Genomic DNA, 114520 nt, shown 5'->3' on the forward strand with positions numbered 1-114520 from the left:
TCGGAGCTTCTTCCGAAGCGCCGATGTCACGGCCGGACGAACCCTGCTGACGCAGGATGCCGTCGATGGCGGCGCGGGCGATCAGGTCGCAATAGAGCGAGATGGCGCGCGATGCGTCGTCGTTACCCGGGATCGGATAGTCGATGTGATCCGGATCGCAGTTGGAGTCGATGATCGCAACGACCGGAATGCCAAGACGCTTGGCTTCTTCGATCGCGATCTTTTCCTTGTTGGTGTCGATGATGAACATCAGGTCCGGAACGCCGCCCATATCGCGGATACCGCCGAGAGCCTTTTCAAGCTTTTCGCGTTCGCGCTCGAGGGTCAGACGCTCTTTCTTGGAATAGCCGGTGCCTTCCGAGTTCAGGATCTCGTCAACCTTGCGCAGACGCTGGATCGAGTTGGAGATCGTCTTCCAGTTGGTCATCATGCCGCCGAGCCAGCGGGAGTTGACGTAATACTGGGCCGAACGCTTTGCGCTGTCGGCGATGATTTCAGACGCCTGACGCTTGGTGCCGACGAACAGAACGCGGCCGCCACGAGCAACGGTGTCGGACACGACCTGAAGGGCGCGCGACAGCATCGGAACGGTCTGAGCCAGGTCGATGATGTGGATGTTGTTACGGTCGCCGAAGATGTACGGCTTCATCTTCGGGTTCCAGCGATGCGTCTGGTGACCAAAGTGAACACCAGCTTCCAGAAGCTGACGCATAGAAAAATCGGGCAATGCCATGCCTAGTTACTCCTTTTCCGGTTTAACCCCCGCGAAGCGAACAGCGCCGATTTTCATCGACACCACCGGGCGGAACGGACCGGATTTCTCCCGGAACATCCCAAGCTTCGCGTGTGGAATGGTGAGGCGCATACAGTCGCCTCAGATAAAAAGCAAGCATTTCTGCGAAAAAACCACGCAAACGGTCCGTCTTTTAGCGAACCGGCTTGTTTTCGCAGGTTTCCGGCTTGAGGATATCAAGCTTCGCGAGCTTGCCGGTCAGAACGAAATCGCCGTAATCCATCGTCAGATCGCGGGTGATTCCGTTATCGTAAAGCTTGAACGACATGCGGTAGATCGGCAGGGCGTCGGTGCCGGTCTTGTCGTTGTAATAAGCGATCGTCACCGGCCAGAACGCGGCTTTGCCGAATTCGCCCGCCTTGCCGGCCTCGGCATCGCCGTCCTTCGGCATCTGCGCCTTGCCGACCAGCGTCGAAGTGATCAGGCTTTCATCGCCGTCATCCGAGCCGTCGAAAATACGGGATTCGAAGATGCGCTTTCCCTGCTTGGCGTTTTCAATGACCTGAAACATGTGCTCGGTCGGAAATTCGCTGGCGACGAGATCGATCTGACGGGGGTCCGGGCGGGTCAGATCAACCTTCACACCCTCTTTGTTGTCGATTGCAGCGCCCTGCACTTCCTTGTCCAGCTTGTCGTCGGTGTAGGACTTGGTCTCGAAGGTGAACTTCCTGGCCGCCAGGTCCTCGAAGGTCGTCGTCTGCTGGTCGGTCATGCGGACCGCGTCGCCGGTGTTGATCTGTGTCACGAAACGGAAATCCGTCTTGTAACCCTGACACGCAGAGCCAGTGAATTCATAGACCATTCGGCCCGTCATGCCCTCGATACCGGAACGATCCGTCGCGTCCTTGAGTTCGAGATCGTAGACGGCGCGATGGGCGATGAGGTCCGGAACCGTGACGGGCAAGGCATTGGCACCGTTCGACAGGCCGGTCATGAGCCCTGTGGCGGCAACGAAACCAAGCGTCCTGACAAACATTCAATATCTCCTGTTGGACTCGCTGCTCATATTGTACAAGCAACCGCCCGGCTTTTGGATCAACATCTTCTGAATGCCGGATTCTTGAAGGATTTACAACAAAACCGGAGACGAAAATGTCTGATGTCATCGAAGGCCGCCTCAAGGAACTGGGCTTTACTCTTCCCGTAGCGGCAGCACCTGCCGCAAACTACGTTCCGTTCACCATCAGCGGCAATCTTCTTTATGTATCGGGTCAACTGCCGATGGAATCAGGCAAGATTGCGGTGACGGGCCTCGTTGGCCGCGATGTTGACGTTGCAACCGCCCAGCGCGCCGCCGAATTGTGCGCCGTCAACATTCTCGCACAGGTCAAGGCTGCCTTGAACGGCGACCTCTCGAAAATCCGTCGTATCCTCAAGCTGAACGGCTTCGTTGCCTCGGTTCCGGAGTTCGTTGAACAGCATCTCGTCATTAACGGCGCCTCCAATCTGCTCGCCAACGTTCTGGGTGATGCCGGCAAGCATGCCCGCGCCGCCGTCGGCATGGCCTGCCTGCCCTTCAATGCCGCCGTCGAGATCGACGCGATCGTGGAAATCGACGTATGACCCTTAAACTTTCCTGGCTTACCGCCCAGCCCGTCGCCCATCGCGGTTATCATGACCTGAACAAGGCGGTATGGGAAAACACGCTATCCGCATTTTCGCGCGCCATCGACGCTGGTTTTGCCATCGAATGCGACGTGCAGCTGGCCGCCGATAGCGTGCCTGTGATTTTTCACGACGACGACATGGCCCGGCTGACGGGTATCAAGGGCGACGTGCGAGAACATACCGCCAGTGAATTGTCTCTGCTTTCGGTCGGTCAGACCAAGGACCGCATACCGACGCTGAAACAGCTTCTGACGCTATGCGCCGGCAAGGTGCCGCTGGTGATCGAACTGAAAGGACGCCAGGGCGAAGGCGTCGATGACGGGTTTGCCGAAGCGGTGCTGGAAGATCTCGAGGGCTACAAGGGCCAGGTGGCGCTGATGAGCTTCGACCATCACCTGCTAAGAGACCTGAAGGCTGCAGGCTCGCCCTGGCCGCTCGGCCTTACCGCCGAAGGCGCCAAGCCGGAAGACTTCTTCAAACACGACGAGGCGATGCAGATCGGTGTTGATTTCATCTCCTATCATTGGGGTCATTTGCCCAACAGTTTCATCGAGGCGCAAAGAAAACTTGGGCTTCCCGTGATTACCTGGACTGTCAGGGATGAAAATGCGCGCGAGACTACCTATAAATATGCGGACCAGATGACATTCGAAGGTTTCGACCCGAGAGAGAACCCCTCCGCCACGGCATGACAGAAGACTATTCCATACGCGTTGCGCAATCCCTGAGGGATATTGATCCGGACAGCTGGAAACGGCTTTCCGGAACATCACGCAATGTGTCAGGAAAACCGTACAATCCTTTCATTTCCCACGCATTTCTATCCTCGATGGAAGATTCTGGATCGGCCACTGCCAAGACCGGCTGGCTTGGGCACCATCTGCTTCTCGAAAACGCGTCGGGTGAACTCGTCGGAGCCGTTCCGGCCTATCTGAAGAACCACAGCAAGGGCGAATATGTCTTCGACCATGGCTGGGCGGATGCCTTTGAGCGAGCCGGCGGCCATTATTATCCGAAGCTGCAATGTTCGGTGCCGTTTACGCCGGCGAGCGGGCCGCGGCTGCTGGTATCCGAAACCGAAGACGAGACGCGCTTCAAACCGCTTCTGGCATCCGGCCTTGTCCAGGTGACGGAAAAGATCGGCGTTTCTTCCGCGCATGTCACGTTTCTGGAAGACGCCGACCTATCCGCGCTTCTGCCCCGGGACTTCCTGCACAGGACCGATCAGCAATTCCACTTCATCAATGACGGCTATCGCGATCACGACGATTTTCTCGATGCCCTTTCATCGCGCAAGCGCAAGGGGCTGAAAAAGGAACGTCGGGCAGCGCTGGAAAACGGCATCGAGATCGACTGGTTGACCGGAAGCGACCTGACAGAGGAGATCTGGGACCAGTTCTTCGCCTTCTACATGGATACCGGCAGCCGCAAATGGGGACGGCCCTATCTGACGCGGGAATTCTATTCGCTGATCGGCGAGCGCATGCCTGACGACGTTCTGCTGGTCATGGCCAGACGCGAGGGACGCTATATCGCCGGTGCAATCAATTTCATTGGCTCGGATGCGCTTTACGGCCGACACTGGGGATGTATCGAGGACCATCCCTTCCTGCATTTCGAGGTCTGTTACCATCAGGCGATCGATTTCGCGCTGTCGAAGGGTTTGAAGCGGGTGGAGGCGGGTGCGCAGGGTGAGCACAAGCTGGCGCGCGGTTACGTGCCGGTCACCACCCATTCAGCGCATTTCATCGTTCATCCGGGTCTGCGCCGCGCGATTGCCGATTATCTTCAGCGCGAGCGTGAAGAGGTCGAACATATTGGCGACTATCTGGAAGACCACACGCCCTTCCGCAAGGGTGAGCGACAGGAACACGAGCCGGATGCATAAAGCTGTCGCGATCTTTCAGATTCGCTGCCTACGCTTTATGCCTTTGTTTTGTCGCATGTCGTTATCGCAAAACCGCTACACGCTTTTAGGCGACATGCTTTAGTCCGTTACGAGGAGAGACCACCGATGACCGCCAGCGCCTATGATGACAACAATATCTTCGCGAAAATCCTGCGCGGCGAAATTCCGAGCCACAAGCTCTATGAAGACGAGCATACGCTGGCTTTCATGGATGTGATGCCGCAGGCACCCGGCCATCTTCTGGTCGTTCCGAAAACCGGCTCGCGCAATCTGCTCGATGCCGACCCGCAAGTGCTGGCAAAGACCATTGCCGTGGTGCAGAAACTGGCAGTCGCAGCAAAGGAAGCCTTCGACGCTGATGGCGTCTTTATCGCCCAGTTCAACGAACCGGCAGCCGGCCAGACCGTGTTCCACCTGCATTTCCACGTCATTCCGCGCAAGGAAGGCGAACCGCTGAAGCCACATTCCGGCGCTATGGCCGATGGCGAAGTGCTGAAGGCCCATGCGGAAAAGATAAAGGCAGCGCTTGCCTCGTGATGTTTGCCAAGACGCCCACGCGTTTGGCAGAATGGCGGCATCCGCACACCGTCACCCCGGAGCTTATCCGGGGTGCGGCGCGATCCAGTCCTTGATCGCGCGATATTCCTCTCGGCGCAGACGCGCCTTGGCTGGTTGCCTGATCTAGTCCGGCATGACGACCGTGGTGTTTATTATCATTCCACGGGACGGTAGGCATTCCTCTCCGGCCAGGGCCAGCCTTCAAGCACCGCCATATCCGGCCGGAATATCTCCACCTTCAGGGGATAGCACGGGACCGCGTCGCTCGAATGGCTGGCGCCACAATCGCCGCCGGGGCAAGCGGAGAGCGCGCCGATGAGATCAATTTCCGCGAAGAGTTCCAGATAGTCGCCCGGCCGCACCGGGCTTGCCTTCATGAAATACTGATGCGTATCGCGGGTGAAACCCGTGCACATAAAGACGTTCAGAACATCGTGCACATGCGGTTCCGCCTCGCCGAATGACAGGCCTTTGGCCGCGGCGAGCGCATTGGTGAGGTTCGAATGGCAGCAATGGTGATAGTCGCCGCCGCTCAACAGCTTGTTGGTGTAGGGATCGCACCGGGTGCCGATCACATCATGCACGCCACCGCCATCTTCATCCCAGCCATACCATGACAAAGTATCATGGGTGATGGTCGCCATCGGCCGCAGGGACGGCAGATTGCTCCACAGCCGGTTGCCTACGGAAACATGGGTCGCATGCAGGGCGCGGGTTTTGCCGCTGAAAAAGCGCTCCGTAAGATCATGGGCATTCCAGAGGTTCAAATCCCCCACCTGTGGGCCTTCGGTGCTGACGATGCGGAAAAAGTGTCCCTTCGGAACATTGAAAGTGCCGCCCTCGCGCGGTGGCACGATGACTTCGTCTATCTTCACCATGGCTTTTTTAGCCTGTTCAAGACGCGCAAGGTCCGGTGTCTGAAGTGTGCCGTTCGGATAAACGACGACGGGACGGACGGCGCGGCGCGCGGTGGCATCAATGGGTTCGGCGGCGGACACGGGGGTCATGAAATCCTCGGATGGATGAAATGTGAAGCGAAATTGCGGTATGAATGGCGTGATGACAAGACGGGTTTTTCTTGCGCTCAGACCAAGTCTGACTTAGCCTCGCAGCATCATGAAACTGCCACCGCTCGCCACCCTCCGCGCGTTTGAAGCTGCGGCCAGAAGGACAAGTTTTTCCCTGGCCGCGCAGGAACTCGGCATGACGGCGACGGCCGTAAGCCAGCATGTGCGCAATCTGGAAACATGGCTCGGCGCGCCGCTTTTCGAGCGCCATGCAAGAGGCGTGAGACTGACGCCGGCGGGTCAGGAATTCGGCATGACGGTTTCGTCCGGCTTGGGGCAGATCGCTTCCGGTGCGGAACGGATCAGCCGGGGCCGAAACCGCATCACCGTTAGTCTGGCCAGCCTGCCTTCAGTGGTTGCGCATTTTCTGACACCCCGCCTGCCCCGTTTCCGCGCGCTCTATCCAGACATACAGGTGTCAATCAGCTATTCCGGCAGGAATGAGACCACGCAGCCCGATCTCAGCATCACCCACGGCCCACGCCCTGCGCAAAAAGCCGTGGCGCTTTTCAGTGCCGAGACGCGCCCGACATGCGCACCCGCTTACGCCACGAAGTCCGGTCCCTTCAACGATGTCTCAAGCCTGCTGCGGGCCGAATTGCTGCATGACGCCACCGAGACGGCATGGCGGGACTGGCTGGCGACTGCTGGCCTATCCCTGTTCCAGGGCACGGGCCCAATCTTTGCGGACTTCAATCTGCTCGTGACCGCTCTCAAGGCGGGACACGGCATCGGCCTTTGCCCAACAGCGCTTCTTCGCGACGAAATCGCCGACGGTCAATTGACCGTGCTTTTCGATCGGGCGGCCGATGCGGACAAATATTACTGGTTGATTGAAGCAGAAGAGATGACCGCATCAGCCCGGCTCCTGTCGGACTGGCTTGTCGATGAGGCGCGCGAGAGCGGAAACCGGGGCGATTACTCCGCCGCGATGACTTGAGTCGAAGCGCGAGCCTTCTCTTCGTTTCTTTCCCTTACCGAAAGCCACTTGAGCAGCCAGGCTGAGGCTGCACAGACGATTGCAAACGCGACGAGACCGCCGAAAACATCAGACAGATGATGACCGCCCTGAACGAGAACGGCGGGCAACATCAAGAGATTGATCGGTAAGATTACCGCCATCACCAACCAGTGACGCGGAACAAACCAGACGGACATCGCCGCCATGAAGGTGTGGAACGATGGGAAACTGATTAAACCTAGAACGTTTCGCGGAGATATATACGCTACTCCCTCCTGACCCAGCCTTATGGTCTCACGACCGTACGCAGGATCAAGTGCGATGGGAATGGTTTCCGAAACCCATTGTGGGAGTTCGTTATATGCTGCGGCTCCGTAGGTTGGAAAAAAAATCCAGAAGATGATGCTCGCAAAGGCCCCAAGCACCCCTGTTACCAGAAACTGGTGCAGCATCCGGTCCTTGCCGGTAAAGCCCAGAATTATGATTATTGCCAAAAGCTGTGGCAACGACGTCGCGTAGACCAAAAACAGGATTTTTCCGATCCATGGGTATGTTGCAGCCCATATGACAATGCCTGTCCAGCTATAACCGAAGGCCGCGTCCACGCGGAAAAGCAAGTGATCGATTGCCGGGAAAGAGACGGGCAGAAACATGTAATTAAAGACGGACGCGACAAGCGTAAACAGAATGAACAGTCCACCAGAAATCAGAGCGGCGGCTATGCGCAGATCGCGGCCGCTTGTGCGATAGAACTGACCGAGGATAAAAATGCCGGCACCCGCGAGTCCGCATAAAAAATATCCGGCGTAATCGACATGAATATCTTTGGCAAAGATCAATACTGTATCTGTTAAGAACAAGATGGCGACAAAGCCAAGTACAAAACGTTCTGCCGCAAATAGTCGCATTGAATTGACGCCCCGGTTCAAGCCAGCAGTAAACTAGAGTAGAGCGCTTAATATTCGGATAAGACGAGTACTAAAAGCCAAGCACAAATAACCCGGCTGCCAAAAGTGCGATAGGCACGGCTACGCCGACAATGACGCGTTGGCCGGCCGCCAGGAACGCTGTGAAACCGAGTGCTGCCGCGCCGATGCGTAGCCATAGCGGTGAAGCTTCAAGCGTTCCGGTTGGAAAGACGATCAGCTTGGCGGTGACGGCCATCACGAGCGCGGTGGCGACTGCCCTCACCCAGTATAGCGCCTCGGAATCCTCCTTCAGCCGGTTGCCGGCGAGCACGCCGAGCCAGCGCCAGAGATCGGTCGCCAGCCAGCCGGCAATGGCGATGAAGAGGTAGGGCGCCCACCACTGTTCGGTCATCATGGTTCGCTCTCCGGTGAGACGGGAATGATCTTTCGACGAAAGACGAAACGGTCGATCAGATAAGCCACCGTCCCGCCACCGATCCCGGCATAGAGAATGTCGAATTCCGGCGCGATTACCGCAAAGACCGGCCCCGCGATCACACCGATGATGAAGGCGACCTTGACGACGGAATGGCGGGCGGTCGCCCAGATCGACGCTATGAAATAGACAGGCGTCAGAAAAAACAGCACGCCTGCGACAAGGGGTGGAAAAGCCGCGACGACGCCGTAACAAAGGCCGACAATGATAGCGTTGACGACGGTAAGGGTAATGCCGAAACCGGCAAACCACGCAGCCCGTGCTTCGCGCGGTATTTTGGAAAGGTTTTGCGTGGCGAAGACCCAGGCGGTGATCGCCACGAAGTGGGAGAGGAACAACAAAATCCATGTCGGCGTTTTTGCGCCACGCATCTCCGGAACGATGGAGGCAACCATGGGCATCATTCGCACCGATGACAGCGTCACCGCCAGAAAACACGCGGCAAGATTGGCGCCGCCGACCATCGAGCCGATCAGGATCATCTTGGCCGGCAAAGCCCAGATAACCAGCGTCATAAACACCGCTTCCCCACGTTGAACGCCCGATTCCAGCGCGAAGGCGCTGAAACCGACGAAGGATGTCATGAGAATAAGCGAGGGCAGCGAGAATATGCCCCGCATTCCCCTCAAAAACCAGCCGCGCAGGGGGATGGTATCGCTGTCTGCTGATCGCATTGCTGGTCCACTAATGCATGTCGTCCGAAAGTGCGCAGCGGTTTCGGAATGACGAGAAAAATAAAGCGCGTTTCACGAATCCGGTAAAATGCGAGGCACTTCAGGCATGAAAATGCCGGGCTTTCGCCCGGCACCGTTTGTCGGTCGGAAGACCGTTATCATTTCTTCTTCGGCACCTTCGGCACCGTATTCGCCTTGCGGCGCGGCTTGCTATCCTCGTCGGGCTTGCTCGCCTCGGCAACCAGAACATCCGCTTCCTCATTGGCAATCGCTGCCTTCGAGGCGGGCTTCGCCTTGGTCTTAGACGCCTTGCCCGGAGACTTGGCAGCATTGAGCTCTGCTTCCGGCTTCGGCTTTACCGGCGCTGTTTCCGGCAGAACCTCGAGCTTGAGGCCGTCGGAACCATCGTCCTTCTTGCCGACGGTGACGCTGACGACACCGCCCTTCTTGAGCTTGCCAAAGAGGATTTCGTTGGCGAGCGGCTTCTTGATGTGCTCCTGGATCACGCGCGACAGCGGGCGAGCGCCCATCTTTTCGTCGTAACCCTTTTCCGCCAGCCAGGAGATCGCGTCTTCGTGCAGATCGAAGGTGACATTCCGCTCGGAGAGCTGGGTCTCGAGCTGCATGACGAACTTCTGTACCACCTTGTGGATAACGGCAGTCGGCAGCGGCGAGAACGGAATGATCGCATCCAGACGGTTGCGGAATTCCGGTGTGAACAGGCGATTGATCGCCTCTTCATCCTCGCCCGTGCGTCGCGAAGAACCGAAACCGATGGCCGATTTCGCCATTTCGGAAGCACCCGCATTGGTCGTCATGATGAGAATGACGTTGCGGAAGTCGATCTTCTTGCCGTTATGGTCGGTCAGCGAGCCATGGTCCATCACCTGCAACAGGATGTTGTAGATGTCCGGATGGGCCTTCTCGATCTCGTCCAGCAACACCACGGAATGCGGATGCTGATCGACGCCATCGGTCAAGAGACCGCCCTGATCGAAGCCGACATAACCGGGAGGTGCACCGAGCAGACGCGAAACGGTATGGCGCTCCATATATTCCGACATGTCGAACCGCAGCATCTCGACACCGAGTGAGGCGGCGAGCTGCTTGGCCACTTCGGTCTTGCCCACGCCTGTCGGGCCGGAGAAGACATATGAGCCGATCGGCTTGTTCGGTTCGCGCAGACCGGCGCGTGCCAGCTTGATGGCGGTGGCCAGCGCCTCGATGGCGATGTCCTGACCATAAACGACCGAGCGCAGTTCCTTTTCGAGGTTGGCGAGAACCATCTCGTCATCCTTGGAAACGGTCTTCGGGGGAATGCGGGCCATCGTCGCGATGGTTGCTTCGATTTCCCGTTCCGTGATCAGCTTGCGGCGCTTGGACGCCGGCAGCAACATCTGCGCCGCACCGGTCTCGTCGATTACGTCGATCGCCTTGTCCGGCAGCTTACGGTCGGAAATGTAGCGGGCCGACAATTCGACCGCAGCCTTGATCGCTTCGTTGGAATATCTGAGGTGATGATAATCCTCGAAGTAAGGCTTCAGGCCTTTCATGATCGCGATAGCATCATCGATCGACGGCTCGTTGACGTCGATTTTCTGGAAGCGACGCACCAGCGCGCGGTCCTTCTCGAAGAACTGGCGATATTCCTTGTAGGTGGTTGAACCGATGCAGCGGATCGCGCCTGACGACAGCGCCGGCTTCAACAGGTTCGATGCATCCATTGCGCCGCCAGACGTCGCACCCGCACCGATGACGGTGTGGATTTCGTCGATAAACAGGACTGCGCCGGGATATTCCTCGAGCTCCTTGACGACCTGCTTCAGGCGTTCCTCAAAATCACCACGATAGCGGGTTCCGGCCAGAAGCGTGCCCATGTCGAGCGAGAAGATCGTGTCATTGGCCAGCGCTTCAGGCACCTTGCCTTCAACGATACGCTTGGCCAAACCTTCGGCGATCGCCGTCTTGCCCACGCCCGGATCGCCCACATACAGCGGGTTGTTCTTGGAGCGGCGGCAGAGGATCTGGATGGTGCGGTTGACTTCCTCATGACGGCCGATCAACGGGTCGATCTTGCCGTTTTTCGCCTTTTCATTGAGGTTGACGCAATAGGCCTTCAGCGCATCCTGCTGTTTCTTGGCGGATGAGCCTTCTTCCTCGGGATTGCTGCGTGCAGCCTTGGGGTCTGCTTCCGGCTCGTCTGCGCCACGCGGAGCGCGGGTCTGCGACGTGCCCGGACGCTTGCCGATGCCGTGGGAGATATAATTGACCGCATCGTAACGGGTCATTTCCTGCTCCTGCAGGAAATAGGCAGCGTGGCTTTCGCGCTCGGCGAAAATGGCCACAAGCACGTTCGCTCCGGTCACTTCCTCGCGGCCGGACGACTGAACATGAATGACAGCCCGCTGGATAACCCGCTGGAAGCCGGATGTGGGCTTGGAATCCTCGTCATAACCGGTCACGAGGTTGGTCAGTTCGTTGTCGACGTAATCGCTGACAGTCTTGCGAAGCGCATCGAGATCGACATTACAGGCGCCCATCACGGCAGCGGCATCCGCGTCGTCGATCAGCGCCAGAAGGAGATGTTCCAGCGTCGCATATTCGTGGTGACGCTCATTTGCAAAGGTCAGTGCCTGGTGCAGCGCCTTCTCGAGACTTGGGGAAAAAGTTGGCACGTTGCGATCCTCATTTCTTTTCCATGACGCATTGCAGCGGATGCTGGTGCTGTCGGGCGAAATCCATGACCTGGCTTACTTTCGTCTCTGCGACCTCATATGTAAACACCCCACATTCTCCTACGCCGTGCTGGTGCACGTGCAGCATGATGCGGGTCGCCGCTTCGCGATCCTTCTGGAAAAAACGCTCCAGAATATGAATGACGAACTCCATTGGAGTGTAATCGTCATTCAGTAAAAGAACACGGTACAAATTCGGTCTTTTCGTCTTTGGCTTGACGCGGGTTATAACGGACGTTCCGCGGTTCGTACCGCCGTCTTCCCCGTCGCCCTCGCCCTGCATGTAGATCGGCTCAGCGATCATCTTTCATCATTCTCCAAACCGTTCTCAAACCGGCAGTCATCACCAGGAGGGAGAACTTCGCCTCTACATATCTAGGTCGTTAAGATCGGATTTTAAGCCCCCTGTGAAACGGTGCAATCACTATTGCGTTTGCGAAGAGGCAAACCTTGGGAAAAACAGGGGGCTTGCGATAGCACTGCGGGAAAGCGCGGTGCTATCCGCCTTTCCTGACGTGGTTTGAGCCTTGACGCGAAGCGCCTGCAAGGGAATCGCGAGCAACAGCGGACCTAATCTCACGCCCGCGCCATCCGCCGTCATTCCTTGTTGTCGAGCATTTCGCGAACGGCGATCGCCAACTGTTTCAGCGAGAAGGGTTTTGGCAGGAAGCCGAACTTGGCATCCGCCGGAAGGTTTTTCGCAAACGCGTCCTCGGCATAACCAGAAACGAAGATGAATTTCAGGTCGGGATAGGATTTGCGCAATTCCCTCAGGAGTGAAGGACCGTCCATCTCGGGCATAACGACGTCCGACACGACGATATCGACCTTGCCTTCCAGCTCTTCCATCACCTCCAGCGCCTCGACACCCGAACCCGCCTCATGAACGGTGTAACCACGGGTTTCCAGCATGCGTTTGCCGCCGCGCCGCACTGCTTCCTCGTCCTCCACCAGAAGGACGACGGCGGAGTTGCCGGTCAGATCCAGCGGCTCTTCCTTCACCGGTTCGGGCAGAGCCACAGGGGCGAGTGCCGCTTCACCGGGCTGCTGGCCCGGAACGTGCACCACTTCCACCACGTGGCGCGGCAAATAGATGCGGAACGCAGTGCCTTTGCCCACTTCCGATTCGGGATAGATGTAACCGCCGGACTGCTTCACGATGCCATAGACCATCGACAGGCCGAGACCGGTGCCCTTGCCGACATCCTTGGTGGTGAAGAAAGGCTCGAAGATCTTGTCCATGATCTCCGGGGGAATGCCGGTTCCGTTATCGGCGACCTCCACCATAACCATGTCTTCCGCCGGGACTTCCGGCCGACCGAGCGCTGCGGCTTCATCCGCATCCACATTGCGCGTGCGGATGGTGATCTTGCCGCCATCGGGCATGGCATCGCGCGCGTTGACGCAAAGATTGATCAGCACCTGCTCAAATTGCGACAGGTCGGTCTTCACCGGCCAGAGATCGCGGCCGTAATCCACTTCCAACTTGACATTGGTGCCGGAAATCAACCGGTCTACCAGCATGCGCAGGTCGCCGATAACGTCGGTCAGGTTGAGGATCGCCGGGCGCATCGTCTGTTTGCGCGAGAAAGCGAGAAGCTGTCGCACCAGCACCGCCGCGCGGTTGGCGTTGCGCTTGATCTCCATCAGGTCGGCGAAGCTCGGGTCTGCGGGCCGGGCCTGCAACAGCAGATGGTCTGATGACAACAGGATCGCAGTCAGCACATTGTTGAAATCGTGGGCGATGCCGCCTGCCAGCGTGCCGACGGCGTTCATCTTCTGCGTCTGCGCCATCTGGGTTTCGAGCGCCTTCTGCTCCGTCACCTCGATCGCATAAACGATTGCAACCTCTTCGGGCGCCTCGTCGTCCTGATCGATGACGGCATTGACGTAGAAACGGAAATGGCGGCCCTCGTCGCTCGGATGGCGGGAATCGAACGGGGCGATATCGCCCTGCCGGTCTTTCGCCTCGGCCAGCGCCTGCTCAAGCCTGGGTTTCTCATTGTCGTGGATGATGGCTTCGAGGGCAACGCCGCGATCGATATCGTCACGCCCGACGACGCCGGAGAACAGCTTGAGGAATGGCGCGTTGATACGAAGAATGCGGCCTTCGCCGTCGAGCGAGGCAATGGCCATCGGCGTATTGTTGAAGAAACGCGTGAAGCGCATGGCGGACGAGGATTCCGTATCCTCCTGCCCTTTCGGACGCATCAGAACAATTGTCCGGCTTTCGCCGGGCGCGCCGTCCTTCGAGGTAACCTGATGCACGAGGCGGGCCGGCATGCTCTGGCCGTTGACCCGGCGCATGTCGAGATCGAGAATCTCGGTGCGCTTGGCTGAACCCTGCGGATGGACGGATTCGATCAGCGCCATACCCTCGCCGGCGACGATGTCCGACACAGTCATCGAACCGGGCGAAAATTGCGCGAGATCGATGCCGAGCCATTCGGACAGGGTGGCGTTCAGATAAACGATCTCACCCTTGCGACCTGCGGAAAAGAAACCGGCCGGCGCATGGTCGAGATAATCGATGGCGTTCTGCAATTCGCGGAAGAAGCGTTCCTGATCTTCCCGCTCAGGCGTGATGTCGGCGATCTGGAAGACGTGCAGCGCCTCGCCGCCCGCATCCTTCAGCACCCGACCTTTCAGCCGGTACCAGTGCGGCCCGCCGGAAGTGGCCTCCCCGAGCGGCTTGAGCAGACGGAACTCCTCGTAACCGTCACGCCCCTCCCGCAAAACATTGATGAGGCGATAGAGCGCCTCGGTCGATTCCCGGCTGCGCGAGAGCAGCGTCTCCAGGCTCTGGATATCGCTCGCCTTCGTGGTGCCGCTCATCCGGCAATAGGTGGCGTTGGCGTAGACCATATGCCCCTTGGCATCGGTAATCAGTGTGCCGTCCGGGTGTGCCGACAGGAAACGGCGGGCCAGCCCGTCCGATTGCGACTGCGGCATGACCTCGATGAAACCGATGATCGACGACACCAGAAAAAAGATACCCATCATCGCCAGCACGCCGAGAATGCCGAGCACGATTTCGTTTTCCAGCGAATCCTTGAAATAGACGAAAGCAGCAGCGGCAGCGATGAGCACCAGCGCCAGCAGCAGAATCCGCAAAACCGTGCCGGAACGGGCACGCCTGTCCACCAGCGGAAGGTCGTTGTCGCTTGTCTCGCGCACCCGTGTCATCTTGGCCTCGCAGTCCTGCAGGTCGTCATTCGGTCAGCCCTATTTCCTCAACGGAATCGGGCAGTAGAATTTCTTGTAGCAACTCGCTTGACCGTCAAAAAGCTCCGCTGCACCACAAAGGCTTAAAATCGCACAGAGAAACGGCCCTAAAGAGGCGCAAATGCCTCAGAAGCCTATTTTGCGGCTGCAGGTCAGCGCTTTAACCTGGCATTGAATGCGCGGCGCGGAGCAGACGATATTGCCATCCGCAACCGTGCAAACCGAGCATCCATCCGTGAAATCGATACAGGATGGATTGTCTCTTACGAACTCAATCATGTTCGCAGGATTTTCGGACGCCTTGTCATCCGCCGTCGCGGCCTGAGCGGGAAAAACAAATCCCGGCAATCCAAATAAAACACCAAAAATGAAAACTCTTACCGGAAACCCGTCAACCAGCAATTTCGCAAGCATTTACAATCGCTCCTTCGAAGAGAGAATTGCAACCTTCATTGCTCCCCGGCATTGAAGGGAAAGATATGGCGCTTTGGAGGCGCACGGCCGGCTGACGAGACGATCCTATGAAGCGATCCTGGGGACGAAATGAATAAACCTTGTATCACGCTTTAAAAAATCGTCTTTTCCTGCTTGACGTTCACATTATAAGAACCACGGCAATATTAATTGCACGAAAAAATCTGAAGGGATGATCTCCATGATGGAAGATTTTATCGGCACCTATGGAAACAATCTCATCGTCGCCGTCGTCGGTGTCGGTCTCGCCCTGCTTGTTCTGGCAATTGTTCTCTGGATACTGCGCAGGCGCGGCGGGGCGGCCCCGTTTATCCGTGGCGGTCGCAACCGGCAGCCGCGCTTGCAGGTTCTCGATGCGACGGCGGTGGACGCCCGGCGCCGTCTGGTGCTGGTGCGCCGCGACAATGTCGAGCATCTTGTCATGATTGGAGGTCCAACCGATATCGTCATCGAGAGTGGTATCGGCGCGATCCCAATCGTCAGGGAAGTGCGCGAACCGCAGGAAGCGGAACTCAAGGCGCTGCCGCGTCAGGACAGCGAACCTAAAAGGGCTGAACCGCCGATCCCTCGCGAAAGCCGCCCAGCTTTGCCACAGCAGCCAATCGCAGCGGCATCTCCAGCCTCCTTGCCGGAAGAACCCGTAAAGCAGCCGCAGCGGCCGGAACCGCCTGCCCCGGCTGCTCGTGCAGCACCCACCCCTGCACCGGCCGCATCGCTGCCACCACGTCCGTCTACGCCGCCGCAACCCGTATCCACGCCCACGACGGCACGCGAGCCCGTTGCACCGATAAGACCAGCCGCTCCGGAAAGGGATATTACCCGTCCTGCGCCACCACCGGCATCGGTCATTGCGGCACCGGCCGCCGCTGTTCTGCCTCTCGCCGCCGCATCACTCGACATGCCCGCCGAGCGACCGGAACAGCGTCGCCCTGATCCCTTCGCGCCGGCTCCTCTACCCTCGGCGCCGCCCGCACCGCCTGTCCAGGCAACGGTTCCTGAAGAACGGCCGACGGTCGTTGCGCCGCCGGTTTTTGCCGCGCGCGAACCGGTCATCGACCAAACGAATGCCGCAGATTTTCTGGATGCCGCGCGCGAGCGCGTTCTACCCGGCCTGAAACCAGGGCAAGATGCGCCTGCGCCCTTTGCGCCAAAGCCCGAAAATCCGCCCGTCGTCTCCGCTAATGCCGAGCCGAAATTTTCCGATGACCTTGCCAGCGATTTCGAAAGCTTTCTTGAGGCGGAGATCGCCAAGAGCAAGGATGCGGATAGCGAACAGGCAGTCGCCGCTGCTGCGGAAAAGCCAAAAACCGAACCCGTCTCGCCGCCTGTTACCGGTGCAACGCCGGATGGCGACATGCAGAAGGAAATGGCGCGTATTTTCGGCGAACTTTCCGTTACCCGCGACCGCTGACAGGTTCACATCTGTCGGCAGACAGACATTCAAAACAAAAAAAGGGCGCGGAAACAAATCCGTGCCCTTTGTCATTTTGGTTTTGTTCATTGGCCGGCTCGCCGAAGCGCCCGGAACAACGCTGGCTTTATTCGTCGCGGTAGACTTTTTCACGACGCTCGTGACGTTCCTGCGCCTCGATGGACAGGGTCGCTATCGGTCGTGCGTCGAGGCGCTTGAGGCCAATAGGCTCACCCGTTTCTTCACAGTAACCGTAAGTGCCGTCATCAATCCGCTGAAGGGCAGAGTCGATCTTGGAGATCAACTTGCGCTGGCGGTCACGGGCGCGAAGTTCGATCGCCCGGTCAGTTTCCGAAGATGCCCGATCGGCTAGGTCGGGATGGTTGGCGCTTTCTTCGGCGAGATGTCCGAGGGTCTCGCGCGCTTCTCTCAGGATGTCGTTTCTCCAGGCCACCAGCTTCGCGCGGAAGTAGGCACGCTGGTTTGCATTCATGAACTCGTCGTCTTCCGAGAGCACATATTTGCTAAGATCGATCTTCTCACTCAACGCGATTCTCCTCGAAGAACATCTCAATGCGGCGGTGTATACTCCAATGATATAGGCTGATTCAAGTCTACAGATCAGTTTTCAGGCATTTTTAAAACTGACACAAAAATCATCTAAATGACTAATTTTTATCCTTTATTCGTATTCAAGCGATCTCTTCTTAAATCACTTAAACGCGACTTACCAACAGGAAAGAGGACTTGCGGTCATGCAACCCTATCCTGTAGCATTCCTCCATTGCCTCCCAATCGAACGTCGGTCCCCGCCCTTGACAGCATCTTCTCCGAGCCGAGTGTATCTTTTGCGCCACGCCAAGGCCGCCTGGGCGGCACCGGGAGAACGCGATTTCGACCGGGGATTGAACGAGGCCGGTTTTGCCGAGGCGGAGATCATCGCCGACCTTGCCGCAGACCGGCGCTACCGCCCGGACGTGCTCTTGTCTTCCACGGCCACGCGCTGCCGGCAGACCACGCAGGCCTGGCAGCGGGCCTTCAACGAGGGCATCGACATCGTCTATATCGACGAAATGTACAATGCGCGCAGCGAAACCTATCTTTCTCTCATCGCCGCGCAAACGGACGCACAGTCCGTGATGCTGGTCGGGCACAACCCCACAATGGAGGCGACGCTGGAGGCGATGATTGGCGAGGACCTGCTGCATGCCGCCCTGCCCTCCGGTTTTCCGACATCCGGTCTTGCGGTTCTCGATCACGACGACAGTGCCGGGAATGGTAAAAATCGCTGGCGGCTGGTCGATTTTCTCTCGCCCGGCAAATAGCCGCAGCAGCGTGTGACCAATGCGTTGCCGACGCCGGACTCGTTGAAAATCCATTGGCGCGCTTCTTTTTTGGGCAACCGCCCCTTCCTATATTGCAGCTGTGACCGTGAAAAATAGCTGGGAAACTGCCATTGCCGCCTTCTCTTACGTCCCTGACAGACAGTGCGCTCATCGCATTCGACAATCTGGCCGACCGTGCGAGCACCCTTACAAATCCGACATTGCGGCTTGGCGTCACCGGTCTTTCGCGGGCGGGCAAGACGGTTTTCATCTCCTCGCTCGTCCACAATCTTCTGAATGGCGGTCGTCTGCCGCTGTTTGAGGCCATGCGTTCCGGGCGCGTCTCGAATGTGCGTCTGGAGCCGCAACCGGACGATGCCATTCCCCGGTTTCAGTATGAGGATCATATTCAGGCTCTGGTACGCGACAGGCTCTGGCCGGATTCGACACGGGCAATCTCTGAACTGCGGATCACGCTCGACTACCAGAGCGCAAGCGGTTGGGGCCGTTGGTTTTCCGCGGGCAAGCTCTCCATCGATATCGTCGATTATCCCGGCGAATGGCTGCTCGACCTGCCGCTGCTTTCGCAGGACTACAAGAGCTTCAGCGACAGTACCGTCGCGCTGGCGCAAAATGGCATCCGCGCCGAACTCGCGCAGGAATGGTTGGCAATAGCCTCCTCGCTCGACATCAATGCGCCCGCCGACGAGATGACGGCGCGACGCCTCGCGGAAAGCTTCGCCGCCTATCTGAAGGCCTGCAAATCCGATGAGCGGTCGCTCTCCACCTTGCCGCCGGGCCGTCTGCTGATGCCGGGGGATCTCGAAGGATCACCGGCGCTGACCTTTGCGCCCCTGCCGGGCCTGACAGACGACAAGGCACCAAAGGGGTCGCTGCGCGCCATGATGGAGCGGCGCTACGACGCCTACAAGGCAATCGTGGTGAAACCCTTCTTCCGCGAACATTTCGCCCGCCTCGACCGGCAGATCGTGCTGATCGACACTCTTCAGGCGGTCAATCGCGGCCCCGAGGCGGTGCAGGATCTGGAACGGGCGCTGGGCGATGTTCTCGCCTGTTTCCGCCCTGGCACCAACAGTCTTTTGTCATCACTGCTGGGCCGGCGTATCGACAAGGTGTTGATTGCCGCTACCAAGGCCGACCACCTGCATCATGAAAGCCACGACCGGCTGGAACGGCTAACCCGCCGTCTGGTGGACCGCGCCATTACCACCATCGGCATGAATGGCGCCGGCATCGAGGTCATGGCGCTGGCTTCCGTGCGCGCTACGCGGGAAGCAAGCGTGAGACAGGACGGTCACGAGCTTCCGGTCATCGTCGGCACGCCGATGGCGGGTGAAACCATCAACGGCGAGATATTTGACGGCAACCGTAAGACGGCGATCTTTCCCGGCGACCTGCCCGAAGACCCGGAGCCGTTTTTCCGCAGCATCGACAGGGATGGCGACAAGGCGACGTTGCCGGACGTCAATGTCGTGCGTTTCCGCCCGCCCAATATCGATGAACCGGGCAGCGGCGGCATCCGGCTTTCCGTTCCCCACATAAGGCTCGACCGCGCCATGCAGTTCCTGTTTGGAGACAAGCTCGCATGAAGGCTCCCACACCAAACGATCCGCAGGCACGCCGCCCGGCGGCTTTCACGCTCGAAACCGAAGAAACGGCACGGCCAACCGTCGCGCAAAAACGCGCACCGCGCAGCTTCGACACCGAGATTTCCCTCACGCCCGATGAGGATGATCCATTTTTAGCACCTGAAGAGACGGATGCCGCCGCATTGCCGGTGGCCGTGCCAAAGAAAGGCCGCTTCTCCTTCGGCAAGCTCGCGCTTGGTGCACTCGGCGTGCTGTTCTCGCTGGCCTTCGGGCTCTGGGCGGATCAGCTTATCCGCAATCTCTTTTCCCGCTCCGACTGGCTGGGTTACACGGCGAGCATTGCGCTCCTTGTTGCGCTTTTTGCCGTCCTCGTTCTGGTCGGACGAGAAGTGTTCGGCATCATGAGGCTCAACGCCGTTCAATCGCTGAAAGCCGATGCGGAGACAGCCAGCCTCGACAAGAGCTCGAAACCCGCCCGCGCCATCGTTACCCGCCTCAATGCAGTTCTCTCCCACCGCGCGGAAACTGCCAAGGGGCGCGCCGCACTCAAGGACACCGAAAACGACGTGATCGACGGGCCGCATCTGATCGAGCTTGCCGAACGCGAATTGCTGGTGCCGCTCGACCGGCAGGCTCGCGCGCTGATCCTCAACTCCTCCAAACGCGTCTCCGTCGTTACCGCCGTCAGCCCACGCGCCGTGGTCGATCTCGCCTATGTGCTGTTCGAGGTGACAAGGCTGGTGCGCGCCATGGCGGAACTTTACGGCGGCCGGCCGGGCACGCTCGGCATGCTGAGGCTTTTGCGTGACGTCGTCGCTCATCTCGCGGTCACAGGTTCGATCGCCGTCGGTGATGGGCTTGCCCAGCAGGTTCTCGGTCACGGGCTTGCCTCAAAACTCTCTGCACGCCTGGGTGAAGGTGTCATCAACGGTCTGATGACGGCGCGAATCGGCATTGCGGCGATGGATCTGTGCCGCCCGCTACCCTTCAAGGCGGTAAAGCGACCCGGCATAGGTGATTTCATGTCTGACCTCACGCCCGATCTTGGTGGCGGAAAAACCGGTCAAAAAGCCTGATCAGCCGGACTTGTACGGCTCAAAAGGTTACGGACAAAGCTGTAAATAAAGCCGAAATAAACCAAGCATTAACCATTCCGCCGGTAGATTGCCGATTATCGAACAGGCTTCTTCGCCGGGGAAAGTATCATGTATTCGCGCTTCTTTTCGCTTGTGGGCGGACTTGCCGCCATATTGTCCGTCAGCGGCAGCTTCGGCCTGTCTGACGTCCATGCCGCATCGCGCGATCGCGACGACGTGTTTTTCCGTTCCGTTGCGGGAAGCTGGAAAGGTCCGGGCGAAATCGTCGCCGGCAAGTACAAGGGTACCAAGTTCACCTGCGACCTGACGGGCGAACCGCTCGACGACAAGCAGACGGGCATCAAGCTCGCCGGCACCTGCCGCGTCGGCGTCTTCAGCCAGCCCATGTCCGCGGTCATCAGCCAAAAGGGCGGCTCTTACGAGGGCAAGTTCCTAGACGGCGCCGAAGGCAAGGGACTGGACATCATTTCCGGGCAGGTCAGCGGCGACAAGGTCGTTGTGGGCATCAATCGCGCCAAGCTCAACGGTGCCATGGTCGCCCGCGTCTCGAACGATAATTCGATGAACATCACCATTTCCGTCAAGGTCGCCGACCAGATGATCCCGGTTATCGGCGTCACACTCGCGCGCGACATCGACCAGATCGCCGTCGGTTCGATCAAGCCGTAAAACCCGCGACTTCTTCAGCCATCGCCAAGCGGGAGTGTCCACCACTCCCGTTTTTCGTTTGCGCTGATGATGCCGGTTTTATCCGCCTGCCGCAGCCATTCCCGCACGGGCTTGCCCCGGACATCGAGATCGGGTGCGATATCGGCTAGCGGCATCAGCACGAAGGCACGCTCCGTCATGCGCGGATGCGGCACTTCAATGCTTTCCGTAACGACAACATCATTACCATAGGTCAGCACGTCGATATCGATGGTGCGTGGCCCCCAGCGCTCCGTTCTGACCCGTTTCATGCCCTTTTCGATATCGAGGCACAATTGCAGCAGTGCGGGTGCTGAAAGCGAGGTTTCGACCAGCGCACAGCAATTGAAAAAATCCGCCTGGTCCGTCTTACCCCAGGGCGGCGTGCGATAAAGCCCGGAGACAGACAGCACCCGGCAATCGCCGTGTGCATCCAGTTCGCGCAAGGCTCTGGCCATTGCAGCGGCGGGGTCACCGATATTCCCGCCAAGGCCTAGTGCGGCAACTGTCATCCTGTCAGGCACGGTGTTCAACACTCACCTGCGCATAGTCGAGAATGCCGGGAACCGGCGCAGAGGGCTTGCGAACCGTGATACGCAGCCAGACAATCTGCGGATAACGCGCGCGCAGGGCCTTGGCGATATCGTTCGCGAGGGCCTCGATCAGGTAACGGCGCTGGCCGACGACGATCTTTTCGATAACGGCGAAGGCGACGCCATAATCGACGGTATTTTCGATATCGTCGGTCTCGAGCGCGTTACCCGCTTCAACCTCCATCTCGGCATCGACGAAAAAGCGCTGGCCCAGCACCTCCTCCTGCTCGAGAAGGCCATGACGGGCGAAAAAGGAACAGTTTTTCAGAATAATGGTGTAGCGGCTCATCGCATCGCCTCCATGGCGGGGTTATACCGGAATAGCCGGCCTCTTTTAAGGCATGCGGCACTCCGGCATCTATTGATCTATGCATCGGGCCTTGCCGACGCTTTGGCAAGAACCGCGTCGGCAATTGCCAGCGCATCGCGTGTTACGGCGACATTGTGCACGCGAAAAATCGCGGCACCCGCCAGCCTGAGGATCACTGTCGTCGCTGCTGTTCCGATATCGCGTTCGTGGGCCGCATCCCTGCCCGTCAGCGACCCGATGAACCGCTTGCGCGACGTCCCGGCCAGAACAGGCAGGTCAAACGCGGCAAGTTCGCCAAAGCGCGCCATCAGCTCGACATTTTCACGCTCGTCCTTGGCAAAACCGAAACCGGGATCGAGCACGATGGCGTCGCGGGCGATTCCCGCAGCTTCCGCCATCTCAAGCGAACGATTGAGGAATTCGAACTGATCCTCGATAACATCGGCGCGCTTCTGCCTGTCGCGCCCGGTATGCATGATGCAGACGCCCGCGCGCGCGGCGGCAACCACGCCCGCCATGTTCCCGTCCTTCTGCAGGCCGAAAACATCGTTGACGATATGGGCGCCCGCCTCGATCGCCAGCCTTGCTGTGGATGCGCGGTAGGTGTCGACGGAAATCAGAACATCAGTCTCGCGACGGAGCCGTTCGATAACCGGCAGCACGCGATCCTGTTCCTCACCCTCGGTCACCTCGGCCGCGCCAGGGCGGGTGGATTCGCCGCCGATATCAATGATATCCGCCCCCTCCTCAACACATGTCAGAGCATGGGAAAAAGCCGCATCAACGGCAAGATAACGGCCGCCATCCGAAAAGGAATCGGGCGTCGCATTGACGATGGCCATAATACGGCCACGTCCATCAAGTTTCAGGGAGCGACCATGGGCCGCTTGCCACACATTGCTGCCGGCTGTTATCACGTAACACGCGCCTTTCGGGAATAACGGAGTGTTATGCCAATTCTTATAAGTTCCGCTCCGCCTATGCAGCAAACGTTTTTCAAGTTCAACCGGAAGGCCGGGTTATGACCATATCTTCACGTGCTCTTTGCGCCGTTTTCGCTGGCGCATTAGCCCTTTCCATGCCCGGATCGGCCTTTTCCGAAACCATCGTCAGCAAGACCTATTCCTATTTTTCGATCAGCGGTAAAACCGCCGCTGACCTCGACAAGCAGCTTTCCAAGCATGGCCCGCTGACGCGCAACACCGGCGCACGCCATCCCGGAGCCACCGAGATCAAATTCGGCGGCGAACTCACCTATGTCGAGAAAAACGGCATGTGCAGCGTTGGAAGCACCAAGGTGTTGCTGAACACCCGTATTCTCCTGCCGCAATGGAAAAACCGCCGCCGCACCACGGCGGAACTGGCCTTCATCTGGGATACGTTGCTTGCAGATATCAAGCGCCACGAGGAACGGCACGCGGAAATCGCCCGCACCCATGCCCGCTCGCTCGAAAGGCAACTGACGGCGCTTCGTCCGCAAAAAGACTGTGAAACGCTACAGGCAATGGTCGGCAAGATCACCCAGACCGTCATGGACGAGCACGACAAGGATCAGTTGAGGTTCGATATCGTGGAATCCAAAAACTTCGACGAGCGCATGACCCGGCTTTTGAAGAACCGGATCGAACAGGGCCAGAACCGGCGCTGAGCCGCCTTTCCGCCCATACTCCCCTGGACGCGAAACGCAACGCTAACATGACGTTACGTCATGTTCGATATCACCCGTGACTTCTCGTCATGGTGCGGTCAACGAGACTCATTGTAGCTTGTTCACATGGTTTTTAACGGTGGTGATCCGCAGGGGTCCGGCGTTCGAAACCACCTCCGGTTCTCCCGGTGCGCACTTGAGGCTCGCAGGTGTTTCCTCCCTCGCTTGCATGCTGCGTACCCGCCTCGCCCCGCTCCCCGCTAACAGGTGAGCGGGGCTTTTTCTGTGCCGTATAATTCGGCTTGCCGTCAGCCCTGACGTTCGGGAACGTGAACGACTAGGCCGTCAAGCTCGTCCTTCATCTTGATCTGACAGGAAAGACGCGAGGTAGGGCGTACTTCGAAGGCGAAGTCCAGCATGTCCTCTTCCATCGGCTCGGGTCCGCCGACACGTTCCGCCCATGCGTCATCCACATAGACATGACAGGTCGCACAGGCACAGGCGCCGCCGCATTCCGCATCGATGCCGGGTATGGAGTTGCGCACGGCATTCTCCATGACGGTGGAACCGTTGCTTACGTCGAGTTCATGGGGCGTGCCGTCAAAGGCAACAATGGTCAGTTTTGTCATGCCGGAGATCCAAAATGGTGTCTAAGAACTGTTCTAAACAAACACATAGAAAGGCCGGTTCGCCTTGGCAACCCGCTTCTCGCAGGCGCCAAGCGCAACCGGCCCTGTAAAACAGACTGGATTCGCCTTAGCGGCAGAGCTTGAGGATGAAATTTTCCGCTTCGACAATCGCTGCCGCAAGTCTGGCTACGGCCGCGCTATCGTTGCCCTTGTCCTCCACTGCCGCCGCCGCCGTGGAAACGGTGGAGGCACCAACCGCCTGCGCGGCCCCCTTCAGACGATGGGCAGTTGCCTTGACGGTCTTGTCGTCAGCGCCGGCCATTTCATGCAGAGCAGCACGGGCGTTACGGCTGAAGAGTTGCAGCACCTCGATTTCAAGTTCCTTGTCGCCCATCGTCTGGCGCGCGAGATGTTCGAAATCGATTGGTCTTGTCGCGGCGGCCGGCGCACCACCAAAATTATCCGGAGCTTCGAAAGCAATACTGACGGCTGCCATATCTGAAATTCCTTTGTCTCGCCGTTTCCTGTTTCGTGTCACATCTGTGTCGTATTTACGCATTGAAGCCGGTGCTATCAGCTTAAATTACGGCGTGACGCGGGCGAAAATCTTCTGCTATGGTTAATTTATGCTAAACTTATGCGAAACAAGGCGTTCAGCGTGAAACTCAGGTTTAAAAACTGTTAAAAAGCCGACACTTCGCTGCTGCGGCAAACCCGCATTAATTGTTTCGAACACCTAAATGTGTCACTACGGTACTGCCGTTCCGACGAGGCTTATGCTCAAGCTTTGTTATTCCGGCACAGTGATGTAATTTCGCCCGAAAGCTGGACCACCAGCAATTCGGGATTGGTAATGGCGGAATTGTTCTCTTTAACGGGATAATGTTCCGCTGGCATGATGGCGGCAGTCCATTTGCGGGTCGCAGATGGTCAAACGGCATGAAGCCGGGCGTATGTGTAACGAGGCGTAACCGCATGGCGAATAACAAGATCAGCGACTCTGTCGACGAGACTGCATTTCAGGCGTTGGAAGACGCCCTGCAGCTTGGTGCTTTCGAAGACAAGCCGGAATCGCGGAAGACGACAGCGCCAAAGCAGCCGGAGGCCAGATTGAAGGAAGCAAGCAGACAGCCCCCTGCTCCCGAGGCCGCGCGCGCGCCTGCCGAACAGGCGCCCAGATCCCCCAATCTGGAAGCTGCCAACGACGGCTCCAAGCGCAGCCCGGCCATGATCCTGAAATCGCTCGAAGGCGGCTCCATCGGCGGCGCGCTCAGAAACGCGACGATCATGTCGGTGATCTGGGCGCTCGGCGGCCTCGGCATCGCGCATCTTATCTACGGCAGTGCACTCTGGAACATCGGCTCGGTTGCCGATCTCGCCGCAATACCTGGGCTGATGGCGATCGTCGTCGGCATCGTCGTTCCGATCATGCTGTTCTTCGCCTTCGCGATCATGATGGCGCGTGCCCGCGATCTGCGCAACGCTGCCCGGTCGATGGCAGAAGTCGCCCTTCGTCTTGCCGAACCCGAAACTGTCGCCTCCGACCGGATCATGTCCGTCGGCCAGGCGGTTCGCCGAGAAGTCTCGGCCATGAACGACGGCATCGAGCGCACCATTGCCCGCGCGACCGAACTCGAAACGCTCGTCCATTCTGAAGTCAACGCGCTTGAGCGCAGCTATGCAGACAATGAACTGCGCGTGCGCAGCCTCGTGCAGGAACTGAGCGCCGAGCGTGACGCTATCGTCAACCATGCGGAGCGCATCCGCTCCTCCATTGTAGGCGCGCAAGAACAGATCAAGGAAGAGCTTTCCATCGTCGGCGAAGAGCTTTCGATGCGGCTTTCCACGACCGGTGAGGCCTTCGCCTCGATGATCGACACACGCTCGGCCGCGCTGCTCGAAAAATCGCGCGCCTCGACCGAGGCGATGGGCAGCCTGATTGCCGCCAAGACCGAAAACCTGCTTCAGGCACTGAATTCCTCGGGCGCAACGCTATCGAGCGAATTCGACATGCGTCTGCACAACCTCACCTCGACGCTGGACGAGCGCGGCGAAGTGCTGCTGGAACGCTTCGCGATCCACGCCTCGACGCTGGACAGCGGCGCGGAAAGCCTCAACAGCGCACTCGAGGAACGCACCCGCCAGCTCAACGAGACCCTTTCCACCCGCACGCTCGAACTCAACCGCAATATCGATCGCGGCCAGCAGATCATCGGCGGTTCGCTGGATAACGTGCTCGACAAGCTGTCCACGACGCTTGAAGAAAAAGGCCTGTCTTTCCGCCAGAGCCTGCAAAGCACGGCTGATGACGCGATCATGGATCTCGATCTTCGCTCGGGCCTCTATGAAGAACGCCTGCAGGCGACGGTCGGCCAGGTCAACTCCGCCTTCGACGAACATGTGGCGGATTTCGCCAGTGCCTTCGACCAGCGCGCCGGCAGCCTCGACAGTAAGCTGATGGAGAGCCTCGCCCGGATCAACGAAACCGTTGCTGGCGGCTCCGAAGCCCTCGACACCATGCTGACCAGCGGACTTGAGCGCATCGGCAACACCATGACCGACCAGTCGCTTGCTCTTGCAACCGCACTGGGCACCGGCCAGGAAATGCTCGAAAGCGCGCTTGAGACCCGTACCCGCGCGTTCAGCGACGCAATCGGCCAGCGCACCGCTGAAATCACCGATGCCTTCGCCAATTCGCACGAGAAGATCGACGGCGTGCTGGCGGAGCGCAGCAATGCCCTGTTTGGCGCGCTTTCGGCAAGCCAGGACCGTTTCGACGAGGCGCTCGCCAGCCGTTCGCTGGCCATTACCGGCTCGGTCTCCGGCACGGCGGAACGTCTAGCCGCGATGCTTGAGGAGCGTGCAGCCGCAATCAACAGCGTCGTTGCCGATGTCGAGCGCCGTCTTTCGGAAACGCTCGAAACCCGCGCCGCCGCCATCACCGGCACCGTTTCCGGCATTGAGGACCGCATTTCCGATACGCTGGAAAGCCGCACGGCTGCCCTGCACGACGTCGTATCCGGTGCGGAAAACCGTATTGCCGAGACGCTGGATGGCCGCACGGCCGCTCTTTCCAGCGCCATTTCCGGCGTCGAGGAACGCATCGCCGACACGATGGACAGCCGCACGCTGTCGCTCGACATGACCTTCGCCAATGTCGAGGAGAGGCTGTCGGAAACGCTCGACAACCGTACCTCCGCTCTGTCCGGCATTGTGGCAAGTGCCGAAGAGAGGATTGCGGGCGCACTCGACAGCCGCACGTCCACCTTCGGCGACGTGGTTGCCGGTGCCGAGAGCCGTATCGCGGAAACGCTTGATGGTCGCACGGCAGCACTCAACGCCGTCGTTTCGGGGGCTGAAGAACGCATTGCGGATGCACTCGACAGCCGCACCATGGCACTCGACATGGCGTTTTCCGGCGCCGAGGAAAAAATTACCGAAGCACTCGATACCCGCACCGCCGTCCTTGGCGAATTGGTGGCCGGTGCAGAGACCCGTATCGCAGAAACGCTTGATGGCCGCACGGCGGCGCTTAACGCCGTCGTCTCCGGCGTTGAAGAACGCATTGCAGATGCACTCGACAGCCGCACCATGGCATTTGACATGGCGTTTTCCGGCGCCGAGGAAAAAATTACCGAAGCGCTCGATACCCGCACCGCCGTTCTTGGCGAATTGGTGGCCGGTGCCGAGACCCGCATTGCCAGCGCACTCGACAGCCGCACGGCTTCGCTCAAAAACGTCGTATCCGGCGCGGAAGAGCGGATCACGGACGTGCTCGACAGCCGCACCATGGCGCTCGACCTGAGCTTCTCCGGTGTCGAGGAAAAGATCGCCGACATCCTCGACGGACGCACTGCTGCGCTTCACTCGGCGGTTTCCGGGGTCGAAGATCGTATTGCCGATGCCCTGGACAGCCGCACTGCCACCCTTTCCGGCATTGTCTCCAGTGCGGAAGAACGCATCGCGGACGCTCTCGACAGCCGCACCATGGCGCTCGACATGACGATTTCTGGCGTTGAGGAGCGTATCTCCGAGGCGATGGATGCCAGAACCGCATCACTGTCGCTCGCGGCCGCAGGCGTCGGCCAGCGACTGGAATCGACGGCTTTCACGCTTGAAAACGCACTCGCCAGCGGCCACGAGCGGCTGGAGACCATGCTCGGTTCGCAGGCCGAACGCATTGCCGGCTCGCTTGAGCGCAATAGCGGCCTGATCGAGCAGAGCGTCTCCGGCGCGGCCAGCCGCATCGAAAGCGTCGTGGAAGACGGCAGCAGCCGTTTTGCGCAGACGGTGGAAGAAGGCGTCTCCCGCCTCGAAAACAACCTCTCGCAATCGCATGAAGACATCCGTACCGCGCTCGAGCAGCGCCAGGCGGATATCGCCGCGACGTTGAGCTCAGCCACGACCCAGATGGGCGACATGCTCTCCGAGCAGGCGATGATGATCGGCACCACCGTTGCATCCAGCGCCAGCATGCTCGAACTCTCGCTCGAAACCCAGCAGGAGACGTTACAGAAGGCCATAGACGGCAGTGCAGCCACGCTGGAACAGCGTCTTCGCAACAGCGCCGGTGATATTGCCGTCAAGATCGGTGAGGCCGCCCGCGAAATTGGCGGTGCGACCGATGCTCTCTCCTCGCGGATCGAAACCTCGATCGGAAGCGTCACGGGCAGGCTCGACGAGACCGGCACCCGCATCGAGACCTCGCTCGGAGCGCTGCAGGAGCGTGTGTCGAGCGATCTCGGCAACGTCAACACGTCGATCGAGGATGCCGGACGTCGCTTTGCCGACGCGCTGGAAGACAAGACAGCCGCCTTCGCCCGCACCAGCGACGATGCTGCTCAACGTATCACCGGCATTCTGGACGAGCAGACGATACGGGTTGCCGACACCTTCGAAAGCCGCACCAGCCGTCTGGCGGAAACCTTCGATGCCGGTTCGGCCCGCATCGATGAACGCCTCGGCACCATGGACCGCGCGCTGACGATCGGCCTCGAAAACGTCAACCGAACCATCGAAGGCAAGGCGAGCGAGCTCGCGGTCGGCCTGCGTGGCGCAGTCATTTCCGCCACCCAGAGTATCGACGAAGAAGCCGTTCGTTCCACTGCCCTGCTTGCGAAAACCGGCTCGGAATTCGCCGAACAGGTGCAGGCGCAGAACGACGCCTTCACCAAGGCGATCGAAGAACGCTCCGGCGAGATCGTCAATCGCATCTCGGATGCACAGACGCGCCTGTCCGGCCAGGCGGCAGCCGTCGCCCAGACCTTCTCCGAGGCGGGCAACATCATCGTCAACAAGGTTGCCGAGGCCGAAGCGGTCGTGCGCTCGCAGGTGGGCGTCATTTCCGAGACCCTGACCGGTGTCGAATCCGCTCTCGATGCGCGCGGCGAATCCATCCGCTCGGCGCTGGACAACCGCACTCGCGAACTCAACTCGATGCTGGCCAGCCGTTCTGCTGAACTGTCGCGTCTGATCGAAGAGAAGGCAAAGCCTGTCGTCGACGAATACGCCACCATCGGTCGCGAAGCCGCCGAAAAGATCGTCTCCGCCGCCCAGCAGAGCGCCGAACTTCTGTCGCAGAGCAACAGCGGCATGGTCGGCATGGTGGAACAGGCGATCAGCGATTATGCCAATGCCGGAAGCGAGGCAGCAAGCAAGCTTGTCGCGGCAACCCGCCAGAGCACGGACATGCTGTCGCAGACGCATACGGCCATGGCCGACGCCGTCGAAGAAGGTATCGACAAATACACCCGCACGGGAAGCGATGTGGCAAACAAGCTTGTCGCCGCCACGCGCCAGAGCACGGATATGCTGTCGCAGACCCATAACAGCATGGCCGAAATCGTCGAAAAGTCGGCAAACAACTTCAACTCTGCGGTTGAGCGCGCCGCGCAGGAATTCGGCACGGCCGACGAAGCGTTGAACGCATCGGCCACCCGTTTCTCCGAATCCGCCTCGCAGGCCGCCGACATGGTGTCCAGCTCCAGCCGTCTGCTGGAAGGAAAGATTGATCGTCTGTCGAATATTTCTGGCCAGACACTGGCGCAGGTTGCCGGCATCGTCGGACGTTTCGAGGAACATTCAAAGGTTCTGAGCCAGGCGTCCGAACTGCTCAATGCCGCGCAGTCTAGCCTTGTCGGTACGCTGGAAGAGCGTCAGGATGCACTTCGCAGCCTGTCTGTCGGACTAGTCAAGCGTTCCGAGGAAATCGAAACCGCCATGCGCGGCGTCGTCAGCGTGGTGGAAACCACGCTCAACGAGGCCGAGGAGCGTTCGCAGAACGTCGCCGGCAACCTGCGTGACAATCTGCAAGCATCCTTCTCCGATATCGGCCGTTCGCTCGACGAGACGGAACAGCGCGCCCGCTCGGCAGCACAGACCATGCGGGGCGCCCTGCTCGCCGCTGGTCAGGATGCCAGCCGTTCGATCGAGAGCACGCTTTCCGACGCGCAGAAATATTCCGACGAGCTGGTCAACCGCCTGCGTGGCGGTGTCGAATCCTCGCTTTCGGAAGTCGACAACCTGCTCGGCAGTGCCTCGGAAAAATCGAATGCCGCCGCCGCCAACCTCAAGGAAACGTTGCGTCAGGCAGTTGAGGAAGCTGTCAGCCGTTTTGCCGGCGCGACGGACGAAATCCGCCGCTCCAGCCACGATATCCGCCGCGAGCTGGATGCGACCCGTGCCGAACTGAAGCGTGGCGCGTTCGACCTGCCGGAAGAGGCCAAGGAAAGCGCCGCAGCGATGCGCCGCGCCGTTTCCGAGCAGATCAAGGCCCTGCAGGATATTTCCCAGCTTGTCGGTCGCTCGACCCAACAGATGGAAGTTTCCGAACCCGTCGCCCGCGCCATTGCAGCGACCCAGCCTGCCGCTGAACGCCGTGTCGAAGCGCGTCCGCAGCCGGCAGCAGCCACGCCGGCACAGCCACCACGCCCGGCTCAGCCGCAGCCGGCAGCCGCACCCGCCTTGCGTGGCACCCTGCCGCTTGAGAACCGCCAGGTCGAAAACCGTCAGGCGCCTGCCCCGTCCCAGGCGGCTGCGGCGCCTGCCGCACGCCGCGAAGAAGGCGGTGGCTGGATCAGCGATCTTCTGCGCGGTGCCTCGCAGGAATCAGCCGCCGCTTCCGCACCCCGCGCAAGCGGCGATCAGCAGCCGACCCGTGCTGCCGATACCCGCAATCCGCGTCACATGGTGGAATCGCTGAACTCGCTGTCCGTCGACATCGCCCGCGCGATCGACCACGATGCGTCGGTGGAACTGTGGCGCCGGTACCAGCGCGGCGAACGTGACGTCTTCACCCGTCGCCTCTATACGCTGAAGGGCCAGACGACGTTTGACGAGATCAAGCGCAAATACGAGCGGGAGGCCGAATTCCGCACCGCCGTGGACCGCTACATCACCGATTTCGAAAAGCTGCTCGCTGATGTCGCCCGCACGGACCGTGACCGGACAGTCACCCAGTCCTACCTCACCTCCGATACCGGCAAGGTCTACACGATGCTTGCCCATGCGGCGGGTCGGTTCAACTGATCTCTGGTTAAGACCAGAAACAATAAAACCCCGGTCATGGCCGGGGTTTTTCGTTTTGGTCGGCAGGTAGCTTTTCGACTGTAGTTCAGTCGCTCACGTTGAAATCAGATCTCGAACGTACCCGATGCTACACGGACCGCGTGGCCACCGATGCGGGCGCGGGCGATTTCGTTGTCCTTGATGTCCATGCGCAGATGGATGTGGGAAGGACGTTCCATCTCCACGCCCTGCTCTATCAAGAGCGGATAGTGACCGTCTGTCAGGCCGTCGAAATGATGGATTGCACCGGAAAGGGCGGCGGCGGCGGAACCGGTGGCGGGGTCTTCCGAAATCCCCATTTCCGGGGAAAACATGCGGGCATGGAACTTTGCCGCGTGATTGACGCCGCCGCGACAGTAGATATAGGCCGCCGTCAGGCGCCCCTCCACCAGCGGTGCGGTGCGCAGCCAGAGATTGGCGTCGAAATCCATTTCGCTGATAGCGGCAATATTGTGCAGCGGCACGAGCAGGAACGGCACACCGGCCGTCCAGATCGACGGTACGTGGTTCTCAAAGCCGAGATGGCCTTCGCTCACGCCCAGCGCATCGGCAAGTGCGGCATGATCGAGCGGCAGGGTGACGCGGGACGATTTGCGCGGCAGGTCGAATTCGGCGAAGCTGACCGAACCGGCGCGCATTTTCACCGCACAGCGGACCGGACCCACCTTTTCCTCCAGCACACAGACCATATCGATATCGTCGTCACCTTCATTGCGATTGCGCTCGGCAATCGCGATCGCTGCGCCAACAGTCGGGTGGCCCGCGAAAGGCAACTCGCCCGAAGGCGTGAAGATACGCAGCGAAGCCGCGTGGGCCGGGTTGCCCGAGCGGTTGACGAAAACGGTCTCGGAGAGGTTCATTTCTCTGGCTATTGCCTGCATCGTCACTTGGTCGAGGCCATCCGCGTCATACATGACTGCCAGCGGATTTCCCGCCATTTTGGTCTCGGTAAAGACATCGTAGATATTGTAATTCAGCACCACGCCCGTCTCCTGCCACTCGCCGTTCCGCTTGTTTCGCGCAAGTTGCCTCACGTCGCGCCGCATCGCAACCCTTGTCGAAGGCCGGAAACCAAGAAGCTGTGGACCGCACGCGGGCAAACCCGCCTGCTGCGAACGCCTGTCCGCCGGAAAGGCCTTGTCGCCTGCTGCCGTCTTCATGTACCAAGGATGCGTCTTGTGGCTTGCGATCGACCGTTTTATCGACGTTTGGAGATTATGAGCTGCTTCAACAGGTTACAGCATCGTCCGCATATCGATTCCGGTATGCGTCGTTGCCGAGGGAAGCGAATGTCGCATTCTAACTGTTCACTATCCTTCGTGGCCTCCGCAACCGAGGAGGCGCAGAGGGCGCTGGAGGAGCTGAAAGGCGCTTACGGCAACACACCCTTCGACGAGGCGGAAGTGATCGTGGCGCTCGGCGGCGATGGCTTCATGCTGCAAATTCTCAACGAAACGATGAATTCCGGCAAGCGGGTCTATGGCATGAACCGGGGATCGGTCGGCTTTCTGATGAACGACTACCGGGTAGACGGCCTGGTCGAGCGTATTGCGGTGGCGACCGGCAATGATTTTCATCCGCTGCGCATGACGACGACGGATTCCGACGGCGATGAATTTACGGCGCTTGCCATGAACGAGGTCAGCCTGTTCCGGCAATCGCATCAGGCCGCCAAGCTTCGTGTCGAGGTGGACGGCAAGACGCGGCTTGAAGAATTGATTTGCGACGGCATGATGGTTGCGACACCGGCGGGGTCAACAGCTTATAACTTCTCAGCCCATGGACCGATCCTGCCGTTGGAATCACCGCTGCTGGCGCTCACACCCGTCAGCGCCTTCCGGCCAAGGCGTTGGCGCGGCGCACTTTTACCCAACAAGGTGACGGTCGATATTCACGTTCTGGAGCGCGACAAGCGTCCGGTGAACGCGGTCGCCGACCATACGGAGGTGAAATCCGTACGGCATGTGCGGATTGCGCAATCGCAGGATAGGACGGCCAGAATTCTCTCGGACCCAGACCGTTCATGGTCAGACCGCGTACTCGCCGAACAATTCAACAATTGACACCAACCACTGATGATGGCCATGCCCCTGAAAAAACCTCTTCTCGCCGCCCTCATTTTCGCCGCCACAGCGCTTCCCGTGCGGGCGCAAACGGAGGCCATCGACAACTTGCCGGTATCGGCGATCTTCGTTGTCAGCAGCGGCATGTGGGAAGAGCATAATCTTGAGCCGGTGAAAGGTCCTGACGGCCAGTTGCGGCCGCCGCCAGCGACACCCTCGCGCGGTTATTACAAGGTGGTTGCAATCCGCCAGGGCGATGGCACCGCTAAAGTCTATCTGCAGCGCATCGCCACTACCGCAAACGGACCGAACCTTCTCGAAAACATCGAGCTGGAAGAGTTCAACCAGATGAAGTCCTACGTCACGGATATTCGCCCCGAAAGCTCAAACGGTGCATCGGCCTCGCCCGGCCTGTTCGTGACCGTCTATCTGAAAACCGATCCGCAGATCAGGGAAGCGGAAAGCTGGACGATCCTGATCGACGAACTCGGCGAGATGAAGATCGAAAAGGCCTCGAACTGAGGGCGAGAGAACGTCGGTTTGAACGGAATCGTTGGAGGTTCTCTACCTCGTGGATTATACGCAGTTTTACTGGAACCTCTCTACGCGTTAAGCTCATGCGGCCCGGCCAGAATCGCACCGAAATGATGTTTCCATAGTCTGGCGCCGAGTTCGCCGCTGCGATCGAGGCTGGAGCCCACCGTCAGCCACGGCAGAAGCGTGGGATGAAGCCCCGCATCGAACAGGGCAAAACCCGCAGCCAGCACGCAGGTATCGGCCTGAATGCCGCAGACCAGCACCCTGTCGAGCTTTAGAGACAGGAGGTGGTCGATAGCCGCCCTTGGCGGAGCGTAGCCGTGCTTTATGAAAATCCAGTCCGCCGCAACCAGCGAGCAGTCGTCCCTGCCCGGCTTCCAGCCGAGTTGCCGCTCGAAAGGTGTGACGCTTTCATTATGGCGCTCGACGCTGGCAACGCTTGGCATGGTGGCGGCCAGCACGGATATGTCCGCCACAAGCGCAGCCGGCGGATTGAAGCTCGGCTGAACGTCGACGATGTAAAGCGCCTGTTTCATGCATCTCCTCCAACGAAAAACCCCTCGCAATGGGTTTGCGAGGGGTGATTTTTTCAAGCGACGCTGTGGCGCGTCAGTCGATATCAGCCACTTCCACGTCTGCGCCGCCGCTGATGCGGTGCGCGAGGGCCGCTTCCATGAACTGGTTCAGATCGCCATCCAGCACGTTGCCGGGTGCGGTGCTTTCCACGCCGGTGCGCAGGTCCTTGATCAACTGGTAGGGTTGCAGAACGTAGGAACGGATCTGGTGGCCCCAGCCGATATCCGTCTTGGATGCGGCCTGAGCGTTTGCCGCATCTTCCCGCTTTTGCAGTTCCACCTCGTAGAGACGGGCGCGCAGCATGTCCCACGCCTTGGCGCGGTTCTTGTGCTGGGAACGCTCCTGCTGGCAGGCCACGGCAATACCGGTCGGTATGTGGGTAATACGCACGGCCGAATCGGTGGTGTTGACGTGCTGGCCGCCTGCACCGGACGAACGATAGGTATCGATGCGGCAATCGCTCTCGTTGATGTCGATCTGGATCGAATCATCGACCACCGGGTAAACCCAGACGGAGGAGAACGATGTGTGGCGACGCGCATTGCTGTCATAGGGCGATATGCGGACGAGGCGGTGTACGCCTGATTCCGTCTTCAGCCAGCCGAAGGCATTGTGGCCCTTGACGAGGATCGTCGCGGACTTGATGCCGGCCTCTTCACCGTCATGAACTTCCAGCACTTCAACCTTGAAGCCTTCGCGGTCAGCCCAGCGGGTATACATGCGCAGCAGCATGTTGGCCCAGTCCTGGCTTTCCGTACCGCCGGCGCCGGAATGAACTTCGAGATAGGTATCGTTGCTATCAGCTTCACCGGAAAGCATGGCTTCCACCTGACGGCGGTTCGCCTCGCTCCTCAGCGCCTTCAGCGCATCTTCGGCGTCCTTGACAATCTCGTCGTCGCCTTCCATCTCGCCTAGTTCTATCAGCTCGACATTGTCCTTGAGCTGCTGCTCAAGCGCCTTCACGCCATTGATGCTGTCATCCAGCTGCTGGCGCTCGCGCATCAATTTCTGCGCTTCGGTGGCATCGTTCCAGAGGGTCGGGTCCTCTGCCTTGTTATTCAACCAGTCCAGTCGTCTTATCGCCTGGTCCCAGTCAAAGATGCCTCCTCAGCAGGCTTATGGCCTGCTTGATTTCGTCGACTACGTTCACAATTTCATTGCGCATTTCGCTGGTTCTTCGCCTTCAATTAAACTGGTAGCTCAAATAAATGCGGGGGGCGCGGATGTAAAGACCCGCGCCCCCCGCCAAACATAAGACTGGTATCAATAAAGACCGCCGCCACCGCCGGTGATGGCCTGCTGGGCCTGTGGCGAGGTCTTCAGAATATCCTCCTGCGACATGCCTTCCGCGCCGATCACCGAGAAGGTATCGGCCGGGCCGGTGCCCGGCTTGAAGGCTTCCATGATCGTATCAGGTTCGCCTTCCGAAGCGGCCATGCCGGTCTTGCGGTTGACGGCGATGAACTTCATGCCTTCAGGCACGATGAACTTGCTCGGTTCAAGGTGCTTGGCCGCATCGGCGATGAACTCGCCGAAGATCGGTGCCGACAGCGAACCACCGGTGCCGCCGCGCCCAAGCGGTGCGGGCGAATCGAAGCCGATATAAAGACCGGCAACCATGTCCGGCGTGTAACCGACGAACCAGGCGTCCTTTTCATCGTTGGTGGTGCCCGTCTTGCCAGCAACCGGCAGATCGACCTTGATCTTGCCCGCCGCCGTGCCGCGCTGCACGACACCTTCAAGCATGGAGGTCGTCTGGTAAGCGGTCATCGGGTCGAGAACCTGCTCGCGGTTATCAACGATGACCGGCTCGTCCTGATTTTGCCAGCTGGTGGCGTTGCAGCCCTCGCAGGCACGCTCCTCATGCCGGAAGATCGTCTTGCCGTAACGGTCCTGGATGCGGTCGATCAGCGTCGGCTTGATCTGCTTGCCGCCATTGGCGATCACAGAATAGGCCGAGACCATGCGCATGATGGTTGTTTCACCCGAACCGAGCGACATTGCCAGAAGCGGCGGCATCTTGTCGTAGATGCCGAAGCGTTCGGCATATTCAGCGACCAGATTCATGCCCATGTCCTGCGCCAGACGCACTGTCATGAGGTTACGGGATTTTTCGATGCCGAGACGCAGGGTCGAAGGACCGGCGGAACCCCCGCCGTAATTCTGCGGCTTCCAGACCTGGCCGCCCGAAACAACCTCGATTGGCGCGTCGAGAATGACCGAGGCCGGGGTATAGCCGTTGTCGAGTGCAGCCGCATAGATGAACGGCTTGAAGGAGGAGCCGGGCTGGCGCATCGCCTGCGTGGCGCGGTTGAATTCCGATTGCGCATAGGAGAAGCCGCCGACCATGGCCAGAACGCGGCCAGTGTGCGGATCCATCACCATCATGCCGCCCTGCACCTTCGGGGGCTGGCGCAGACGATATTCGTTGCCGGAACCGGACAGCGGCTGTGCGTAAACGACGTCACCAACAGCCAGAACGCCAACCGGCGACTTAGCCGTCGGCTTTTTGCCTGTGGCATCGCGATAGGCCCAACGCATGTTTTCAGCGGAGATATGGCCGCGTGTGCGCTTGTCGCCATCCTCGGCATCGGGATCGACCTGCACGCCAATATCGATGCCATCGGCAGCAACGGCGAGGACAACTGCGATCTTCCATTCGGGAACGTCGCGAAGGCCCTTTACCTTGGCGAGCGCCGCAGTCCAGTCACCGGTTGTCTCGATCTTTTCGACGGGTCCACGGAAACCGCGACGCTCGTCATATTGCACCAGACCGTCCTGAAGCGCCTTGCGCGCCTCCATCTGGATCTGCGGATCGAAAGAGGTGCGAACCGAAAGGCCGCCTTCAAGAAGCGCCTGCTCGCCGTATTTCTCGACGATCTGGCGGCGGACTTCCTCGGCGAAATAGTCAGACGCGAAGATATGCGCGCCGCCACGGCGCAGATTGACGCCAAGCGGCTGCTTCTTTGCGTCCTCGGCATCGCCGACCGTGATGTAGCCGTTCTCGGCCATGCGGTCGATCACCCAGTTGCGGCGTTCCAGCGCAGCCTTCTCGCGGCGGATCGGATGGTAGTTGGCCGGGCCCTTCGGCAGCGATGCGAGATAGGCGGTTTCCGCAATCGTCAGTTCCGTGACCGATTTGTTGAAATAGGTGAGTGCCGCACCGGCGATACCGTAGGAATTCAGGCCGAAAAAAATCTCGTTGAGATAAAGCTCGAGGATCTTGTCCTTGGAATAGGTCTGCTCAATGCGGAAGGACAGAAGCGCTTCCTTGAGCTTGCGGTCGAAGGTCTGGTCGTTGGTGAGCAGGAAGTTCTTTGCCACCTGCTGGGTGATTGTGGACGCGCCGACCGGACGACGGCCGGAGCCGATATTCTGGAGGTTGACGAGAACGGCACGGCCGAGACCCCAGATGTCCACACCCGGATGGTTGTAGAAATTCTTGTCTTCCGCCGAAAGGAAAGCTGCCTTCACACGGTCCGGGATAGCCTGGATCGGCAGGAACAGGCGTTTTTCATGGGCGTATTCCGCCATTAGCGCGCCGTTGCCGGCGTGCACTCGGGTCGTCACCGGCGGCTCATAAGTGCTCAGAACTGCGTAATCCGGCAGGTCCTTCGTCACGCCGTGCAAATAAATCGCACCGGCGGCGGCGGCGCACAGGAAGAGCACGCTGGCCAAGCCGAAAAAATATCCAATCAGTCTGATCATACCAAGCTACCGATAATTCGAATCGTAACCATCAACGCCCGATGATACGGGCGCATCCTTGCATATCGCGTGCCGTTTTGCACACCATACCTTCGATGACAAGCCGGAACGACAGCATTCGCTGATATGTTACCGGGCCGACTGCCGCAATTGCGGTTCCAGCCGCAATGGCGGATCACCACAGAATCCGCTTCCGCAATAACGCGGCGAATGTGAGTAAAATAGGGCTTCGCCAACGTAATCGTCCGCAAGGCCCAAGAATTGAACAGCTTTTCGGCAGCAAGGGGCACGGCGACAACGGGGGCGCCGCTCGCCCGCCCGGCCCTTTAGCCGCCGTTCGCCATGGCCTTGGTGCGGTATCGTCCGACCGCAGTTGCAAGCGTATCGGCGACCTTCTTGCGCCATTCCGCATCAAGAAGGAGTTTTTCATCTTCCGGATTGGAGAGAAAGCCGAGTTCCAGCAACACCGATGGCACGTCATGGGCGCGCAGCACCATGAAACCGGCATAACGATGCGGATTGTTGATGAGGCCGACCTGTCCCTCGAAGGACGACACGATATTTTCTGCCAGCGTCACAGAGAAGGCCTGTGTTTCGCGCCGGGTGAAATCGAGAAGGATATCGGCCACCTCAGGCGGCTCGCTGGAGGCTGCCACACCGGCAATCTGGTCGGACTTGTTTTCGCGCTCGGCCAGCTCCTGCGCCCTGCGGTCTGAGGCGCGGTCTGACAATGTATAGACGGTCGCGCCCCGGATGCCCTTCTGCTTCAGTGTATCGGCGTGCAATGAAATAAACAGGTTGGCATTGTTCTGCCGGGCGATCGTCACCCGCTCGGACAAAGCGAGAAACGTGTCGGAATCACGCGTCAGGAACGCCTTGATGCCGGGCTCCCGGTTCATCCGCTCCACAAGTTCCTTGGCAAAGGTCAGCGTGATGACCTTTTCCTCCGTGCCGGTTACGCCGCCGGAAGCGCCGGCATCGATGCCCCCATGGCCGGCATCAACAGCGATGACGAAATCCGTCTGCCGCGATGTCTTGTCGTCAGGTGTGATCGCCGCTGTCGAGACCGGCGCCGGCGCGCGCCATTGCTGCTCTTTCACCAGTTCGGCGAATTTGGCTTTGGTGGTGATCTCCGCATCCAGGACGAAACGGAACGATGTGCCGTCCTCGCTCTTCTTGGTTTCGGCAACCGCCACCTGAACCGGTTTTTTTGCCGTCAGCACGATGCGGGCGCTGTCTTGCCCCATGCTACCGAAGCGAATGTCCGAGAAAAGGCCGGTTGGCGCCAGAGCCGATGCGGGGAACGCAAAATTCACCGCCGGAAAGTCCACGACGATGCGGGCGGGCGAATCGAGATAGTGAATGTCGAATTCCGGCTCCTCGGCAAAATCGAGAACGATGCGCGTACGCGCCTCGTCGCCGATGATGCGTGCCTGATTGGCGATGAGCGGCTCCACGGCGAAGGCCTGTGGAACGCAGGAGACGAATGCGGCGACCGAAAAGACAACCGGCAAGACAAGGGCACCCGCAAGCCGCGCGATTCGCGCGCCAAGCGGCACTGCCCCATCGAATATCGCTGCGCTGCGCGTGAAATTCATGGTCTTCAAGAAATTCCGTATTTCAGTCATTTTTCATAAATGGTGCGGCAAAGTGCCGGGAACGTCGTAATTTCGGCCACGCCGGACGCGTGTTTGTGCGTTTGCGCCCCACAATCGCAGGCGTTGGTGAACCAATTGTTAACCCGGAAATTCCACCAACAATATGGCATATTTAGCCAGCCTATTGCTATTATGACAGAGAAAACATACAACAAGGATGAGGGTTAAAAGTGTTGACGGGATAGATGCCCGCCGGCTGCCAATCGAAAAAGACGCTGGCGCTGCAAAACGGGCAATCATCTGCCGTCGTTACATTTATCCTGAAACTGGATCAATTCCGGCCGTGGTCGGAGACCTACCCGGTGGCAATGCCACCGCTGCTCTGAGGAGAGCAAATTCATCGGACCCCAAGGGGTCTATATATTATTGTCGTTCCGCCTGGCCAATGATGTCGCAGCAGTTTTCATATGAACCGGATACCAGGAGCAGGCCAAGCGCCTCGCCGTCGGTCCGGATGCTGCCAGTTTACAGAGGCCCGGCTGGAGACTTCATTTCCGGCACATCCTTGCACTCATATGAAAGGCTCGTCCGTGTGGCGGGCCTGTTCTCGTATAAAACAAGGCTGCGCCGAGGAGCACAGCTTACATGGCAGACAAAATGCTTATCGACGCCTCCCACGAAGAGGAGACACGCGTAGTCGTTGTCCGTGGGAACCGGATCGAGGAATTCGACTTCGAATCGGAGCACAAGAAACAGATCCGCGGCAATATCTACCTTGCCAAGGTCACGAGGGTTGAGCCCTCCCTTCAGGCGGCGTTCGTCGATTACGGTGGAAATCGCCACGGGTTTCTCGCTTTTGCGGAAATCCACCCTGACTATTACCAGATCCCGCTCGCCGACCGTCAGGCGCTCCTCAAGGCGGAAGCCGAGGATCATCGCCGCAGCGACGACTTTGAATCGGCTGACGCCCCCGAGCCCGGCGCACCGGCTGTCGATCTATCGCAGGCGGACCAGCCGGATGTCGGCATCGTTGCCGTCAGCGAGACGACTGACGCCGTGGTCGTGGACGAAACCGTTGCCGCTGCCGCTGCCGAAGAGGTATCCGAAGACGTGACTGCTGTGGCCGTCGAGGCCGTTGCGGAAGAAGCACCGAAGAAGCGTACCCGCCGCCCCCGCGCCAAGAAGAAGGTCGCGGAAGAAGAAGCCGTTTCCGACACTACTGCTGAGGCCTCTTCCGAAGAAGACGGCAGCACGGGCGGCGAAATGGCTGCCATGGTCGATACAGATACGATTTCCGAGGAAGTCGAGGGTCTTCGCCGTGGCAATGACGATGATGACGACGACGATGATGACGATCATCACGAAAAGGAAGTGATCGAATCCGTCGGCGCCGAAGACGCCATGGAAGAGGTTCCCGATCGCGTTGCCCGCAAGCCGCGCAAGCAGTATCGCATTCAGGAAGTCATCAAGCGCCGCCAGATCCTTCTCGTGCAGGTTGCCAAGGAAGAACGCGGCAATAAGGGTGCCGCACTCACCACCTATCTGTCGCTTGCCGGCCGTTATTCCGTGCTGATGCCGAATACCGCACGCGGCGGTGGCATTTCCCGCAAGATCACCCAGCCGACCGACCGCAAGCGCCTGAAGGAAATCGCGCGCGATCTGGAAGTTCCGCAGGGCATGGGCGTCATTCTGCGTACCGCAGGCGCCAACCGCACCCGCGTCGAGATCAAGCGCGACTTCGAATATCTGATGCGCCTGTGGGAAAACGTCCGCACGCTGACGCTGAACTCCACGGCCCCCTGCCTCGTTTACGAGGAAGGCTCCCTCATCAAGCGTTCGATCCGCGATCTCTACAACAAGGATATCAGCGAGATCATCGTTTCGGGCGAAGAAGGCTACCGTGAAGCAAAAGACTTCATGAAGATGCTGATGCCGAGCCATGCCAAGGTGGTTCAGCCTTACCGCGACATCCACCCGATCTTCTCGCGCTCGGGCATCGAAGCCCAGCTCGACCGCATGCTGCAGCCGCAGGTTACGCTGAAATCGGGCGGTTACCTCATCATCAACCAGACGGAAGCTCTGGTTGCCATCGACGTGAACTCCGGTCGTTCGACCCGCGAGCATTCCATTGAAGAAACGGCGCTGACGACCAATCTGGAAGCGGCGGAAGAAGTGGCTCGCCAGCTGCGTCTTCGCGACCTTGCCGGTCTTGTTGTCATCGACTTCATCGACATGGAAGAAAAGCGCAACAACCGCTCCGTCGAGAAGAAGCTCAAGGACTGCCTGAAAAACGACCGGGCGCGCATCCAGGTCGGCCGTATCTCGCATTTCGGTCTTCTGGAAATGTCGCGCCAGCGCATCCGCGCTTCGGTGCTGGAATCGACCACGCAGGTCTGCCAGCATTGCGGCGGCACGGGTCACGTTCGCTCGGAATCCTCCATCGCGCTGCACGTGCTGCGCGGCGTTGAGGAATATCTGCTGCGCAACACGACCCACAATATCACCGTGCGCTGCACGCCGGAAACGGCTCTCTATCTGCTCAACCACAAGCGCGGCACGATTGTCGATTATGAAGGCCGCTTCGGTGTGGCGATCATCATTGCGGCCGATGCCGGCGTCGGCGCGCAGCATTTCGCCATCGATCGTGGTGAAGCGGTTGAAAATCCGGTGAAGATCGAAAGCCTTATCCAGATGCTCCCGAGCTTCGTGGAAGAGGAAGACGATTTCGTTGTTGAGGTGGAAGAGGACGAAGAAGAGGAAGAAATCGTCAAGGCGCAGGCTAGCGAGCCGCGCCAGCAACAGCAGCAGGGCGACAATGGTGAAGACGGCAAGCGCAAGCGCAAGCGTCGTCGTCGCCGTCGTGGCAAGGGCGGACAGAACGACCAGAACGGTGCAGTTGATGCGCAGGCTGGCGATGACACCGGCGCTGATGATGCGGACGACGAAGATGGCGTCGAAACCGATGAAGCCGCAGACGACGCTGATGAAAACGGTGTGAACGAAGCTGCAAGCTCTGATGAAGAGGGTAAGCGCAAGCGTCGCCGTCGTGGCAAGCGTGGCGGCCGTCGCAACCGTGCTGAAGACGAGGCTCTCGATGCCGCAGGCACTGAGTCCGGCGAAGAAGGCGAAACGGAAGGCGAAAGCGAAGAGGTTTCCGCCGCAGCATCCGTAACCGAAGAGCCTACCGCTGCCGAAGTGGTGGAAGGTGTGGTTGCCGACGTCGTGGAAGCGGAAGCCCCGAAGAAACCGCGCCGCACCCGCAAGGCGAAGGCCAAGAACGAAGACGTACCGCCGGCTGAAGCGGCACCGCAGGCTGAAGTCGCAGCCAAAACCGTTGAAACGGTCGAGCCGGTGATCGTCGAGCCCGCAGTCGTTGTGGAAACCGTCGTCGATGTCGCCCTCGACGAAGTGGGTGAAGCCTCGGCCGATCTGGGTTCGGAAGCGGTAGCACCGGCGACGGAAGAAAAGGTTCGCGCGAACCGGGGCAGCAATGTTTCGAGTTCGGAGCCGGTCGTGACCTCGTCGGGCACGCCCGCCAACCCTGACGGCGACGAGCCGAAGCCGCGCAAGGGCGGCTGGTGGCAGCGCAAAGGCTTCTTTTGATAGAAGACACTGAAACAAAAAACGCCCGCAACCATGTTGCGGGCGTTTTGCCTTGTTGGCGGATGTTAGGTTTATCTCATGCCGTAATCGATCCGGCATCCAGCCACGGCGCGTCTGCGCCGTGAAAGAAATATCTCGCGATCAAGGATTTGACCGCGTTGGCAAAGGACCAAGTCCGGGGTGACGGAAGCCCGATATGCCAATCGTCAAACAGACCGTGTCAGACCACCATCGACGCGGATGTTCTGGCCAGTGATGTAACCCGCACCTTCCGAGGCGAGGAAGGCAACGGTTGCGGCTATCTCCTCGCTCGTTCCGTAACGCTGCATCGGCACACCCTGGCGGCGCTCTTCCGTGGCTGGCAGGCTATCGATCCAACCGGGCAGAACATTGTTCATGCGCACATTGTCGGCCGCATAGGTATCGGAAAAAATCTTGGTGTAGGAAGCAAGGCCGGCGCGGAACACTGCAGAAGTCGGGAACATGCTGCTCGGCTCGAAAGCCCAGGCAGTCGAGATGTTGATGATCGACCCGGCTTTCTGTTTCACCATGAATGGAGCCACAATCCGTGTCGGGCGGATGACGTTCATCAGGTAGACATCGAGACCCGTGTGCCATTGCTCATCGGTGATATCGAGGATGGAGGCGCGCGGGCCATGGCCTGCACTGTTCACGAGAACGTCGATACGGCCGAATTTTTCGAGCGTCAGCTCCACCAGTCGATTGAGATCGTCGTTGGACTGGTTGGAGCCGGTGACGCCGATGCCGCCCAGTTCCTTCGCCAGCGCCTCTCCCTTGCCGGAGGACGACAGGATCGCGAGCTTGTAACCATCAGCGCTTAGACGTTTCGCCACGGCCGCGCCCATGCCGCTGCCGCCTGCCGTCACAATCGCCACTTTTTCTGCCGACATCGTTCTTCTCTCCATGTCCAATCGGGCGGACCGCCGCGTGGCAGCCCTTCTCCATCCATAACCCGCTCCTTCTATAGCGGGTTTTGGCAGCGAGTTCGAACCAGAAAGCCTTGGACCGGCTTGAAGAAAAACTGATCTGAAGGCCCGTCAACGCCGCACTTGATCATCCGCCGCATGGGCCTGTCTGCTGTCGATCGGGGCCTCCTCCCTCTCCTTCAAACCATAGTCCCGCATCACGGTGGCGATACGCAGGCGATAATTGCAAAAGACGCCGGACCGTCCCAGCGACTGTGCTGCGCGATGCGACGCGGTGTTGCGCCATGCCTTCACCGCCTCCTCATCCCTGAAGAATGACAGCGAAAGCATCTTGTCGGGATTGCCGATGCTCTGAAAGCGTTCGACGGACAGGAAGCCGTCGATGGTTTCGAGCTCGGCGCGCAGGCTGGCGGCAATATCGAGATAATGCTGTTTTTCGCCCTCAGCCGGCCATACCTCGAATATGACGGCGATCATCGTTCGCCTCCGCCGTGCGGCGCAGATGCCAGCCTCAGGAACAGCCGGTCCTCACGGCGGATGAATTGCTCGCGCCGGGCGAATTCATAATTTTCCCGCCCTGCCGGGTCGGCGGCAAGTCGCGCCCGGTAGGCTTCGTACGCGGCAAGGTTTTCGATGTTATAGACGCCGTAGGCAATAGTGCTCGATCCCTCTTTCGGCGCGTAATAGCCGATCAGATCGGCGCCGCAGCGCGGTATCGCCTCACCCCAGTTGCGGGCATATTGATCGAAAGAATCGGCCTTGAAGGGGTCGATCTCGTAACGGATGAAACAGGTCAGCATCGGCAGTCTCCTCGTGTTCTGCCTTCCCTGTCTACGCCATTGCCTCACATCAATGCTTCGGCTATCATCGAACTATGAAAGACGGACCCTTGATCGCAAATGTCGCCGCCCTGATCGGCGACCCCGCACGCGCCAACATATTGACGGCGCTGATGGACGGACGCGCGCTGACGGCAAGCGAGCTTGCCGAAGCCGCCGGCGTGACACTGCAGACCGCTAGCGGGCATCTGTCAAAACTCTCCGACGCCCAATTGCTCAAAGCGGAAAAACAGGGGCGGCATCGCTATTTCCGGCTTTCCGACGCGGATGTGGCGCAGGTTCTTGAAGCGCTGATGGGACTTGCGCAGCGCACCGGGGCCGTGCGCGTGCGTACCGGACCAAAGGACACCGCGCTTCGCGAGGCGCGCATCTGTTACGATCATCTGGCCGGAGAAAGTGGCGTGGCACTGCTTTCGACTATCACCGCAAAAGGTCTCGTCACGTCAGGCGACGATCCCGCACTTACGGATAGCGGGCGGGATTTCTTCTCAAGCTTCGGCATTGATCTTTCGCCGCTGGAAAAGGCAAGGCGCCCGGTTTGCCTGCATTGCCTGGACTGGAGCGAACGTCGTCACCACCTCGGGGGCGGGCTCGGCGCATCGCTTCTGAAAGCCATGCAGCAGCGCGACTGGCTGCGGCAAGGAAACGGGCGTGTGCTGACCTTCACCACAAAGGGTGAAAAGGCCTTTGCCAGCACCTTCGGTTGCTCGCCCGCCTGATCCCCGCCAAAGGGGAGAAAAACCCAAGGGCTTATTTCAGCCAACCAGCAATGCGCCCAACGGCCTCGGCAATATCCGACACCGAACCCGCATAGGAAATGCGCAGCGCCCTGTGGCCCTCCTCTGGATCGAAATCCATGCCGGGCGTCGCCGCAACGTCGATTTCCGCCAGCATGCGTTTGGCGAAATCCATGCTGTCATTAGAGAAGCGGCTGGTATCGACATAGGCGTAAAATGCGCCATCCATGGGAGACGCCAGCGGCAGGCCTATTTCCGGAAGGCGCGTCATCAGGAAATCGCGGTTCGTGCGGTAGCTTTCCCGGTAGACGTCGAGTTCCTCCGCCGCCGAAAAGGCTGCGGTTGCCGCCAGCTGGGATAGTTCCGGCGGTGAAATATACAGGCTCTGAGCAAGACATTCGACCGGACGGACGAGTTTTTCCGGCAGGACCATCCAGCCGATGCGCCAGCCGGTCATGCAATAATATTTCGAGAAGGAATTGATGACGACGGCATTGTCGGTGAGTTCGAGCGCGCTCGTTTCCTCGCCGACGAAAGTCAGGCCGTGGTATATCTCGTCGGAAATGAAGGCGATATCCCGGCTTTCACAATAGTTTGCCAGCCGTTTCAGCGCTTCGCGACCGGTGACCGTGCCGGTTGGGTTGGCCGGGCTTGCCAGGAGCACGCCCTTCAACTTGCAGCCCGCCCTGGTTTCAGCCCGCTCGAGGCTGGCAGGCGTCAGAGTATAGCCGGTTTCCGCTGTTACCGGCACTTCCACGACATTGAGGCCAAGAGCTTTCAAGATATTGCGATAGGCGGGATAACCGGGCCTTGCGATCGCGACATGATCACCGGCATCGAAAAGGCTGAGGAAGGCGAGGTTGAAAGCGGCAGAAGACCCGGTGGTGACGGCAATGCGCGCCGGATCGACGATAACCTGGTGGCGCAGCCGGTAGTGGCCGGCAATCGCTTCGCGCAGTTCACGCAGGCCCAGCGCATCGGTATAGCCGATCCGCCCATGCTTCAGCGCCTCCTGCGCGGCCGCCAGAGAGGCTTTCGGTGCGGGATGGGAAGGCTGCCCGACAGCCATGGAAATGACGGGGCGTCCCGCCTGCCGTCGCCGGTTCGCCTCCGCCAGAATATCCATGGCGTGAAAGGGTTCGACTGCGCTCCGCTTCGACATCGTTATCAAGGGCATGCTCTTTCCTGAACCGTATTTCAGAGACTTGCCCCAGAATCACACGCTTCACAATCGTGCGACCATAATGCGGACAACTATTTTTGGCGTATGGCATTTGGCTTAAAGTAAGGTAATTGCATCATAACATTCATGAGGCATTGGCCGCACAGTATGAGGACCGATATGGCGCATCTTCTCCGTTCAACCCTTCTCGCCAGCGTAACGGCCCTTTCCATGGCTTTCGCTTCTCTGCCCGCCCATGCCCTCGATGACAAGCAGAAGAAGGAATTGGGTGAGTTCATCAAGCAATATCTGATCGAGAACCCCGAGATCATGCTTGAAGTTCAGGACGCGCTTGAACGCAAGCAATATGCGACCCGCAACGCCAAGGCGGCGGAAGCCGTGGCCGACAACCAGAAGACCATCTTCGAATCGAAATACGATCTGGCGCTCGGCAATCCGGACGGCGACGTCACGCTGGTCGAGTTCTTCGATTACAATTGCGGTTATTGCAAACGCGCCATGGGCGACATGGACAATATTCTGAAGACGGACAAGAAAGTACGCGTCGTGCTCAAGGAATTCCCGATCCTCGGGCCGGAATCGGTCGCAGCGCATCGGGTCTCCAACGCCGTCAAGCTGCTTGCACCTGCCAAATATCCCGAATTCCAGCGCGCCTTGCTGGGCGGCCGCGGACGGGCGAATGAAGACAGCGCCATGGAAGTCGCGACGTCGCTCGGTCTCAAGGAGGCCGATATCCGCAAATCGATGGCAGAAAACCCCAACGACGCGCAGGTGCAGGAAACCTACAAGCTCGCCAACAGCCTCGGCATAACAGGAACACCGTCCTATATCGTCGGCAACGAGGCCGTTTTCGGCGCTGTTGGTGCGGACCCGTTGAAGGAAAAAATCGCCAATATGCGCAGCTGCGGAAAAGCCACCTGCTCCTGATTCCGCAAAAAGCCGCTGCATTCCCTGTGGATGCCGGGCCTGCCGGCTGTTTACGGCTTTCGGGGGCTTTTCCTTGAAGGCTGCGCAGTCTATAGGTGTCGCTGATTTTCTTATGGAAACACGAATGGGCAACATCATCATCGTCATCAACGGCCCCAATCTCAACATGCTGGGAAAAAGGGAACCGGGTATCTATGGTGGCAAGACGCTGAAAGACATCGAGAATGATTGTCTCGCTGCTGGTGCAGATCTCGGGTTCGCTGTGGAATTCCGCCAGTCCAACCACGAAGGCGTGCTCGTGGACTGGTTGCATGAGGCGGGAGAGAGAGCGGCAGGTGTCGTCATCAATCCCGGCGCCTACAGCCACACCTCGATCGCGCTGCATGACGCCATTCGTGCGATTTCCACGCCCGTCGTGGAAGTGCATATTTCCAACATCCACGCGCGGGAAGAGTTCCGTCACAAATCGATGGTATCGCCCGCCGCGAAGGGCATGGTCTGCGGTTTCGGACCATATGGCTACATCATGGCGCTTCACGCGCTGAAGAACATCACGGCATAAAAAGAAACAAAGAATAGGGTTTGTCATGTCTGAAAAGAAACAGGGTATCGACAAGGAACTGATCCGCGAGCTCGCGAATATCCTCAACGATACCGACCTTTCGGAAATCGAAGTGGAGCAGGAAGACCTGCGCATCCGCGTTTCCCGCGCCGCTCCGCCCACCACGGTATATGCCGCAGCGCCCACCGGTTACGCAGCACCGGCACCAGCCCCTGCAGCGGCGGCAGTTGCCGCTCCGGCAGCACCTGCGGTCGCCGCAGCACCTGCCCGCAACCCGGCCAATACCGTTACCTCGCCAATGGTCGGCACGGTTTACCTGTCGCCTGCTCCGGGCGCACGTCCGTTCGTCGAAGTGGGCGCGACCGTCAAGGAAGGCCAGACCATCCTCATCGTCGAAGCCATGAAGACCATGAACCAGATCCCGGCTCCGAAGTCCGGCAAGGTCGTGGAAATCGTCGTCAACGACTCACAGCCCGTGGAGTATGGTGAAGCTCTCGTGGTCATCGAATAAAGGCGGTTCAGCATGGTTTCGAAGATCCTCATAGCCAACCGCGGCGAGATTGCGCTGCGCGTCCTGCGCGCTGCCAAGGAGCTTGGCATTCCGACAGTCGCCGTGCATTCCACCGCAGACGCGGACGCCATGCATGTGCGCCTTGCCGACGAAAGTGTGTGCATCGGCCCGCCGCCTTCGCGTGACAGCTACCTCAACATCCACCAGATCGTTGCGGCCTGCGAAATCACCGGTGCGGACGCCGTTCACCCCGGTTACGGCTTCCTGTCGGAAAACGCCAAGTTCGCCGATATCCTCGACGCGCACGGCATTACCTTCATCGGACCGACCGCAGAGCATATCCGCCTCATGGGCGACAAGATCACCGCCAAGCAGACGGCGCAGGAACTCGGTATTCCCGTGGTTCCCGGCTCCGACGGCGAAGTGAAGCCCGAGAATGCGCTCGAAATCGCCCGGACGATCGGCTTCCCGGTCCTGATCAAGGCGACGGCAGGCGGCGGCGGTCGCGGCATGAAGGTGGCGAAGACGGAAGCGGATCTCGACGAGGCGGTCTCGACGGCCCGCTCCGAAGCGGCAGCTGCCTTCGGCAACGACGCCGTTTATATGGAAAAATACCTCGGCAAGCCGCGCCATATCGAAGTGCAGGTTTTCGGCGACGGCGAAGGCAACGCCATTCATCTTGGCGAACGCGACTGCTCGCTGCAGCGCCGTCACCAGAAGGTGCTGGAAGAGGCGAACTCCCCGGCCCTCACCGTTGAACAGCGCATGAAGATCGGCGAAATTTGTGCAAGCGCCATGCGCAAGCTGAAATATCGCGGTGCCGGCACCATCGAGTTCCTTTACGAAAACGGCGAGTTCTATTTCATTGAAATGAACACGCGTCTTCAGGTGGAACATCCAGTCACGGAAGCGATCACCGGCATGGACCTCGTGCAGGAACAGATCAGGGTTGCTTCGGGACAGGGCCTGTCGGTCACGCAGGCGGATATCGAATTCCATGGCCATGCCATCGAATGCCGTATCAATGCCGAGGACCCGCGCACATTCGTTCCCTCCCCCGGCACGTTGACCTATTTCCATACGCCGGGCGGCCTTGGCGTGCGCGTCGATTCGGGTGCCTATCAGGGCTACAAGATCCCGCCTTATTACGACAGCATGATCGGCAAGCTTATCGTTCACGGTCGCGACCGTGACGAATGCATCCGCCGTCTACGCCGGGCACTGGACGAGTTCGTCGTCGACGGCATCAAGACCACGCTCCCGCTTTTCCAGGATCTTCTTCAGAACGAAGATATCCTCAGCGGCAATTACGACATTCACTGGCTGGAAAAATACCTGGCCGGTGATGCGTCTCACTAAGAGATATGGTTGGGCGGCGCAGCAAAAATAACGGCATAACCGTCGATATATTGCTGCGCGCCTATTCCGCCGGCCTGTTCCCGATGGCCGATTCGGCTGATGATCCCGAGCTTTTCTGGGTCGAGCCGGAAATACGCGGAATCATTCCGCTCAACGATTTCCACATTTCCAAAAGCCTCGCCAAGGCGATGCGCAAGAAGCCGTTCGAGATACGCTTCAATACCGCTTTCGAAGCGGTGATGGCAGGATGTGCGGCTGAAGCGCCGGACAGGCCGAGCACCTGGATCAACGCCACAATTCGCAAACTCTACACCGAACTGCACCAGATCGGCCATGCCCATAGTGTCGAGGCGTGGGATGGCAAGGAACTTGTCGGCGGACTTTACGGCGTATCGCTTGGGGCCGCATTCTTCGGCGAGAGCATGTTTTCCCGCCGCACCAACGCCTCGAAAATTTGCCTCGTGCATCTGGTGGAGCGGCTGAGAGCAAGCGGTTTCGTGTTGCTCGACACTCAATTCACCACCGAGCATCTGAAGACATTCGGCGCGATCGACGTGCCGAAGCAGCAATACGCGAAAATGCTCGATCAGGCCGTCAACCAGCCAGACCTGCAATTCTAAAAATCATAACGTAACGTTATTTGCTTGCCGTTGAGGGAGCGGGAACTTCGGAGTCCTGCTTGCAGCCCGTCAGCCATACGTCGTAGATCGGGTGCTCGACGGCATTGAGGCCGGGGCTGTCGGCGAACATCCAGCCAGTGAAAATCCGCTTTATCTTGCGGTCGAGAGTGATTTCATCCACCTCGATGAAAGCATCGATCTTCTGGGCTTCCGTCTGGTCGCGCGAGTAACAGACCTTAGGCGTCACCTGGAGCGCGCCGAACTGAACCGTTTCGTCGATATAGACATCGAAAGACGTAATGCGGCCGGTGATCTTGTCGATGCCGGAAAACACTGCCACGCGGTTTTCAAGACGGGCGGCGGAGACGGGCGATACGAGGATGACAGCAGAGACCGCTGCAAACAGCGAGACTGTCAGCGCACGCAAAGAACGATCCCGCGTGAATATCCTCATACGATATGTCTCCAAAAAATTGCCTGTGTCGGGACGACTACCGGATCAACGCGTAAGGGCGGAATGTGGCAAAAACCGGTGAGGTCGGGTGCCAAGCGCGGCGTTTTGCACAACACCGCGCATCGCAATGCTCATTTTGCTCTGCTCAGTTGCCGGGGGTCCAGGCGTCGTAGTCGCCGGTTACGCGTGGACGCTCGCCTGCGACCGCCAGCGATCCCTGTGGGCGATAGGCCTTGGATGTGCCGGTAAGGTTGGCCTGATGCGCCTTCTGCCATTCCCGCGGAACATATGTTTCCTGGCTCGGCGGCACGTCGGTGCGGTAGTGCATCCAGCCATGCCAGCCGGGCGGAATGGCCGAAGCTTCGGCATAACCGTTATAGATCACCCAACGGCGCGGCATACCCCAGGAGGTGGTGCCGCCTTCGTAATAGGTGTTGCCCAACTCGTCCTGTCCGACCTTCTTGCCGAAACGCCAGGTGTGAAACCGCGTTCCGATCGTCTGGCCATTCCACCAGGTGAAGATTTGCGTCAGGAGAGTCTTCATTATGCGTTCCTCGGGCTTGAATGCGCCGCAGCGATTTTCCGTGCACGGCACAAGACAAGCTTATGCCGCCCCTCACGGCGATTGTCCAGTATTTCCCGATATATCCGCGCTATTTCAGCTTCATCCTGAAACCGAAATGCCGCTTCTCGAAACCCAGCCGCTCGTAAAAGCGATGGGCATCGAGCCTCGCCACGTTGGAGGTGAGCTGCACGGCTTTCATGCCCCTGGCGCGCGCTTCATCAAGGCAATAGTTGATCATGACCGCACCTATGCCACGGCCGCGCATGTCGGGCCGCGTCTGCACCGCTTCAATCACCATGGATTTGGCGCCGCGCCCGATAAGCTTGGTCAGGATGGCCGTCTGGAAAGTGCCGACGATCTCGCCGTCCAGTTCCGCCACGTAAAGCGTCTCGGTGGGTGACGCCTCGATGTCGCGGAAGGCCGCGAGATAGTCCGGCAGCGCCGATTCGTCGGCCGTATCGCCGTGGCCTCCGATTTCGTCAGCGGCATAGATGGCCGCGAGTGCGGGAACATCCTCTTGCCGTGCCGCGCGGATTACCAGCGTATCTAATGTCGCATTCATCGTTTCAGGCTCTTTTCCATGACGATACCGGGAAAACCATCGATACCCGCCATGCGCTCGATTCGGTCAACCTCGGTAAATCCGACGCCTTCATAAAAGGCTATTGCGACAGTATTTTTGGGCTCCACTTCCAGACGCATGATTTCCGCATCCGGAAAGCAGGTTTCAAGCTCGGCGAAGAGATCGCGGCCGACGCCCTGACGCTGGAATTCAGGTGCAACATAAAGCTGGTGCAACAGGGCTGTCTTGCTCATCTTCGCAGACATGGAAGCATAAGCCATACCGCCGATCTGCCGGCCATTATCGGCCACCAGAAATTCGCCGCCCTTTTTCTCGATGCGGTCCTTCATGGCCTGTGGCGAATGCCATGCGGCAATCAGCTCCTTCACCTTGTCTGCGCCGTAGATCGCGTCGTAGGTCGCATGCCAGGTGGTAGCCAGAAGCGCCCGGACCGGCTCGATATCGCGCTGGCTTGCCGTGCGTATGAAAAACATGATGTTTGCTCCGTCTCGAAACAGAAATGCCGGGCGTGATCCCGGCATAAATCAATGTCAGTACCAGTGCTCGACGTCATCCTCGGGCTTATGCCGAGAATGACGGATGAGAACTTGCTACTTCAATGCCATTGTACCGGCACGGGAAGCAGCGTCCGCTTACTCGTCCTCGATGCCGAGCTTGGCCTTCACCAGCGCCTGCACGGCCTGCGGGTTGGCCTTGCCGCCCGTCGCCTTCATGACCTGGCCGACGAACCAACCGGCAAGCGCCGGCTTCGCCTTCACCTTCTCGACCTGATCTGGGTTGGCGGCGATGATCTCGTCCACGGCCTTTTCGATGGCGCCGGTATCCGTCACCTGCTTCATGCCGCGCGTCTCGACGATTTCGGCCGGGTTGCCACCCTCGTTCCAGACGATTTCGAACACATCCTTGGCGATCTTGCCCGAAATGGTCTCGGACTTGATGAGATCGATAATGCCGCCCAGCTGGTCGGGAGAAACCGGCGTCGTCTCGATGTCCTTGCCTGACTTGTTCAGCGCACCGAGAAGATCGTTGATGATCCAGTTGGCGGCGGCCTTAGGGTCGCGGCCGGCAGCAACAGACTCGTAGTAATCGGCGATCGCCTTTTCCGAAACGAGGATCGAGGCGTCGTAGACCGACAGGCCAAGATCGGCGACGAAACGGGCCTTCTTGTCATCAGGCAGTTCCGGCAGATCGACCTTCAGCGCATCGACGAAAGCATCGTCGAATTCGAGCGGCAGCAGGTCCGGATCAGGGAAATAGCGATAGTCATGCGCGTCTTCCTTGGAGCGCATGGAACGCGTCTCACCCTTGCCGGGATCGAACAGGCGAGTTTCCTGATCGATGACACCGCCGTCTTCGAGAATGGCGATCTGGCGGCGCGCCTCATATTCGATGGCCTGGCCGACGAAGCGGATGGAGTTGACGTTCTTGATCTCGCAGCGCGTGCCGAAACCTTCGCCGGGACGGCGCACGGAGACGTTGACGTCGGCGCGCATTGAGCCTTCGTCCATGTTGCCGTCGCAGGTGCCGAGATAACGCACGATGGACCGCAGCTTGGTGAGATAGGCCTTTGCCTCATCCGACGAGCGCATGTCGGGCTTGGAGACGATTTCCATCAGCGCCACGCCCGAACGGTTCAGGTCCACGAAGGACATGGTCGGGTGCTGGTCGTGCATGGACTTGCCGGCGTCCTGCTCCAGATGCAGGCGCTCGATGCCGATCTCGATGTCCTCGAAATTGCCCTGACGATCCGGACCGAGTGAAATCGTGATGATGCCCTCGCCGACGATCGGGTCCTTGAACTGCGAAATCTGGTAGCCCTGCGGCAAATCCGGATAGAAATAGTTCTTGCGGTCGAAGATCGAACGGTTGTTGATCTTGGCCTTCAGGCCGAGACCGGTGCGCACCGCCTGCTTGACGCATTCCTCGTTGATGACGGGAAGCATGCCGGGCATGGCGGCGTCCACCAGCGACACGTTGGAGTTCGGCGCATTGCCGAAAGTGGTCGAAGCGCCGGAAAACAGCTTGGAATTGGAGAGAACCTGCGCATGCACCTCCAGGCCGATCACGATTTCCCAATCGCCGGTGGCGCCGGGAATGAAGCGTTTCGGGTCGGGGGTGCGCACGTCTACAAGGGTCATATGAAGCTCACGATATACGGGTTCTTTGGCCTTGGTGGGTAGAACAAATGGAGCGCGGGCGCAAGACATCTTGCACCCTGTCGCGCCAGGCGCCGGATTTTCGCCGGAACCTGATACGCGTTTTTTACGGTTCTCAGTTTCAATTCACGTCATGACCATGATCGCTCTCTGCTTCATGACCTATATGGCCTTCAATCTTTTCGTCTTTCTTGTCTATTGGTGGGACAAGGAGGCGGCAAGAAACGGTGGCTGGCGCATTCGGGAAAGTACTCTGTTATTGCTTGCTTTCATTGGCGGCAGCTTGGGCGCAGTCTCGGCTCAACAACTGCTGCGCCACAAAACCCGCAAGGAACCCTTCCGCAGCATCCTGATATCCATCGTAATTCTACAGGTGGGCCTTGTCGCGTCCCTCGCCATCATGCCGGACTGGCCGATACGGCTTGTAACCGGCTTGCAGACGCTCTCTCAGAACCCCGGCCCATAAAGGCCGCTCTCGACCTCGACCAGCTGCTTTTGCAGGCCGACGGATTGCACGTCGCGATCAAGCTTCGGCGCATAGGAGACGGAGAGCCAGTGGACGCTGTAACCGTGATGACGGAAAAAGGCGACCGCCGGTTCGTTCTGCGCATGGGTTTCAAGCCGGATGGTTTCGAAATCACGTTGCAATATCTGCCGTTCGATATCCGCAAGCAGGAGGCTGCCTATACCCCTGCGCTGAAAATCCGGATCGATCCAGAAATCGGAAATCGCCTCGTTGAAATGTTCCCGTGCCGCCCATCCGGCAACCGCGCCGCCGAACTCGGCCACGCGGATGGCAAGCCAGGACGAGCGGGTGAAATTGGAAAAGGCACTGGCTGCGTTATCGTAAAGCGTCGTGGTAATGCCGAGCGCCGTTGTGGCCTGCCGCCATGCCCTGAGGCCGATGGCTGCCAGAACCTCCGCTTCCTGCTCCTGCGCATTGCGAATGACGATCAAGCCGCGCCCTCCATGGCCCAACGAAGTAAAGCACCGGCGGCGCGATTCGGCCAGTGCGGTTTCCACACGCCCTGCCCGCCCGGTCGGGTGATGCCCGTGGGACTTGACCGCACACGTCTCCCCCGCTAACCAAAAAGAGCAAACAAGGAGCTTTTATGTTCGCTCAATCGGAGTCCCGGTAACGGCCCTGCCCGCAAGTTTCTTGCGCGCCGGGCCATGATGAAACCGACCTGGATGCCTTAACGGCACCCGGACTTGTTTTCATGCGTCTAGAAGACGCCGACCGGATTTCCGACAATGGACATTTCCCGCGCCGAACAGCGCATTCTTCACCTGCTCGCCCAGGGCGGCAGCATCGAACTCGTTCGAGACGACCATCACAAAATCGAAAAACTCGCGCTCTATACGCGCGACGGCTGGATTTTCAGCGGCCTCGATCTCCTCACCTTCCGCAAACTGAAGCAGAAGAGAGCCATCGCCTCCTCGGGCGGCAAGCCTTACCGCATCACGACGCGTGGTTTGGAACTCGTACGGGGTGAGCTGGACAATCGATAAAAACAAACGGGCGGCACTTGATGCCGCCCGTGACAATTATAGAGCTTTTGTTCAGCCGCTTACCACCACTTGGCGGGGGTGAACTTGCCGGCAGCCTGCTCGATGGCATGCGCCGTCTTGAAGAGCGTCTCTTCTTCGAAAGGCTTGCCGATGAGCTGCAAGCCGAGCGGCAGGCCCTTGCCGTCTAGGCCGGCAGGCACCGAGAGGCCGGGAAGACCGGCCATGTTGACCGTGATGGTGAAGACGTCCTGGAGGTACATCTTCACGGGATCGGAAGCGAGTTCCTCATCACCGACAGCGAAGGCGGAAGACGGGGTAATCGGCGCCAGAATGGCGTCGACGCCCTCATGGAAGACGTTTTCGAAATCGCGCTTGATCAGCGTGCGGACCTTTTGCGCCTTCAGGTAATAGGCGTCGTAATAACCGGCTGAAAGCACGTAGGTGCCGACCATGATACGGCGCTGCACTTCCTTGCCGAAACCGGCTGCACGGCTCTTCTCGTACATATCGGCAATGTCCTTGCCGTCGACGCGCAGGCCGTAACGTACGCCGTCATAACGAGCGAGGTTGGACGAAGCTTCCGCGGGCGCGACGATGTAATAGGCAGGAAGCGCGTATTTGGTGTGCGGCAGCGAGATATCGACCACTTCGGCACCGGCATCGCGCAGCCATTCGACGCCCTTTGCCCAGAGCTTTTCGATTTCTTCCGGCATGCCATCGACGCGATATTCCCTGGGGATACCGATCTTCAGGCCCTTGAGCGACTGGCCGATGGCCTTTTCGTAATCCGGCACCGGCAGGTCGACGGAGGTCGTATCCTTTGCGTCAACGCTCGCCATCGTCTTCAACAGGATAGCGGCGTCGCGCACGTCACGTGCGATCGGGCCGGCCTGATCGAGCGAGGAAGCATAAGCAACGATGCCGTAACGCGAGCAACGGCCATAAGTAGGCTTGATGCCGACGGTGCCGGTAAAGGCCGCCGGCTGGCGGATGGAGCCGCCGGTGTCGGTTGCCGTGGCGCCGGCGCACAGATGCGCGGCAACGGCTGCGGCCGAACCGCCGGAGGAGCCACCGGGCACGAGCTTCTGCTCCGAGCCGTTGGCGCGCCAGGGGTTGATGGCCGGACCGTACCAGGAGCTTTCGTTGGACGAGCCCATGGCGAACTCGTCCATGTTGAGCTTGCCGAGCATGACGGCGCCCTGGTCCCAAAGGTTCTGGGTGACGGTCGATTCGTATTTCGGCTTGAAGCCATCGAGAACATGCGAACACGCCTGCGTGTGCACGTCACGGGTGGCGAAAAGGTCTTTCACGCCAAGCGGAACGCCTTCCAGCTCGCCCGCCGCGCCTGCGGCGATGCGGCCATCGGAGGCTTTCGCCATGTCGCGCGCCTTTTCAGGCGTCAAGGCAACATAGGCGTTCAGCGCGCCGTTGGCGGCGTCGATGGCGGCAATATAGGCGTCGGTCAGCTCGAGGGCGGAAAACTCTTTCGCCTTGAGCTTTTCGCGGGCTTCGGCAATGGTCAGGCTCGTCAGGTCGGTCATGGTCGGCAACGGCTTTCGAAATCTTGGAAAAATCGGGCGGCAAACGGCGGTCGGATTACTCGACCACTTTCGGAACCATGAAGAAGTCCCGGTCGGTCGCAGGCGCATTGGCGACGATGTCTTCCGCCTTGTTGCCGTCGGTGACGACGTCGGCACGCTTTTTCATATCCACGGGGGTAACGGAGGTCATCGGCTCGACGCCGTCAACATTCACTTCCGAAAGCTGCTCCACAAAACCGAGTATGCCGTTCAACTGGCCAAGCATATTTTGTGCTTCGTCTTCAGTAACAGCGATACGGGCAAGGCGCGCAACGCGCTTTACGGTGGCGAGATCGACGGACATGGTTCTACTCCGGTCAGAATTTTCCTAACCGCTATAATCACCATGTCCGCCATTCGCAACGGTAGAAAGCATGTCGCGTAAAACTGTGTAGCGGTTTTGCTGTAGCGACATGCGTCAGCAAAATGTCAGAAGGACAGTATTTCGCCCGGCTTCGGCGTGTGGACGCGCGCATCCGAGCCTTCCATGCCGGCCACGAACTTCTCCGGCGTCTGGTCAACGATCGGGAAGGAACCATAGTGGCAGGGAATGACGTTGGCGAATTTGAAAAAGCGCTGGCAGGCGAGTGCAGCCACCGCACCACCCATCGTGAAGCGGTCGCCGATTGGCACGAGACCGATATCCGGCTGGTGCAATTCGTTGATGAGCTTCATGTCGGAGAAAATATCCGTATCGCCCATATGATAGACGGCCGGACCGTCTTCGAAATGCAGCATCAGTCCATTGGCGTTGCCGAGTGAATGGGAAACGCCATCCTCAGTGATCTGGGCGGATGAATGCAGCGCATTGGTAAAGGTTACGGAAAAACCGTCGAAATGTACCGTGCCGCCAGTATTACCCATATCGACCTTCGCCACGCCCTTGGTGGAAAGCCAGGCGGCGAGATCGGCATTGGCAAGCACCGTCGCGCCCGTTTCGCGAGCAAGCTGGACGGTATCCCCCACATGATCGCCGTGGCCGTGGGTCAGGAGAATATGGGTGATGCCTTCAGCCGCGCTTTTCGCATCCTGTCCGGCAAAACCGGGATTGCCGGTGAAAAACGGATCGATAAGGATCTTCGCGCTGCCGTTTTCAAGGCGGAAGGCGGAATGGCCGAGCCAGGTGATTTTCATGGGAAGTTCTCCTTTGTATTGCCCGTATATTATGACATAGGACGGCTTGAACAACCGCACTACCGATATTTCAGAGAGGCGACAATGGCCGCGGATAATGACGATTACGTGTATGACGAGGCGACCGGCGAATGGCGGCCTGCGTCCGAGCTGGCCGCAGAAGCTTTGCGCGCGAACGAAGTGCGCGATGCGGCAGGCAACGTGCTTGCGGATGGTGACCAGGTAACGCTGATCAAGGATCTGAAGGTCAAAGGCACCAATACGGTCATCAAGCAGGGCACTGTCATCAAATCGATCCGCCTGACCGGAAATCCGGAAGAAATCGATTGCAGGCACGAGACGGTCAAGGGTCTGGTGCTGCGCACCGAATTCGTCCGAAAAAGATAAAGGACAGCGTACGACATGGCGATACTTACCATCGAGGAGCTCGCGGAAACGCTTCAGCCGGCGCAGGCGATTGCGGGCCTCGACCTTGGGACGAAAACCATCGGACTTGCCATGTCGGACCTGTCGCGGCGCTTCGCCACGCCGCGCCCCGTCATCAAACGGGTCAAATTCACTCGGGATGCCGAGGTGCTGCTGGCCTTTGCCGAAAAGGAAAAGGTATCAGCTTTCATCATCGGCCTGCCCATAAACATGGATGGATCGGCCGGACCACGCGCGCAGGCAACACGCGCCTTCGTTCGTACCATGGGGGAAAAAACCGCCCTGCCCTTCATTTTCTGGGATGAACGGCTTTCAACGGTCGCCGCCGAACGTGTGCTTCTGGAAATGGATGTCTCACGCGCCAAACGGGCCGAACGCATCGATTCGGCAGCCGCAAGCTTCATTCTTCAGGGCGCGCTGGACAGGCTTTCGGCACTCGCCCGCGCAACGGGCTGACGTCCCTGCCACCAATTGGCAATCTGTTTTCGCTTGCGGAAAGCAAGGATCGCAAAAACGATCAGGCTGTCGACCGCTATGGCGCGCGCGACCAGCGGCGGCAGGCTTTCCGGCGGCAGGCCGAGGATATTGCCGTAAATCTGGAATACCAGATCATGCGTCTGGCGCGTCAGCATGAAGAAGCCGAAGCTCAAGTCGTAATAGGATAGCCAGTACCAGCTGCCGAGCAATGCGACGGGACCGGCCCAGAGGATCAAAAACCACTTCATGCAGTCTGCTCCCGCGTGAAAATCGTATCGGGAATGCCAGCAAGCACCGCCCAGCGCACCAGAGCCATCAGGCAAAGGTTAAACGCTGGCGCGTCAATATCCAACGGCAGCATAGCAAAAAACGTCATCATGACGCCCAAAGCTGTCCAGCGGCTCACTTGCGGCTCCCTTATACGCAGTCATTGCGCATGGTTAACATTTTGTTAATGCACACTGGACCGGTAACCATGGCTAAGCAAATGAAAGCTGTCGGTATGGTTAACGGTGGCGGGTTCGGCTGTGGAAAACACCCCTCACGAAGCCAACGGCATGCGATGCCGCAAGGTTGCCGGACCACTGAAAACATGGTTGATTTTTCGTCAAATAACGGCCGATTTTGTTAAGGCGACCGTCTCGCCCGGCTCGTTACGCCGCGCTCAGCCGTAAACGCCGCGCACCAGTCTTTTGACGGCGGTTGCAATCTTGTCCCAGTCCTTGTCCGACTTCAACGGCACGCCGGCGAACTGGCCGCTGGTGGCGGCGGAAATCACGAGATGCTGGATGGCGGCGAACAACACGGCATTGACGGCTGCGGTATCTACGCCCTTGGGTGCTGCCAGCGATCCGCGCATGCGCTCCAGCCATTTGCCGAGCGATTTGGCACGGGCTTCGGCAAGCTGCCTGACCTGCGGCGAGCCATCCGACACTTCCCAGGCAATGATCTTGCAGACGAGAGGATCGCTGCGCAGCGCATCCATGAAATAAAGCGCCAGCTTTTCCATGAGATCGCCATAGGTCAACAGGAACATGCCGCCGGTATCTTCAGGAATACGGTCCTTCACCCAGGATCCGAGATCCTCGCCGATCGCCTCGATCAACCCTTCCAGACCGCCGAAATAACGGTAGATCAGCTGCTTGTCGCATCCGGCGCGGCGGGCAACGGCATTGATGCCAAAACCCTGAAAGCCCTCTTCGGCCAGAAGCGACCGGGCCGCCTCAAAAATCGCCTTCTCGGTCGCAGCGCGATCCTTGATGCGCTTTTCCGGCTTGTCGGCTGAAATCACCTCTGCGGTCGCCAGCATGCTTCCCTACCCGTCTTTTAAAAGGCCTGACCCAACGGGTTAACAAAGCATGAAGACGAGGACAATGCAGCGCAGCAGCTGGGGAGAAGGTTCCTGTGGATGAATGAAGATCGAGGACCCGTACCCCGCAAATAATCACTCCAGCGCCATTCCAAACCACACGGTGCCTGTTGTGTCGTGAGTTTCGAGACGTTTGAAGCCGCGGGTTTCCCAAAAGCGGATACCCGCCTGGTTGCGCTCGCTGGCGCCGAGGTGGATGCCATAGACGTTGTTTTGTCTCGCCATATCCAGCCAGCGCGACAAAAGCCGCGTGCCGCCGCCCTTGCCCTGTGTGCGTGGCAGAAGGTTCAGGTGGATATGGGCCGGAAACGGATCGGTCAGCCAGGTTGGCGTGTGGCGCGGGTGGTGGATGAAATGTGCACGGCGCTGATCGGCGTCCCATGTTTGCTGGTCGCCAACGGGGTCGGGATAAAGGGCGCGCAGATGCGGCCACCACTCACGCTCCAGCCGCTCATCATGCAAGGCGGTATCGAGCGCGCCGGCGATGTAACCGCAGACACCCTCTTCGTCTTCCGCCACAAAAACGGCATCGGGCCACAGATGCAGATAAGGCACGGAATAAATATGCCCCACCATGCGGCCATCGCGATAAAGCGGGGTGGCATCCTGCCCGGCATCGCCGGTGGCAAGACTGATGGCGTAGAGCGCCTCTTCATCTTCAGGACGGGCGGAGCGGAAGGTCAGCATCTGCTATCGACCTCCATCTTCATGCGCGCGCACGCGCCCAACGACTTAAAGACAGAAATACGCCCCACGCCAACGCCTTTTCTCAAATCCGATACCCCTCCCACAGGGACTGCAACAACAGCTTTCCACCCTTTATCGGTCAGGACGCGGGCGGATACAATAAATCGATTATATAATTCGGATCAAAGCGAGAATCGAGCATGCCGTAAGTATGTCGCCAACCACCCGCCAGACGGGTTTCGAGGAAGGCGTCTGCGATCTTGCCGGCGCCGAGCCGGCAAAGCTCTGCGGCAGCGGCAGCAAGTGCGAATTGCTCCACCAGCAGGCGGGCAGCACCCTCATCGCGTTCGGCAAGCGCGATTGCGGCGCGCAGCACATCCGTGGTCTTTTTTCCGGCGGGTCCGAGGTCGCGCTCCAGCGTCTGGAAAACGAGATCGAACAGATCCTTGCCGCGCTGAAGAACACGCAGCACATCCAGCGCCATGACGTTGCCGGAGCCTTCCCAGATGGCATTGACCGGCGCTTCGCGGTAGTGGCGGGCAATCGGCCGTTCTTCCACATATCCGTTGCCGCCAAGGCACTCCATCGCCTCGTAGATCAACGCCGGCGCGATCTTGCAGCACCAGTATTTCACAATCGGCGTCATCACCCGCGCATAGGCCGCCTCGGCGGCATTGTTGCGGGCGGCATCGAATGCCGATGCCAGCCGGAAGGAGAGTGCCGTTGCGGCTGCGACATCCAGCGCCATATCGGCGAGAACGCGCGTCATGATCGGCTGGCTCACCAGCGTCTTGCCGAAGACAGAACGGCCGCGTGCGAAATGCACGGCTTCGGCGAGCGAAGCGCGCATCATGCCTGATGATGCCAAAGCGCAGTCGAGCCGCGTCAGCGTCACCATGTCGAGAATGGTGCGCACACCGCTGCCGGGTTCACCCAGAAGATAACCGAAAGCATCGGTGAACTCGACTTCGGCGGAGGCATTGGAGCGGTTGCCTAGCTTGTCCTTCAGGCGCTGGAAATGCAGGCCGTTGGCGGAACCGTCTTCCAGATAACGCGGCACCAGGAAACAGCCCATGCCGTCGCCCATCTGCGCCAGCATGACGAAACCGTCGCTCATCGGCGCGGACAGGAACCATTTGTGGCCGGACAGGCGATAGATGCCCTCGCCCACCCGCTCCGCCGTGCTGCGGTTGGCGCGCACATCCGTGCCGCCCTGTTTTTCCGTCATGCCCATGCCGACGGTGACGGCGGTTTTCTGCAAGGCCGGCTTCTGCGAGGAATCATATTTCCGCGACAGTATCTTCGGCACCCATTCCTTCTGCACACGCGACGAGGTCATGATGGCGGCGACGGAGGCGCTGGTCATGGTCAACGGGCAGAGATGCCCGGCCTCGAGCTGCGAGGTCAGATAAAATTTGGTGGCGCGCGCCTTGTGTTCATTGCCGCGCGTTTCGGCTGCATTTTCCCAGACGCTGGAATGAAGACCCGATGACATGGAACGGCGCATCAGTGCGTGCCATGCGGGATGGAACTCAACCTGATCGAGACGTTCCCCGCGCGGGCCATGCGTGTGCAGCTGCGGCACGCCTTGATTGGCCATGCGCGCCAGTTCCTGCGCCTCGTGCGAGGTGACGTAACGGCCGAGCTGGTCGAACTCGTCCCTCAGATTGCGTGACAGGCCGGATGTGAGGTCGACGATCAGCGGATCGGAACGATAGGCATTAATACCGGACCATAGGCTAGGCTGGTTTAGTTCGGCGAGCGATTCTTCTGTCCGGTTCATGCCTGTCATTCGCATCCTTCTATCGGGATTCGTGCTTTATTGCGTGTATATGCCAAAACCCGGCTTATCGCATGCTTGCCCGCAAAGCCACCTGTCTTTATAGACCCGTTGACTATTGCGACCCGGAGGACAATTTCCATGGTCTATTTTCCCCACCGCCATCTCCTCGGCATAAAGGGGCTTTCCCATCAGGATATAACCCTGCTTCTCGACAAGGCCGACGAAGCGGTGAAAATCAGCCGTCAGCGCGAGAAAAAAACCTCGACGCTTCGGGGCCTCACGCAGATCAACCTGTTCTTCGAAGCTTCGACCCGGACACAATCCTCCTTCGAACTTGCCGGAAAACGGCTTGGCGCCGATGTGATGAACATGTCGGTCAGCAATTCCTCGGTGAAGAAGGGCGAAACGCTGATCGACACGGCGATGACGCTGAACGCCATGCGCCCCGATGTGCTGATCGTGCGTCACTCCTCGGCCGGTGCCGCAGCCCTTCTCGCGCAGAAGGTTGCCTGCTCCGTGGTCAATGCCGGCGACGGCCAGCATGAACACCCGACGCAGGCCCTTCTCGACGCGCTGACCATTCGCCGCGCCAAGGGTGATCTTTCGGGAATAACGGTGGCGATCTGCGGCGACGTACTGCATTCGCGCGTTGCCCGCTCCAACATCATCCTGCTCAACCAGATGGGCGCGCGCGTGCGCGTCGTGGCTCCCGCGACGCTTCTTCCCTCCGGCATTCGCGACATGAGCGTCGAGGTCTTCCATGACATGAAGGAAGGCCTGAAGAACGCCGATGTTGTGATGATGCTGCGCCTGCAGCGCGAGCGCATGTCCGGCTCCTTCGTGCCTTCGGTGCGCGAATATTTCCACTATTACGGTCTCGATGCCGAAAAGTTGAAGGCAGCGAAAGAAGATGCGCTGGTCATGCATCCCGGCCCGATGAACCGTGGCGTGGAAATCTCATCCGAAGTGGCTGATGGTCCGCAAAGCGTCATCGAAAGCCAGGTGGAAATGGGGGTTGCCGTGCGCATGGCTGTCATGGAAACCCTGCTTGTCTCGCAAAATCAGGGTGAGCGCGTATGAGTGCCGTGACCGTTCTCAAAAACCTTCGCATCGTTGATCCCTCCCGCAATCTGGACGAGGTGGGCAGCATCGTCATCGGTGCCGACGGCACGATCCTCGCCTCCGGCGGGCAGGCACACAACCAGGGTGCGCCCGAGGGTGCGACGGTTCGCGACTGCAAGGGGCTGCTGGCCGTTCCCGGTCTGGTGGATGCCCGCGTCTTTGTCGGTGAGCCGGGCGGCGAACACCGTGAAACCATCGAATCCGCATCGCGCGCGGCAGCGGCCGGCGGCGTCACCAGCATCATCGTCATGCCGGACACCGACCCCGTTATCGACGACATTGCGCTGGTCGAATATGTGAAAAAGGCGGCACGCGACAAGGCGCTCGTCAATGTGCATCCCGCCGCAGCACTGACCAAGGGCCTCAACGGCGAGGAAATGACCGAGATCGGCATGCTGAAGGAAGCCGGTGCGGTTGCCTTCACCAATGGACGCAGGGCGCTTTCCGACACGCTGGTGCTGCGCCGCGCCATGACCTATGCGCGCGAATTGGGTGCGGTGATTGCACTTGAGACCCGCGACAAATATATCGGCGGCGGCGACATGAACGAGGGGCTTTTCGCAAGCTGGCTCGGTCTGTCCGGAATCCCCAAGGAAGCCGAGATCATTCCGCTCGAGCGCGACCTGCGCATTGCCGGTTTGACGCAAGCGATCTATCACGCCGCCAAGATTTCCGTGCCGGAGTCGGCGGAAGCGATCCGTCTTGCCCGGCAGCGGGGCGTCAAGGCGACCTGCGGCATCTCGATCAACCATCTGACGCTGAACGAGAACGATATCGGCGAATACCGTACGTTCTTCAAGCTCTCACCTCCCTTGCGCGCAGAAGACGACCGCAAGGCCATGGTCGAGGCGCTGAAGGATGGCACGATCGACATCATCGTTTCCTCGCACGACCCGCAGGACGTGGACACCAAGCGCCTGCCCTTTTCGGATGCGGCAAGCGGTGCGGTGGGGCTGGAAACCATGCTGGCGGCGGCGCTTCGCCTTCACCATAGCGGCGAAGTTCCGCTGATGCGGCTGATCGATGCGCTTTCCACCCGCCCGGCGAAAATCTTCGGACTGGATGCGGGATCGCTTAAAGCCGGCGCGAAGGCTGATATCACGCTGATCGACCTGGACGAGCCTTGGCTGGTTGCGAGAGATCAACTGGTGTCGAAATCCAAGAATACGCCGTTTGAGGATGCCCGTTTCAGCGGCCGCGCTGTCGCCACTTATGTGGCTGGCAAAGCGGTTCATTCCTTGGCATAAGATCACGGACATGGGATCACGCAGGCGCGCGACGAGAGGGAACGTTGAATGAGTGCTTTGACTGACTGGCAGACGGCGCCTGCCCTTCTCGCGCTTGCGGCGCTGATTGGCTATCTATTCGGCTCGATACCCTTCGGCCTGCTTCTTACCCGCATGGCGGGGCTGGGCGATGTGCGCAAGATTGGTTCCGGCAATATTGGCGCCACCAATGTGCTGCGCACCGGCAACAAGAAGCTCGCCGCAGCGACATTGCTGCTGGATGCGCTGAAGGGCACCGCCGCAGTGCTCGTCGCCAATGCGCTCTGGGGTTACGAGGCGTCGCTGGTTGCCGGTTTCTTTGCCTTTCTCGGCCATCTGTTTCCGGTGTGGCTCGGTTTCAAGGGCGGCAAGGGCGTGGCGACCTATATCGGCGTGCTTTTAGGCGCTGCCCCCCTGATGATGCTGGCTTTTGCGCTGATCTGGCTCGCAACCGCGTTCATCACCCGGTATTCCTCGCTGTCGGCGCTGGTTGCCATGCTTGTGATCCCGGTCGCCCTCTGGATAGTCGGGCCTGAAAAGACGGCGCTTCTGGTAACGTTGCTGAGCGTGATTTCCTGGTGGAAACACCGGGAAAACATCGCACGGCTTCTGGCCGGCACGGAAAGCAGGATCGGGCAAAAGGGCTAAGGCCAGCTTTAGGGATACGTCATGCCGCATGAGGAAACGACACGGCAGGGCATAGAGCTTTCCGCGCGGCAGCGGGTCGCATGGCTTCGGCTGATCCGCAGCGACAATATCGGCCCCGTCACCTTCCGCGAACTCATCAATCATTTTGGCAGCGCTGAAAAAGCGCTCTCTGCCCTGCCCGAGCTTTCAAGGCGCGGCGGTTCATTGCGCAGTCCGCGCATTGCCACACAGGCGGAAGCGGAAGGTGAAATCGAAACGGCTGAAAGATTCGGCGCTCGCTTCGTCGGCATCGGTGAGCCAGACTATCCGCCTGCCCTGCGACAGCTCGACGGCGCGCCGCCACTGATCGCCATGAAGGGATCAGCATCCACCGCAACAAGACCTTGCGTCGGCATCGTCGGATCACGCAACGCCTCCATCAACGGCGCGAAATTCGCCGCGATGCTGGCGCGCGATTGCGGTCGTGCGGGCTATACGATCGCTTCCGGGCTGGCGCGCGGCATCGATGCGGCAGCGCACCGGGCAAGCCTTGCAACCGGCACGGTGGCCATGCTGGCGGGCGGTCTCGACCGTCCCTACCCGCAGGAAAATTTCGGGCTCTTGCAGGACATCTACGAACAGGGCGGCGCGACGATCAGCGAAATGCCCTTCGGCTGGGAGCCCCGCGCTCGGGATTTCCCCCGCCGCAACCGGCTGATATCGGGCGTCTCGCTCGGCGTCGTCATAGTGGAAGCGGCAGAACGATCCGGTTCGCTCATCACGGCGCGTCTTGCCGGCGAAGCGGGGCGGCTGGTTTTCGCCGTACCAGGCTCCCCACTCGATGCGCGCTGCGAAGGCACCAACCGGCTGATCAAGGAAGGCGCGATGCTGACCACGGGGGCGGCCGATATTCTCGATGCGCTACGACCGCTGATGGAACCGCAATTGCCCTATGACCGCAAGGTCGAGGAACCACGATCCGATGAGGAAATGTCACCACCGGGAGATGACGAGCGTAGCATCGTTGCCGCCGCTCTCGGGCACTCGCCCGTCGAAACGGACGATATCATTCGCCACACGGGTTTTTCCGCAGCCACGGTTCACATGGTGCTGCTGGAACTCGATATTGCCGGGCGGTTAAACCGGCACGCCGGGGGGCGGGTTTCGCTCCTCGCGGATTGAAAGCTTGCGCCGCCCGCTCTGGATATCGCCGACTTCCACATAGGCCATTTCAATCAGATAGCACAGCATGTCGGCGCCCTCGCGATTGGCGACGAGCCTCAGTTCCGCGAGCATCTGGCGAATGTAAGCCAAGTTCTCTCTGGTCCCTTCATTATCGGCATTATTGTTTGTTGCGTTCGGGACCATATATCTATCCTGGAATTTCAACCTGAAACAAAGATCATTACGTCAATTCAAATCATGTTGGTCACTATAACAAATTTACCAAAGATTGCAATACAACGACAGATTATCCATAGGTTGCAATTGCCTTGGAGCGATAAAATCGGGCTTGCCTCTTGACCCGCGCGCATTACCTGTCCATGTCGAATTATAAAGAAGGCGAATTGCGGCATTATGCCGTGATCCGGCTATGTTAACGGACCAGTTCCAGAGAAAAACAATATGAATGTCGTCGTCGTAGAATCTCCTGCCAAAGCCAAGACGATCAACAAGTATCTTGGTCCGGGCTACAAGGTTCTTGCATCCTTTGGCCACGTCCGGGACCTTCCTGCCAAGGACGGATCTGTGCTGCCCGACCAGGACTTCGAAATGTCCTGGGAGGTCGATAGCGCATCCGCCAAGCGCATGAAGGACATTGCCGACGCGGTGAAATCCTCCGACGGCCTGTTTCTCGCAACCGACCCGGATCGCGAGGGTGAAGCAATTTCCTGGCATGTGCTTGATCTCTTGAAGAAGAAGCGCGTTCTCGGCGACAAGCCGGTGAAGCGCGTGGTCTTCAACGCCATCACCAAAAAGGCGGTACTGGACGCGATGGCGAACCCGCGCGACATCGACGTGCCGCTGGTCGATGCCTATCTTGCCCGCCGTGCGCTGGATTATCTTGTCGGTTTCAACCTGTCGCCGGTTTTGTGGCGCAAGCTGCCGGGCGCCCGTTCCGCCGGCCGCGTGCAGTCCGTTTCGCTACGTCTCGTCTGCGACCGCGAAGCCGAGATCGAGCGTTTCGTCTCCGAGGAATACTGGAACATCAGCGCGCTGTTGAAGACACCGCGCGGTGACGAGTTCGAGGCGAAGCTGGTTTCCGCCGATGGCAAGAAGCTGCAAGGCCGTTCGATCAAGACAGGAGATGACGCCAACCGCCTGAAGGCGCTCCTGGAAGGCGCGACCTATATTGTCGATACGGTCGAGGCGAAACCCGTCAAGCGCAATCCCGGCCCGCCCTTCACCACCTCGACGCTGCAGCAGGCTGCCTCCTCGCGCATGGGCTTTTCGGCCTCGCGCACCATGCAGGTGGCCCAGAAGCTTTATGAAGGTATCGACATCGGCGGCGAAACCGTTGGTTTGATCACCTATATGCGTACCGACGGCGTGCAGATGGCGCCGGAAGCGATCGATGCCGCACGCCGCGCCATCGGCGAGCAGTTCGGCGACCGCTATGTGCCGGAAAAGGCGCGCTTCTACTCGACCAAGGCAAAGAACGCGCAGGAAGCGCACGAAGCTATCCGTCCGACCGATTTTAACCGCACACCGGATCAGGTGAAGCGTTACCTCGATGCCGACCAGTTGCGTCTTTACGACCTGATCTGGAAGCGCGGCATTGCGAGCCAGATGGCATCTGCCGAAATCGAACGTACCACCGTGGAAATCCTTGCCGACAAGGACGGTGAAAAGGCCGGGCTTCGTGCCGTCGGTTCCGTCATCCGCTTCGACGGCTTCATTGCCGCCTATACCGACCAGAAAGAAGATGGCGAGCAGAGCGACGACGGTGACGATGAAGGCCGCCTGCCGCAGATCAATGCGCGCGAGAACCTCGCCAAGCAGAAGATCAACGCCAGCCAGCACTTCACCGAGCCGCCGCCGCGTTATTCGGAAGCATCGCTCATCAAGAAGATGGAAGAACTCGGCATCGGCCGTCCTTCCACCTATGCGGCAACACTGAAGACTCTAAGCGACCGCGAATATATCATCATCGACAAGCGCAAGCTCATTCCCCATTCGCGCGGACGGCTGGTGACGGCTTTCCTCGAAAGCTTCTTTGCCAAATATGTCGAATACGACTTCACCGCCGATCTGGAAGAAAAGCTCGACCGCATTTCCGCGGGCGAACTGGACTGGAAGCAGGTGCTGCGCGATTTCTGGAAGGATTTCTTCGCGCAGATCGAAGATACCAAGGAATTGCGCGTTACCAACGTGCTGGATGCGCTCAATGAAGTTCTGGCCCCGCTGGTCTTCCCCAAGCGTGAGGACGGCTCCGATCCGCGCATCTGTCAGGTTTGCGGCACCGGCAACCTTTCGCTGAAGCTCGGCAAATATGGCGCTTTCGTCGGTTGCTCCAATTACCCGGAGTGCAACTTCACCCGCCAGCTCACGTCCGATGGCTCGGAAGCCGAAGCTTCCGTATCCAATGAGCCGAAAGCGCTGGGTGCCGATCCGATGACCGGCGAGGAGTTGACGCTTCGGTCTGGCCGTTTCGGCCCGTACATCCAGCGCGGCGATGGCAAGGAAGCCAAGCGCTCCTCGCTGCCCAAGGGCTGGAAGCCTGAGGACATCGACCACGAAAAGGCGCTGGCGCTCATCAACCTGCCGCGCGATATCGGCAAGCATCCCGAAACCGGCAAGATGATTTCCGCCGGGCTTGGCCGCTACGGACCCTTCCTGTTGCATGACGGTTCCTATGCGAACCTCGAAAGCATCGAAGACGTGTTCTCGATCGGCCTCAACCGTGCCGTTACCGTCATTGCCGAGAAGCAGAGCAAGGGACCGGGGCGCGGCCGCAACGGCACGCCTGCGGCGCTGAAGGAACTGGGTGATCACCCCGATGGCGGCCCGATCACTGTCCGCGACGGGCGTTACGGCGCTTACGTCAACTGGGGCAAAGTTAACGCCACCATTCCAAAGGGGCAGGATCCGACCTCCGTGACGCTGGACGAATCGCTGGTGCTGATTGCCGAGCGTATCGCCAAGACAGGAACCGGCGGCAAGCCCGCCAAGGCCAAGAAACCTGCTGCCAAGAAGGCCGATGGCGACACAGCCGCAAAGCCGAAGGCGACAAAAGCCAAGGCCGCAACGAAAAGCAAGACGGCTGCCAAGCCGAAGGCCGCAGCCAAACCCAAGAAGGCAGAATCGTGAGCAAGGCGCCGCGTCAGAGACAGGGTTCCGCCAGCGACGGCTTCGGACGTACCGGGCGCGGCAAGCGGGCAAATGAAGGTGAAGGCATCATCCATGGCGAGGTGCCTTCCCGCGAAGTGCTGCTGAAATTCATCGCCGAGCATCCGCAGCAGGCCTCCAAGCGCGAAATCGCCAAGGCTTTCGGGCTGAAGGGCGACGACCGCGTTGTGCTCAAGGCACTGCTGAAGGAGCTTGAAACCGATGGCATGGTGCAGAAGAGCCGCAAGACGCTGACGCGACCGGGTGGCCTGCCGCCGGTGACGGTTCTCGACATCACCACCCGCGACAAGGACGGCGAATTGATCGGCCGGCCTGCCGAATGGCCTGAAGATCAGGGCGCGGCCCCCGCCGTGCTCATCCGCCAGTCCTCGCAGGATCGCAGTAAGAAAGCCCCTGCCGCCGGTCTCGGCGATCGCATTCTGGCAAAAATATTCCCGTCCAAGGACAGCGTCGGCCCGGCCTACACGGCCCGCGTCGTCAAGCTGATCGACCGCCGTCAGAACGCACTGCTTGGCGTGTTCAAGGAAACGGAAGGCGGCGGCGGACGCCTGATGCCGATCGACCGGCGCGGCGAGGAAATGGTCATCGACCCCGAGAGTGTGGGCGATGCCAAGGACGGCGACCTGATCGAGGTGGAAACCTCGCGCAACAGCGGTCGTTACGGCCTGACGCGCGCAAAGGTTCTTTCGGTCGTCGGCTCAGTCGCCTCGGAAAAGGCGATCTCGATGATCGCGATCCATGCCCACGGTATTCCGCACATCTTCCCGCCGAATGTTCTGGCCGAGGCGGATGCCGCAAAACCCGCGACCATGTCGCACCGTGAAGACTGGCGCGACCTGCCGCTGATCACGATCGATCCGGCCGACGCCAAGGACCATGACGACGCGGTCTATGCCGAACTCGACCCCTCGCCCGACAATCCTGATGGAGTGATCGTCACCGTCGCTATCGCCGACGTGTCCTGGTATGTGCGATCAGGCGCACCGCTCGACCGCGAGGCGCTGAAGCGTGGTAACTCCGTCTATTTCCCTGATCGTGTCGTGCCGATGCTGCCGGAACGCATCTCCAACGACCTCTGCTCGCTGAAGGAAGGCGTCGACCGCCCTGCCCTTGCTGTGCGGATGACGTTCTCGAAGGAAGGCCGCAAGGCGAGCCACACTTTCCATCGCATCATGATGAAGAGTGCCGCCAAGCTCTCCTACCAGCAGGCGCAGGCCGCAATCGACGGCCGCCCGGACGACAAGACCGGCACGCTGCTGGAGCCGATCCTGAAGCCGCTGTGGCACGCCTATGCCGTGATGAAGCGCGGCCGCGATCGCCGCCAGCCGCTGGAACTCGACATGCCGGAGCGCAAGATCCAGCTCAGGCCCGACGGCACTGTGGACAAGGTCATCATTCCCGAACGCCTCGACGCGCACAAGCTGATCGAGGAAATGATGATTCAGGCGAACGTCGCCGCCGCAGAGACCCTGGAAAAGAAAAAGCAGCGGCTGGTCTACCGCGTGCATGACGCCCCCACACTTACCAAGCAGGAAGTGCTGCGCGAATTCCTCGGCACCATCGGCATTTCCATGGCCAAGGGTGTCGCGATGCGCGCCAATTCCTTCAACGGCATTCTGGCGCGCGCACTCGACACGCCGCACCAGATCATGGTCAACGAGATGGTGCTGCGCAGCCAGAGCCAGGCGATCTACAGCCCGGAAAATATCGGCCATTTCGGCCTCAACCTGATGAAGTACGCGCATTTCACCTCACCGATCCGCCGTTATGCCGACCTGATCGTGCATCGGGCGCTGGTCGGATCGCTAGGCCTCGGCGAAGGCGGCATCACCCCGCATGAAGAGGCGACGCTGGACGATATAGCCGCCGAAATCTCGACCTTCGAGCGCCGCGCCATGGCCGCAGAGCGCGACACCATCAACCGGCTGATCGCGCACCATCTTTCCGAGCGCGTCGGTGAGGAGTTCGATGGCCGCGTCGCGGGTGTCACCAAGGCGGGACTATTTGTCGCGCTGCCGCAGTTTGGCGCCGACGGGTTTGTTCCTATATCTACACTTGGAACCGACTATTTCCTCTACGACGAAGCCCATCAGGCTCTGACGGGGGAAAAGACGGGTCTCGGTTATCAACTCGGCGATACGGTTCAGGTGCGGCTTGCAGAAGCGGTACCCTTGGCTGGTGCGCTGCGGTTCGAAATGCTGAGCCCGGGGCGCAAGATGCCGGTCGGCTCGCGGTCGTTCCACAAGGCAGGCCGGCGGACATCACGTCCTTCCGCCAAGCCGGGAACAAGGCCGCCGAGAGGACGTCGGTAACAAGACCGCGTCAAGCGGTTAAGACAAACGGGAGAAGGACTTCAGGATGAGTGCAAATCAGGGCTCGGAAACGGTTACCTTCGGAGATGGAAGCGCGGAGCGTCCGCTTGGCCGCTCGATCATGCGGGGCATGGCCAATCGCTGCCCGGCCTGTGGCAGCGGTCGCCTGTTTCGGGCCTTCCTGAAGCCGGTGGACAATTGCGCGGCCTGCGGCGAGGAAATGCATCATCACCGCTCCGACGACCTGCCGCCCTATATTTCCATCGTCATCATCGGCCATATCGCCGTTGGCGGCTTCATGATGACCGATCTCGTGCTTTCCGTTCCCATGTGGGTACACTTCGCCATCTGGGTGCCTATCACCATTCTGGCCGCGCTTCTGACGCTGCAACCGATCAAGGGTGGCGTCATCGGCCTGCAATGGGCACTTAGAATGCACGGCTTCGACGGAAAACAGCCAAAAGTGCAGATAGACGGCTCCTCCCACTGACGGCGGACGGGAATTTGAACGTGTCCGAGCTTCCCTCGAGCACCCAGGCGGCGAGCGGCCCGTTGCGGCCGCGCGATGCCGCCTCGATCATCCTGTTTGATCGTTCCGGCCCTGCTATTCGCGTGCTGATGGGCCGGCGCAGTAACGCCCACATATTCATGCCCGGCGCTTACGTGTTTCCCGGCGGCAAACGCGATCCACGCGACCACGCTCTGCCCTTCTCCGGCGATCTGCACCCCGCCGTGCTGCGCAGCCTCACCTCGTCTGCCGCGCGCCGCCTGAGCGCTGCCGGGGCACGGGCGCTGGCGCTTGCCGCCGCGCGCGAGCTCGTGGAGGAAACCGGCGTCGATATGGGCATGGACGCTGATGGTCCGGATCTTTCGCGTTTTCGATATGTGGCGCGCGCAATCACCCCGCCCGGCAATATCAGGCGTTACGACACGCGATTCTTTTGCTGTTACGCCGACGAGTTACGGCTGGATACCCGGCTAATCAGGGATTCAGATGAGCTGCACAATGTGCAATGGCTTGACATGACAGCGCTTTCCAGTCTGAACATGCCGAAAATCACACGCACGGTTCTCGAAGATGTCACAAAACTCATGATAGGTGATCCGTCACTGCCCTTTGAAAGCCCCGCGCGGCTCTATGTCACGCGCCACGGCCGATTCATTCGAGACTTTGTATAAAGGCCGTCATGTCACAAATGAAATGCGAAGCGGACGCCATTCACTGGCCCTCACTGATCGCCGCCATCTCCGCCATCAGTGCGGTCGGTGTCGCCATCGGCCTGGGCCTGCCGCTCCTGTCGATCATCCTTGAGAAGCGCGGCATCTCCTCCACCATGATCGGGGTAAATTCGGCAATGGCCGGCGTTGCGGCGATGATGGCAGCGCCGGTGACCACCAAGATCGCCCATGATTTCGGCGTGGCGCGAACGATGCTATTTGCCGTTGTCGTGTCGGCCCTGAGTGCGCTCTGTTTCTATTTCGCCGACGCCTTCTGGATGTGGTTTCCGCTGCGAATCGTCTTCCATGGCGCAACCACCACGCTGTTCATCCTCTCCGAATACTGGATCAACATGACCGCGCCACCGAAAAAACGCGGCATGGTTCTCGGCATCTACGCCACCGGACTTGCGGTTGGGTTTGCGGTTGGCCCGTTATTGTTTTCCGTGGTCGGCAGCGATGGCATCCTGCCGTTTCTGGTCGGGGCAGCAATCATACTGCTTGCCGCGATCCCGATCTTCCTTGCGCGCGGCGAAAGCCCGGAGCTGAGCGAAAGGCCGAACCACCATTTCGCCCGTTATATATGGCTGGTGCCGATGGCTTCTGCGGCGGCCTTCGTGTTCGGCGCCGTGCAAGCGGGCGGTCTGTCGCTCTTTCCCATCTATGCGACCCGCGAAGGCTTCAACGAATCGCAGGCGGCACTTCTGCTGACCGTGATGGGCATCGGCAACATGGTCTTCCAGATACCGATCGGCCTGCTTTCGGACCGAATGAAGGACCGGCGCACAATGCTGGCGCTGATGGCCTTTGCGGGCGTTTGCGGCACGCTGGCGCTGCCCTTGCTGGTGGATAGATGGATTCTCGTCGCGGCCCTGCTGCTGTTCTGGGGCGGCCTCGTATCCGGCATGTATACCGTCGGCCTTACCCATCTGGGATCGCGTCTCAAAGGGGCCGATCTGGTGGCCGCCAACGCCGCCTTCATCTTCTGCTATGCCATGGGCACAATAGCCGGACCACAGGCCGTCGGCATTTCCATGGATGTTGCGGGTACCGATGGTTTCGCCTGGGCGCTTGCCGTGTTTTTCGGGCTTTACGTGGTGCTTTATGCCTTCCGTTTTGTTTTCAGGGCAAAACAGACTTGACTTTTCAGGCGCGATACGTAGTTTCGCGCCAGATTTAGCCGAGGTGAGAAGCGCCTGCGGCTTCTCTTTTGTTTAAAGGCAGGACGACCATGGCGAAAGCTACAACAATCAAGATCAAGCTGCTGTCGACAGCCGACACCGGTACCTTCTACGTGACCACCAAGAACAGCCGTACGTTCACGGACAAGATGACGAAGACGAAGTATGACCCGGTTGTACGCAAGCACGTTGAATTCAAGGAAACCAAGATCAAGTAATTCTTGATCGGGTTCTCCGGCAAAAGCGCGCCCAACGGGCGCGTTTTTTGTTTGTACGGAAAGGATTGCCGCCAACGGCATTCTTTGCGCCAGCGCCCTCGCAAGGCCCGCCACGGGCCAACGAATCGTAACCTTCCTAGTTGCGGTTCTTGAGTTTGGAACCCAGTCGGCGCTATTGGCACGGCGGGAAAACTCTTTATCACCGTCTCGCCTAATCAGCGCCTCTCCTAATCAGCGTCTCATCGGCCAAATGCGCCAATCGCTGCGACAGCGCGCTGCCTGCGCGCGCAGCCGGATGTTCTGCGCTATAAGCGGCAGCACAAGCACAGAATATTTTCGGAGATAAGGCGGTCGGCCAACGATGTGATCACGGCACGAGGAACCGATTCGGACATCGTCAGCCGACCGACCCCACGATCCAGGAGATGCGGCGGACCTGAGCATCATGGGGCATTCAAACTACGCAATACCAGCCCCTGACGACCGAAACATCAGCGGTGTAAACCGCCATCGTTTCTTCATCACTAGACGGAAAAACCGCCGGAAGAACTGTTATTCTCGATTGGGAGTGTGCGCAGAAGTAAAATAAAAATCAACAAATTCTTAAGCCAGAGATACATCACCTGGAAAACATGGTTAAATATACAACGCTGGCACACTATAGTTCCGTGAGCGATTGAATTCAACGTATTTTTCAACTTGAACTCTATTAACCCTGTTAGACTTCACCCCCTCATTGTAAGAAGATAAAATACTGGCAAGGTCAGGGACTTCGCGCTTGCCACAGCTTGCCGTCAGGTCTTTGGGCGGCTATCGATAACGGTAAACGTCGAAAGTCTCAAAAGGCGGCACGGATTGTCAGCGTCATGGTCTGCGCCTTTAGGCGGCGGCCGCCACGACGCGGTTGCGTCCTGTGTGTTTCGCCTCGTAGAGCGCCCTGTCGGCCTGCTTCAGAAGCTCGTCCGGCGCGCCGAATGCTCCACTGCTGGTGGCGATGCCGAGCGAAGCCGTGATACTCAACTCGCGGTCGATGGAACGAACGTGAAACGGCTTGTCCTCGATGATTGCCCGCAGGCGTTCGGCAACGCTTGTGGCAAGCTCCATCGGCGTGTCGGGCATCACGACCACGAATTCCTCCCCGCCATACCGGCAGGCAAGATCGGCGCCGCGCACCGTGCTGCGGATGCGGGCTGCAAACTCGCGCAGAACCTCATCGCCGACATCGTGGCCATAGGTATCGTTGACCAGCTTGAAGCGGTCGATATCGGTCATGCAAATGGAAATCGGGCGGCCACGCACGGCGGCGCGGTCGAAAAGTATCTTCAGATGATTGTCGAGATAACGGCGATTGTTAAGACCAGTCAGCCCATCGACGATAGCAAGCTCCATCGTGTGCTGGAGATTGAGCCGCAGATGCTCGTTATAGCGCTTGCGCCGGATCTGCGTCAGAGACCGGGCGACAAGTTCGTTGGGATCGATCGGGCGGAGAATATAATCGTTCACGCCAAGATCGAGCGCCCGCGCCACCATGTCGTCCGCCCCCTGTTCCGCTACCAGAAGCAACGGCAGGAACCGGGTACGCTCCAGCGAACGAAGCTGCGAACACAGTCTCAGCGGATCGTAATCCTCAAAATTGGAATTGACGATGACAAGCTCGAAGGGGTTGCTCGCGGCCTTCAACAGGGCCGCCTGAGGCTCCGTGACGGCATCGACCTCGGCAACCGGCTTCAGCGCCCTGACGATGCGTTCCTGCGAGCTGGCGCGGCCATCCGCCACCAGAACGCGGCCAGGCGTCTGCATGAGGCCATCGCTGCGCAGCATCTCCTCGATGCCGATCTCGCGCGCGGTCTCGGCCCGCAGCCGCAATTCGTCACTGACGGCCTTGAGGCGCACGAGGCTTTTGACACGGGCGATCAATTGAAGGTCGTTAACGGGCTTGGTCAGAAAATCATCGGCGCCGGCTTTCAGGCCGCGCACGCGATCTGAGGGCTGATCGAGTGCGGTGACCATGACAACAGGAATATGCGCCGTTTTCGGATTGGCCTTCAGTCGTTCGCAGACCTCGAAACCGTCCATGCCAGGCATCATGATGTCCAGCAGGATGATATCGACCTGTTCCTGGTCGCAAATATCAAGCGCCTTGAAACCATCCTCGGCGGTTACGACGTCGAAATATTCCGCGACAAGCCGGGCTTCGAGAAGCTTTACGTTTGCGGGTATGTCGTCAACAACCAGAACTCTCGCCGTCATAACAGTTCCCCAACCGCCTTACGCATCGCCTAGATAGGTCTTGATGATTTCGATGAATTTCGGAACGGAGATCGGCTTGGACACATAGGCCTCGCATCCGCCCTGACGAATGCGCTCCTCATCCCCCTTCATGGCGAAGGCGGTTACCGCGATGACCGGAATGACGTGCAGCTCGTCATCTTCCTTCAGCCATTTCGTCACCTCCAGCCCGGAAACCTCCGGCAGCTGAATATCCATGAGAATGAGGTCGGGGCGATGCTTGCGGGCTAGATCCAGCGCTTCCATGCCATTGCGCGTCTGGATCGTCGTATAGCCAGACGCCTCGATCAGGTCACGAAAGAGCTTCATGTTCAGCTCGTTGTCTTCGACTATCATGACCTGCTTGGGCATGGTGGGCAGTCCCCGTTTCGCTTTGAAACCTTCTCCCAGACATATAGGGTGCCAGAGAACCGATTCCATCGTCCATTTGTTGCGCAAGGCTAGAACGATTTGGTTTCAAAATAGGTAACTTCGGTAGAGAAATGCTGAGAGATACAAAAAACAAAGACAATGCCGGAAAAGATCCGCAAGAAACGGCAGCCGCCATACTTGGCTGGCTGGCAAACGAGCCGGAAATGCTCGGGCGTTTTCTGGCGCTGAGCGGATTGCAGGCCAATATGCTGCGCCATGCCGCCCACGATCCCGGCTTTCTGGCGGGGCTCACCGATTTTCTGATGAGCCACGAACCAGACCTCATGGCCTTCTGCGCGGCGACCGACACATCCCCCGAAACGGTTGCCGCTGCCTGGCACCATTTTTCCGGCCCGGGGCTGGATTCGGGTGAGTATTGACAGGCCACCCCTTGAGCCACCGTCACGGCCGGAGTATGGTTAGCGACGTTCTGGTTTTGTTTTCGGCCCATGTCCACGTCGCATCTTTATGATCCCGGTTTTTGCCGCGACTGTCTGACCGGCCAGCCAGCGGACCTGAGGCGTTGTCGCGCCTGTGGCAGTCCCCGCCTCGTCTACCATGACGAACTCTACGACCTCAGCATCGCCCATATCGATTGCGACGCCTTTTACGCCTCCGTTGAAAAACGGGACAATCCCGATCTTGCCGACAAGCCGTTGATCATCGGCGGCGGAAAACGCGGCGTGGTTTCCACTGCCTGCTACATTGCCCGCATCCAGGGCGTGCGTTCCGCCATGCCGATGTTCAAGGCGCTGGAAGCTTGTCCGGACGCCGTGGTCATAAAGCCCGACATGGAAAAATACAGCCGCGTCGGCCGTCAGATCCGAACAATGATGCAGGATTTGACGCCGCTCGTGCAGCCGCTTTCCATAGACGAGGCGTTTCTCGATCTTTCCGGAACGGAGAGGCTGCATCACGATCCACCTGCCCGGGTTCTGGCGAAATTTGTGAAACGGGTGGAAAAAGAAGTGGGCGTGACCGTCTCGGCCGGTCTGTCCTACTGCAAATTTCTGGCCAAGGTCGCGTCTGACCTTAAAAAACCGCGCGGCTTTTCGGTGATCGGCGAAGCGGAAGCGCTTTCCTTTCTGGCAGCACGGCCCGTCACGACGATATGGGGCGTTGGAAAGGCGTTTGCGGCGACGCTGGAGGCGGACGGCATCCGCATGATCGCGCAGTTGCAGGAGATGGAGGAAGGCGACCTGATGCGCCGCTATGGCGTGATGGGACAACGGCTGTTCCGGCTTTCGCGCGGCATCGATGAACGGCACGTGCACAATAACGACCCCGTGAAAAGCGTGTCTTCCGAGACCACCTTCTTCAACGATATTTCCCGGCACGAGGACCTCGTACCGATCCTGCGGTCGCTTTCCGAAAAAGTTGCCTGGCGCCTGAAGAAGAGCGGCATTTCCGGCCAGACGGTTGTACTGAAAATGAAGACGGCCGATTTCAAACTCCGCACCCGCAACCGCAAGCTTGATGACCCTACCCAGCTTGCCGACCGCATATTCCGTACCGGCCTTTCGCTGCTTGCGAAAGAAACCGACGGCACCAAGTTTCGCCTGATCGGCATAGGCGTCAGTGATCTGCGCGATGCGGACCTTGCCGATCCTCCCGATCTCGTCGACAGGCAGGCGGAACGGCGGGCGGCGGCGGAAGCGGCAATGGACAAGCTGCGCGACAAGTTCGGCAAGGGCAGCGTCGAGACCGGCTACACTTTCGGCACACGCAAATAGCGGCCATGCCGCTTGCAAACGCCGTGAAACCCTGCGGCCTGCAACACCCCGCCCCTATTTTAGATATTACACAAATTAGTGATGTGGCAGACGCCCTATCCTTAAACTTCATTAAACTTCGCGTGGTTGAGTAAACGAAGTTTTGTGCATGTGGTGTATTGCGTCATGTCCCTTCGCTTCCGTCTTCTGACCGGCATGCTGTCGGCCAGCATTCTTGCCTTTCCGGCGCTTGCCGCCGACAACAAGTCCCTGCAGATCGTCGTTTCGAAAAGCGATCAATCGCTGGCGCTTTACGAGAACGGCGAGATCGTTGCTACATCCAAAGTCTCAACCGGCAAGGCCGGGCATGAGACGCCGAGCGGCATTTTTTCGATTCTGGAAAAACGCAAATACCACGAATCGAACATCTACTCGGCCGCGCCCATGCCTTTTATGCAGCGACTGACATGGTCGGGCATCGCGTTGCACGAAGGCAAGGTGCCGAATTACCCGGCCTCGCATGGCTGCGTGCGCCTGCCTTCGAAATTCGCGCAGTCGCTGTTCGGCGAGACCCGCTACGGCGTGCATGTCATCATCACCGACCGGCCGGTTTCTCTGCGCTCCGTACAACATTCAGCCCTGTTTGAGCCGCGGGACGATGCCGATGACGGCAAGCTGCTTTTATCCGACGTCGAGCTGCGCCCCGCGACCTTCGACGCCGCATTGGGCACCGTTGAGGTGGCCGTGAATGAAAAAACGCAAGCCATCAAACCGATGGCCAAAGGCAAGGAGCCCTCGCCCTTGCGCATCCTCATCACCCGGCGCGGCGAGCGCGAAAAGGTGATGGATATTCAGGCCGTGCTGACGCGCCTTGGCTTCGATGCCGGCGCACCGGACGGCTATACCGGAGAAATGACGATCAGCGCCGTCAACGGTTTCAAGCGCTGGAAGGGGCTGAAAACTACCGGGCCGCTACTGACCGACGATTTCGTTGCTGCACTTTACGCATCCGCCGACGAAGATCATCCACCGAATGGCCAGATCATGGTGCGACAGGATTTCAAGCCGCTATTCGAGGCTGCGATCGACATCAAGGATCCCGAGGTGGCACTCGGAACGCATTTCTTCGAAGCCGTTGCCGTCAACCGCGCAGCCGGAACCGCCGAATGGAATGGCGTAACACTGGAAAACCGTCTGCCGGCCGCAGCCCGCAAACGGCTCGGCATCACCGTTACCGAAGCGCCCGGTGGCTTTGACCAGCTAAGCGCCGTACTAGGCCGCCTTGAAATACCGGCCGAAATTCGCTCCCGAATCGAGAAAGAGCTTTCAACCGGCAGTTCGATTACCGTTTCCGACCTCAGTCACCAGATGGAGACAGGGATGGGAACGGACTTCATTACCGTGACAAAGGAAGGGCCGGTTTGAGGGCTTGAGGCCTCACACCAGCTCCACATCAACAACGCCGGGGGCAGAGCGAAGTGCGGCGGCGATCTCAGGGGAAATACGGTATTTCTCCGTCAGCTCCACCTCGATCTCACGGCTCCCCTCGTCCTTGATGACGATGAAATAAACCGATCCGTCGCCTTTGGTATTGAGGTGGCGGGCGACGGTTTTCAGCGGGCCTGAATCGCGCACATAAACCCGCAACGCCTTTTGCATTTGGACGGATTTTTCCTCGAGCGATTGCGCCGTCTGGATGCGAAGACCGATGCCTTCCGGGCGCTCTTCCGCCTGCACGGTGATAACAAGGGATTTGCCAACCTCGAGCAGATCGCGAAACTGGGCAAGCCCTTCGGAAAACAACACCGCCTCATATTGACCGGAGGCATCGGAGAAGGTGACGATACCCATCTTGTTTCCGGTCCGGGTCTTGCGCTCCTGCTTGCCGGTGACGGTGCCGGCCAGACGCCCGGCGGTCGCACCCTGTTTCACTGCGGCGGAAAAATCGGCGAAATTCTGCACCCTCAACTTTTCCAATACAGGGCGGTAGGTATCGAGCGGATGTGCGGTCAGGTAAAAACCGAGCACCTGATATTCGCGCAGCAGTTTCTCCGAGGCGAGCCAGGGCTGGAAAGCAGGCAGGATGAGCTTTTCCGGGCCGCTTGCGCCGCCGGAGCCGAACATGTCCGACTGGCCGGTAACGCGGCTTTCCTGCGCGCGTTGCGAATAACCGATAATGCGGTCCAGCCCGCCGATCATCTCGGCGCGGTCGCGGCCAAAACAATCGAAACCGCCAGCGTTGATGAGGCTTTCGAGCACACGCCGGTTGATCTGCTTCGGATCGATGCGCAGGCAGAAATCCTCCAGGCTCGCAAATGGCTTGCCGTCGCGCACGGTAACGATGTGTTCCACCGCGCCCTCGCCCACGCCCTTGATGGCGGCCAGCGAATAATAGATGCGGTTCTCACCCGTCTCGAACTGCCGGAAGGACGTCTGCACCGAAGGTGCCACGACCTCTATACCGAGACGGCTGGCATCCTGGCGGAAATCATTGAGTTTTTCCGTGTTGGCCATATCCAGCGTCATGGAGGCCGCAAGGAACTCCACCGGATAATGCGCCTTCATATAGGCGGTCTGATAGGACACGATGGCGTAAGCGGCGGCGTGGCTCTTGTTGAAGCCGTAATTGGCGAATTTCGCCAGAAGGTCGAAGATGGTGTTGGCCTGCGGCTTCGACACGCTGTTTCTGATCGCGCCGTCCACGAAGCGCTCGCGCTGCTGGTCCATCTCCTCCTTGATCTTCTTGCCCATGGCGCGGCGCAGAAGATCGGCTTCGCCGAGCGAATAACCTGACAGAACCTGGGCGATCTGCATCACCTGTTCCTGATAGACGATAACGCCCTGCGTTTCCTTCAGAAGATGGTCGATGGTGGGGTGGATCGACTCCAGCTCCTCCTCGCCATGCTTGCGGGCATTGTAGACCGGAATGTTTTCCATCGGACCCGGACGATAAAGCGCCACCAGCGCAATGATGTCCTCGATGCAGTCCGGGCGCATGCCGATAAGCGCCTTGCGCATGCCGGCACTTTCCACCTGGAACACGCCGATGGTTTCGCCGCGTGACAACATCTCGTAGGTTTTGGCGTCGTCCAGCGGAATTGCGGCGAGATCGACCTTGATGCCGCGTTTGGCAACGAAATCGACAGCAACCTTCAGCACCGTCAGGGTCTTCAGACCGAGAAAGTCGAATTTGACGAGGCCGGCGCTTTCCACCCACTTCATGTTGAACTGGGTAACCGGCATGTCGGAGCGCGGATCGCGATACATCGGCACCAGCTTCGACAGCGGCCGGTCACCGATGACGATACCGGCAGCATGGGTGGAGGCGTGACGGTAAAGCCCCTCGATCTTCTGGGCGATATCCAGAAGTCGGGCAACGACGGGTTCCTTGTCCGCCTCTTCCTGCAGACGCGGCTCTTCCTCGATCGCTTTTGACAGCGGCGTCGGATTGGCCGGGTTGTTGGGGACCAGCTTGCAGATCTTGTCCACCTGTCCATAGGGCATTTCCAGCACGCGGCCGACGTCGCGCAATGCCGCGCGCGCCTGCAACGAACCGAAGGTAATGATCTGCGCCACCTGCTCGCGGCCATATTTGCGCTGCACGTAGCGGATCACCTCTTCGCGGCGGTCCTGGCAGAAGTCGATATCGAAGTCGGGCATCGACACGCGTTCGGGATTGAGGAAGCGTTCGAACAGCAGCGAGAAGCGCAGAGGATCGACATCGGTGATGGTCAGCGCATAGGCCACGAGCGAGCCTGCACCCGAACCGCGGCCGGGGCCGACTGGAATATCCTGCTGCTTGGCCCATTTGATGAAGTCCGCAACGATCAGGAAGTAACCGGGAAAACCCATGCGTTCGATGACGCCAAGCTCGAAATCCAGCCTGTCGCGATATTCCTGCTCTGTGTAGCCTGGTGCCATGCCGAGGGCCGCAAGGCGAAGATCAAGACCTTCGACGGCCTGACGGCGAAGCTCTTCGGCCTCTGCCCGTTGCGCCGCTTCGGGATCGTCGCTGGCACCGGTGAAGCGCGGCAGGATCGGCCCACGCTTCTTCAGCACGTACGAGCAACGCATTGCGATTTCGACGGTGTTTTCCAGTGCCTCCGGAAGGTCGGCAAACAGCTCCGCCATCTCCTCACGGCTTTTCATATAATGGTCGGGGGTCAGGCGGAACCGGCTGTCATCCGAAACGATGGCGTTATGCGCCACCGCCATCAATGCATCATGCGCCTCATAATCGGCCCTCGAAGGGAAGAACGCCTCGTTGGTGGCGACCAGCGGAATATCATGTTCATAAGCAAGCCCGATCATACGCCGCTCATGGGCGCGGTCGAAACCGGACTGACGCTGCAATTCGATATAAAGCTTGTCACCGAAGAGTGATTTCAGCGCCAGCAGGCGTTCTCTCGCCTGCGCCGTATGCCCTTCCTTCAGAGCCATATCCACCGGACCACCGGAGGCACCCGTCAGCACGATCAGCCCGGCATTGGAGGCTTCCTCCAGCCATGCACGGGTAATATGCACGGACTGGCCACCGCTTTCGCCTTCCAGATAGGCGCGGCTGATAAGGTCCACCAGCCGCTTGTACCCTCCGGCATCAGCCGCGAGCAGCACGATGGCTGGAAGCTTGGCAAGGTGGCTGTTGTGGTTGCGGCGATCATCCACCGCATCCTGCATGTCGATCGACACCTGACAGCCGATAATAGGCTGCAAGCCCTCATCACGCGCCTTTTCGGAAAACTCCAGCGCGACGAAAAGATTGTTGGTGTCGGTAATGGCTATGGCCGGCTGGCCGTCTGCAACGGCCTTGGACATGATTTTCTTGAGGGGTAAAGCCCCCTCAAGCAGGGAGTAAGCGGAGTGAACCCGCAGATGGACGAAACCGGGTGTTTTCAGCGTTTCGCCAGAGGTCTCTCCACGCGTAACCGTCTCGCCCATATCGTCCTCCTGTCATTCTGAATCGAGGGGGCGATTTTCCGATTTTCGGCCTTCAAAGTCCACCGCCTTTCGGCGTCTATACAGGCTTCTGCGCCGGTGTGCCCTTCACAGGGCAGTGAGGATCACCGAAAAGCTGGCGACAAACACAGCGATGGAGGCGAAAGCGGCAACGTCACGGATGAAATCAGTCATTGGTCTCTCCTTACTCGTTATGTTCTAACTTTGTTCTCATTTTGTTCGATTGTCAACAGGCTTTTATTGATAGTCTCCTTGCTAACGCGGCAGAATCGGCCGCGGTTCCACCTTCGTGAATGGCAAGCCACTGACTCCAAAGCAAAAAAACCCGGAGGCAAAAACACCTCCGGGTTCGTGAAAATTCAATTGTGGAAGGACGAGTGGCCTTGCGGGAAACGTGAACGTAGACAGACTCAGCCGCAGAAAAGATCTCAAAGGCGGCGTTATGGTCGCCTTACTGCATCACGATCAGAAGTCTACGATCTTGCCGTCTGCAAGCGTCACGCGGCGGTCCATGCGGTTGGCGAGCTCGTGATTATGGGTGGCGATCAGTGCGGCAAGGCCGGACTGGCGCACCAGCGCCTCCAGCGCATCGAACACGTAATGCGCGGTCTCGGGATCGAGATTGCCGGTCGGCTCGTCGGCGAGAAGCAGGAGCGGTGCGTTGGCAACGGCGCGCGCAATCGCCACACGTTGCTGTTCACCGCCGGAAAGCTCAGCCGGGCGATGTTCGCCGCGATGGCCGACGCGCATGTAATCGAGTAGCGCGCTCGCACGCTTGCGAGCCTCGCCCTGCGTCAGACCGGCGATGAGCTGCGGCATCATCACGTTCTCCACCGCCGTGAACTCCGGCAGCAGATGATGGAACTGGTAGACGAAACCGATGTCGCTGCGGCGGATCGCCGTGCGCTTTTCATCCGGCAGACCATTGCAGGGCGCGTCATTGATGAAAACCTCGCCAGCATCCGGATGTTCGAGAAGCCCGGCGAGATGCAACAGCGTGGATTTGCCGGTGCCCGAGGGGGCAACAAGCGCCACCATCTCACCGCTCTTCAACTCGAAATCGGCCTTGCGCAGAATGGAGAGCGACGTCTCGCCCTGACCATAGGTCCTCTCGACGCCGGTAAGCCGCAGCACTGATTTTTTTGCCATATTGTGAAGCGGTCCTTATTCGTAACGCAGGGCCTGCACCGGATCGAGCTTGGAAGCCCGCCATGCCGGAAAGATGGTTGCCAGGAAAGAAAGCGTCAGCGCCATGATGACGACGGTAATGGTCTCGCTGATATCCATTTCGGCCGGAAGCTGGCTGAGGAAATAGAGCTGCGGATCAAACAGCACCGTGCCTGATACCCAGGAGAAGAACTGCCGGATCGATTCCACATTGAGGCAGACGATGACGCCGAGTGCCACACCGGCGAATGTGCCGACCGTGCCGATGGCAGCTCCCGTCATGAAGAAGATACGCATGACGGCGCCGGAACTGGCGCCCATGGTGCGCAGAATGGCGATATCGCTGCCCTTGTCCTTCACCAGCATGATGAGGCCGGAAATGATGTTGAGCGCCGCTACCAGAACGATGAGCGTCAGTATCATGAACATCACGTTTCTTTCCACCTGCAGGGCGGAAAAGAAGGTCTGGTTACGCTGTCTCCAGTCGGTGATATATATCTGCCGTTCAGCTGCCTGCTCCACCAGGGGGCGGATGCCGTCGACATTGTCTGGGCGACTGACGTAAAGCTCGATGGATTGCACCAGGCCTTCGGCATTGAAATAAAGCTGGGCTTCGGACAGCGGCATATAGATCATCGACGCGTCATATTCCGACATGCCGATCTCGAAGACGCCCGAAATCTTGTAGGATTTGACGCGGGGGTTGACACCCATCGGCGTCACATCGCCTTCAGGCGAAATGAGGGTGATATCGTCGCCCGCCGTCACGCCAAGCTGTGCGGCAAGCCTTGAGCCAACCAGAACCCCGTCGCCCGCCATGAAGCCGACGAGATCGCCGGTCTTGACGTTGGTGGCGACTTCCTTGATCTTGTCGATATCGTCCTGGCGAACGCCGCGCACGAGCGCACCCGAGCCGGCGCCACCGCGACCGGAGGCCAATGTCTGCCCCTCTACCAGCGGCAGGGCCATCGTCACGCCCGGAATGGCGGAGAACTTCTTCGCCAGCTCATCGTAATTGTTGAAGGGCTGGTCGATCGGCTGGACGATCATATGGCCGTTGATGCCGAGAATTCGCGAAATCAGCTCGGTGCGAAAACCGTTCATGACAGCCATGACGATGATAAGCGTCGCGACGCCCAGCATGATGCCGACGAAGGAAAAGCCGGCGATGACGGAAATGAACGCTTCCTTGCGCCGCGACCGCAGATAGCGCCAGGCCACCATGCGCTCGAAAGCAGAAAACGGCCGGGCGGTCCTTTCCCGGGCGGAAGGAGCCGCACCCTTGTCAGCCTCGGCTTTTGCCATGTCGTCTCCCTGATCTGAACTTGAAAGGCCGGTTTTCACAAAAAACCGACCCCTGATCTTGATCTCATAAAGCTGGAGCGGATTTCAGGCGAAAACCGCTCGTCACTTTCACCATTTCGCGCTTAGCCAAGCACCCTGTTCATTGCCGCTTCGATTGTGACGGTTTCACGGTCGCCGGTCTTGCGATCCTTCACCTCGACTTCACCGTTCGCTGCCGAACGTGGGCCGACGATGATCTGCATCGGCACGCCGATCAGGTCAGCAGTCGCGAACTTCTGGCCCGCGCGGTCGTCCGTATCGTCATAAAGAACATCCTTGCCGGCATTGGAGAGCGAGTAATACAGCTTTTCGCACGCCGCATCACAGGCTGCGTCACCTGCCTTCATGTTGATAATCACGACATCGAAAGGAGCGACCGAAGCCGGCCAGATGATTCCGTTTTCGTCATGCGATGCTTCAATGATGGCGGGAACAAGGCGTGTCGGGCCAATGCCGTAGGACCCCATGTGAACGGGGTGTTCCTTGCCATCAGCACCCTGCACCTTGGCGCCCATCGGCTCGGAATATTTGGTGCCGAAATAGAAGATGTGGCCGACTTCGATGCCGCGCGCCGAAAGGCGCTCGCCATCGGGAATGGCCTCATAAGCAGATTCGTCGTGCATTTCCGAGGTGGCAGCATAGTCGGCCGTCCATTCGTTGAAAACGCCTTGAAGGGCTGCGACGTCGTCGAAGTTGGTATCGTCGGCGGGGATGGCGCGGTCGAGGAAGCTCTTGTGGCAGAAGACTTCGGATTCGCCGGTATCGGCCAGAATGATGAATTCGTGGCTGTGATTGCCGCCGATAGGGCCGGTATCGGCACGCATGGGAATGGCGCGCAGGCCAAGGCGCTCAAAGGTGCGCAGGTAAGCCACGAACATCTTGTTATAGGAGTGGATCGCGTCTTCCTTGGTCAGATCGAAGGAATAAGCATCCTTCATCAAAAACTCGCGCGAGCGCATGGTGCCGAAACGGGGGCGCACCTCGTCGCGGAACTTCAGCTGAATATGATAGAGGTTCAGCGGCAGGTTCTTGTAGGATTTCACATAGGACCGGAAGATGTCAGTGATCATCTCCTCGTTAGTGGGGCCATACAGCATCTGGCGGTCCTGACGGTCCTTGATGCGCAGCATTTCCTTGCCGTAATCGTCATAACGGCCGCTCTCCTGCCACAGCTCAGCGGTCTGCAGCGTCGGCATCAGAAGCTCGATCGCGCCTGAGCGATCCTGCTCTTCGCGGATGATCCTGTTGACCTTGTCCAGAACGCGCTTGCCGAGCGGTAGCCAGGAATAGATGCCAGCCGATTGCTGCCGGATCATGCCCGCACGCAGCATGAGGCGATGGGAGACAATCTCCGCTTCCTTGGGGTTTTCCTTCAGGATGGGCATGAAATAACGGCTGAGACGCATGACGACTTCCATTGGTATGGGCAACAACACGCAAAGGCGCGGGAATCGCCCCGAATAGAGGGATATTGGCGCCGTACATAGCTGTTTCTGACCAAGAAGAAAACCCGCCATGCAAAGACCTGCCCAGGCGATCTCGTGGCATTTTCGCGATAGCTAATTCGCGTCAAAACGCTTTGGCCGGAATATTATTCTTGATCCGGTGCGACAAATTGCACCACAGGGAATTTTTTGCCGACTGTAACAAATATGCAAAAAATGAGATGACAAGCATGGGTGATTGGGCTAACTTTAGCTCACAAAAGAGGCAGGAAGTCTAAATTCTTGCCGTTTTCGCGGTCAGTCTTGGGAGGATTCGATCTTAGGCGCGCTTGTCGCTGCCCCGGTAACGGTTACAGATCACGCGAAACCTGAAAAACAAGGCTGAAATGCCTTGTTTTTTTTTGATTCCGGCGAAGTTCACAACCCCGAATGCTTATTCCGGTAAAATTGTGACAGCGAATTGCCCGCCAGACACGCTCATGGTGTGTGCACGACTGATATGACATCCATGTGACAACACTGGCGCATCTTGTGGCGACCGTTCATAAAGCGGCAGCACAGCTTATGTTGCCTTAAATCGCATCACGAAGCCCGCCACGCTGCAAAATTCTGCGGCGCGCTTAATCCTGGCGCGTGGGTGAAGTGCTTCAGTCGAAAACCGGGATAATTCTCGGAAGGTCGTCCATGCTGACGCCGAACCACCAGGTTACGCCGTACCAGAGCCCGCAGATCAAAGCCGATATCAGCGTTGTCCACAAGACGATGCGCCCGCCCCTGAACCTTGACGGGGCGCTTGCAACCGTGCCGATCGCCACATCGCCGTCTTCCTCCTGAGTGCGAAGGCCAATCGGCAGCACAACGAAAAGCACCGTCCACCAGACGATGAAATAAATGGCGAAGACCGAAAGAAGCGGCATGACGTCCTCCTGCGCGATGCGCCCCTTGTAACGCATTCATCCGCGAACCGGAATCACTTCCCTGCAAGATGTGTAAAAAGCTGCAAGAGAGGAGAAGGAACGATCGCGGACGGCGATTGCGTCATGTCCGAGATGGCCCGGACATGACGGGGCGTGACGGTTTGAAAACCCGGGATTTTCCGGTTCAGACCTTGGTGACGAAAACCGTCACGATCGGCTTCTTGCCCCATGCCTGATTGGCAGCGGCGCGTACGGCGCGGCGCACTGACTCGCGCAGCAGCGCAAGATCCTTGCGGCGGGCCCGGGGGATGCTTTCCACGGCGCCGAGTACGGCGTCATAGAGCGTATCTTCCATATCCTCGCCCTCATCATCGAATTCCGGCAGGCCGAAAGGTACGACATCGGGATCTCCGAGGAAGTCGTAGCGGCTGTCCAGCAGCACATTGACGGAGACATGGCCGGCGAAGGAAAGCTTGCGGCGGTTGCTGATCCCCATCTCGTCGAGGTCACCGATGAGGTTGCCGTCCTTGAAGACGCGGCCGTGCGGTGCGTCGTTGATGACTTCCGCAGGACCAGGCGCCAGACGCAGAATGTTGCCGTTACGAACCTTCGGCACCTGAGAAATGCCGGCCTGTTCGGCCAGTTCCTTCTGCGCCACCAGATGCGCCGCCTCGCCATGCACCGGCACCAGGATTTGCGGCTTGGTCCATTCGTACATCCTCAGAAGTTCGTTACGGCGGGGATGGCCGGAGACATGCACCAAAGCCTCATTGTCGGTAACGATATGGATGCCCTGCTCTATCAGGCCGTTCTTGATCTCGATGATCGCCTTTTCGTTGCCGGGAATGGCGCGCGAGGAAAATACCACCGTATCACCGGCAGCCAGCGCCACATTACGCATCTCATCGCGCGAAAGCTTGGCAAGGGCTGCCCGCGGCTCACCCTGCGAACCGGTGAGAATGACGACCACCTTGTTGCGCGGAATATAGCCGTATTCGTCTTCAGCCAGGAACGGCTTGATACCTTCCATGATGCCGAGATCCTGCGAAACGTTGACGACGCGCTTCAGCGACGAGCCGAGCAGCAGCACTTCGCGTCCGGCAGCTTCCGCAGCCTGCGCGATGGAGCGGATACGGCCGACATTGGAGGAGAAGGTGGTGATGGCCACGCGACCCTCGGCATTTTCAATGATCTGGCGCAGCCCCTCAGACACTTCGTGCTCCGAAGGCGATACGCCGTCACGCAGCGAGTTGGTGCTGTCGCACATCAACGCCAGCACGCCCTCCTCGCCGATGGCGCGGAAACGCGCCTCATCCGTCAACGGACCGAGAGACGGCGCCTCGTCAATCTTCCAGTCGCCCGTGTGGATGACATTGCCAAGCGGCGTGCGGATGACCAGCGACATTGGCTCGGGGATCGAATGGTTGACGCCGACGGCCTCGATTTCGAAAGGGCCGACATTGATGCGATCACCCGCCTTGAACGGGGTGATTGGAATTTCGGCACGACTGCCCTCGTAGGCGCGCTTTGCCTCCAGCATGCCGGCGGTGAAACCCGAGGCATAGACGGGCACGTTGAGGCCCGGCCACAGATCGTTCAGCGCGCCGTAGTGATCCTCATGGGCGTGGGTGATGATGATGCCTTTGAGGTTCTTCTTCTGCTCGGCGATATAGCTGATATCGGGCAGAACCAGATCGACACCAGGCAGATCGAGACCGGCAAAGGTAACGCCGCAATCCACCATGATCCATTGGCGCTTGCTTTCCGGACCGTAGCCGTACAGCGCCAGATTCATGCCGATTTCACCGACGCCGCCAAGCGGCAGAAATACCAGTTCGTCCTGTTTAGTCATTGTTCTTCTTATCCATTCACAAGAGCGCGCTGGCGACGGCAATATGCCGCGCCCAGCCGCCCGTTTAACAGCATCGGACCTGAAACATCATCTGATCGACCGGGCCGATGCGGAGCCGGTTTGTCACCCTGCTTTTCATGAGCAGCAGGAAAGCTCCAACCTGTGGGAAGAGGTTCGGCGCGGGTCTTTGAAGACACGCCGTCCACCTCATCCAAAAAACACGTCGCCGGCGGCGATGGAGCGCCTTGTGCCCTCATCCTCATCCAGCAGCAGATAACCATTATCATCAATTCCAACGAAACGCCCGCCGATCGAGCGATCCGGAAAATTGACGGTGATATGTTCGCCGATACCGCAGGCAGCCGCCCGCCATCCGGCCATGACACCGGAAACGCCCCTGCCCTCATCCCAGCTTTGCAGCACATCCGCTGTCTCGCGGAAGAGATGCGCGAACAGCTCGTCGGGGGAGCACGACGCCCCGTGTTCGGACAGCATAGTGACGGGATAAAGCGGATTTTCAGGCTTGTGGGCGATATTGATGCCGATGCCGATGACGATGGCGCGGCGTCCATCCGGCAGAAGTTCGGCTTCCATCAGAATGCCGCAGGTCTTCCGGCGCCCGATCAGCACGTCATTCGGCCATTTTATCTCTAGCGGTTCGCCACCCGTCGGCAGCACAGCGCGAATGGCGCGGTAGACGGCGAGCGCAAAGGCAAGCGGCAATGAACCGATGCGGTCCATTGGCGCGGGATCGATGAGAAGAAGCGAAGCGTAGAGATTGCCTGGTTCAGACACCCAAGGCCGGCCGCGGCGACCGCGCCCGCCAGTCTGGCGGATGGCGGTGATCCACAGATTGCCGCCATCGGCTGCCCTTGCCCGGGCGAAACATTCTATGTTGGTCGATGGCGTTTCCGCCATCGCCTCGTGCCGGAAGTCATCGATGGACATCCGGCCCGTATGCTTGTGCGTATTGCTCAAAAGAACGTCTTTGCCGCAACCGTGACTGCATTGCCGAGCGCACCACCGAAGACGATGAAAGCGACGACGAACAGTCCAGAGAGCGCATAAACGATTTTCAGTTCGCCAGCCGGACGCTCGAAGCTGCCCTTGGCTTCATCGAACCACATGACCTTGACGACGCGGATATAATAATACGCACCGACAACCGAGCCGATCACACCGATGACGGCAAGCGGATAGAGTTTGGCTTCAATGGCAGCAAGGAAGACGTAGTACTTGCCGAAGAATCCGGCAAGCGGCGGAATGCCGGCAAGCGAGAACATCAGGATCGTCAGAACAACTGCCATGAAGGGGTTGGTGGACGAAAGCCCGGCCAGATCCTCGACATTTTCGACATTGCCGATTTCCTTGCGACGCATGGAGAGAATGCAGGCGAAGGTGCCGAGCGTCATGACCATGTAGATGGTCATGTAGAGAATGACGCCCGAGATACCCGCCTCGGTGCCCGCCGCAAGACCAACCAGCGCGTAACCCATGTGACCGATGGAAGAATAGGCCATCAGGCGCTTGATGTTCTTCTGGCCGATTGCCGCGAACGAGCCGAGCAGCATGGAGGCGATGGAAATGAAGACGACGATCTGCTGCCAGTCGGCAAAGACCGGCTGGAAAGCGTCAACAACGATGCGAACGAAGATCGCCATGGCGCCGATCTTGGGGGCGGCAGACAGGAAGGCCGTGACCGGTGTCGGCGCACCCTCATAAACATCCGGCGTCCACATGTGGAACGGCACGGCGGAAATCTTGAATGCCAGACCGGCAAGAACGAAAACCAGACCGAAGACGAGGCCGAGCGAACGGGTCTCCGCCGTCAGAACCTGGGCGATTTCGGTAAAGCCGGTATTGCCGGTAAAGCCGTAAACCAGCGACATGCCGTAAAGCAGCATGCCCGAGGAGAGCGCACCGAGAACAAAATATTTCAGGCCCGCTTCGGTGGAGCGCAGGCTTTCCCGGTTGATGGCGCAGACGACGTAGAGCGCAAGCGACTGCAGCTCCAGCGCCATATAGAGCGAGATCAGGTTGTTGGCCGAAATCATCAGCAGGATGCCGAGAGTCGCCAGAACCAGAAGCACCGGATACTCGAACCGGCCGACCGGCTCAAAACGGCTCTGGCCGACAGAAAGGATCATGGCGGTGATCGACCCGATCAGCGCCAGCACCTTCATGAAGTTGCCGAAGGCATCGGCGACGTAAACGCCGCCGAAAGCCACACCCGAAGCGGGCGCAAAGACGATCCAGAGACCGACGACGAGCAGCAAGGCCACGGAGAGGCCCGTGACCGTCGTTGTCGACTTGTCGCCCGAGAAGACGCCAATCATGAGCAGCGCCAGCGCGCCGACCGCAAGGATCAGCTCGGGCGTCGCGATGTGCAGACTGGCAAAAAGAATTTCAGCGGTCATGTCCAACGGGTCCTGTCGTCAATTCATAGAAAGCGCAACATTTTGCGCCGCCTGCAATGCAGCCGTATAGTTGTTTACCAGAAGATCGACCGAAGCGGCTGTCGCATCGAAAACCGGAGCCGGATAGACGCCGAAGAAGATCGTCAGCGCAACCAGCGGATAAAGGATGACCTTTTCGCGGGTTGACAGATCGAGCATCGATTTCAGGCTTTCCTTCTCAAGCGCACCGAAAATCACGCGGCGGTAGAGCCACAGCGCGTAAGCGGCCGAGAGGATGACGCCGGTTGCCGCAAACAGCGCGACCAGCGTGTTGGCGCGGAATACGCCGATCAGCGTCAGGAATTCACCAACGAAGCCGGAGGTGCCGGGCAGACCGACATTGGCCATGGTGAAGATCATGAAGGCGACGGCATATTTCGGCATGTTGTTCACGAGACCGCCGTAGGCAGAGATCTCACGGGTATGCAGCCGATCGTAAACGACGCCGACGCAGAGGAAGAGCGCGCCCGACACGATGCCGTGCGACAGCATCTGGAAGATTGCGCCCTGCACGCCCTGCACATTGGCCGCGAAGATGCCCATGGTCACGTAACCCATGTGGGCAACGGAGGAATAGGCGATCAGCTTCTTGATGTCGTCTTGCATCATCGCCACCAGCGAGGTGTAGATAATGGCGAGAACCGACAGCGTGAAGACGAAGGGTGCGAAATAGTCCGACGCCAAGGGGAACATCGACAGCGAGAAACGGATGAAACCGTAACCGCCAAGCTTCAGCATGACGCCTGCCAGAATGACGGAACCTGCGGTCGGCGCCTGCACGTGGGCATCCGGAAGCCAGGTATGTACCGGCCACATCGGCATCTTGACCGAGAATGCCGCGAAACAGGCAAGCCATAGCCACGTCTGCATGCCGGCCGGGAAGCCGTATTTCAGAAGTTCGGTCATATCGGTCGTGCCGGACTGCCAGTACATCGCCATGATGGCGAGCATGGTCAGAACCGAGCCAAGCAGCGTGTAGAGGAAGAACTTGTAGGATGCGTAGACGCGATCCTTGCCGCCCCAGACGCCGATGATGATGAACATCGGGATCAGCGTTGCTTCGAAGAAGACGTAGAAAAGAACCGTATCCAGCGCCACGAAGACGCCGATCATGACGACTTCCAGAAGCAGGAAGGCGATCATGTATTCCTTGATGCGCTTTTCAACCGACTGCCAGCTTGCCAGCACGCAGAAAGGCATGAGGAAGGTGGTGAGGATGACGAACAGCATGGAGATGCCGTCGACGCCCAGATGATAGGCGGCGATGTTGCCGAACCATGCGTGTTTTTCCACCATCTGGAAACCGGGGTTCGAATTATCGAAGCCGATCCAGACGAACAGCGAAACCAGGAAGGTGAAAACGGTCGTCAGCAGCGAGACGTTGAGAATGTTGCGGCGACCGTAAGGGCCGTTCTCATTGGTCAGCAGCAAGAGCACCACGCCGACGAGCGGCAGAAAGGTGACCGTTGAAAGAATTGGCCAATCGGTCATCAAAACGCACTCCCGAGCATCATCCAGGTGACAAGCGCCGCGATGCCGATCAGCATCGCAAAGGCATAGTGATAAAGGTAACCGGATTGCAGGCGGACCATGCGGTTGGTCACGTCAACCACACGCGCTGCAATGCCGTTCGGTCCATAGTGGTCGATGACGGCCACGTCGCCCTTCTTCCACAGGAAGCGGCCAAGCGCCTTTGCGGAACGCACGAACAGGAAGTCGTAAAGCTCGTCGAAATACCACTTGTTCAAGAGGAACTGATAGAGGCCGCGATGGGTCGCTGCCAGACGCTTCGGCGTCTCTGGCGACTTGATATACATGTACCATGCGGTGACAAAACCAAGCGCCATGGCGAAGAACGGGCTCCACTTGACCCACAGCGGAACATGGTGGAACTCGTCAAGGATTTCATTTTCCGGAAGCGTGAAGAGAGCACCCTTCCAGAACTCGGCATATTCATGGCCGAAGAAATAACCTTCGAAGACAACACCGGCGAAAATCGCGCCGACGGTGAGGATGAAGAGCGGGATCAGCATGACCATCGGCGATTCATGCACATGGTGCATCACGTCAGCCGAAGCGCGCGGCTTTCCGAAGAAGGTCATGAACGCCAGACGCCAGGAATAGAAGCTGGTGAACAGCGCTGCGATGACCAGCAGCGTGAAGGCGAAACCCGACAGTACCGAATGGGACGCATAAGCGGATTCGATGATGACGTCCTTCGAGAAGAAGCCGGCAAAGCCGATCATCGTGCCCGGAATGCCTACACCTGTCAGCGCAAGCGTGCCGACGGTCATCGTCCAGAAGGTGATGGGGATATGCTTGCGCAGGCCGCCCATGTAACGCATGTCCTGCTCGCCATCGACGGCATGGATAACCGAACCGGCGCACAAGAACAGCAGTGCCTTGAAGAAGGCATGCGTGAAGAGGTGGAACACGGCCGCGCCATAAGCGCCAACGCCAAGTGCCACGAACATGTAACCGAGCTGCGAGCAGGTCGAATAGGCAATCACGCGCTTGATATCATTCTGCACGAGACCGACGGTCGCTGCGAAGAAGGCGGTGATGGCGCCGACCAGCGTCACGACGGTGAGCGCATCATGCGACAATTCGAACAGCGGCGACATGCGGGCAACCAGGAAGACACCGGCGGTGACCATGGTTGCGGCGTGAATGAGGGCGGACACAGGGGTCGGGCCTTCCATCGCGTCCGGCAGCCAGGTGTGCAGCAGGAACTGCGCCGACTTACCCATGGCGCCCATAAAAAGCAGCAGGCAGACGCCCGTCATCGCATTGGCCTTGTCCAGCTGCATGCCGAACAGGTTGATGACGGTTTCGGTGGAAGCTGCACCTTCAGCCGGCAGATAGGTGCTGGCGGCAGCGAAGATGGTCTCAAAATTGATCGAGCCGAACAGCACGAAGACGCCTGATATGCCGAGAATGAAGCCGAAGTCGCCAACACGGTTGACGATGAACGCCTTCATGGCAGCAGCAGACGCCGAAGGCTTCTTGAACCAGAAACCGATCAGCAGGTACGACGCCAGACCAACGCCTTCCCAGCCGAAGAACATCTGCAGCAGGTTGTCGGAGGTCACCAGCATCAGCATCGCGAAGGTGAACAGCGAAAGATAGGCAAAGAAGCGCGGACGATGCGGATCGTGGTGCATGTATCCGATCGAATAGAGGTGCACCAGCGTCGAGACGGTGTTGACGACGACGAACATGACGGCCGTCAGGGTATCGATGCGGAACGCCCACTCGACGTCGATGCCGCCGGACTGGATCCAGCGCAGCACGGTGACCTTGATCACCTCGCCCGGCTCGCCATGGGCAAGCGCGACGGAGAAGAAGACGATCCACGACAGGACGGCGACCACGATCATCAGACCGGTGGTGACATATTCCGAAGCCTTGGCGCCGATCGACCGGCCAAACAGGCCGGCAATCAGGAAGCCGATCAGGGGAAGAAAGACGATAGCCTTGTAGATCATAGCCTTATCAGCCCTTCATCATATTGACGTCTTCGACAGCGATCGATCCGCGGTTGCGGTAGAAGACAACGAGTATTGCAAGACCGATGGCCGCTTCGGCGGCTGCGACGGTCAGAATGAACAGTGCGAAGACCTGGCCGACGATGTCGTTCAGGAAAGCCGAGAACGCCACCATGTTGATGTTCACCGCCAACAGGATGAGTTCGATCGACATGAGGATGACGATGACGTTCTTCCGGTTGAGGAAGATACCGAAGATGCCGATCGTGAAGAGGATCGCGCTGACCGTCAGGTAGTGGGAAAGACCGATTTCCATATTCTGTTTCCTTGGATCCGTTCGCGCCTTCAGATGCCCTGGCCCGGCTTGACCTTGACCGTGGTGACGGCGGTCTTCGGGTCACGGCCGACCTGCGTGGATATGTTCTGCCGCTTGATGTCGGTGCGGTGACGCAGCGTCAGCACGATGGCGCCGATCATGGCCACCAGCAGCACGAGACCTGCAAGCTGGAAGAAGTAGACGTAATTGGTATAGAGCACGTCGCCCAGCGCGGCCGTATTGGTGCGCACGGCCGGTGACGGGATCGGCATGGTAATCGATTTGGCGGCCTGCGGGTTAAGCACGCTGCCGCCGACCACGACGATCAGTTCAGCCGCGAGGATGATACCGATCAGCGCACCGATCGGCGCATATTGCAGCACGCCGGAGCGCAGCTCCGCAAAATCCACATCCAGCATCATGACGACGAAGAGGAAGAGCACCGCCACCGCACCGACATAAACGACGAGCAGGATCATGGCGAGGAATTCGGCCCCCGTCAGCAGGAACAGCGCGGCTGCGTTGAAGAAGGTCAAAATCAGAAACAGCACCGAATGAACAGGGTTCTTCGATGCGATGACCATGAACGCAGACGCCACGGCGACGAAAGCGAATATATAAAAGAATACAGCGTGCAGACCCATGTTGGTGCCTTCTTGTCCTCATCCGGGCAAAGACCGCGCAATCGCGCGCTCTACCCGTTTCGTCCCCGCCGGCGATAACCGTGCAGGCTCTTTTACTCTTTCTTCGCTTTCCGGGGTCTCCCCCGGAAAGACGGTTGCGCCTTAACGGTAAGGCGCATCCAGTGCGAGGTTGCGCGCAATTTCACGCTCCCAGCGGTCGCCATTGTCGAGAAGCCTTTGCTTGTCGAAATAAAGCTCCTCGCGGGTTTCCGTCGCGAATTCGAAGTTCGGACCTTCGACGATGGCATCCACCGGGCAGGCTTCCTGGCAGAAACCGCAATAGATGCATTTCACCATGTCGATGTCGTAACGCACCGTGCGGCGGGTGCCGTCATTGCGGCGCGGACCGGCTTCGATGGTGATCGCCTGAGCGGGACAGATCGCCTCACACAGCTTGCAGGCGATGCAGCGCTCTTCACCGTTCGGATAACGGCGCAGCGCATGCTCGCCGCGGAAGCGCGGAGACACCGGGCCCTTTTCGAAAGGATAATTCACCGTGGCCTTCTGCTTGAAGAAGTGGCGCATCGTCAGGAAGATCGCACCGACGAACTCCTTGAGGAACAGTGAATTGACGGCTTGGGAAAGGCTTGCCATCTCAAACTCCAGATTTCTGAGCGAGGCGTACGGACATCAACCGGCCCACCCCGTCAGCTTCAATACGAATGCAACAATAACGACCATGGCGAGCGACAGCGGCAGGAACACCTTCCAGCCAAGGCGCATGAGCTGGTCATAGCGGTAACGCGGAACGAAGGCCTTCACCAGAGCGATCATGAAGAAAACCATGCAGCCCTTGAGCGCGAACCAGACAATACCCGGAATCCAGTTCAGGAACCACACATCCACGATCGGCAGCCAGCCACCAAGGAACAGGATCGTCGTCAGGCAGCAGATCAGAACGATCGCAGCATATTCGCCGAGCATGAACATCATGTAAGGCGTCGAGCCATATTCGACCATGTGACCGGCAACCAGTTCCGATTCCGCTTCCGGAAGGTCGAAGGGCGGACGGTTGGTTTCGGCAAGGCCCGAGATGAAGAACACGATGAACATCGGGAACAGCGACAGCCAGTGCCAGTCGAGGAACGAGGCCGGCAGACCGATCATCGTGCCGAGGCCGGTGCGCTGCGCCAGAACGATATCCGTGAGGTTGAGCGAGCCGACGCACAGAAGCACGGTGACGATGACGAGGCCGATCGACACTTCGTAGGACACCATCTGCGCCGCCGAACGAAGCGCGCCGAGGAACGGGTACTTCGAGTTCGAAGCCCAGCCGCCCATGATGATGCCGTACACTTCAAGCGAGGAAATCGCGAAAATGTAGAGAATGCCGACATTGATATTGGCAACGACCCAGCCATCGGCAAAGGGGATGACCGCGTAGGTGGCGAGCGCCAGCGTTACGGCAACCAGCGGCGCCAGAAGGAAGACCGCCTTGTTGGCGCCCGCCGGAATGACGGGCTCCTTCAGGATGAATTTCAAAAGGTCGGCGAAGGACTGGAACAGACCAAAGGGGCCGACGACGTTGGGACCACGGCGCAACTGCACGGCTGCCCATACCTTACGGTCGGCAAGCAGAAGGAAGGCGATGGCCACCAGAAGGCAAACGAGAAGCAGCAGGGACTGGCCGACCATGATCAGCGCGGGCCAGACGTAGCTCCAGAAAAACGATTCCATAATCCCCTACCCTTACTCTGCCGCAGCCTGGAAATTGTTGCGGGCCAATGCGGAACACTCGGCCATGACGGCGGATGCGCGCGCAATCGGGTTCGTCAAATAAAAGTCTTTTACCGGCGAGGCAAACGCAGACTTATTGAGGCTGCCCGCGCGAGCGGCAAGTGCCTCGACATCCGCGCCGTTGCCGGCAACGATCTCATCGGTTTCCGCCAGATGCGGATGCGCGACATAAAGCTGGCCGCGCAGCGCCGACAGCGAATCGAACGGCAGCTTCTTGCCGAGCACGTCGGAAAGCGCACGCAGGATCGCCCAGTCTTCACGGGCCTCGCCCGGTGCGAAACCGGCGCGGTTGCCCACCTGAACGCGGCCTTCGGTGTTGACCCAGATACCGGATTTTTCGGTGTAGGCTGCACCCGGAAGGATGACGTCGGCGTTCATCGCGCCATGGTCGCCGTGGCTACCGATGTAGACGGTGAACTTGGCGCCCTTGTTCGACAGGTCGATTTCATCGGCGCCGAGCAGGAAGAGAACGTCCATGGACGTTACCATTTCGGCAGCAGCAACACCGCCCTCGCCCGGCACGAAGCCGATGTCGAGACCACCGACGCGGGCAGCGGCAGTGTGAAGCACCGAGAAGCCGTTCCACTCTTCGCTGATTGCGCCAACCGAAACGGCAAGCTTCGCAGCGGCCGCGAGAACGGCTGCACCATCGGCGCGTGCCAGAGCGCCCTGGCCGATGATGATCAGCGGGTTCTTGGCGGACTTCAGCTTCTCAATAAAACTGTGAGAGCCATTGGCGAGATCGGAAAGCGTTTCCGCGCCGGAGCCTAGATATTCGTAGTTGTAGCGCAGCTCACCGGCTTCGCCGATCACGCCGATCGGGAAACCACCGCGACGCCAGCGCTTGCGGATACGTGCATTGAGCACGGCCGCTTCATAACGCGGGTTGGCGCCGACGATCAGCAGCGCATCCGCGTGCTCAATGCCTTCGATTGTGGAATTGAACAGGTAGCTGGCGCGACCCAAAGACGGATCAAGCGCTGCGCCATCCTGACGGCAATCGACATTGGCCGAGCCGAGCGACGCCAGAAGCGACTTCAGCGCGAACATTTCCTCGACGGAAGCAAGGTCACCGGCAATCGCGCCGATCTTGCTGCCGCTGGTCGCGGCAACCGCCTGCTTGATAGCGCCGAAGGCTTCGCCCCAGCTTGCGGGCTGCAAGCGGCCATCCTTGCGGACGTAAGGGCGGTCGAGACGCTGCGTCTTCAGGCCGTCCCAGATGAAGCGGCTCTTGTCGGAAATCCACTCTTCGTTGATTGCCTCGTTGACACGCGGCATGACGCGCATGACTTCGCGGCCACGGGTATCGACGCGGATTGCCGAACCGAGAGCGTCCATCACGTCGATGGTTTCGGTCTTGTTCAGTTCCCACGGACGGGCAGTGAAAGCGAAAGGCTTGGAGGTCAGCGCACCGACCGGGCAAAGATCGACGACGTTGCCCTGAAGCTCGGAGGTCATCGCCTGCTCGAGATAGGTGGTGATTTCAGCGTCCTCGCCGCGGCCGATGAGGCCGAGTTCGGCGATGCCGGCAACTTCCGTGGTGAAACGGACGCAGCGCGTGCAGTGGATGCAGCGGTTCATCACCGTCTTGACGAGCGGACCGATATATTTGTCTTCAACCGCACGCTTGTTTTCCGCGTAACGCGAACCGGCAATACCGAAGGCCATAGCCTGGTCCTGCAGGTCGCATTCGCCGCCCTGGTCGCAGATCGGGCAATCGAGCGGGTGGTTGATGAGAAGGAACTCCATCACGCCTTCGCGGGCCTTCTTGACCATCGGCGTGTTGGTGAAAACTTCAGGCAATTCGCCATTCGGGCCGCCGCGAACGTCGCGCACGCCCATGGCGCAGGATGCGGCGGGCTTGGGCGGTCCGCCCTTCACCTCAATCAGACACATGCGGCAGTTACCCGCGACCGACAAGCGCTCATGAAAACAAAAGCGCGGAACTTCAGCACCAGCCTCCTCGCACGCCTGCAACAGCGTGAAATGATCCGGAACCTCGATCTCTTTACCGTCAACCTTGAGCTTTGCCATGGTTCTACTTACGTCCTGTTGCCTGTTCGTCCCGTGTCTCTCACACGGTCCGCAACAAATCCTTAATCGCGCCCGAGACTTCATCTCGTCGGTCAGGCGCTTCATGGTTTTCCGGCGCCGGGATCATCCCCGCGCCGCATGCAAACTGCGAAAGCTTATTCGGCAGCTTCCAGAACAGCGCCATCATCCATGGCCCTGTAGGTATATTGGTCGATGCGCTTTTCGATTTCCGGACGGAAATTGCGGATCAGCGCCTGTACCGGCCATGCGGCGGCGTCGCCGAGCGCACAGATGGTGTGGCCTTCGATCTGCTTCGTCACTTCGAACAGCATGTCGATTTCGCGCTTCTGCGCGTTGCCCTTCACCATGCGTTCCAGCACGCGCCACATCCAGCCGGTGCCTTCACGGCACGGCGTGCACTGGCCGCAGCTTTCATGCTTGAAGAAGGCCGCGATGCGGGCGATCGCCTTGATGACGTCGGTGGACTTGTCCATGACGATCATGCCGCCGGTGCCGAAGGACGACTTCACTTCGCGCATGCCGTCGAAGTCCATGATGGCGTCCTTCATGTCCTCACCGCGCACGATGGGGCAGGATGCGCCGCCGGGAATGACGCCAAGCAGATTGTCCCAGCCGCCGCGAATGCCACCGCAATGGTGTTCGATCAGCTCACGGAAGGACAGGCCCAGCGCATCTTCGAAGGTGCATGGACGCTCGACATGGCCGGAGACCATGAACAGCTTGGTGCCGACATTGTTCGGACGGCCGATAGACGAGAACCATGCCGCACCTCGGCGCAGAATGGTCGGAGCAACGGCGATGGATTCGACGTTGTTGACGGTCGTCGGGCAACCGTAAAGACCCATATTGGCCGGGAACGGCGGCTTCAGGCGCGGCTGGCCCTTCTTGCCCTCGAGGCTTTCAAGCAGTGCCGTCTCTTCGCCGCAGATATAGGCACCTGCGCCGTGATGGACGTAGATGTCGAAATCCCAGCCGTTCTTGTTGTTCTTGCCGAGCAGGCCCGCATCGTAACATTCGTCGATGGCCGCCTGAAGCGCCTCACGTTCGCGCATATATTCGCCGCGCACGTAGATATAGGCGGTGTGCGCACCCATGGCGAAACCGGCGATAACGCAGCCTTCGATCAGCGTATGCGGATCGTTGCGCAGGATTTCGCGGTCCTTGCAGGTGCCGGGCTCGGATTCGTCGGCGTTGACCACGAGATAATGCGGACGGCCGTCGCTTTCCTTGGGCATGAAGGACCACTTGAGACCCGTCGGGAAGCCTGCGCCGCCGCGACCGCGAAGGCCGGAAGCCTTCATCTCGTTGATGATCCAGTCACGACCCTTTTCGATGATCTGTTTGGTGCCATCCCAATGGCCGCGCGCCATCACGCCCTTCAGGGACTTGTCCTTGAGGCCGTAGAGATTGGTAAAGATGCGATCCTGATCTTTTAACATGCTTCACCCTTTACCGCGGCTTCTTGCCGAAGACCCTGATATACTCGGCTTCGCCACCCTTGGCGAGCGCCTCGGCCTGCTTGATCCACTCATCGCGTTCGATGCGGCCCTTGAAATTCAGATAACCATCCACCCAGTCGCACTCGGCCTTCTTCCAGCCGGCAATCTGCGCATAGGTGAAGATGCCGAGCTCGTTAAGCGTGCCTTCGATCTTCGGGCCGACGCCTGAAATGAGTTTCAGGTCATCGGGCGCAGCGGGCTTTTCAATGCCTGCCGGACGGTCGGCTGACTCAAGCGACGGTCTGGATGCTGTCGCTTCCTTGCCTGCCGATTGCTGTTCCCCTGCCTTTGCGTTTTCCGCAGCAGCCTTGGGCTCGTTCGCAGGCGTCTTCAGCTTCGGATCGGTTTCCGGTGCGTCCGTCTTCGGCTTGGCGGCATTCGAAGGAAGAACGGGGGCTGCTTCCGCCGGAGCTTCCGCAGGCTTGTCGAGATTGGAGCGATCTGGCTTGATCTCTTCCGTCAGCGTCGTCAGGCCGCCAACGGGCACCGACTGGTGACGGTCGATCTGGGGACCTGTCTTGACCGTGTCGCCCTTGCCTGCCTCGAACGTGTCGATGATCTCTTCCAGGCGCTCGGGCGTCAGATCCTCATAGGCATCCTTGAAGATGATGACCATCGGCGCGTTGACGCAGGCGCCCTGACATTCCACTTCTTCCCAGGACAGCGTGCCGCTCTCGTTGGTGTGCAGCGGATCGTGATGGATTTTCTTGCGGCAGACATCCATCAGCGCTTCGGAGCCGCGCAGCATGCAGGGCGTGGTGCCGCAAACCTGAACATGGGCGCGTGTGCCGACCGGCTTCAGCTGGAACTGGGTGTAGAAGGTCGCCACTTCCATGACGCGGATATAGGCCATATCCAGCATATCGGCGATTTTTTCGATGGCGGCGCGGGTAACCCAGCCGTCCTGCTCCTGCGCACGCATAAGCAGCGGGATAACCGCCGATTGCTGGCGTCCCTCCGGATATTTCTGGATCGTCTTTTCCGCCCATGCGGTATTATCCGCGTTAAAGGCAAATGCCACGGGCTGGAACTGATCTTCGGCTAGTCGACGAACGGACATACTTCCTCACGCCTTTTCAGTTTAACGTCTCACAACGCGATCTCGCCACCGTGACGAATTCGCAGGCATAAGCCGCCTTGTCTTTCTGCATGAACACGATGAACTTGCTGCCATTGGGAACCGAGGCCTTGATCTCGTATCCCGAAGACAGAAGCTGCTTGATGGTGGAACCGCCGCTGCTTGATAGCGACACGCCCCCCTCGTCCGTCGCCGTCTGGGCGAGAACGGAGGTCGACATCGCAGCAAGAAAAGCCAAGATGGCCAGCGGCAGACGCATCAGCGGTCGACCTCCCCGAACACGATGTCGAGGGAGCCGAGCACGGCTGTAACGTCGGCAAGCTGATGGCCCTTGCACAGGAAATCCATCGCCTGCAAATGTGCATAACCCGGCGCGCGGATCTTGCAGCGGTAGGGCTTGTTCGAACCATCGGCGACCACGTAGACGCCGAACTCACCCTTCGGCGCTTCGACGGCGGCGTAAACTTCGCCGGCCGGAACGTGATAGCCTTCGGTATAGAGCTTGAAGTGATGGATAAGAGCTTCCATCGAACGCTTCATCTCGCCGCGCTTGGGCGGAACCACCTTGCCATCCAACGAGGAGACCGGGCCGATGCGGTGCTTGCCGGAGAGAAGATCGACGCACTGCTTCATGATCTTCACCGATTCGCGCATTTCCTGCATGCGGATCAGGTAACGGTCATAGCAGTCGCCGTTCTTGCCGACGGGGATATCGAACTCCAGATCGGAATAGCACTCGTAGGGCTGCGCGCGACGCAAATCCCAGGCAGCACCCGAACCGCGCACCATGACGCCCGTGAAACCCCAGGCAAAGGCGTCTTCAAGCGAGACGACGCCGATATCGACGTTACGCTGCTTGTAGATGCGGTTGTCGGTCAACAGGCCTTCGATATTGTCGAGAACGGTAATGAAGGGATCGCACCATTTGCCGATATCTTCCACCAGCTCCGGCGGCAGATCCTGATGCACGCCGCCCGGACGGACATAGGCCGAGTGCATGCGGGCGCCACAGGCGCGCTCGTAGAAGACCATCAGCTTTTCACGTTCCTCGAAGCCCCAGACAGGCGGCGTCATTGCGCCGACGTCCATGGCCTGAGTCGTCACGTTCATGATGTGCGACAGGATGCGGCCGATTTCCGAATAAAGCACGCGGATCAGCTGGCCGCGCATCGGGATTTCGAGACCCAGCAGCTTTTCGACGGCGAGCGCGAAAGCGTGTTCCTGGTTCATCGGCGCGACGTAGTCGAGACGGTCGAAATAAGGCACCGCCTGAAGGTAGGTCTTGGTCTCGATCAGCTTTTCGGTGCCGCGATGCAGAAGACCGATATGCGGATCGACGCGCTCGACGATTTCGCCGTCCAGTTCCAGAACCAGGCGCAGCACGCCGTGCGCGGAAGGATGTTCCGGACCGAAGTTGATCGTGAAATTGCGGACGTTATGCTCAGTCATTCTAGTGCTCCGCCGAGGTGATCATGGCGATGAATTCGGGGCCGGTCATGTTCTGCGTGGTTTGCGCGAAAGAATAGCTCGAAGGCTTCTCATCCGTGAAAATCTGCGACGCAAAATGGAAACTGGAAGGGTTGTCGAAAGCCTGCAACGAGACGGCAAAATGCTTGCCATCCTTGGAGCGCCACATCAGCGTGCTGCCGCAATTCTTGCAGAAGCAGCGCTCGCCCCATTCCGACGAGGTATAAACACCGAAATGTTCCTCGTTCTCGATGGCGACGTCAGCGCATTCGACAGCCAGAAATGTTCCGCCGGACCAGCGGCGGCACATCGAGCAATGGCAAACGCCGAATTCGCGGGCGCCGATGCTGGCATTGAAGCCAACGGCGCCGCAAAGACATTGTCCGTGCTCTGTCGCGGGGGCTTCGCTCATTGCTTGGCCTTTTCGTCACCCGGGAGAACATAGTCAGTCCCCTCCCAGGGAGAGAGGAAATCGAAATTGCGGAATTCCTGCTTCAGTTCGACCGGCTCATAGAGAACCCGCTTCAGAACGTCATCGTAGCGTACTTCCACAAAGCCGGTAACCGGAAAATCCTTGCGCAGCGGATGACCTTCGAAACCGTAATCGGTGAGGATTCGGCGAAGATCCGCATGGCCTTCGAAAGGAATGCCGTACATATCCCAGGCTTCACGCTCGAACCAGTCTGCACCCATGTAAACGGAGGTTGCCGAGGGAACGCCCTCGTCTTCCGCCACCTGCAGCTTGATGCGCACGCGCAGATTCTGGCGCGGCGACAAGAGGTGATAGACAACGTCGAAACGCTTCTCGCGCTGCGGCCAGTCGACGCCGCAGATATCGATGATGTTGACGAAACCGCACTGCACATCGTCACGCAGGAACGTCAAAAGCGCGATAACGCTTTCCGTCGTCGTGTTCAGCGTCAGCTCGCCATAGGCGATATCGGCCGAAACCACGAGGGAACCACGCGCTTCCTTAACGTAAGCAGCAAGATCGTTTAGAGCTTCGCTCATTCCTTAATCCGTCCTTTGCCCTTAGCGCTCGATGGTACCGGTACGCCGGATCTTCTTCTGCAGCAGAAGCACGCCGTAAAGCAGCGCCTCCGCCGTGGGGGGACAGCCCGGAACGTAGATATCCACCGGGACGACTCGGTCGCAGCCGCGCACGACGGCGTAGGAATAATGGTAATAGCCGCCGCCATTGGCGCAGGAGCCCATGGAGATGACGTAACGCGGCTCAGGCATCTGGTCATAGACCTTGCGCAGTGCCGGCGCCATCTTGTTGGTCAGCGTTCCCGCGACGATCATGACGTCCGACTGGCGCGGCGAGGCGCGCGGGGCGACACCGAAGCGCTCCATGTCGTAACGCGGGCCGGAAGCCTGCATCAGACCCTCGACGGCGCAGCAGGCAAGACCGAACTGCATCCACATCAGGGAGCCGGTACGCGCCCACGTGATCAGCTCGTCGGTCGAGGTGACGAGAAAGCCCTTGTCGGCCAGCTCGTCGTTGATTTCCGTGAAGTAGGCATCGTTGCTGCCGACAGGCTTGCCGGTCGCGGGATCGATGATCCCCTTCGGCTGCGGTGCAACGAGCGTGCTGTTGTTCTGGCTCATGCCCATTCCAGCGCTCCCTTCTTCCACTCATAGATAAAGCCGATGGTGAGAACGGCGAGGAACACCATCATAGACCAGAAACCGAACCAGCCCATATCACCGAAGGACACAGCCCAGGGGAACAGGAAGGCGACTTCCAGGTCGAAGATGATGAAGAGAATGGACACCAGATAAAACCGGATATCGAACTTCATGCGGGCGTCGTCGAAGGCATTGAAACCGCACTCGAAAGCGGAGAGCTTTTCCGGGTCCGGCGCCTTATAAGCGACAGCGAAAGGCGCGATGAGAAGCGCCAGGCCAATGACAAGAGCGATACCGATAAAGATTGCGATCGGAATATAGGAACTGAGGAGTTCAGTCATGGTCTCTTCCCTGTCCGGCCGGGTGCCGGACCTGCCTTTGCGACTGAAAGTCTAAAGGCGCACAAATATGTTGCAACGCCAAAGTGGTTAGCGCAGCCGCGCTCTCTCTGCAAGAGTTTAGGCACCATTTCAAGACACCTGCCGCATTGATTGGCAACAATATTGCCGGAATTGACGCAAATTTGGGCCACAATTCCGGGCTAAGCCCCTCAAATACAATAATAATCGATTGAACGACGCAACCGCAAAAAAGTCACACGAATTTTACGTCAAAATGGCAGCGAAGTGACGATCTCTCGATATCGAAACTTGACTAAAAACAGCAGGAAAAACCGCGCTCGCGAATGCCGGAAACAGGCGCTGAAATCGCCATTGCCGATATGGCAGGACGATGCCTGCTTGCTTCGTTTGGGAGTGTCATTTCGGTGAAAGAAATGGCGCGAGTGACGGGGCTCGAACCCGCGACCTCCGGCGTGACAGGCCGGCACTCTAACCGACTGAGCTACACCCGCGCTCCACAGACATTCGTCTGCGTTTTTTCCGAGGAACAGGATGGCGCGAGTGACGGGGCTCGAACCCGCGACCTCCGGCGTGACAGGCCGGCACTCTAACCAACTGAGCTACACCCGCTTATCCTGACCGACAAGACCTTAGTCTCGCCGTACGAACCAGCCTCGGCTGTTCGTTGAGCGGCTAACTACGGCGTTCGTGCGGGGGTGTCAAGCAGGTTTCACGACAAAAGAATAAGCTTCTTCATTTTGATCGGAAAAAACTGAAAGGCCTTTGACCGGCATTGCGGCGAATGCCTTGTTTTCCGGGCTTTTCCCAACAAAAACAAAAAACTTGTCCACAGCCGGGGCGTCCGTAACGCGATTCCAGCATACCGCCAAAGGTAAAGGCCGGGCGTTGTTTTTATCGAAAAGCCCGCAGTTCCCGGCTTTTTGCCGATCACCTCTGCCAATGGGCAAAGCTGTCCGGAAAAAAAACAAAAAAACTTCACAAAAGCCCTTGCGGTTTTTTTCCGATCCGAATACATCACGGCCACCGACGCGGCAGACACGATCTGCAGGACGCGAAGGGCGATTAGCTCAGTTGGTAGAGCGCCTCGTTTACACCGAGGATGTCGGGAGTTCGAGTCTCTCATCGCCCACCATTTTCCAGCTTCTTCAAATTGTGCGCATTACCAAGCCGAAGCTCTTTCGGATGTCGGTGCGTTTTACCGTAAACTTCCTGCATCGGGAATCACGGCCCCTGCCCCCGATTCTGTAGACGGCCGCGGCCTTGGGCTGGGGGAGCGGCTTTTCCGGCGTGAGTCTATGCCAGATCGGCACTCCTGTTCCACATTCATACAGGCCGGCTCCTATAGGTGTGCCACCCCGCAACATCCCGAAAAATAAGCAGATTCAGACTTTTTAAAGAGATTTCATGCATTGTTTTCGAGCCGTTTCATGATGAACGGTATAAATGATGGATGAAACCATGTCGGTCGACGCGTTTGTAACACTCGCGCTTATTGCGCTGCCTGTTTATATTTTTTTCCGCTGGGTCCAGCAGGACTCGGAAAAAGACAGCACTCCCAGAAGCAAGAATTCCATGGGGCGGTGATCTCTAGCGATCTGGTCCACTGCACATTCATGGAAATCCTCCGGATAACACCCTCGATTATGCGATAGCGACGCGACCATGCCGGTTTTAACGGCTGGTGTGCGACTCATCGTGGGGAATCGGCATTCCCCAGATCGGGGTTTCTTCCGCCGCACAAAAAAGCCGGGCTATGCCCGGCTTTTCTCATTTGCGATTCTATTCGGACCGATCAGTTGATCGCCTTTAGATCGACGGTAAAGAACAGCGTTTCGCCGGAAGATCCGTCGACGCCGTCGTTGTCAGTGACGACATAGGCCGTTCCTGCCTTGTCGAAGGTGAAGCCTTCCAGCTTGTCAACGGTATAGCCATTCGTCTGGGCCTTGAGGTCGGGCAGGAAATCATGTGCTTCCTGCTTGGCCACCAGCGGCAGTTCGCCACCGATCTTGCCCGGCTTCAGGTCCGCGATCGCGACGCGGTAAAGCTTCTTGATCTTTGCCTTGTCACCGACCTGATTGTCGCGCTCGACGATATAGACATAGTCGCCCTGTGCGGTGATTTCAGAAAGGCCGACCCAGCCTGCCTCGGTCTTGTCGAGCGGGTAACGCACGGCTCCCCATTCCTTGGACTTCGGATTGTAGGAGACGAGCTTGACGAAACCCTTCTCGTCCGTGCCCCATTCGCGCTGTACGGCCATCCACAGCGTCGCGTCGTCGCCCTTGCCGATCATGGTCACGCCTTCGAAACCGAAGCGGGTTTCGCCAGCCAGCAGTTCCTTCGGCAGAGCGATCTCAGCCTTGATCTCGCCCTTGGCGCTGACATTGTAGAGTGCGTGGGGCAAGAGCTTGGCACTGTCACCTTCCGAGGCCAGCCAGAAGCCGCCCTTACCGTCAAGCGTAATGCCTTCGATGTCGAGTTTCTGGGCTGCGATACCGTCGCGCTTGATGCGCAGGGCGCTGGTTATGGTGGCGGGCTTCTTCGTTGCGTCGATGGTGTAGATCGACGGCTGGTTTCCATAGACCGAGTCGGACACGGCATAGAGGATGCCAGGCTTTTCAGCATCGCCCACCAGACCGGAGAGAGCGCCCCAGCCGATCGGTGCGCCATCAACGGTGGCGGAAGCGAGCTGCGGGTAGGCAATCTGGCCTTCTGCGCGTTCATAGATCATGACGTGCGAGCGAGCGCCGCCATCTTCGACGAGATCGGCTTCGTTGGCAGTGACGAGGAGATTGCGCGACGGAATGGCGACGGCGCCTTCAGGCGAAATGCCCGACGGCAGAAGCTGGAGCAATTCCGGTGTGCCGCCCGTATCCTTGTAGACCGCAGCGAGAGACGCGCGCTCGGCAAGAACGAAGAAGTACTTCTGACCATCGAAGGTTGCCGTCTCCAGACCTTCCGGCTCGATGCCCTTGGCCTTGGAGCGCTTTTCCGGATAGTGGCCGATGCTGGCGGCAGCGTGCTCAAGGGTGGCACCGGCTTCATAAAGAAGCTTGCCGGTCTTGTCGAAAATGGTGAAGCCGCGCGCGCCGCCCTGCCAGTCACCCTCATTGGCGATGACGATTCGGTCATTGTCCAGCCACTTCACGGCATCTGGCTCACGCTTGCGGCCTTCCTGCTTGTCGGTGAATTTGATCTGGCCGTCCGTCTTCGTGTCGACGCCTTCCAGATCAACCGTGCCGGCGGAGAAATGCGTCTTTACCGTACCGGTCTTGCCGTCGATGATGACGATGTGGTTGTTTTCCTGCAGCGTGAGCGCGATCTCGCCATTGGCATTGATCGAGACGAATTCCGGCTCCGGATCTTCCGGGGAGATTTCGGCAAGGCCGGTCACGTCGATCTTCTTCAGCGTCGCGCAGTCGGCAACACCGTTCTTCAGACCGACCGTCACCAGATAACCGGCGGGCATCTGTGGCAGAGCGCCTTCGTTCACCTCTTCATCGCGTTCGTTTTCGATCGCGATAGCGGCGAAGGTCTTGTCCGGGGAAATTGCGACAGAATCTGGCTGGCCGCCGAGATCGCAGCTCGCTTCAATCTTCTTGGTGGCGATATCGACCGTCACGAGCTTGCCGGACGGCTTGGCGCGGTTTTCGGACGTGTTGACACCGGCCAGAACCTTGGCGCCAGCAACGGCAACCGAGGTCGGTTCGCCTTCCAGCAGCAACGCGCCTCCAGCCTTGGGTGCCTTCGCGTCGGTGATGTCAACGAATCCAATGCCGCCAAGCGGGCTGTCCGAATAGATCAGCGTCTTACCGTCTTCGCTGGCGGTTACGATTTCAGCTGAAGTGACGGCCTTCGCGTCCCTGTCCGCTGGCAGGTTCTTTACGACCGGGAAAGATGCGATGCGGTTGAAAACCGGCTCGGCAGCAGCCGGAAAGGCCGCGGACGTGAGCAGAGCAGCAGTCAAAGCCATCTGAGAAAGTCGGAACGCCATTATAAATCCCCCTTGGATCCAAAAAAACACCCTATGGCTTCTGCGTCAGAGACATGACAGCGGCATGACATTTCCTGCCGGAGGAATCAAAAAGCCCGACCATGAAGGCCGGGCTTTCCTGTTCGTGCGCACATTCCGCGTATCAGAGCGCCGTGTGACCGGATGGAGGCTACACAGGCGCGCTCTCCTACTTTCAAGTACATCTTGCCGGTTCGAAAAAAGGGCTATCCGAAAAAGCATTTCGAAAAGCCGCCCGGTTTACGTGCCGGCATGATGGCGTCAGGGCGTCAAAACATGTTTCCTCGTGAACCTGAAAAGCCGCCCGCCCGCCGCCGGACGTCACGGCCTTTCGGAAACCTTACGAGTTGACGGCGTCCTTCAGGCCCTTGCCTGCGGAAAACTTCGGTACGTTGCGAGCCGGGATATCGACTTCAGCACCCGTGGAAGGGTTACGACCCTTGGAGGCTTCACGACGGCTTACGGAGAAGCTGCCGAAGCCAGCGAGACGGATGTCGCCACCGCTCTTCAGTTCGTTCTGTACGGTTTCGAATACGGCATCAACAGCGGAAGCAGCATCTGCCTTCGTGAGA

At 59.1% G+C, this 114520-nt stretch carries 107 protein-coding genes and 3 tRNA genes (2 of these 110 cut by a window edge); 40 read left to right on the forward strand and 70 right to left on the reverse strand.

All coding sequences use genetic code 11. The features are described from left to right. Both rpsB and GH784_RS10715 read right to left on the reverse strand, forming a co-directional pair. Positions 1–733, reverse strand: partial view of a 30S ribosomal protein S2 gene (gene rpsB, locus GH784_RS10710; RefSeq protein ID WP_003512836.1) — the 5' portion only. The gene continues 35 nt to the left of window position 1, outside the view; 733 of the gene's 768 nt are visible here — the first part of the coding sequence; the start codon lies at positions 731–733; the stop codon falls past the left edge of the window. 193 nt (positions 734–926) lie between these two features. Then, entirely contained in the window at positions 927–1769 is an 843-nt protein-coding gene (locus GH784_RS10715) for a cell envelope integrity EipB family protein (RefSeq protein WP_019565533.1), read from the reverse strand. Between the two features lie 116 nt (positions 1770–1885). Between GH784_RS10715 and GH784_RS10720 the strand changes: the two genes are divergently transcribed. The 4 genes from GH784_RS10720 (at position 1886) to GH784_RS10735 (ending at position 4847) form a co-directional block, all read left to right on the forward strand. Further along, positions 1886–2356: a RidA family protein gene (locus GH784_RS10720; protein ID WP_003512829.1), complete on the forward strand. Its 471-nt coding sequence runs from the start codon at positions 1886–1888 to the stop codon at positions 2354–2356. Next, the gene (locus tag GH784_RS10725) at positions 2353–3093 is read left to right on the forward strand and encodes a glycerophosphodiester phosphodiesterase (RefSeq protein ID WP_019565532.1); all 741 of its coding nucleotides are present in this window, start codon (positions 2353–2355) and stop codon (positions 3091–3093) included. Before GH784_RS10720 ends, GH784_RS10725 begins: the two co-directional genes overlap by 4 nt. After that, complete coding sequence (locus tag GH784_RS10730) at positions 3090–4289, forward strand: GNAT family N-acetyltransferase (RefSeq protein ID WP_065704634.1); 1200 nt, start codon at positions 3090–3092, stop codon at positions 4287–4289. The genes GH784_RS10725 and GH784_RS10730 overlap by 4 nt, the downstream gene beginning before the upstream one ends. Before the next feature lie 126 nt (positions 4290–4415). Next, entirely contained in the window at positions 4416–4847 is a 432-nt protein-coding gene (locus tag GH784_RS10735; protein WP_019565530.1) for an HIT family protein, read from the forward strand. Between the two features lie 176 nt (positions 4848–5023). Here the strand turns inward: GH784_RS10735 and GH784_RS10740 are convergent, their stop codons facing one another. Continuing rightward, positions 5024–5875 carry an urea carboxylase-associated family protein gene (locus tag GH784_RS10740; RefSeq protein ID WP_038490844.1) on the reverse strand — a complete coding sequence of 284 codons (852 nt, stop codon included), beginning with the start codon at positions 5873–5875 and terminating at the stop codon, positions 5024–5026. 109 nt (positions 5876–5984) lie between these two features. Between GH784_RS10740 and GH784_RS10745 the strand changes: the two genes are divergently transcribed. Beyond that, positions 5985–6875 carry a LysR family transcriptional regulator gene (locus GH784_RS10745; protein WP_065704636.1) on the forward strand — a complete coding sequence of 297 codons (891 nt, stop codon included), beginning with the start codon at positions 5985–5987 and terminating at the stop codon, positions 6873–6875. Here GH784_RS10745 and GH784_RS10750 read toward each other — a convergent pair. The 7 genes from GH784_RS10750 to GH784_RS10780 all read right to left on the reverse strand — a co-directional run bounded on the left by GH784_RS10750 (position 6854) and on the right by GH784_RS10780 (position 15348). Next, positions 6854–7804, reverse strand: coding sequence for a phosphatase PAP2 family protein (locus tag GH784_RS10750; RefSeq protein ID WP_065704639.1), 951 nt, complete (start codon positions 7802–7804; stop codon positions 6854–6856). The genes GH784_RS10745 and GH784_RS10750 overlap by 22 nt on opposite strands. 70 nt (positions 7805–7874) lie before the next feature. Continuing rightward, positions 7875–8219: an AzlD domain-containing protein gene (locus tag GH784_RS10755; RefSeq protein WP_003512818.1), complete on the reverse strand. Its 345-nt coding sequence runs from the start codon at positions 8217–8219 to the stop codon at positions 7875–7877. Further along, entirely contained in the window at positions 8216–8974 is a 759-nt protein-coding gene (locus GH784_RS10760; protein WP_065704642.1) for an AzlC family ABC transporter permease, read from the reverse strand. Before GH784_RS10760 ends, GH784_RS10755 begins: the two co-directional genes overlap by 4 nt. Positions 8975–9132: 158 nt before the next feature. Further along, a complete protein-coding gene (clpA, locus tag GH784_RS10765) occupies positions 9133–11649 on the reverse strand; it encodes an ATP-dependent Clp protease ATP-binding subunit ClpA (protein ID WP_065704645.1) in 2517 nt (838 codons plus the stop codon). 10 nt (positions 11650–11659) lie between these two features. Further along, positions 11660–12013 carry an ATP-dependent Clp protease adapter ClpS gene (gene clpS, locus GH784_RS10770; protein WP_003512812.1) on the reverse strand — a complete coding sequence of 118 codons (354 nt, stop codon included), beginning with the start codon at positions 12011–12013 and terminating at the stop codon, positions 11660–11662. A gap of 293 nt (positions 12014–12306) precedes the next feature. Beyond that, positions 12307–14895 carry a cell cycle histidine kinase CckA gene (gene cckA, locus GH784_RS10775; RefSeq protein ID WP_003512808.1) on the reverse strand — a complete coding sequence of 863 codons (2589 nt, stop codon included), beginning with the start codon at positions 14893–14895 and terminating at the stop codon, positions 12307–12309. A 165-nt stretch (positions 14896–15060) separates the two neighbouring features. Then, positions 15061–15348 carry a hypothetical protein gene (locus tag GH784_RS10780; RefSeq protein ID WP_065704647.1) on the reverse strand — a complete coding sequence of 96 codons (288 nt, stop codon included), beginning with the start codon at positions 15346–15348 and terminating at the stop codon, positions 15061–15063. Between the two features lie 232 nt (positions 15349–15580). Here GH784_RS10780 and GH784_RS10785 point away from each other — a divergent pair, with 232 nt between their 5' ends. Continuing rightward, entirely contained in the window at positions 15581–16819 is a 1239-nt protein-coding gene (locus GH784_RS10785; protein WP_019565519.1) for a flagellar biosynthetic protein FliO, read from the forward strand. A gap of 127 nt (positions 16820–16946) precedes the next feature. Here the strand turns inward: GH784_RS10785 and dksA are convergent, their stop codons facing one another. Then, the gene (gene dksA / locus GH784_RS10790; RefSeq protein WP_003512796.1) at positions 16947–17366 is read right to left on the reverse strand and encodes an RNA polymerase-binding protein DksA; all 420 of its coding nucleotides are present in this window, start codon (positions 17364–17366) and stop codon (positions 16947–16949) included. 268 nt (positions 17367–17634) lie between these two features. Here dksA and GH784_RS10795 point away from each other — a divergent pair, with 268 nt between their 5' ends. From GH784_RS10795 to GH784_RS10810, 4 genes are all read left to right on the forward strand, one after another. After that, positions 17635–18144: a SixA phosphatase family protein gene (locus GH784_RS10795; protein ID WP_035198195.1), complete on the forward strand. Its 510-nt coding sequence runs from the start codon at positions 17635–17637 to the stop codon at positions 18142–18144. 131 nt (positions 18145–18275) lie between these two features. Next, positions 18276–19754, forward strand: a complete 1479-nt coding sequence (locus GH784_RS10800) for a YcjX family GTP-binding protein (protein WP_065704649.1) — start codon at positions 18276–18278, stop codon at positions 19752–19754. Continuing rightward, entirely contained in the window at positions 19751–20830 is a 1080-nt protein-coding gene (locus GH784_RS10805) for a YcjF family protein (RefSeq protein ID WP_065661071.1), read from the forward strand. The genes GH784_RS10800 and GH784_RS10805 overlap by 4 nt, the downstream gene beginning before the upstream one ends. Before the next feature lie 129 nt (positions 20831–20959). Beyond that, positions 20960–21520 carry a hypothetical protein gene (locus GH784_RS10810; protein WP_003512790.1) on the forward strand — a complete coding sequence of 187 codons (561 nt, stop codon included), beginning with the start codon at positions 20960–20962 and terminating at the stop codon, positions 21518–21520. A 14-nt stretch (positions 21521–21534) separates the two neighbouring features. Here GH784_RS10810 and folK read toward each other — a convergent pair whose 3' ends face one another. The 3 genes from folK to folP all read right to left on the reverse strand — a co-directional run bounded on the left by folK (position 21535) and on the right by folP (position 23283). After that, positions 21535–22050, reverse strand: coding sequence for a 2-amino-4-hydroxy-6-hydroxymethyldihydropteridine diphosphokinase (gene folK, locus GH784_RS10815; protein WP_083211653.1), 516 nt, complete (start codon positions 22048–22050; stop codon positions 21535–21537). A 4-nt stretch (positions 22051–22054) separates the two neighbouring features. After that, positions 22055–22420: a dihydroneopterin aldolase gene (folB, locus tag GH784_RS10820; RefSeq protein ID WP_013636000.1), complete on the reverse strand. Its 366-nt coding sequence runs from the start codon at positions 22418–22420 to the stop codon at positions 22055–22057. A 77-nt stretch (positions 22421–22497) separates the two neighbouring features. Beyond that, positions 22498–23283, reverse strand: coding sequence for a dihydropteroate synthase (folP, locus tag GH784_RS10825; protein ID WP_081308532.1), 786 nt, complete (start codon positions 23281–23283; stop codon positions 22498–22500). Positions 23284–23462: 179 nt separating this feature from the next. Between folP and GH784_RS10830 the strand changes: the two genes are divergently transcribed. Further along, positions 23463–24089, forward strand: a complete 627-nt coding sequence (locus GH784_RS10830) for a DUF922 domain-containing Zn-dependent protease (RefSeq protein WP_153793410.1) — start codon at positions 23463–23465, stop codon at positions 24087–24089. A 308-nt stretch (positions 24090–24397) separates the two neighbouring features. Here GH784_RS10830 and GH784_RS10835 read toward each other — a convergent pair whose 3' ends face one another. Together GH784_RS10835 and GH784_RS10840 are read right to left on the reverse strand one after the other, a co-directional pair. Then, complete coding sequence (locus tag GH784_RS10835) at positions 24398–24718, reverse strand: 2Fe-2S iron-sulfur cluster-binding protein (RefSeq protein ID WP_003512782.1); 321 nt, start codon at positions 24716–24718, stop codon at positions 24398–24400. Positions 24719–24845: 127 nt separating this feature from the next. Next, positions 24846–25214: an Hpt domain-containing protein gene (locus tag GH784_RS10840; protein WP_003512780.1), complete on the reverse strand. Its 369-nt coding sequence runs from the start codon at positions 25212–25214 to the stop codon at positions 24846–24848. Positions 25215–25693: 479 nt separating this feature from the next. Between GH784_RS10840 and GH784_RS10845 the strand changes: the two genes are divergently transcribed. After that, positions 25694–32245, forward strand: a complete 6552-nt coding sequence (locus tag GH784_RS10845; RefSeq protein ID WP_065704653.1) for an apolipoprotein A-IV repeat region-like domain-containing protein — start codon at positions 25694–25696, stop codon at positions 32243–32245. 104 nt (positions 32246–32349) lie between these two features. On the opposite strand, the gene GH784_RS10850 is transcribed toward GH784_RS10845, so the two are convergent. Next, positions 32350–33267 carry a PhzF family phenazine biosynthesis protein gene (locus GH784_RS10850; RefSeq protein WP_065704963.1) on the reverse strand — a complete coding sequence of 306 codons (918 nt, stop codon included), beginning with the start codon at positions 33265–33267 and terminating at the stop codon, positions 32350–32352. Positions 33268–33573: 306 nt separating this feature from the next. On the opposite strand from GH784_RS10850, the gene GH784_RS10855 reads away from it, so the two are divergent. Both GH784_RS10855 and GH784_RS10860 read left to right on the forward strand, forming a co-directional pair. Beyond that, a complete protein-coding gene (locus GH784_RS10855; RefSeq protein ID WP_003512774.1) occupies positions 33574–34347 on the forward strand; it encodes an NAD kinase in 774 nt (257 codons plus the stop codon). Positions 34348–34368: 21 nt separating this feature from the next. Beyond that, positions 34369–34869 (forward strand): hypothetical protein, encoded by a 501-nt coding sequence (locus GH784_RS10860; RefSeq protein ID WP_065704965.1) that lies wholly within the window; start codon positions 34369–34371, stop codon positions 34867–34869. 80 nt (positions 34870–34949) lie between these two features. Here GH784_RS10860 and GH784_RS10865 read toward each other — a convergent pair whose 3' ends face one another. The 4 genes from GH784_RS10865 to GH784_RS10880 form a co-directional block, all read right to left on the reverse strand. Next, positions 34950–35420, reverse strand: a complete 471-nt coding sequence (locus GH784_RS10865) for a cysteine hydrolase family protein (RefSeq protein ID WP_065704656.1) — start codon at positions 35418–35420, stop codon at positions 34950–34952. A 73-nt stretch (positions 35421–35493) separates the two neighbouring features. Then, positions 35494–36625, reverse strand: a protein-coding gene (gene prfB / locus GH784_RS10870) for a peptide chain release factor 2 (protein ID WP_097102382.1) whose coding sequence is annotated in 2 segments (ribosomal slippage) — positions 35494–36555 and positions 36557–36625 — 1131 coding nt in all. Because the reading frame shifts where the segments join, the coding sequence is not laid out codon by codon here. Positions 36626–36723: 98 nt separating this feature from the next. Continuing rightward, positions 36724–39168: a penicillin-binding protein 1A gene (locus tag GH784_RS10875; protein WP_003512768.1), complete on the reverse strand. Its 2445-nt coding sequence runs from the start codon at positions 39166–39168 to the stop codon at positions 36724–36726. A gap of 326 nt (positions 39169–39494) precedes the next feature. Continuing rightward, positions 39495–40766, reverse strand: a complete 1272-nt coding sequence (locus GH784_RS10880) for an N-acetylmuramoyl-L-alanine amidase (RefSeq protein WP_065704658.1) — start codon at positions 40764–40766, stop codon at positions 39495–39497. A gap of 645 nt (positions 40767–41411) precedes the next feature. On the opposite strand from GH784_RS10880, the gene GH784_RS10890 reads away from it, so the two are divergent. Next, on the forward strand, positions 41412–44369 hold the full coding sequence (locus GH784_RS10890; RefSeq protein ID WP_065704662.1) for an Rne/Rng family ribonuclease: 2958 nt from the start codon (positions 41412–41414) through the stop codon (positions 44367–44369). 206 nt (positions 44370–44575) lie between these two features. Here the strand turns inward: GH784_RS10890 and GH784_RS10895 are convergent, their stop codons facing one another. The 3 genes from GH784_RS10895 to GH784_RS10905 all read right to left on the reverse strand — a co-directional run bounded on the left by GH784_RS10895 (position 44576) and on the right by GH784_RS10905 (position 46116). After that, the gene (locus GH784_RS10895) at positions 44576–45280 is read right to left on the reverse strand and encodes an SDR family oxidoreductase (RefSeq protein ID WP_065704664.1); all 705 of its coding nucleotides are present in this window, start codon (positions 45278–45280) and stop codon (positions 44576–44578) included. 147 nt (positions 45281–45427) lie between these two features. Then, entirely contained in the window at positions 45428–45793 is a 366-nt protein-coding gene (locus tag GH784_RS10900) for an antibiotic biosynthesis monooxygenase family protein (protein WP_065704666.1), read from the reverse strand. Beyond that, positions 45790–46116: an NIPSNAP family protein gene (locus GH784_RS10905; RefSeq protein ID WP_065704670.1), complete on the reverse strand. Its 327-nt coding sequence runs from the start codon at positions 46114–46116 to the stop codon at positions 45790–45792. Before GH784_RS10905 ends, GH784_RS10900 begins: the two co-directional genes overlap by 4 nt. 74 nt (positions 46117–46190) lie before the next feature. Between GH784_RS10905 and GH784_RS10910 the strand changes: the two genes are divergently transcribed. Beyond that, positions 46191–46874, forward strand: coding sequence for an ArsR/SmtB family transcription factor (locus tag GH784_RS10910; RefSeq protein ID WP_038490782.1), 684 nt, complete (start codon positions 46191–46193; stop codon positions 46872–46874). 31 nt (positions 46875–46905) lie between these two features. On the opposite strand, the gene GH784_RS10915 is transcribed toward GH784_RS10910, so the two are convergent. Continuing rightward, complete coding sequence (locus tag GH784_RS10915) at positions 46906–48063, reverse strand: pyridoxal phosphate-dependent aminotransferase (protein WP_041694532.1); 1158 nt, start codon at positions 48061–48063, stop codon at positions 46906–46908. A 171-nt stretch (positions 48064–48234) separates the two neighbouring features. On the opposite strand from GH784_RS10915, the gene GH784_RS10920 reads away from it, so the two are divergent. From GH784_RS10920 to aat, 5 genes are all read left to right on the forward strand, one after another. Continuing rightward, the gene (locus GH784_RS10920; protein ID WP_038490779.1) at positions 48235–49002 is read left to right on the forward strand and encodes a DsbA family protein; all 768 of its coding nucleotides are present in this window, start codon (positions 48235–48237) and stop codon (positions 49000–49002) included. A 124-nt stretch (positions 49003–49126) separates the two neighbouring features. After that, positions 49127–49564 (forward strand): type II 3-dehydroquinate dehydratase, encoded by a 438-nt coding sequence (gene aroQ, locus GH784_RS10925; protein ID WP_019565501.1) that lies wholly within the window; start codon positions 49127–49129, stop codon positions 49562–49564. A 25-nt stretch (positions 49565–49589) separates the two neighbouring features. Further along, positions 49590–50075, forward strand: coding sequence for an acetyl-CoA carboxylase biotin carboxyl carrier protein (accB, locus tag GH784_RS10930; RefSeq protein ID WP_003512759.1), 486 nt, complete (start codon positions 49590–49592; stop codon positions 50073–50075). A gap of 12 nt (positions 50076–50087) precedes the next feature. Further along, on the forward strand, positions 50088–51434 hold the full coding sequence (accC, locus tag GH784_RS10935; RefSeq protein ID WP_013635980.1) for an acetyl-CoA carboxylase biotin carboxylase subunit: 1347 nt from the start codon (positions 50088–50090) through the stop codon (positions 51432–51434). A gap of 5 nt (positions 51435–51439) precedes the next feature. Beyond that, positions 51440–52054 (forward strand): leucyl/phenylalanyl-tRNA--protein transferase, encoded by a 615-nt coding sequence (gene aat / locus GH784_RS10940; RefSeq protein ID WP_003512757.1) that lies wholly within the window; start codon positions 51440–51442, stop codon positions 52052–52054. A 16-nt stretch (positions 52055–52070) separates the two neighbouring features. On the opposite strand, the gene GH784_RS10945 is transcribed toward aat, so the two are convergent. From GH784_RS10945 to gatB, 5 genes are all read right to left on the reverse strand, one after another. Then, positions 52071–52508, reverse strand: a complete 438-nt coding sequence (locus GH784_RS10945) for a DUF2155 domain-containing protein (protein WP_013635979.1) — start codon at positions 52506–52508, stop codon at positions 52071–52073. 145 nt (positions 52509–52653) lie between these two features. Then, complete coding sequence (locus tag GH784_RS10950; RefSeq protein ID WP_013635978.1) at positions 52654–53052, reverse strand: NADH:ubiquinone oxidoreductase subunit NDUFA12; 399 nt, start codon at positions 53050–53052, stop codon at positions 52654–52656. 109 nt (positions 53053–53161) lie between these two features. Beyond that, entirely contained in the window at positions 53162–53635 is a 474-nt protein-coding gene (locus GH784_RS10955) for a GNAT family N-acetyltransferase (RefSeq protein ID WP_065704672.1), read from the reverse strand. After that, positions 53632–54129, reverse strand: coding sequence for a GNAT family N-acetyltransferase (locus GH784_RS10960; RefSeq protein ID WP_013635976.1), 498 nt, complete (start codon positions 54127–54129; stop codon positions 53632–53634). Before GH784_RS10960 ends, GH784_RS10955 begins: the two co-directional genes overlap by 4 nt. A 159-nt stretch (positions 54130–54288) precedes the next feature. After that, on the reverse strand, positions 54289–55794 hold the full coding sequence (gatB, locus tag GH784_RS10965; RefSeq protein ID WP_065704674.1) for an Asp-tRNA(Asn)/Glu-tRNA(Gln) amidotransferase subunit GatB: 1506 nt from the start codon (positions 55792–55794) through the stop codon (positions 54289–54291). Between the two features lie 151 nt (positions 55795–55945). Here gatB and GH784_RS10970 point away from each other — a divergent pair, with 151 nt between their 5' ends. Next, positions 55946–56278 (forward strand): DUF1294 domain-containing protein, encoded by a 333-nt coding sequence (locus GH784_RS10970; protein ID WP_065704676.1) that lies wholly within the window; start codon positions 55946–55948, stop codon positions 56276–56278. On the opposite strand, the gene GH784_RS10975 is transcribed toward GH784_RS10970, so the two are convergent. Then, a complete protein-coding gene (locus GH784_RS10975; protein WP_065704678.1) occupies positions 56260–56769 on the reverse strand; it encodes a GNAT family N-acetyltransferase in 510 nt (169 codons plus the stop codon). The two genes, GH784_RS10970 and GH784_RS10975, sit on opposite strands and share 19 nt — an antisense overlap. Positions 56770–57066: 297 nt before the next feature. Between GH784_RS10975 and GH784_RS10980 the strand changes: the two genes are divergently transcribed. After that, complete coding sequence (locus tag GH784_RS10980; protein WP_065688241.1) at positions 57067–57324, forward strand: YjhX family toxin; 258 nt, start codon at positions 57067–57069, stop codon at positions 57322–57324. Between the two features lie 59 nt (positions 57325–57383). Here GH784_RS10980 and gatA read toward each other — a convergent pair whose 3' ends face one another. The 3 genes from gatA to GH784_RS27130 form a co-directional block, all read right to left on the reverse strand. Then, entirely contained in the window at positions 57384–58865 is a 1482-nt protein-coding gene (gatA, locus tag GH784_RS10985; RefSeq protein WP_003512742.1) for an Asp-tRNA(Asn)/Glu-tRNA(Gln) amidotransferase subunit GatA, read from the reverse strand. Between the two features lie 55 nt (positions 58866–58920). Beyond that, the gene (gatC, locus tag GH784_RS10990) at positions 58921–59208 is read right to left on the reverse strand and encodes an Asp-tRNA(Asn)/Glu-tRNA(Gln) amidotransferase subunit GatC (protein ID WP_003512734.1); all 288 of its coding nucleotides are present in this window, start codon (positions 59206–59208) and stop codon (positions 58921–58923) included. Between the two features lie 125 nt (positions 59209–59333). Continuing rightward, complete coding sequence (locus GH784_RS27130) at positions 59334–60038, reverse strand: metal-dependent hydrolase (RefSeq protein ID WP_003512733.1); 705 nt, start codon at positions 60036–60038, stop codon at positions 59334–59336. Between the two features lie 84 nt (positions 60039–60122). Between GH784_RS27130 and GH784_RS27135 the strand changes: the two genes are divergently transcribed. Then, positions 60123–60425 (forward strand): alkylphosphonate utilization protein, encoded by a 303-nt coding sequence (locus GH784_RS27135; protein WP_003512732.1) that lies wholly within the window; start codon positions 60123–60125, stop codon positions 60423–60425. Positions 60426–60440: 15 nt separating this feature from the next. Then, a complete protein-coding gene (gene ruvX, locus GH784_RS11000) occupies positions 60441–60920 on the forward strand; it encodes a Holliday junction resolvase RuvX (RefSeq protein WP_003512731.1) in 480 nt (159 codons plus the stop codon). On the opposite strand, the gene GH784_RS11005 is transcribed toward ruvX, so the two are convergent. The 5 genes from GH784_RS11005 to GH784_RS11025 form a co-directional block, all read right to left on the reverse strand. Then, positions 60872–61189, reverse strand: a complete 318-nt coding sequence (locus GH784_RS11005) for a DUF6105 family protein (protein WP_003512730.1) — start codon at positions 61187–61189, stop codon at positions 60872–60874. The two genes, ruvX and GH784_RS11005, sit on opposite strands and share 49 nt — an antisense overlap. Beyond that, positions 61186–61347: a hypothetical protein gene (locus GH784_RS11010; protein WP_013635969.1), complete on the reverse strand. Its 162-nt coding sequence runs from the start codon at positions 61345–61347 to the stop codon at positions 61186–61188. Before GH784_RS11010 ends, GH784_RS11005 begins: the two co-directional genes overlap by 4 nt. A gap of 258 nt (positions 61348–61605) precedes the next feature. Next, complete coding sequence (locus GH784_RS11015; protein ID WP_003512728.1) at positions 61606–62250, reverse strand: TetR/AcrR family transcriptional regulator; 645 nt, start codon at positions 62248–62250, stop codon at positions 61606–61608. Positions 62251–62385: 135 nt separating this feature from the next. Continuing rightward, positions 62386–62997: a GNAT family N-acetyltransferase gene (locus GH784_RS11020; protein WP_065704680.1), complete on the reverse strand. Its 612-nt coding sequence runs from the start codon at positions 62995–62997 to the stop codon at positions 62386–62388. Positions 62998–63136: 139 nt separating this feature from the next. Then, positions 63137–64789, reverse strand: coding sequence for an acyl-CoA dehydrogenase family protein (locus GH784_RS11025; protein ID WP_025593276.1), 1653 nt, complete (start codon positions 64787–64789; stop codon positions 63137–63139). 129 nt (positions 64790–64918) lie between these two features. On the opposite strand from GH784_RS11025, the gene GH784_RS11030 reads away from it, so the two are divergent. The 4 genes from GH784_RS11030 to dprA are packed head-to-tail and all read left to right on the forward strand — an operon-like array spanning position 64919 to position 68976. After that, positions 64919–65860: an aspartate carbamoyltransferase catalytic subunit gene (locus GH784_RS11030; RefSeq protein ID WP_003512724.1), complete on the forward strand. Its 942-nt coding sequence runs from the start codon at positions 64919–64921 to the stop codon at positions 65858–65860. Next, on the forward strand, positions 65857–67149 hold the full coding sequence (locus GH784_RS11035; protein WP_065704682.1) for a dihydroorotase: 1293 nt from the start codon (positions 65857–65859) through the stop codon (positions 67147–67149). Before GH784_RS11030 ends, GH784_RS11035 begins: the two co-directional genes overlap by 4 nt. A 48-nt stretch (positions 67150–67197) precedes the next feature. Next, complete coding sequence (gene plsY / locus GH784_RS11040; RefSeq protein WP_003512722.1) at positions 67198–67815, forward strand: glycerol-3-phosphate 1-O-acyltransferase PlsY; 618 nt, start codon at positions 67198–67200, stop codon at positions 67813–67815. 21 nt (positions 67816–67836) lie between these two features. Continuing rightward, positions 67837–68976, forward strand: a complete 1140-nt coding sequence (dprA, locus tag GH784_RS11045) for a DNA-processing protein DprA (RefSeq protein ID WP_065704684.1) — start codon at positions 67837–67839, stop codon at positions 68974–68976. Here dprA and GH784_RS11050 read toward each other — a convergent pair. Then, on the reverse strand, positions 68932–69162 hold the full coding sequence (locus tag GH784_RS11050; RefSeq protein ID WP_019565491.1) for a hypothetical protein: 231 nt from the start codon (positions 69160–69162) through the stop codon (positions 68932–68934). The genes dprA and GH784_RS11050 overlap by 45 nt on opposite strands. Before the next feature lie 258 nt (positions 69163–69420). On the opposite strand from GH784_RS11050, the gene topA reads away from it, so the two are divergent. From topA to rpmG, 6 genes are all read left to right on the forward strand, one after another. Next, positions 69421–72105, forward strand: a complete 2685-nt coding sequence (gene topA, locus GH784_RS11055) for a type I DNA topoisomerase (RefSeq protein ID WP_003512719.1) — start codon at positions 69421–69423, stop codon at positions 72103–72105. Beyond that, positions 72102–74456 carry a ribonuclease R gene (gene rnr, locus GH784_RS11060; protein ID WP_065704686.1) on the forward strand — a complete coding sequence of 785 codons (2355 nt, stop codon included), beginning with the start codon at positions 72102–72104 and terminating at the stop codon, positions 74454–74456. Before topA ends, rnr begins: the two co-directional genes overlap by 4 nt. 46 nt (positions 74457–74502) lie before the next feature. Next, positions 74503–74946: a DUF983 domain-containing protein gene (locus tag GH784_RS11065; protein WP_003512717.1), complete on the forward strand. Its 444-nt coding sequence runs from the start codon at positions 74503–74505 to the stop codon at positions 74944–74946. Between the two features lie 20 nt (positions 74947–74966). Continuing rightward, positions 74967–75635, forward strand: coding sequence for an NUDIX domain-containing protein (locus GH784_RS11070; RefSeq protein WP_065704967.1), 669 nt, complete (start codon positions 74967–74969; stop codon positions 75633–75635). A gap of 17 nt (positions 75636–75652) precedes the next feature. Then, positions 75653–76816, forward strand: a complete 1164-nt coding sequence (locus GH784_RS11075; protein WP_019565488.1) for an MFS transporter — start codon at positions 75653–75655, stop codon at positions 76814–76816. Between the two features lie 89 nt (positions 76817–76905). Next, entirely contained in the window at positions 76906–77073 is a 168-nt protein-coding gene (gene rpmG / locus GH784_RS11080; RefSeq protein ID WP_003496403.1) for a 50S ribosomal protein L33, read from the forward strand. Positions 77074–77952: 879 nt separating this feature from the next. On the opposite strand, the gene GH784_RS11085 is transcribed toward rpmG, so the two are convergent. Together GH784_RS11085 and GH784_RS11090 are read right to left on the reverse strand one after the other, a co-directional pair. Beyond that, on the reverse strand, positions 77953–79323 hold the full coding sequence (locus tag GH784_RS11085; RefSeq protein WP_019565487.1) for a PleD family two-component system response regulator: 1371 nt from the start codon (positions 79321–79323) through the stop codon (positions 77953–77955). An 18-nt stretch (positions 79324–79341) separates the two neighbouring features. Beyond that, positions 79342–79713 (reverse strand): response regulator, encoded by a 372-nt coding sequence (locus tag GH784_RS11090; protein WP_003496409.1) that lies wholly within the window; start codon positions 79711–79713, stop codon positions 79342–79344. Between the two features lie 131 nt (positions 79714–79844). Between GH784_RS11090 and GH784_RS11095 the strand changes: the two genes are divergently transcribed. The 3 genes from GH784_RS11095 (at position 79845) to GH784_RS11105 (ending at position 82910) form a co-directional block, all read left to right on the forward strand. Beyond that, positions 79845–80153: a DUF3572 domain-containing protein gene (locus GH784_RS11095; protein ID WP_019565486.1), complete on the forward strand. Its 309-nt coding sequence runs from the start codon at positions 79845–79847 to the stop codon at positions 80151–80153. A 69-nt stretch (positions 80154–80222) separates the two neighbouring features. Then, entirely contained in the window at positions 80223–81506 is a 1284-nt protein-coding gene (locus tag GH784_RS11100) for a DNA polymerase IV (RefSeq protein WP_065704689.1), read from the forward strand. A 165-nt stretch (positions 81507–81671) separates the two neighbouring features. Then, a complete protein-coding gene (locus GH784_RS11105; protein WP_065704691.1) occupies positions 81672–82910 on the forward strand; it encodes a L,D-transpeptidase family protein in 1239 nt (412 codons plus the stop codon). A gap of 12 nt (positions 82911–82922) precedes the next feature. Here the strand turns inward: GH784_RS11105 and dnaE are convergent, their stop codons facing one another. From dnaE to GH784_RS11240, 26 genes are all read right to left on the reverse strand, one after another. After that, on the reverse strand, positions 82923–86423 hold the full coding sequence (dnaE, locus tag GH784_RS11110) for a DNA polymerase III subunit alpha (RefSeq protein WP_153793413.1): 3501 nt from the start codon (positions 86421–86423) through the stop codon (positions 82923–82925). A gap of 483 nt (positions 86424–86906) precedes the next feature. Next, the gene (locus GH784_RS11120) at positions 86907–87590 is read right to left on the reverse strand and encodes an ABC transporter ATP-binding protein (protein WP_013635957.1); all 684 of its coding nucleotides are present in this window, start codon (positions 87588–87590) and stop codon (positions 86907–86909) included. A gap of 15 nt (positions 87591–87605) precedes the next feature. Then, positions 87606–88913, reverse strand: a complete 1308-nt coding sequence (locus GH784_RS11125) for a lipoprotein-releasing ABC transporter permease subunit (protein WP_003512696.1) — start codon at positions 88911–88913, stop codon at positions 87606–87608. 122 nt (positions 88914–89035) lie between these two features. Then, entirely contained in the window at positions 89036–90358 is a 1323-nt protein-coding gene (gene proS / locus GH784_RS11130) for a proline--tRNA ligase (RefSeq protein WP_065704693.1), read from the reverse strand. Between the two features lie 686 nt (positions 90359–91044). Beyond that, positions 91045–91350, reverse strand: coding sequence for a DUF1467 family protein (locus tag GH784_RS11135; protein WP_065704695.1), 306 nt, complete (start codon positions 91348–91350; stop codon positions 91045–91047). A 148-nt stretch (positions 91351–91498) separates the two neighbouring features. Next, positions 91499–93166 carry a ribonuclease J gene (locus tag GH784_RS11140; RefSeq protein ID WP_003512693.1) on the reverse strand — a complete coding sequence of 556 codons (1668 nt, stop codon included), beginning with the start codon at positions 93164–93166 and terminating at the stop codon, positions 91499–91501. Positions 93167–93373: 207 nt separating this feature from the next. Further along, positions 93374–94114 (reverse strand): biotin--[acetyl-CoA-carboxylase] ligase, encoded by a 741-nt coding sequence (locus GH784_RS11145; protein ID WP_065704969.1) that lies wholly within the window; start codon positions 94112–94114, stop codon positions 93374–93376. Positions 94115–94140: 26 nt separating this feature from the next. Beyond that, complete coding sequence (gene nuoN, locus GH784_RS11150) at positions 94141–95583, reverse strand: NADH-quinone oxidoreductase subunit NuoN (RefSeq protein ID WP_003512691.1); 1443 nt, start codon at positions 95581–95583, stop codon at positions 94141–94143. Between the two features lie 18 nt (positions 95584–95601). Beyond that, positions 95602–97113, reverse strand: a complete 1512-nt coding sequence (locus GH784_RS11155; RefSeq protein ID WP_013635953.1) for an NADH-quinone oxidoreductase subunit M — start codon at positions 97111–97113, stop codon at positions 95602–95604. Then, positions 97113–99110, reverse strand: coding sequence for an NADH-quinone oxidoreductase subunit L (nuoL, locus tag GH784_RS11160; protein WP_013635952.1), 1998 nt, complete (start codon positions 99108–99110; stop codon positions 97113–97115). Before nuoL ends, GH784_RS11155 begins: the two co-directional genes overlap by 1 nt. A gap of 7 nt (positions 99111–99117) precedes the next feature. After that, the gene (gene nuoK, locus GH784_RS11165) at positions 99118–99426 is read right to left on the reverse strand and encodes an NADH-quinone oxidoreductase subunit NuoK (RefSeq protein WP_003496445.1); all 309 of its coding nucleotides are present in this window, start codon (positions 99424–99426) and stop codon (positions 99118–99120) included. A gap of 29 nt (positions 99427–99455) precedes the next feature. Further along, positions 99456–100070 (reverse strand): NADH-quinone oxidoreductase subunit J, encoded by a 615-nt coding sequence (locus GH784_RS11170; protein WP_003512680.1) that lies wholly within the window; start codon positions 100068–100070, stop codon positions 99456–99458. A 141-nt stretch (positions 100071–100211) separates the two neighbouring features. Then, positions 100212–100703 carry an NADH-quinone oxidoreductase subunit NuoI gene (nuoI, locus tag GH784_RS11175; protein ID WP_003512679.1) on the reverse strand — a complete coding sequence of 164 codons (492 nt, stop codon included), beginning with the start codon at positions 100701–100703 and terminating at the stop codon, positions 100212–100214. 36 nt (positions 100704–100739) lie between these two features. Then, entirely contained in the window at positions 100740–101786 is a 1047-nt protein-coding gene (gene nuoH / locus GH784_RS11180; protein WP_013635951.1) for an NADH-quinone oxidoreductase subunit NuoH, read from the reverse strand. 12 nt (positions 101787–101798) lie between these two features. Beyond that, positions 101799–103880 carry an NADH-quinone oxidoreductase subunit NuoG gene (gene nuoG / locus GH784_RS11185; RefSeq protein WP_019565476.1) on the reverse strand — a complete coding sequence of 694 codons (2082 nt, stop codon included), beginning with the start codon at positions 103878–103880 and terminating at the stop codon, positions 101799–101801. 155 nt (positions 103881–104035) lie between these two features. Next, a complete protein-coding gene (gene nuoF, locus GH784_RS11190) occupies positions 104036–105340 on the reverse strand; it encodes an NADH-quinone oxidoreductase subunit NuoF (RefSeq protein ID WP_003502381.1) in 1305 nt (434 codons plus the stop codon). Between the two features lie 10 nt (positions 105341–105350). Next, the gene (locus GH784_RS11195; RefSeq protein ID WP_019565474.1) at positions 105351–106460 is read right to left on the reverse strand and encodes an NADH-quinone oxidoreductase subunit E; all 1110 of its coding nucleotides are present in this window, start codon (positions 106458–106460) and stop codon (positions 105351–105353) included. A 16-nt stretch (positions 106461–106476) separates the two neighbouring features. Continuing rightward, a complete protein-coding gene (locus tag GH784_RS11200) occupies positions 106477–106737 on the reverse strand; it encodes a hypothetical protein (RefSeq protein WP_025593255.1) in 261 nt (86 codons plus the stop codon). Continuing rightward, positions 106737–107927, reverse strand: a complete 1191-nt coding sequence (locus tag GH784_RS11205; RefSeq protein ID WP_003512668.1) for an NADH-quinone oxidoreductase subunit D — start codon at positions 107925–107927, stop codon at positions 106737–106739. The genes GH784_RS11200 and GH784_RS11205 overlap by 1 nt, the downstream gene beginning before the upstream one ends. Position 107928: 1 nt before the next feature. Further along, positions 107929–108357, reverse strand: a complete 429-nt coding sequence (locus tag GH784_RS11210; RefSeq protein WP_038490727.1) for a GFA family protein — start codon at positions 108355–108357, stop codon at positions 107929–107931. Then, on the reverse strand, positions 108354–108956 hold the full coding sequence (locus GH784_RS11215) for an NADH-quinone oxidoreductase subunit C (RefSeq protein ID WP_003512657.1): 603 nt from the start codon (positions 108954–108956) through the stop codon (positions 108354–108356). The genes GH784_RS11210 and GH784_RS11215 overlap by 4 nt, the downstream gene beginning before the upstream one ends. A gap of 21 nt (positions 108957–108977) precedes the next feature. After that, positions 108978–109562, reverse strand: a complete 585-nt coding sequence (locus tag GH784_RS11220; protein WP_003512655.1) for a NuoB/complex I 20 kDa subunit family protein — start codon at positions 109560–109562, stop codon at positions 108978–108980. After that, complete coding sequence (locus tag GH784_RS11225; RefSeq protein ID WP_003512653.1) at positions 109553–109918, reverse strand: NADH-quinone oxidoreductase subunit A; 366 nt, start codon at positions 109916–109918, stop codon at positions 109553–109555. The genes GH784_RS11220 and GH784_RS11225 overlap by 10 nt, the downstream gene beginning before the upstream one ends. Positions 109919–110353: 435 nt before the next feature. Continuing rightward, a tRNA-Asp gene (locus GH784_RS11230) sits at positions 110354–110430 on the reverse strand. 41 nt (positions 110431–110471) lie between these two features. Further along, a tRNA-Asp gene (locus GH784_RS11235) sits at positions 110472–110548 on the reverse strand. An 89-nt stretch (positions 110549–110637) separates the two neighbouring features. Continuing rightward, a complete protein-coding gene (locus tag GH784_RS11240) occupies positions 110638–110907 on the reverse strand; it encodes a hypothetical protein (RefSeq protein WP_065657985.1) in 270 nt (89 codons plus the stop codon). A gap of 88 nt (positions 110908–110995) precedes the next feature. Between GH784_RS11240 and GH784_RS11245 the strand changes: the two genes are divergently transcribed. Beyond that, positions 110996–111071: transfer RNA gene (locus GH784_RS11245), tRNA-Val, on the forward strand. A gap of 311 nt (positions 111072–111382) precedes the next feature. Beyond that, a complete protein-coding gene (locus GH784_RS11250) occupies positions 111383–111523 on the forward strand; it encodes a hypothetical protein (RefSeq protein ID WP_153793414.1) in 141 nt (46 codons plus the stop codon). 208 nt (positions 111524–111731) lie between these two features. On the opposite strand, the gene GH784_RS11255 is transcribed toward GH784_RS11250, so the two are convergent. Further along, a complete protein-coding gene (locus GH784_RS11255; protein WP_065704700.1) occupies positions 111732–113930 on the reverse strand; it encodes an esterase-like activity of phytase family protein in 2199 nt (732 codons plus the stop codon). 358 nt (positions 113931–114288) lie between these two features. Beyond that, positions 114289–114520, reverse strand: partial view of a DNA-binding protein HupB gene (gene hupB, locus GH784_RS11260; protein ID WP_267884607.1) — the 3' portion only. It continues 62 nt past the right edge of the window; 232 of the gene's 294 nt are visible here — the last part of the coding sequence; its start codon lies off the right edge, out of view; the stop codon is at positions 114289–114291.

The organism is Agrobacterium tumefaciens (genome assembly GCF_009649785.1).
In the GTDB taxonomy this organism is placed as follows: domain Bacteria; phylum Pseudomonadota; class Alphaproteobacteria; order Rhizobiales; family Rhizobiaceae; genus Agrobacterium; species Agrobacterium tumefaciens.

What these genes read in the sequence shown, in the direction of transcription:
- GH784_RS10715 (WP_019565533.1), bottom strand. Translation starts at nt 1,769, where the DNA reads ATGTTTGTCAGGACGCTTGGTTTCGTTGCCGCCACAGGGCTCATGACC.
- GH784_RS10720 (WP_003512829.1), top strand. Translation starts at nt 1,886, where the DNA reads ATGTCTGATGTCATCGAAGGCCGCCTCAAGGAACTGGGCTTTACTCTT.
- GH784_RS10725 (WP_019565532.1), top strand. Translation starts at nt 2,353, where the DNA reads ATGACCCTTAAACTTTCCTGGCTTACCGCCCAGCCCGTCGCCCATCGC.
- GH784_RS10730 (WP_065704634.1), top strand. Translation starts at nt 3,090, where the DNA reads ATGACAGAAGACTATTCCATACGCGTTGCGCAATCCCTGAGGGATATT.
- GH784_RS10735 (WP_019565530.1), top strand. Translation starts at nt 4,416, where the DNA reads ATGACCGCCAGCGCCTATGATGACAACAATATCTTCGCGAAAATCCTG.
- GH784_RS10740 (WP_038490844.1), bottom strand. Translation starts at nt 5,875, where the DNA reads ATGACCCCCGTGTCCGCCGCCGAACCCATTGATGCCACCGCGCGCCGC.
- GH784_RS10745 (WP_065704636.1), top strand. Translation starts at nt 5,985, where the DNA reads ATGAAACTGCCACCGCTCGCCACCCTCCGCGCGTTTGAAGCTGCGGCC.
- GH784_RS10750 (WP_065704639.1), bottom strand. Translation starts at nt 7,804, where the DNA reads ATGCGACTATTTGCGGCAGAACGTTTTGTACTTGGCTTTGTCGCCATC.
- GH784_RS10755 (WP_003512818.1), bottom strand. Translation starts at nt 8,219, where the DNA reads ATGATGACCGAACAGTGGTGGGCGCCCTACCTCTTCATCGCCATTGCC.
- GH784_RS10760 (WP_065704642.1), bottom strand. Translation starts at nt 8,974, where the DNA reads ATGCGATCAGCAGACAGCGATACCATCCCCCTGCGCGGCTGGTTTTTG.
- clpS (WP_003512812.1), bottom strand. Translation starts at nt 12,013, where the DNA reads ATGATCGCTGAGCCGATCTACATGCAGGGCGAGGGCGACGGGGAAGAC.
- cckA (WP_003512808.1), bottom strand. Translation starts at nt 14,895, where the DNA reads ATGACACGGGTGCGCGAGACAAGCGACAACGACCTTCCGCTGGTGGAC.
- GH784_RS10780 (WP_065704647.1), bottom strand. Translation starts at nt 15,348, where the DNA reads ATGCTTGCGAAATTGCTGGTTGACGGGTTTCCGGTAAGAGTTTTCATT.
- GH784_RS10785 (WP_019565519.1), top strand. Translation starts at nt 15,581, where the DNA reads ATGATCTCCATGATGGAAGATTTTATCGGCACCTATGGAAACAATCTC.
- GH784_RS10805 (WP_065661071.1), top strand. Translation starts at nt 19,751, where the DNA reads ATGAAGGCTCCCACACCAAACGATCCGCAGGCACGCCGCCCGGCGGCT.
- GH784_RS10810 (WP_003512790.1), top strand. Translation starts at nt 20,960, where the DNA reads ATGTATTCGCGCTTCTTTTCGCTTGTGGGCGGACTTGCCGCCATATTG.
- folK (WP_083211653.1), bottom strand. Translation starts at nt 22,050, where the DNA reads ATGACAGTTGCCGCACTAGGCCTTGGCGGGAATATCGGTGACCCCGCC.
- folB (WP_013636000.1), bottom strand. Translation starts at nt 22,420, where the DNA reads ATGAGCCGCTACACCATTATTCTGAAAAACTGTTCCTTTTTCGCCCGT.
- folP (WP_081308532.1), bottom strand. Translation starts at nt 23,283, where the DNA reads ATGGCCATCGTCAATGCGACGCCCGATTCCTTTTCGGATGGCGGCCGT.
- GH784_RS10830 (WP_153793410.1), top strand. Translation starts at nt 23,463, where the DNA reads ATGACCATATCTTCACGTGCTCTTTGCGCCGTTTTCGCTGGCGCATTA.
- GH784_RS10835 (WP_003512782.1), bottom strand. Translation starts at nt 24,718, where the DNA reads ATGACAAAACTGACCATTGTTGCCTTTGACGGCACGCCCCATGAACTC.
- GH784_RS10840 (WP_003512780.1), bottom strand. Translation starts at nt 25,214, where the DNA reads ATGGCAGCCGTCAGTATTGCTTTCGAAGCTCCGGATAATTTTGGTGGT.
- GH784_RS10845 (WP_065704653.1), top strand. Translation starts at nt 25,694, where the DNA reads ATGGCGAATAACAAGATCAGCGACTCTGTCGACGAGACTGCATTTCAG.
- GH784_RS10855 (WP_003512774.1), top strand. Translation starts at nt 33,574, where the DNA reads ATGTCGCATTCTAACTGTTCACTATCCTTCGTGGCCTCCGCAACCGAG.
- GH784_RS10860 (WP_065704965.1), top strand. Translation starts at nt 34,369, where the DNA reads ATGCCCCTGAAAAAACCTCTTCTCGCCGCCCTCATTTTCGCCGCCACA.
- GH784_RS10865 (WP_065704656.1), bottom strand. Translation starts at nt 35,420, where the DNA reads ATGAAACAGGCGCTTTACATCGTCGACGTTCAGCCGAGCTTCAATCCG.
- GH784_RS10875 (WP_003512768.1), bottom strand. Translation starts at nt 39,168, where the DNA reads ATGATCAGACTGATTGGATATTTTTTCGGCTTGGCCAGCGTGCTCTTC.
- GH784_RS10880 (WP_065704658.1), bottom strand. Translation starts at nt 40,766, where the DNA reads ATGAATTTCACGCGCAGCGCAGCGATATTCGATGGGGCAGTGCCGCTT.
- GH784_RS10890 (WP_065704662.1), top strand. Translation starts at nt 41,412, where the DNA reads ATGGCAGACAAAATGCTTATCGACGCCTCCCACGAAGAGGAGACACGC.
- GH784_RS10895 (WP_065704664.1), bottom strand. Translation starts at nt 45,280, where the DNA reads ATGTCGGCAGAAAAAGTGGCGATTGTGACGGCAGGCGGCAGCGGCATG.
- GH784_RS10900 (WP_065704666.1), bottom strand. Translation starts at nt 45,793, where the DNA reads ATGATCGCCGTCATATTCGAGGTATGGCCGGCTGAGGGCGAAAAACAG.
- GH784_RS10905 (WP_065704670.1), bottom strand. Translation starts at nt 46,116, where the DNA reads ATGCTGACCTGTTTCATCCGTTACGAGATCGACCCCTTCAAGGCCGAT.
- GH784_RS10910 (WP_038490782.1), top strand. Translation starts at nt 46,191, where the DNA reads ATGAAAGACGGACCCTTGATCGCAAATGTCGCCGCCCTGATCGGCGAC.
- GH784_RS10920 (WP_038490779.1), top strand. Translation starts at nt 48,235, where the DNA reads ATGGCGCATCTTCTCCGTTCAACCCTTCTCGCCAGCGTAACGGCCCTT.
- aroQ (WP_019565501.1), top strand. Translation starts at nt 49,127, where the DNA reads ATGGGCAACATCATCATCGTCATCAACGGCCCCAATCTCAACATGCTG.
- accB (WP_003512759.1), top strand. Translation starts at nt 49,590, where the DNA reads ATGTCTGAAAAGAAACAGGGTATCGACAAGGAACTGATCCGCGAGCTC.
- accC (WP_013635980.1), top strand. Translation starts at nt 50,088, where the DNA reads ATGGTTTCGAAGATCCTCATAGCCAACCGCGGCGAGATTGCGCTGCGC.
- aat (WP_003512757.1), top strand. Translation starts at nt 51,440, where the DNA reads ATGGTTGGGCGGCGCAGCAAAAATAACGGCATAACCGTCGATATATTG.
- GH784_RS10945 (WP_013635979.1), bottom strand. Translation starts at nt 52,508, where the DNA reads ATGAGGATATTCACGCGGGATCGTTCTTTGCGTGCGCTGACAGTCTCG.
- GH784_RS10950 (WP_013635978.1), bottom strand. Translation starts at nt 53,052, where the DNA reads ATGAAGACTCTCCTGACGCAAATCTTCACCTGGTGGAATGGCCAGACG.
- GH784_RS10955 (WP_065704672.1), bottom strand. Translation starts at nt 53,635, where the DNA reads ATGAATGCGACATTAGATACGCTGGTAATCCGCGCGGCACGGCAAGAG.
- GH784_RS10960 (WP_013635976.1), bottom strand. Translation starts at nt 54,129, where the DNA reads ATGTTTTTCATACGCACGGCAAGCCAGCGCGATATCGAGCCGGTCCGG.
- gatB (WP_065704674.1), bottom strand. Translation starts at nt 55,794, where the DNA reads ATGACCCTTGTAGACGTGCGCACCCCCGACCCGAAACGCTTCATTCCC.
- GH784_RS10970 (WP_065704676.1), top strand. Translation starts at nt 55,946, where the DNA reads ATGACCATGATCGCTCTCTGCTTCATGACCTATATGGCCTTCAATCTT.
- GH784_RS10980 (WP_065688241.1), top strand. Translation starts at nt 57,067, where the DNA reads ATGGACATTTCCCGCGCCGAACAGCGCATTCTTCACCTGCTCGCCCAG.
- gatA (WP_003512742.1), bottom strand. Translation starts at nt 58,865, where the DNA reads ATGACCGACCTGACGAGCCTGACCATTGCCGAAGCCCGCGAAAAGCTC.
- gatC (WP_003512734.1), bottom strand. Translation starts at nt 59,208, where the DNA reads ATGTCCGTCGATCTCGCCACCGTAAAGCGCGTTGCGCGCCTTGCCCGT.
- GH784_RS27130 (WP_003512733.1), bottom strand. Translation starts at nt 60,038, where the DNA reads ATGAAAATCACCTGGCTCGGCCATTCCGCCTTCCGCCTTGAAAACGGC.
- GH784_RS27135 (WP_003512732.1), top strand. Translation starts at nt 60,123, where the DNA reads ATGGCCGCGGATAATGACGATTACGTGTATGACGAGGCGACCGGCGAA.
- ruvX (WP_003512731.1), top strand. Translation starts at nt 60,441, where the DNA reads ATGGCGATACTTACCATCGAGGAGCTCGCGGAAACGCTTCAGCCGGCG.
- GH784_RS11005 (WP_003512730.1), bottom strand. Translation starts at nt 61,189, where the DNA reads ATGAAGTGGTTTTTGATCCTCTGGGCCGGTCCCGTCGCATTGCTCGGC.
- GH784_RS11015 (WP_003512728.1), bottom strand. Translation starts at nt 62,250, where the DNA reads ATGCTGGCGACCGCAGAGGTGATTTCAGCCGACAAGCCGGAAAAGCGC.
- GH784_RS11020 (WP_065704680.1), bottom strand. Translation starts at nt 62,997, where the DNA reads ATGCTGACCTTCCGCTCCGCCCGTCCTGAAGATGAAGAGGCGCTCTAC.
- GH784_RS11025 (WP_025593276.1), bottom strand. Translation starts at nt 64,789, where the DNA reads ATGACAGGCATGAACCGGACAGAAGAATCGCTCGCCGAACTAAACCAG.
- GH784_RS11030 (WP_003512724.1), top strand. Translation starts at nt 64,919, where the DNA reads ATGGTCTATTTTCCCCACCGCCATCTCCTCGGCATAAAGGGGCTTTCC.
- GH784_RS11035 (WP_065704682.1), top strand. Translation starts at nt 65,857, where the DNA reads ATGAGTGCCGTGACCGTTCTCAAAAACCTTCGCATCGTTGATCCCTCC.
- plsY (WP_003512722.1), top strand. Translation starts at nt 67,198, where the DNA reads ATGAGTGCTTTGACTGACTGGCAGACGGCGCCTGCCCTTCTCGCGCTT.
- dprA (WP_065704684.1), top strand. Translation starts at nt 67,837, where the DNA reads ATGCCGCATGAGGAAACGACACGGCAGGGCATAGAGCTTTCCGCGCGG.
- GH784_RS11050 (WP_019565491.1), bottom strand. Translation starts at nt 69,162, where the DNA reads ATGGTCCCGAACGCAACAAACAATAATGCCGATAATGAAGGGACCAGA.
- topA (WP_003512719.1), top strand. Translation starts at nt 69,421, where the DNA reads ATGAATGTCGTCGTCGTAGAATCTCCTGCCAAAGCCAAGACGATCAAC.
- GH784_RS11065 (WP_003512717.1), top strand. Translation starts at nt 74,503, where the DNA reads ATGAGTGCAAATCAGGGCTCGGAAACGGTTACCTTCGGAGATGGAAGC.
- GH784_RS11075 (WP_019565488.1), top strand. Translation starts at nt 75,653, where the DNA reads ATGAAATGCGAAGCGGACGCCATTCACTGGCCCTCACTGATCGCCGCC.
- rpmG (WP_003496403.1), top strand. Translation starts at nt 76,906, where the DNA reads ATGGCGAAAGCTACAACAATCAAGATCAAGCTGCTGTCGACAGCCGAC.
- GH784_RS11085 (WP_019565487.1), bottom strand. Translation starts at nt 79,323, where the DNA reads ATGACGGCGAGAGTTCTGGTTGTTGACGACATACCCGCAAACGTAAAG.
- GH784_RS11090 (WP_003496409.1), bottom strand. Translation starts at nt 79,713, where the DNA reads ATGCCCAAGCAGGTCATGATAGTCGAAGACAACGAGCTGAACATGAAG.
- GH784_RS11095 (WP_019565486.1), top strand. Translation starts at nt 79,845, where the DNA reads ATGCTGAGAGATACAAAAAACAAAGACAATGCCGGAAAAGATCCGCAA.
- GH784_RS11100 (WP_065704689.1), top strand. Translation starts at nt 80,223, where the DNA reads ATGTCCACGTCGCATCTTTATGATCCCGGTTTTTGCCGCGACTGTCTG.
- GH784_RS11105 (WP_065704691.1), top strand. Translation starts at nt 81,672, where the DNA reads ATGTCCCTTCGCTTCCGTCTTCTGACCGGCATGCTGTCGGCCAGCATT.
- dnaE (WP_153793413.1), bottom strand. Translation starts at nt 86,423, where the DNA reads ATGGGCGAGACGGTTACGCGTGGAGAGACCTCTGGCGAAACGCTGAAA.
- GH784_RS11120 (WP_013635957.1), bottom strand. Translation starts at nt 87,590, where the DNA reads ATGGCAAAAAAATCAGTGCTGCGGCTTACCGGCGTCGAGAGGACCTAT.
- GH784_RS11125 (WP_003512696.1), bottom strand. Translation starts at nt 88,913, where the DNA reads ATGGCAAAAGCCGAGGCTGACAAGGGTGCGGCTCCTTCCGCCCGGGAA.
- proS (WP_065704693.1), bottom strand. Translation starts at nt 90,358, where the DNA reads ATGCGTCTCAGCCGTTATTTCATGCCCATCCTGAAGGAAAACCCCAAG.
- GH784_RS11135 (WP_065704695.1), bottom strand. Translation starts at nt 91,350, where the DNA reads ATGCGTTACAAGGGGCGCATCGCGCAGGAGGACGTCATGCCGCTTCTT.
- GH784_RS11140 (WP_003512693.1), bottom strand. Translation starts at nt 93,166, where the DNA reads ATGACTAAACAGGACGAACTGGTATTTCTGCCGCTTGGCGGCGTCGGT.
- GH784_RS11145 (WP_065704969.1), bottom strand. Translation starts at nt 94,114, where the DNA reads ATGTCCATCGATGACTTCCGGCACGAGGCGATGGCGGAAACGCCATCG.
- nuoN (WP_003512691.1), bottom strand. Translation starts at nt 95,583, where the DNA reads ATGACCGCTGAAATTCTTTTTGCCAGTCTGCACATCGCGACGCCCGAG.
- GH784_RS11155 (WP_013635953.1), bottom strand. Translation starts at nt 97,113, where the DNA reads ATGACCGATTGGCCAATTCTTTCAACGGTCACCTTTCTGCCGCTCGTC.
- nuoL (WP_013635952.1), bottom strand. Translation starts at nt 99,110, where the DNA reads ATGATCTACAAGGCTATCGTCTTTCTTCCCCTGATCGGCTTCCTGATT.
- nuoK (WP_003496445.1), bottom strand. Translation starts at nt 99,426, where the DNA reads ATGGAAATCGGTCTTTCCCACTACCTGACGGTCAGCGCGATCCTCTTC.
- GH784_RS11170 (WP_003512680.1), bottom strand. Translation starts at nt 100,070, where the DNA reads ATGGGTCTGCACGCTGTATTCTTTTATATATTCGCTTTCGTCGCCGTG.
- nuoI (WP_003512679.1), bottom strand. Translation starts at nt 100,703, where the DNA reads ATGGCAAGCCTTTCCCAAGCCGTCAATTCACTGTTCCTCAAGGAGTTC.
- nuoH (WP_013635951.1), bottom strand. Translation starts at nt 101,786, where the DNA reads ATGGAATCGTTTTTCTGGAGCTACGTCTGGCCCGCGCTGATCATGGTC.
- nuoG (WP_019565476.1), bottom strand. Translation starts at nt 103,880, where the DNA reads ATGGCAAAGCTCAAGGTTGACGGTAAAGAGATCGAGGTTCCGGATCAT.
- nuoF (WP_003502381.1), bottom strand. Translation starts at nt 105,340, where the DNA reads ATGTTAAAAGATCAGGATCGCATCTTTACCAATCTCTACGGCCTCAAG.
- GH784_RS11195 (WP_019565474.1), bottom strand. Translation starts at nt 106,460, where the DNA reads ATGTCCGTTCGTCGACTAGCCGAAGATCAGTTCCAGCCCGTGGCATTT.
- GH784_RS11200 (WP_025593255.1), bottom strand. Translation starts at nt 106,737, where the DNA reads ATGCGTCTGCCGCTGGCCATCTTGGCTTTTCTTGCTGCGATGTCGACC.
- GH784_RS11205 (WP_003512668.1), bottom strand. Translation starts at nt 107,927, where the DNA reads ATGACTGAGCATAACGTCCGCAATTTCACGATCAACTTCGGTCCGGAA.
- GH784_RS11210 (WP_038490727.1), bottom strand. Translation starts at nt 108,357, where the DNA reads ATGAGCGAAGCCCCCGCGACAGAGCACGGACAATGTCTTTGCGGCGCC.
- GH784_RS11215 (WP_003512657.1), bottom strand. Translation starts at nt 108,956, where the DNA reads ATGAGCGAAGCTCTAAACGATCTTGCTGCTTACGTTAAGGAAGCGCGT.
- GH784_RS11220 (WP_003512655.1), bottom strand. Translation starts at nt 109,562, where the DNA reads ATGGGCATGAGCCAGAACAACAGCACGCTCGTTGCACCGCAGCCGAAG.
- GH784_RS11225 (WP_003512653.1), bottom strand. Translation starts at nt 109,918, where the DNA reads ATGACTGAACTCCTCAGTTCCTATATTCCGATCGCAATCTTTATCGGT.
- GH784_RS11250 (WP_153793414.1), top strand. Translation starts at nt 111,383, where the DNA reads ATGATGGATGAAACCATGTCGGTCGACGCGTTTGTAACACTCGCGCTT.
- GH784_RS11255 (WP_065704700.1), bottom strand. Translation starts at nt 113,930, where the DNA reads ATGGCGTTCCGACTTTCTCAGATGGCTTTGACTGCTGCTCTGCTCACG.